This is a genomic window from Shewanella sp. SM21 (assembly GCF_025654335.1).
GTDB classification, from domain to species: Bacteria; Pseudomonadota; Gammaproteobacteria; order Enterobacterales; family Shewanellaceae; genus Shewanella; species Shewanella oncorhynchi.
Genome location: NZ_JAKKRL010000002.1, coordinates 172859 through 288201 on the forward strand (window position 1 = coordinate 172859; position 115343 = coordinate 288201).

At 45.8% G+C, this 115343-nt stretch carries 87 protein-coding genes, 11 tRNA genes and 1 pseudogene (1 of these 99 cut by a window edge); 40 read left to right on the forward strand and 59 right to left on the reverse strand.

Annotated elements, in window-relative coordinates:
• Positions 1–59: 59 nt before the first annotated feature.
• Positions 60–2507 carry an acyl-CoA dehydrogenase FadE gene (gene fadE / locus L5L94_RS02875; RefSeq protein ID WP_263161054.1) on the reverse strand — a complete coding sequence of 816 codons (2448 nt, stop codon included), beginning with the start codon at positions 2505–2507 and terminating at the stop codon, positions 60–62.
• A gap of 244 nt (positions 2508–2751) precedes the next feature.
• Here fadE and L5L94_RS02880 point away from each other — a divergent pair, with 244 nt between their 5' ends.
• Positions 2752–3531: a class II glutamine amidotransferase gene (locus tag L5L94_RS02880; RefSeq protein WP_263161056.1), complete on the forward strand. Its 780-nt coding sequence runs from the start codon at positions 2752–2754 to the stop codon at positions 3529–3531.
• Between the two features lie 308 nt (positions 3532–3839).
• Here the strand turns inward: L5L94_RS02880 and L5L94_RS02885 are convergent, their stop codons facing one another.
• Positions 3840–4631, reverse strand: a complete 792-nt coding sequence (locus L5L94_RS02885; protein WP_105252420.1) for a DUF3108 domain-containing protein — start codon at positions 4629–4631, stop codon at positions 3840–3842.
• Between the two features lie 215 nt (positions 4632–4846).
• On the reverse strand, positions 4847–5275 hold the full coding sequence (locus L5L94_RS02890; protein WP_263161058.1) for an MGMT family protein: 429 nt from the start codon (positions 5273–5275) through the stop codon (positions 4847–4849).
• Positions 5276–5422: 147 nt separating this feature from the next.
• On the opposite strand from L5L94_RS02890, the gene L5L94_RS02895 reads away from it, so the two are divergent.
• The 4 genes from L5L94_RS02895 (at position 5423) to L5L94_RS02910 (ending at position 8241) form a co-directional block, all read left to right on the forward strand.
• Positions 5423–5608, forward strand: coding sequence for a hypothetical protein (locus L5L94_RS02895; protein WP_263161413.1), 186 nt, complete (start codon positions 5423–5425; stop codon positions 5606–5608).
• 212 nt (positions 5609–5820) lie between these two features.
• Entirely contained in the window at positions 5821–6312 is a 492-nt protein-coding gene (def, locus tag L5L94_RS02900) for a peptide deformylase (RefSeq protein ID WP_011789520.1), read from the forward strand.
• A 230-nt stretch (positions 6313–6542) separates the two neighbouring features.
• The gene (gene rhlP, locus L5L94_RS02905) at positions 6543–7388 is read left to right on the forward strand and encodes a rhombotarget lipoprotein (RefSeq protein ID WP_212600581.1); all 846 of its coding nucleotides are present in this window, start codon (positions 6543–6545) and stop codon (positions 7386–7388) included.
• A gap of 226 nt (positions 7389–7614) precedes the next feature.
• Positions 7615–8241 carry a LysE family translocator gene (locus L5L94_RS02910; RefSeq protein WP_131525774.1) on the forward strand — a complete coding sequence of 209 codons (627 nt, stop codon included), beginning with the start codon at positions 7615–7617 and terminating at the stop codon, positions 8239–8241.
• Positions 8242–8332: 91 nt separating this feature from the next.
• On the opposite strand, the gene L5L94_RS02915 is transcribed toward L5L94_RS02910, so the two are convergent.
• The 5 genes from L5L94_RS02915 to L5L94_RS02935 all read right to left on the reverse strand — a co-directional run bounded on the left by L5L94_RS02915 (position 8333) and on the right by L5L94_RS02935 (position 16606).
• Positions 8333–8542: a hypothetical protein gene (locus tag L5L94_RS02915; RefSeq protein ID WP_113939622.1), complete on the reverse strand. Its 210-nt coding sequence runs from the start codon at positions 8540–8542 to the stop codon at positions 8333–8335.
• 185 nt (positions 8543–8727) lie between these two features.
• The gene (locus L5L94_RS02920; RefSeq protein ID WP_113939623.1) at positions 8728–9111 is read right to left on the reverse strand and encodes a VOC family protein; all 384 of its coding nucleotides are present in this window, start codon (positions 9109–9111) and stop codon (positions 8728–8730) included.
• A 143-nt stretch (positions 9112–9254) separates the two neighbouring features.
• A complete protein-coding gene (locus L5L94_RS02925; RefSeq protein WP_263161061.1) occupies positions 9255–11426 on the reverse strand; it encodes an alpha-amylase family protein in 2172 nt (723 codons plus the stop codon).
• Positions 11423–13663: a glycoside hydrolase family 13 protein gene (locus L5L94_RS02930; protein WP_263161062.1), complete on the reverse strand. Its 2241-nt coding sequence runs from the start codon at positions 13661–13663 to the stop codon at positions 11423–11425. Before L5L94_RS02930 ends, L5L94_RS02925 begins: the two co-directional genes overlap by 4 nt.
• Before the next feature lie 120 nt (positions 13664–13783).
• The gene (locus tag L5L94_RS02935; RefSeq protein ID WP_198573275.1) at positions 13784–16606 is read right to left on the reverse strand and encodes a TonB-dependent receptor; all 2823 of its coding nucleotides are present in this window, start codon (positions 16604–16606) and stop codon (positions 13784–13786) included.
• Positions 16607–17101: 495 nt separating this feature from the next.
• Between L5L94_RS02935 and L5L94_RS02940 the strand changes: the two genes are divergently transcribed.
• The 4 genes from L5L94_RS02940 (at position 17102) to L5L94_RS02955 (ending at position 23908) form a co-directional block, all read left to right on the forward strand.
• Positions 17102–18724 (forward strand): alpha-glucosidase family protein, encoded by a 1623-nt coding sequence (locus L5L94_RS02940; RefSeq protein ID WP_263161066.1) that lies wholly within the window; start codon positions 17102–17104, stop codon positions 18722–18724.
• Positions 18725–18865: 141 nt separating this feature from the next.
• On the forward strand, positions 18866–20137 hold the full coding sequence (locus tag L5L94_RS02945; protein WP_263161068.1) for a sugar MFS transporter: 1272 nt from the start codon (positions 18866–18868) through the stop codon (positions 20135–20137).
• Between the two features lie 143 nt (positions 20138–20280).
• Entirely contained in the window at positions 20281–21495 is a 1215-nt protein-coding gene (locus L5L94_RS02950; protein ID WP_263161069.1) for an RsmB/NOP family class I SAM-dependent RNA methyltransferase, read from the forward strand.
• Positions 21496–21643: 148 nt separating this feature from the next.
• The gene (locus tag L5L94_RS02955; RefSeq protein ID WP_263141869.1) at positions 21644–23908 is read left to right on the forward strand and encodes an EAL domain-containing protein; all 2265 of its coding nucleotides are present in this window, start codon (positions 21644–21646) and stop codon (positions 23906–23908) included.
• A 191-nt stretch (positions 23909–24099) separates the two neighbouring features.
• Here L5L94_RS02955 and tnpA read toward each other — a convergent pair whose 3' ends face one another.
• Both tnpA and L5L94_RS02965 read right to left on the reverse strand, forming a co-directional pair.
• Positions 24100–24537, reverse strand: coding sequence for an IS200/IS605 family transposase (gene tnpA / locus L5L94_RS02960; RefSeq protein WP_263141871.1), 438 nt, complete (start codon positions 24535–24537; stop codon positions 24100–24102).
• A 209-nt stretch (positions 24538–24746) separates the two neighbouring features.
• Complete coding sequence (locus L5L94_RS02965) at positions 24747–25760, reverse strand: D-alanine--D-alanine ligase (protein ID WP_263141874.1); 1014 nt, start codon at positions 25758–25760, stop codon at positions 24747–24749.
• A gap of 321 nt (positions 25761–26081) precedes the next feature.
• Between L5L94_RS02965 and L5L94_RS02970 the strand changes: the two are divergent.
• Positions 26082–26552, forward strand: a pseudogene (locus L5L94_RS02970) (GNAT family N-acetyltransferase).
• Between the two features lie 168 nt (positions 26553–26720).
• Here the strand turns inward: L5L94_RS02970 and L5L94_RS02975 are convergent.
• The 10 genes from L5L94_RS02975 to rmuC all read right to left on the reverse strand — a co-directional run bounded on the left by L5L94_RS02975 (position 26721) and on the right by rmuC (position 46089).
• Entirely contained in the window at positions 26721–27116 is a 396-nt protein-coding gene (locus L5L94_RS02975; protein ID WP_217363085.1) for a hypothetical protein, read from the reverse strand.
• 95 nt (positions 27117–27211) lie between these two features.
• On the reverse strand, positions 27212–29425 hold the full coding sequence (gene recD / locus L5L94_RS02980; RefSeq protein WP_263141878.1) for an exodeoxyribonuclease V subunit alpha: 2214 nt from the start codon (positions 29423–29425) through the stop codon (positions 27212–27214).
• Complete coding sequence (recB, locus tag L5L94_RS02985; RefSeq protein WP_263161071.1) at positions 29422–33207, reverse strand: exodeoxyribonuclease V subunit beta; 3786 nt, start codon at positions 33205–33207, stop codon at positions 29422–29424. The genes recD and recB overlap by 4 nt, the downstream gene beginning before the upstream one ends.
• Positions 33204–36986, reverse strand: a complete 3783-nt coding sequence (gene recC, locus L5L94_RS02990; protein ID WP_263161073.1) for an exodeoxyribonuclease V subunit gamma — start codon at positions 36984–36986, stop codon at positions 33204–33206. The genes recB and recC overlap by 4 nt, the downstream gene beginning before the upstream one ends.
• A gap of 155 nt (positions 36987–37141) precedes the next feature.
• Complete coding sequence (locus L5L94_RS02995; protein ID WP_263161076.1) at positions 37142–39301, reverse strand: DUF3488 and DUF4129 domain-containing transglutaminase family protein; 2160 nt, start codon at positions 39299–39301, stop codon at positions 37142–37144.
• Positions 39298–40395, reverse strand: a complete 1098-nt coding sequence (locus tag L5L94_RS03000; RefSeq protein ID WP_263161078.1) for a DUF58 domain-containing protein — start codon at positions 40393–40395, stop codon at positions 39298–39300. Before L5L94_RS03000 ends, L5L94_RS02995 begins: the two co-directional genes overlap by 4 nt.
• A gap of 71 nt (positions 40396–40466) precedes the next feature.
• Positions 40467–41378, reverse strand: a complete 912-nt coding sequence (locus tag L5L94_RS03005; protein ID WP_263161081.1) for an AAA family ATPase — start codon at positions 41376–41378, stop codon at positions 40467–40469.
• Positions 41379–41563: 185 nt separating this feature from the next.
• Positions 41564–42268 carry an EAL domain-containing protein gene (locus L5L94_RS03010; RefSeq protein ID WP_168825136.1) on the reverse strand — a complete coding sequence of 235 codons (705 nt, stop codon included), beginning with the start codon at positions 42266–42268 and terminating at the stop codon, positions 41564–41566.
• A 239-nt stretch (positions 42269–42507) separates the two neighbouring features.
• A complete protein-coding gene (locus L5L94_RS03015) occupies positions 42508–44433 on the reverse strand; it encodes a transglycosylase SLT domain-containing protein (RefSeq protein ID WP_263161416.1) in 1926 nt (641 codons plus the stop codon).
• 81 nt (positions 44434–44514) lie between these two features.
• Positions 44515–46089 (reverse strand): DNA recombination protein RmuC, encoded by a 1575-nt coding sequence (gene rmuC, locus L5L94_RS03020; protein ID WP_263161084.1) that lies wholly within the window; start codon positions 46087–46089, stop codon positions 44515–44517.
• Positions 46090–46342: 253 nt separating this feature from the next.
• On the opposite strand from rmuC, the gene msrP reads away from it, so the two are divergent.
• Together msrP and msrQ are read left to right on the forward strand one after the other, a co-directional pair.
• The gene (gene msrP, locus L5L94_RS03025; RefSeq protein WP_028760022.1) at positions 46343–47377 is read left to right on the forward strand and encodes a protein-methionine-sulfoxide reductase catalytic subunit MsrP; all 1035 of its coding nucleotides are present in this window, start codon (positions 46343–46345) and stop codon (positions 47375–47377) included.
• A gap of 46 nt (positions 47378–47423) precedes the next feature.
• Positions 47424–48086, forward strand: coding sequence for a protein-methionine-sulfoxide reductase heme-binding subunit MsrQ (msrQ, locus tag L5L94_RS03030; RefSeq protein WP_105252441.1), 663 nt, complete (start codon positions 47424–47426; stop codon positions 48084–48086).
• 158 nt (positions 48087–48244) lie between these two features.
• Here msrQ and gloA read toward each other — a convergent pair whose 3' ends face one another.
• The 14 genes from gloA to L5L94_RS03100 all read right to left on the reverse strand — a co-directional run bounded on the left by gloA (position 48245) and on the right by L5L94_RS03100 (position 59023).
• Positions 48245–48655, reverse strand: coding sequence for a lactoylglutathione lyase (gene gloA / locus L5L94_RS03035; protein WP_006087315.1), 411 nt, complete (start codon positions 48653–48655; stop codon positions 48245–48247).
• A 490-nt stretch (positions 48656–49145) separates the two neighbouring features.
• Entirely contained in the window at positions 49146–49787 is a 642-nt protein-coding gene (gene nth / locus L5L94_RS03040; RefSeq protein ID WP_263161087.1) for an endonuclease III, read from the reverse strand.
• A 192-nt stretch (positions 49788–49979) separates the two neighbouring features.
• Positions 49980–50678, reverse strand: coding sequence for an electron transport complex subunit E (locus L5L94_RS03045; protein ID WP_028760019.1), 699 nt, complete (start codon positions 50676–50678; stop codon positions 49980–49982).
• Entirely contained in the window at positions 50671–51309 is a 639-nt protein-coding gene (gene rsxG / locus L5L94_RS03050) for an electron transport complex subunit RsxG (protein WP_219250459.1), read from the reverse strand. Before rsxG ends, L5L94_RS03045 begins: the two co-directional genes overlap by 8 nt.
• Positions 51310–51383: 74 nt before the next feature.
• Complete coding sequence (gene rsxD / locus L5L94_RS03055; protein ID WP_263141916.1) at positions 51384–52433, reverse strand: electron transport complex subunit RsxD; 1050 nt, start codon at positions 52431–52433, stop codon at positions 51384–51386.
• 26 nt (positions 52434–52459) lie between these two features.
• A complete protein-coding gene (gene rsxC / locus L5L94_RS03060; protein ID WP_263161092.1) occupies positions 52460–55033 on the reverse strand; it encodes an electron transport complex subunit RsxC in 2574 nt (857 codons plus the stop codon).
• Complete coding sequence (gene rsxB / locus L5L94_RS03065) at positions 55027–55641, reverse strand: electron transport complex subunit RsxB (protein ID WP_263161094.1); 615 nt, start codon at positions 55639–55641, stop codon at positions 55027–55029. The genes rsxC and rsxB overlap by 7 nt, the downstream gene beginning before the upstream one ends.
• 1 nt (position 55642) lies before the next feature.
• A complete protein-coding gene (rsxA, locus tag L5L94_RS03070) occupies positions 55643–56221 on the reverse strand; it encodes an electron transport complex subunit RsxA (protein WP_006081543.1) in 579 nt (192 codons plus the stop codon).
• A 125-nt stretch (positions 56222–56346) separates the two neighbouring features.
• A complete protein-coding gene (locus L5L94_RS03075; RefSeq protein ID WP_263161096.1) occupies positions 56347–58251 on the reverse strand; it encodes a GGDEF domain-containing protein in 1905 nt (634 codons plus the stop codon).
• Positions 58252–58462: 211 nt separating this feature from the next.
• Positions 58463–58538: transfer RNA gene (locus L5L94_RS03080), tRNA-Asn, on the reverse strand.
• 49 nt (positions 58539–58587) lie between these two features.
• Positions 58588–58663 (reverse strand) — tRNA-Asn (locus L5L94_RS03085).
• Between the two features lie 43 nt (positions 58664–58706).
• Positions 58707–58782, reverse strand: a tRNA-Asn gene (locus tag L5L94_RS03090).
• A gap of 32 nt (positions 58783–58814) precedes the next feature.
• Positions 58815–58890 (reverse strand) — tRNA-Asn (locus L5L94_RS03095).
• A gap of 57 nt (positions 58891–58947) precedes the next feature.
• Positions 58948–59023: transfer RNA gene (locus tag L5L94_RS03100), tRNA-Asn, on the reverse strand.
• Positions 59024–60088: 1065 nt separating this feature from the next.
• On the opposite strand from L5L94_RS03100, the gene uvrB reads away from it, so the two are divergent.
• The gene (uvrB, locus tag L5L94_RS03105) at positions 60089–62095 is read left to right on the forward strand and encodes an excinuclease ABC subunit UvrB (RefSeq protein ID WP_212600555.1); all 2007 of its coding nucleotides are present in this window, start codon (positions 60089–60091) and stop codon (positions 62093–62095) included.
• 76 nt (positions 62096–62171) lie between these two features.
• Here the strand turns inward: uvrB and rrtA are convergent, their stop codons facing one another.
• Both rrtA and queC read right to left on the reverse strand, forming a co-directional pair.
• Positions 62172–62768: a rhombosortase gene (rrtA, locus tag L5L94_RS03110; protein WP_263161101.1), complete on the reverse strand. Its 597-nt coding sequence runs from the start codon at positions 62766–62768 to the stop codon at positions 62172–62174.
• The gene (gene queC / locus L5L94_RS03115) at positions 62765–63487 is read right to left on the reverse strand and encodes a 7-cyano-7-deazaguanine synthase QueC (protein WP_263161104.1); all 723 of its coding nucleotides are present in this window, start codon (positions 63485–63487) and stop codon (positions 62765–62767) included. The genes rrtA and queC overlap by 4 nt, the downstream gene beginning before the upstream one ends.
• 171 nt (positions 63488–63658) lie before the next feature.
• On the opposite strand from queC, the gene queE reads away from it, so the two are divergent.
• Positions 63659–64327 (forward strand): 7-carboxy-7-deazaguanine synthase QueE, encoded by a 669-nt coding sequence (gene queE / locus L5L94_RS03120; RefSeq protein WP_168825223.1) that lies wholly within the window; start codon positions 63659–63661, stop codon positions 64325–64327.
• Positions 64328–64425: 98 nt separating this feature from the next.
• Here the strand turns inward: queE and L5L94_RS03125 are convergent, their stop codons facing one another.
• From L5L94_RS03125 to L5L94_RS03140, 4 genes are all read right to left on the reverse strand, one after another.
• Positions 64426–65571: a PLP-dependent cysteine synthase family protein gene (locus tag L5L94_RS03125; RefSeq protein WP_263161110.1), complete on the reverse strand. Its 1146-nt coding sequence runs from the start codon at positions 65569–65571 to the stop codon at positions 64426–64428.
• Positions 65572–65800: 229 nt separating this feature from the next.
• A tRNA-Tyr gene (locus tag L5L94_RS03130) sits at positions 65801–65885 on the reverse strand.
• Between the two features lie 143 nt (positions 65886–66028).
• Positions 66029–66113 (reverse strand) — tRNA-Tyr (locus L5L94_RS03135).
• 71 nt (positions 66114–66184) lie between these two features.
• Positions 66185–66269: transfer RNA gene (locus tag L5L94_RS03140), tRNA-Tyr, on the reverse strand.
• A gap of 125 nt (positions 66270–66394) precedes the next feature.
• On the opposite strand from L5L94_RS03140, the gene L5L94_RS03145 reads away from it, so the two are divergent.
• The 3 genes from L5L94_RS03145 to L5L94_RS03155 all read left to right on the forward strand — a co-directional run bounded on the left by L5L94_RS03145 (position 66395) and on the right by L5L94_RS03155 (position 69808).
• The gene (locus L5L94_RS03145) at positions 66395–66883 is read left to right on the forward strand and encodes a VC2046/SO_2500 family protein (RefSeq protein ID WP_263161113.1); all 489 of its coding nucleotides are present in this window, start codon (positions 66395–66397) and stop codon (positions 66881–66883) included.
• Positions 66884–67091: 208 nt separating this feature from the next.
• Positions 67092–67379 (forward strand): DUF406 family protein, encoded by a 288-nt coding sequence (locus L5L94_RS03150; protein ID WP_219233569.1) that lies wholly within the window; start codon positions 67092–67094, stop codon positions 67377–67379.
• A 245-nt stretch (positions 67380–67624) separates the two neighbouring features.
• Positions 67625–69808, forward strand: a complete 2184-nt coding sequence (locus L5L94_RS03155) for a putative bifunctional diguanylate cyclase/phosphodiesterase (protein WP_198573477.1) — start codon at positions 67625–67627, stop codon at positions 69806–69808.
• 174 nt (positions 69809–69982) lie between these two features.
• Here L5L94_RS03155 and L5L94_RS03160 read toward each other — a convergent pair whose 3' ends face one another.
• Positions 69983–70498 carry a YchJ family protein gene (locus L5L94_RS03160; RefSeq protein WP_219250452.1) on the reverse strand — a complete coding sequence of 172 codons (516 nt, stop codon included), beginning with the start codon at positions 70496–70498 and terminating at the stop codon, positions 69983–69985.
• Positions 70499–70602: 104 nt separating this feature from the next.
• Positions 70603–71178, reverse strand: a complete 576-nt coding sequence (locus L5L94_RS03165; RefSeq protein WP_028760004.1) for a DUF4440 domain-containing protein — start codon at positions 71176–71178, stop codon at positions 70603–70605.
• Positions 71179–71296: 118 nt separating this feature from the next.
• Between L5L94_RS03165 and smrA the strand changes: the two genes are divergently transcribed.
• On the forward strand, positions 71297–71887 hold the full coding sequence (smrA, locus tag L5L94_RS03170) for a DNA endonuclease SmrA (RefSeq protein WP_198573474.1): 591 nt from the start codon (positions 71297–71299) through the stop codon (positions 71885–71887).
• A gap of 84 nt (positions 71888–71971) precedes the next feature.
• On the opposite strand, the gene L5L94_RS03175 is transcribed toward smrA, so the two are convergent.
• Entirely contained in the window at positions 71972–73837 is a 1866-nt protein-coding gene (locus tag L5L94_RS03175) for a M2 family metallopeptidase (RefSeq protein WP_263161117.1), read from the reverse strand.
• 220 nt (positions 73838–74057) lie between these two features.
• Between L5L94_RS03175 and L5L94_RS03180 the strand changes: the two genes are divergently transcribed.
• Positions 74058–74696, forward strand: coding sequence for a TetR/AcrR family transcriptional regulator (locus L5L94_RS03180; protein ID WP_263161120.1), 639 nt, complete (start codon positions 74058–74060; stop codon positions 74694–74696).
• A gap of 16 nt (positions 74697–74712) precedes the next feature.
• On the forward strand, positions 74713–76992 hold the full coding sequence (locus L5L94_RS03185; RefSeq protein WP_263161123.1) for an acyl-CoA dehydrogenase: 2280 nt from the start codon (positions 74713–74715) through the stop codon (positions 76990–76992).
• A gap of 243 nt (positions 76993–77235) precedes the next feature.
• Here the strand turns inward: L5L94_RS03185 and pyk are convergent, their stop codons facing one another.
• Together pyk and L5L94_RS03195 are read right to left on the reverse strand one after the other, a co-directional pair.
• Positions 77236–78675 (reverse strand): pyruvate kinase, encoded by a 1440-nt coding sequence (gene pyk / locus L5L94_RS03190; protein WP_105252459.1) that lies wholly within the window; start codon positions 78673–78675, stop codon positions 77236–77238.
• 187 nt (positions 78676–78862) lie between these two features.
• Complete coding sequence (locus L5L94_RS03195) at positions 78863–79717, reverse strand: MurR/RpiR family transcriptional regulator (protein ID WP_006081563.1); 855 nt, start codon at positions 79715–79717, stop codon at positions 78863–78865.
• Between the two features lie 312 nt (positions 79718–80029).
• On the opposite strand from L5L94_RS03195, the gene zwf reads away from it, so the two are divergent.
• Genes zwf through L5L94_RS03215 form a run of 4 tightly spaced genes read left to right on the forward strand, consistent with a single transcriptional unit; the run spans position 80030 to position 84723 of the window.
• Positions 80030–81502 (forward strand): glucose-6-phosphate dehydrogenase, encoded by a 1473-nt coding sequence (gene zwf, locus L5L94_RS03200; protein ID WP_028759998.1) that lies wholly within the window; start codon positions 80030–80032, stop codon positions 81500–81502.
• 9 nt (positions 81503–81511) lie between these two features.
• Entirely contained in the window at positions 81512–82210 is a 699-nt protein-coding gene (pgl, locus tag L5L94_RS03205; RefSeq protein WP_105252460.1) for a 6-phosphogluconolactonase, read from the forward strand.
• Between the two features lie 24 nt (positions 82211–82234).
• Positions 82235–84061 (forward strand): phosphogluconate dehydratase, encoded by a 1827-nt coding sequence (edd, locus tag L5L94_RS03210; protein WP_263161418.1) that lies wholly within the window; start codon positions 82235–82237, stop codon positions 84059–84061.
• A 20-nt stretch (positions 84062–84081) separates the two neighbouring features.
• On the forward strand, positions 84082–84723 hold the full coding sequence (locus tag L5L94_RS03215; protein WP_028759995.1) for a bifunctional 4-hydroxy-2-oxoglutarate aldolase/2-dehydro-3-deoxy-phosphogluconate aldolase: 642 nt from the start codon (positions 84082–84084) through the stop codon (positions 84721–84723).
• Positions 84724–84909: 186 nt separating this feature from the next.
• On the opposite strand, the gene L5L94_RS03220 is transcribed toward L5L94_RS03215, so the two are convergent.
• From L5L94_RS03220 to L5L94_RS03230, 3 genes are all read right to left on the reverse strand, one after another.
• Entirely contained in the window at positions 84910–86259 is a 1350-nt protein-coding gene (locus L5L94_RS03220) for an anti-phage deoxyguanosine triphosphatase (protein ID WP_263161126.1), read from the reverse strand.
• A 25-nt stretch (positions 86260–86284) separates the two neighbouring features.
• On the reverse strand, positions 86285–86872 hold the full coding sequence (gene yfbR, locus L5L94_RS03225; protein ID WP_219250449.1) for a 5'-deoxynucleotidase: 588 nt from the start codon (positions 86870–86872) through the stop codon (positions 86285–86287).
• A gap of 245 nt (positions 86873–87117) precedes the next feature.
• Positions 87118–88332, reverse strand: coding sequence for a pyridoxal phosphate-dependent aminotransferase (locus tag L5L94_RS03230; protein ID WP_105252462.1), 1215 nt, complete (start codon positions 88330–88332; stop codon positions 87118–87120).
• A gap of 758 nt (positions 88333–89090) precedes the next feature.
• Here L5L94_RS03230 and L5L94_RS03235 point away from each other — a divergent pair.
• Both L5L94_RS03235 and L5L94_RS03240 read left to right on the forward strand, forming a co-directional pair.
• On the forward strand, positions 89091–90473 hold the full coding sequence (locus L5L94_RS03235; protein ID WP_113939692.1) for a Na+/H+ antiporter NhaC family protein: 1383 nt from the start codon (positions 89091–89093) through the stop codon (positions 90471–90473).
• 296 nt (positions 90474–90769) lie between these two features.
• Positions 90770–92104, forward strand: coding sequence for a glutamine synthetase family protein (locus tag L5L94_RS03240; protein ID WP_173244944.1), 1335 nt, complete (start codon positions 90770–90772; stop codon positions 92102–92104).
• A 132-nt stretch (positions 92105–92236) separates the two neighbouring features.
• Here the strand turns inward: L5L94_RS03240 and efp are convergent, their stop codons facing one another.
• From efp to L5L94_RS03270, 6 genes are all read right to left on the reverse strand, one after another.
• Positions 92237–92797, reverse strand: a complete 561-nt coding sequence (efp, locus tag L5L94_RS03245) for an elongation factor P (protein ID WP_105252465.1) — start codon at positions 92795–92797, stop codon at positions 92237–92239.
• Positions 92798–92842: 45 nt separating this feature from the next.
• Entirely contained in the window at positions 92843–94024 is a 1182-nt protein-coding gene (earP, locus tag L5L94_RS03250) for an elongation factor P maturation arginine rhamnosyltransferase EarP (RefSeq protein WP_028759989.1), read from the reverse strand.
• Positions 94025–94110: 86 nt separating this feature from the next.
• Positions 94111–94638 carry a flavodoxin FldA gene (fldA, locus tag L5L94_RS03255; protein WP_006081576.1) on the reverse strand — a complete coding sequence of 176 codons (528 nt, stop codon included), beginning with the start codon at positions 94636–94638 and terminating at the stop codon, positions 94111–94113.
• A 54-nt stretch (positions 94639–94692) separates the two neighbouring features.
• The gene (ybfE, locus tag L5L94_RS03260) at positions 94693–94965 is read right to left on the reverse strand and encodes a LexA regulated protein (protein ID WP_006081577.1); all 273 of its coding nucleotides are present in this window, start codon (positions 94963–94965) and stop codon (positions 94693–94695) included.
• A gap of 10 nt (positions 94966–94975) precedes the next feature.
• Positions 94976–95197 (reverse strand): DUF2788 domain-containing protein, encoded by a 222-nt coding sequence (locus L5L94_RS03265; protein WP_006081578.1) that lies wholly within the window; start codon positions 95195–95197, stop codon positions 94976–94978.
• Between the two features lie 101 nt (positions 95198–95298).
• Positions 95299–96075, reverse strand: coding sequence for an alpha/beta fold hydrolase (locus tag L5L94_RS03270; protein WP_173496693.1), 777 nt, complete (start codon positions 96073–96075; stop codon positions 95299–95301).
• Between the two features lie 298 nt (positions 96076–96373).
• Here L5L94_RS03270 and seqA point away from each other — a divergent pair, with 298 nt between their 5' ends.
• On the forward strand, positions 96374–96916 hold the full coding sequence (gene seqA / locus L5L94_RS03275; protein WP_173244937.1) for a replication initiation negative regulator SeqA: 543 nt from the start codon (positions 96374–96376) through the stop codon (positions 96914–96916).
• A 73-nt stretch (positions 96917–96989) separates the two neighbouring features.
• The gene (gene pgm / locus L5L94_RS03280; RefSeq protein ID WP_173244935.1) at positions 96990–98642 is read left to right on the forward strand and encodes a phosphoglucomutase (alpha-D-glucose-1,6-bisphosphate-dependent); all 1653 of its coding nucleotides are present in this window, start codon (positions 96990–96992) and stop codon (positions 98640–98642) included.
• Positions 98643–98759: 117 nt separating this feature from the next.
• On the opposite strand, the gene msrA is transcribed toward pgm, so the two are convergent.
• A complete protein-coding gene (gene msrA / locus L5L94_RS03285; protein WP_028759985.1) occupies positions 98760–99239 on the reverse strand; it encodes a peptide-methionine (S)-S-oxide reductase MsrA in 480 nt (159 codons plus the stop codon).
• Between the two features lie 330 nt (positions 99240–99569).
• Here msrA and astE point away from each other — a divergent pair, with 330 nt between their 5' ends.
• From astE to nadA, 5 genes are all read left to right on the forward strand, one after another.
• Positions 99570–100604 (forward strand): succinylglutamate desuccinylase, encoded by a 1035-nt coding sequence (astE, locus tag L5L94_RS03290; protein ID WP_173244928.1) that lies wholly within the window; start codon positions 99570–99572, stop codon positions 100602–100604.
• Positions 100605–100766: 162 nt separating this feature from the next.
• A complete protein-coding gene (locus L5L94_RS03295) occupies positions 100767–101945 on the forward strand; it encodes a thiamine pyrophosphate-dependent dehydrogenase E1 component subunit alpha (RefSeq protein WP_113939702.1) in 1179 nt (392 codons plus the stop codon).
• Positions 101946–101948: 3 nt separating this feature from the next.
• Positions 101949–102926 carry an alpha-ketoacid dehydrogenase subunit beta gene (locus L5L94_RS03300; RefSeq protein ID WP_028759982.1) on the forward strand — a complete coding sequence of 326 codons (978 nt, stop codon included), beginning with the start codon at positions 101949–101951 and terminating at the stop codon, positions 102924–102926.
• A 9-nt stretch (positions 102927–102935) separates the two neighbouring features.
• On the forward strand, positions 102936–104549 hold the full coding sequence (locus L5L94_RS03305) for a dihydrolipoyllysine-residue acetyltransferase (RefSeq protein ID WP_173244927.1): 1614 nt from the start codon (positions 102936–102938) through the stop codon (positions 104547–104549).
• A 132-nt stretch (positions 104550–104681) separates the two neighbouring features.
• Positions 104682–105764: a quinolinate synthase NadA gene (nadA, locus tag L5L94_RS03310; RefSeq protein WP_173244924.1), complete on the forward strand. Its 1083-nt coding sequence runs from the start codon at positions 104682–104684 to the stop codon at positions 105762–105764.
• A 159-nt stretch (positions 105765–105923) separates the two neighbouring features.
• On the opposite strand, the gene gap is transcribed toward nadA, so the two are convergent.
• Positions 105924–106934: a type I glyceraldehyde-3-phosphate dehydrogenase gene (gap, locus tag L5L94_RS03315; protein WP_006081590.1), complete on the reverse strand. Its 1011-nt coding sequence runs from the start codon at positions 106932–106934 to the stop codon at positions 105924–105926.
• A gap of 201 nt (positions 106935–107135) precedes the next feature.
• The gene (locus tag L5L94_RS03320) at positions 107136–108035 is read right to left on the reverse strand and encodes a DUF2989 domain-containing protein (protein ID WP_263161137.1); all 900 of its coding nucleotides are present in this window, start codon (positions 108033–108035) and stop codon (positions 107136–107138) included.
• Positions 108036–108238: 203 nt separating this feature from the next.
• Between L5L94_RS03320 and L5L94_RS03325 the strand changes: the two genes are divergently transcribed.
• The 5 genes from L5L94_RS03325 (at position 108239) to L5L94_RS03345 (ending at position 111941) form a co-directional block, all read left to right on the forward strand.
• A complete protein-coding gene (locus L5L94_RS03325; RefSeq protein ID WP_028759978.1) occupies positions 108239–109672 on the forward strand; it encodes a glyceraldehyde-3-phosphate dehydrogenase in 1434 nt (477 codons plus the stop codon).
• A 373-nt stretch (positions 109673–110045) separates the two neighbouring features.
• Positions 110046–110121: transfer RNA gene (locus tag L5L94_RS03330), tRNA-Gly, on the forward strand.
• Between the two features lie 24 nt (positions 110122–110145).
• Positions 110146–110219 (forward strand) — tRNA-Cys (locus L5L94_RS03335).
• A 49-nt stretch (positions 110220–110268) separates the two neighbouring features.
• Positions 110269–110355: transfer RNA gene (locus L5L94_RS03340), tRNA-Leu, on the forward strand.
• Between the two features lie 392 nt (positions 110356–110747).
• Positions 110748–111941, forward strand: a complete 1194-nt coding sequence (locus L5L94_RS03345) for an amino acid aminotransferase (RefSeq protein WP_263161140.1) — start codon at positions 110748–110750, stop codon at positions 111939–111941.
• Positions 111942–112054: 113 nt separating this feature from the next.
• Here the strand turns inward: L5L94_RS03345 and L5L94_RS03350 are convergent, their stop codons facing one another.
• Entirely contained in the window at positions 112055–112975 is a 921-nt protein-coding gene (locus L5L94_RS03350; RefSeq protein ID WP_113940492.1) for a YvcK family protein, read from the reverse strand.
• 310 nt (positions 112976–113285) lie between these two features.
• Between L5L94_RS03350 and L5L94_RS03355 the strand changes: the two genes are divergently transcribed.
• The gene (locus L5L94_RS03355) at positions 113286–114098 is read left to right on the forward strand and encodes a glucosaminidase domain-containing protein (protein WP_113940491.1); all 813 of its coding nucleotides are present in this window, start codon (positions 113286–113288) and stop codon (positions 114096–114098) included.
• Positions 114091–114714, forward strand: coding sequence for a DUF2987 domain-containing protein (locus L5L94_RS03360; RefSeq protein WP_263161146.1), 624 nt, complete (start codon positions 114091–114093; stop codon positions 114712–114714). Before L5L94_RS03355 ends, L5L94_RS03360 begins: the two co-directional genes overlap by 8 nt.
• A 184-nt stretch (positions 114715–114898) precedes the next feature.
• Here the strand turns inward: L5L94_RS03360 and ttcA are convergent, their stop codons facing one another.
• A protein-coding gene (gene ttcA / locus L5L94_RS03365) for a tRNA 2-thiocytidine(32) synthetase TtcA (protein ID WP_181800873.1) crosses the window boundary here: on the reverse strand, positions 114899–115343 show its end. Its footprint extends 524 nt past the window's final position; only the last 445 of its 969 coding nucleotides appear in the window; the start codon falls outside the window, past its right edge; the stop codon is at positions 114899–114901.

The following is a 115343-nucleotide window of genomic DNA, read 5'->3' on the forward strand; positions in this document are numbered from 1 at the left end:
CGGAATAAAAAAGGAGGCTAATTAGCCTCCTTTTTGTGGTTTAAATCTTACTGAGTGGATTACGCAGCACGTTCCTGTGAAGTGGTTGAAACCACTTCTGGGCGCAGTTCTGCTGGGTCAAAGTCATCAACGTTGATTGATTTCATACGACCAATTTCTGCTCTTTCCAGTAATTGCACTTCGGCATCGCTTAACACACCTAAGGCTTTACCTTCTGCGGCAACTTTATCTAACCACATAAATGGTAGACGTTTACCACTGGCTTTACAGACTTTGTCATGTAGCGGTTCAGACGCGATGATGTCGAGCAGTGTTTGTTCTTGGATACCCACAGCATTGTGATCAGAGTTAGTCCAGAACTGACCTTTACCTAAACGGTCACGGCTTTCACACGGTGTTTGCATGATCTTAGCAACTTTATGATCTAACACATCGCTTGGGCGTTTCAGTGGACGACCGAATGGGAACATCACCACACGTAACGCACCGCCAAGGCCCATAGGGAAGTTATCCAGTAAATCGTCTAAAGAAGCTTGCAGCTTGTACAGCGCATCTTCAACTGCCCATTGTACTAATGGCAAGTCGTCGGTTTGACGGCCTTCATCTTCATAGCGTTTCAGTGTGGCTGATGCCAGATACAGTTGGCTCAGTAAGTCACCTAAACGGGCAGAGATACGTTCTTTACGTTTAAGGTTGCCGCCCAAGGTTGCCATGGCTAAGTCAGAAAGCAGGGCAAGGTTGGCACTGAAACGGTTCATCTGTTGATAATAACGTTTGGTTTTATCTGAATAAGGCGCGTTAGAGAAACGGCTTGATGTCAGACCTAACCAGAAGCTACGGATGAAGTTACTGGTCGCGAAACCAATGTGACCAAAGATAGCCGCATCAAAGTTAGCTAAACCTTGACCCGATTCAGTATCAAACGCTGACTCCATTTCTGCGAGTACATACGGATGGCAACGAATCGCGCCTTGGCCGTAGATGATCATAGAACGGGTGAGAATGTTTGCACCTTCAACAGTAATTGCGATAGGCGCAGCTTGGTAGCCACGGCCTAAATAGTTATTGGGGCCAAGACAAACGCCTTTACCGCCGTGAATATCCATGGCATCGATAACGCATTTCTGCATTCTGTCTGTCAGGTGATATTTCACAATCGCAGAGATAACCGACGGTTTTTCACCTAAGTCGATACCTGTAGTGGTCAACGTGGTTACCGCATCCATCAGATAAGCGTTACCGCCGATGCGTGCCATTGGCTCTTCGATACCTTCAAGCTTACCGATAGGCAATTTGAACTGACGACGAATGCGAGCATAAGCCCCTGTTGCTAGTGCCGCGGTTTTCACGCCGCCAGCTGAGTTTGATGGCAGAGTGATACCACGACCCACTGATAAACATTCCACCAGCATGCGCCAGCCTTGACCCGCCATTTTCGGGCCGCCAATGATGAAGCTTAATGGCACGAATACTTCGTTGCCGCGAGTCGGACCGTTTTGGAACATGCAGTTGAGCGGGAAGTGACGACGACCCGTTTCTACTCCTTCCACATCGGTAGGGATCAAAGCACAGGTGATGCCGAGTTCTTCTTTATCACCAAGTAGATGCTCTGGATCACGCAGTTTAAAGGCTAAGCCTAATACTGTCGCGACAGGGGCTAAAGTGATGTAACGCTTGTTCCAGGTCAGCTTCATCCCCAGAACTTCTTCACCTTCCCATTGGCCTTTACACACAATACCAAAGTCAGGAATCGAGCCTGCATCGCTACCGGCTTCTGGGCTGGTCAGTGCAAAACAGGGGACTTCTAAGCCTTTGGCTAAACGCGGTAAATAATGGTTTTGTTGCTCTGGCGTGCCGTAATGTTGCAGCAGCTCTCCAGGGCCTAAAGAGTTTGGTACGCCAACAGTTGAAGCCAACTCACTGCTTAACCCCGCCAGTTTTTGTAACACACGAGATTGAGCATAAGCTGAATATTCTAAACCGCCGTATTTTTTCTTAATGATCATGGCGAAGAAACCGTGATCTTTCAGATATTGCCATACGTCAGCAGGCAGATCGGCAAGTTGATGTGACACTTGGTGTTGATTCACCATGCGGCACACTTCTTCAACAGGGCCATCGAGGAAGGCCTGTTCGTCTGCACTTAAACGCGCAACTGGGTAGTTATGGAGTTTTTTCCAGTTCGGGTTACCCGCAAACAGATCGGCTTCCCACCAAGTGGTGCCGGCTTCAATCGCTTCTTTCTCTGTTGAAGACATTTCCGGCATGATGCCGCGATATACCTTCATCAGTGGACGACTGATCACATTTTGTCTAAATGCACTGATATTTAACGGCAGCGCGATCACGAGGAAAACGATCCAAGAGATAGGGCCGACAACATCGAGTGTCCATCCTGCTGTCATCACAACAGCGGCTGTAATAGTGGCAGTGAGCAAAGATACCCGAAGGTAAGCTAGGGCTCCTAGCACTAAGATCATGGCGATGATCCAAAGTAGGGTAGTCACTGTAATTCTCCTTAAATATGACCGAGTGCCAACCACAGGTCATAGAGTGTTTTATTGATTGCGATCACAATTATAGTTTGTGGTCAGACCTGTGTCGCATAAAAGTTAAACCTAAGAGAATTTTAATACAAGTATTTTTCAAACAATTGTTTAAATTATTTGTCAGCTTTGATCATTCCACAAATGTCATCAACTAGTTACAATGCCAACAAGTAGTTTTTTTGATTGATGATAGGCGAGAAATATGTGCGAGTTACTGGCGATGAGCGCCAATGTGCCAACCGATATTGTGTTTAGTTTTACGGGATTAGCACAACGTGGTGGTGTAACCGGTCCCCACGTGGACGGCTGGGGTATTACTTTTTACGAGGGGAAAGGTAGCCGTACTTTTAAAGATGCTTGCCCGAGTAGCGAATCGCATATTGCAAAATTGATTAAATCCTACCCGATTAAAAGTGAAGTGGTGATAAGCCACATTCGTCAGGCGAATCGCGGTTGTGTGTCTTTAGAGAATACTCATCCTTTTACCCGCGAATTATGGGGACGTTATTGGACCTATGCCCATAATGGTCAATTGACGGACTATCTGCCCAAGTTTCATGTCTCGCGCTATCAACCCGTAGGCGATACCGATAGCGAACTTGCTTTCTGTTGGATTTTGGAACAAGTCGCCCAGAAGTTTGGTGGTACTAAACCTGAAGATATGTTGGCAGTTTTCCATTACGTCGCAACGTTGGCCGAGCAAATCCGTGCGTTAGGTGTGTTCAACATGATATTGAGCGATGGCGAGCATTTAATGAGCTATTGCAGTAATAACTTATGTTACATCACTCGCCGCGCGCCGTTTGGTAAAGCGAAACTTATCGATACCGATGTGGTGATTGATTTTGATAAGGAAACTACCGCCCATGATGTGGTGACTGTGATTGCGACTCGCCCTTTGACCGAGAATGAACAGTGGCGCATTATGCAGCCGGGTAACTGGAAGTTGTTCAGATTGGGTGAGCTGTTAATTGATCTCTGATGTGATACCACTGAGCTAAATAATGAGGGCAAGCGGATTTACGGTTGACTTTGTTTTGTTCAGGTCACTTTATTAAAAAGTTCGAGTCAGTATCTAACATACCTTCTAGCAATCAGTGATGAACCATTAGCGATGAACATTAACCGAAACCGAACTTAGAGGTAGGCCCTAAGTTCAGTTAGATATAGTTCAGTTAGGTATACGGTTGGGCTTTATTCGATATGAGTTTGGCTTTAGTTCAGTATTGTTAAGCTAAGGCTTTGTATCATTGGGTTAAGTTTATACATCTTAACTCAACGCCTTACCGATTAACCTTCAGTCGTGCCGAGCAGTTTAGGCACTAGCGGTTTCTCTGCAATGTCTGCAGGTATGGTTTCTTGGTGCGGCACTTCATCGAAGTGATATTTAAGTAACTTAATATCGAGCTGCTTACTGCCTTTTTCAAAGTGAGTTAACCGCACGGGCAAATACGCTAAGTCAGGCGCCATCCAGAAGAAGGTTTGACGCTTTTTATTGTCACGCACGACTTCAATTTTGACTGTGTCGTAACTGCCGCTGTCGATGTTCATTCGTTCTTTACCGATCACATGAAACTTGTATTCATCGACTTCGTTGTCCTTGACCATCTTATAGTCGAGCACTTCTTTGCCCGCCATCATATCTAGCCTAAATTGCAACTGCACCATAAGAGGATCAAAGATTTTATCATCATAGGGAAACTTGCCTTTTTCATCTTTGTAACGGGTATGAATAAAGCCTTGAGCTTTGGCGAATGCGGTTTGCTCCGTGTAATTAGGCCCGACACCTTGGCGTTGTTGTAAGTAACGCAAAGGACTGAGCTGCGTATCATTTTGAGTAAATTCACTCAAGATGTGACGCACATCGGTTAACAATAACAGGCTGAGATCGCTATCAAAACGATACTTAAACACGCCATCTTCGGGATTGGGTAGCGTGTATTTGGCTTTTCCTAATTCAATGTCTCCATAGTTGACTTGGTATTCGGCCGTCTGCGGTGTTAGCGGCGTTGGCGCTGCCATGGCAAACATACTTTGAGTGAGGACGGTAAAACTCACTAATAATGTGGGAATGGTACGCAAAGAATGCTCCTTGGGTCGCAGGTTTTCACCTTGTATCACTACAGAATGGTCGGTAGTGGTTGATAAAAAAGTGTCGAGTAGCATGCTTACTTACACAGTTCTGGGTCAATCAGTTGAGCATAAATCAATTATTGGATCGACTGTAAGCAGGTTATAGCCGAGGACGACGTTTCTGTAAATAGAGATGTAAATAGTTTATGGATCAATATATTAAACTAAAATGGCATTGCCATGACTAAAGTCACCAGATCCGGGCGCCACTCGTATTCAGACAAATTAATTTTGCCGCAGTTCACTGTTATCCCTTCAATTCTTAATAATTCCATCTGTTCTTGAAAGAAGGTTGAATTTTTCTCGAAGGATATTTTGCCTTGACTATTGAGTACCCTATGCCAAGGGAGTGACAAATGTTCGGGAGCTGCTTTCAGTGCTTTTGACACATAACGCGCTCGTCCCGGTAATCCTGCATAATCGGCTATTTTGCCATAGCTGCTGACTTTACCCTGCGGGATCATGGCGACGATATGCCAGATTTTCGCCATAGGAGACAAGTCCACTGCTTGGGGCTGTTTTCTCGCTACACTCTGTTTATCTTGTTCAAGGTATTGATACAGTGGTGATTTTTCTTTAGGAAACGATGCCATTGAATTGTTAACCCTTAGCTTAATGGTATTGATACCAATCACATTAAATATCTAATCAGTTCAAAGCCTCACAGGTATTTAAATCCCAGGCGCATTAACGCAAAAATGGTTATTCTCTTTTAAGTCAATGCAACACCGGAGTGGGATATCTGTGAGGCTCCCAAAGGGCGGGTTTCAAAACGCTTTATACTGCGTTTAAGGCTTTCGACAGAGCACCACTATGCCTTCAAGCCTTCGCCTTGTCTAAAGCGCGTTGAATTCCCGCTGAATGAACAGATATTTAATACGATTGGTATGACTCACAAAGAATCACGCTCAAAAAATTTTGCTTGATGAGTTCACGCTAGTGTAACGGTAAAGCATGGCTTAGCGGAAGATGAGAGGGTATTTGACGTTTAAAGGATTAAGCACTTCTCGATATTTTTATCGGCTAGCTCGATTACTAACAAAATATTTAAACTGTTTTTAGCTTAAATATTGTGTAAATGGTCAAATAGTCCATAATAGCGCCAATTTTTTTGACTCGATGAGAGAAGATAACTGGCATGGCTGTACTCGATATTCTAACTATTCCCGATGAGCGCCTTAAACGTAAAGCGCAACCTGTAAAAGATATTGAAGCTGTTCAGGGATTTATCGATGATTTAATCGAAACCATGTATCACACGGACGATGGTATCGGTTTAGCAGCAACTCAAGTCGGCAGTACAGATGCCATTATCGTGATCGATTTATCTGACGGTCGCGACCAGCCTTTAGTGCTGATTAATCCTGAGATTGTTGAAAAGTCAGGTGAGTTCGTCGGTGAAGAAGGTTGTCTGTCTATCCCCGGTTATCGCGCTAAAGTGTCACGTTTTGAAAAGGTTAAAGTGACAGCCTTAGACAGAACTGGCAAGGCTATCGAAATCGAAACCGATGAGTTTTTAGCCATAGTGTTGCAGCACGAAATCGACCATTTGCATGGCAAAGTATTTATCGAACATTTATCCATGCTAAAACAACAAATCGCCCTTAAAAAAGTGCGTAAATACGCTTAACTTTTGACTTAAGTTTTATTTTAGAGAGTGGTTGTACCTATTGACTAGCCGCATTTATAGTGCGGCTTTTTTGTATTTAAAATCTAATCAAGGAAGATTAATGCTGTGATATGTGAACATAACAGCTTGTTTTTACTCTGATGAATGGATAAGGTAACCCAAAATCTACATTAGTTGTAGGTTCAGTTTTCATCATTAACAGCAAGTGTATGGATACGGTAGGGAAACAAATGAAACTTAAGGTAATAGCCTGTGGTATAGCCTCATTCGCCATGCTTTCACTGAGCGGTTGTAGTGCATTTTTTAACGGTAATACTACTGAGAAAAATGCGGTATCAAGTAGCTTAGTTGAATATTTATACCCTGATGAGAAGAGTCGCCAAGCCCAGCAGCCATCCTTACCTGTGCTGCGTTTACCGATTACCGTCGGCATCGCTTTCTTGCCTTCGTCCCATTGGCAAGCCGATGCAATTGATAGCCGAACTCAGATGGCATTACTTGATAAGGTTAAAAAATCCTTTGTTAAATATGACTATATCGATCGTATCGAAGTGATCCCAAGTACCTATCTTAAAAATGGTAAAGGTTTTGAAACCTTGCAGCAGGTTGCGCGTTTGCATGATGTTGATGTTATGGCATTGGTTTCTTACGATCAATTGATGCAAAGCCACGAGAACAAATCCGCCATTCTTTATTGGACTATCGTGGGCATGTATTTAATTCCCGGCAATGAAAATGCGATTCAAACCTTTGTAGATACAGCCGTTTTCGATATGCGTAGCCAGAAGATGTTATTTAGGGCGCCAGGTATTAATCAGTTAACTGAAAGTTCAACCGCTGTTGGCGTGACGACAACCCTAAGAGAGAAATCCTACGAGGGCTTTGATCTTGCGGTGAACGATATGATAGTCAATTTAGATGACGAGCTTGCCCGCTTTAAAACTCGGGTTAAGGAAGAGCACGTCGCCACCATAGAACATAAACAAGGTTACAGCGGCGGTGGCAGCTTATCTTTATTAATACTTTCACTATTGGGCATTTTTGCGATGCGCCGTTTAACGATTTGCCGTGAATAAAAAAATTAAGCGCAAATTAAGATCGTTAAGGATGAGCAAATTGAAGTTTGCTTTGAATCAAGACGTGAGCAAAAAGTATATAAAGTTGAGCACAGGTTCTGGTTACCAATTTACTTGTAGTTAACGTTTTGATTTTTTTTAAAGTGGTTTACAGAGGCTGCGGTATTGCGTCGGACACCACTTAAGCGGCGCGATAGATTACGCGTTTAACAAGGAGAAAAATTAAATGGATTTAAATTCACTATTACTGTTTGCAGTTGCTTGCCTTGCTATCAATCTTATCCCTGGACCCGATGTCATCTACATTGTATCTAACACAATGAAAGGGAAAATGATCAGTGGGCTTAAAGCTGCGATGGGTTTAGGTGTGGGTTATTTTGTTCACACGCTTGCTGCTAGCTTGGGATTATCTGCCATCATTCTCAGTTCAGCGTTGGCTTTTAGTATTGTGAAGTGGTTAGGGGCCGCGTATCTAGTGTATTTAGGCATTCAAGCGTTAATATCAATGTGGCGTGGCAATAATAAAATTGTGGTTGATAACAATAGCAAACCAAACGGCAACGTAGTTTTCCAAGGCATTGTCGTTAGTGTACTTAATCCTAAAGTCGCTTTATTTTTCCTCTCTTTTTTGCCGCAGTTTATTGACCCGTTAGCGGGTTCAACGTCAATTCAGCTGTTAACCCTTGGTCTTATTTTCAGTTTGTTAGCGACCTTGTGTAATGTCCTTTATGCGTCGGCAGGAAGCTGGGTATTTAGTCGCCCCAATTCCCTGCGTTATTCGAGAGCCTTAGAGGGGATATCAGGTGTGTTGCTTATTGGCTTGGCCAGTAAAGTCATGACCAGTGATAGGTAGTGGAATAAGGTCATTTTGTCGAGTAAGACATAAGTCCTCTTTGCTCTGATAGATATGAGCTTTTCAATCTAGCTATGACAAAGATCGCTTGTTACAACTTCACAAAATACGGTAGCGCGATGAGTGCTATGCCGATGCAGACGAGTAAGATTAGGTTGCTGACAAAATAAGGGTAGAGCATCAGGGTTATCCCAACGACGAGGGGGATGGGTGCACCTTGGCGTTTGCCATAGGTGAAAAAGCCAAGACCAAAGAGGCTAAAGACTAAACTCCATAGTAATAATGCTGGATTATCAAACATCTTGAGTTCCTAAATGGTTAGCATAGGTAGGCTTTGACCTTATCACAGCGCCAAATTGGTCAATCGATTACTTAAACTATTGGTTAAACGGCTGCGTCGTTTTATTGAGTCTAATGCTGACTATCCCGTAGCGTAATTAAGCTTTATTCATCTTATTGCTGCGATGTTGCCTTATTTCACTCGTGCTATAGCTCATATAACTCTAAGGGTAAGCCGTCGGGATCGCTAAAGAAGGTGAATTTTCTGCCTGTGTATTCGTCAATGCGGACGGGTTCAACGGTAATGTGATGGCTATGAAGATGTTCGATGGCGGTTTCAATCGATGCTACGCGAAAGGCGAGATGCCTAAGTCCACAGGCTTCGGGATAGCTTGGTCGTTTGGGTGGATTATCGAATGAAAATAACTCAATTTGACTCTTATCGGCCAGTTGTAAATCAAGTTTATAGGACTTACGTGCCTCACGGAAATGCTCTGCAAGCACGGTAAGGCCAAGAATGGTTACATAAAAGTGTTTGGACTTTTGATAGTCGCTGCAAATAATCGCTGCATGGTGAATGCCGAGTAACATCGCTTTCCTTTGTGATTTTTAAAGGGTGATCAAATAAGATAGAAAGGTTTGAGAGTATAACGGTTAAAAAAAGATAGCGTCACAGTTTAGCGTGACGCTATCGGTCGATTTCACTTTTTAGCTCACCTAGGCTTTTTGCTCGTTTAATCTTCCAGCTCGAATATGGCTGAAGACAGCGGTGCAAGTTGCATCTGAACTTGTCCTTCCCCTTGTTTGACAACCAACTGCGCTTTGTTGTCTTCCAGCAAATCCTTAAGTGGATAGGTCCCATCCGTTAACTGCCATTGGTCGATAAGTGGCTTTGGTAGCTTAAGGGATAATGGCTTTGCTTGAGTTTGATTAAAGTTATTTACAATAATCAGTTTTTGGCCCGTTTTATTGGTCGTATTTTCCTCAAAGCGCACAAAGGCAAAAGTGCTGTCATCATAACCCGTTGCACTGCCATGAGTATCCATTGTGGCGGTTTGTGCGCTGCGGTTGGCGGCATCGAGTGAGTAATATTCTCCTAAAAGCGCAGGTACATTTTTACCTGTGCTTAGGTTCAGTAATTTTTGATAATAAGCCCGCAAAGTGGCTTCCTTTACGGTTGATTGCCCACCATCAAACTTGCCATTGTTCATCCAGCGCTGATGCGCAGGGACGCCTACATAGTCAAAAATACTGGTGCGTGATGCATGACCAAATCCTGGGTTGTCGATGGCGGCTTCTCCCACTTCTTGGCCAAAATACACTAACGTCGGTGAAGTGCCTATCGTTGCCGACACTACCATAGCGGGTAGGGCATAGTGTGGATTAACGGCTTGGGTTGCCGTGGGCTTATTTGTGTGTAGCGATGCTAAAAATGCTGCATTACCAATACGTTGCTCGTCGTGGTTTTCTAAAAAGTGCAGCATGTGAGATTCAATATCCTGCACTTTTTCCTGATCTGCCGCGATATTAGCTGTGCTGGTTTTACCCGCCATCACGGCTTTTAGGGTGTCGTAAAGATCGACCTTATCGTACAGATAATCCATTTTGCCAAGTTGGATATAATCTCGATACAGCTTGGGGTTATAGACCTCGGCCAAGATAAAGGCATCGGGATTTGTGTGTTTTATCTGGCTGTTGAGATAGCTCCAAAACTCCACTGGTACCATTTCGGCCATATCATAGCGAAAGCCATCGACCCCTTTTGCTAGCCAGTACTGCGCAATCTGATTGAATTTAATCCAAGAGCTTGGGAGCTCAGCTAAGTGTTGTTGCCAAAAAGCGTAATGCTGCGCCTGCGTTAAAGTGGCGAAATTGGCTGGCAGGCGAGGGAAGTCATAGGTGCCATCGGGGCGTACGCCGTAATTGATTTTAACGGTCTCGTACCAATCATTGGCATCGGGCTTGGCTAAGCGTGAGCCATTGCCAGTCCATTTTGCGGGAAATTCATTGAATTTGCCGTCACTTAAGGGGTGAGCTTCTCCGCCCAGCGGTTTAAGTCCTGCGGGTAAGCTTGGCACTTCAAAGGCATGTGCTTGTCCCTTTGCCCCCTCCGAGCCATTATTAACATCAACTTTATCAAGGATATAATAGAAATTGTTGTTTTTGGCGTATTCCAGACTTGTATCATCATCTTCGCCAAAATCACGCACGCCGTGGGGTTTACTAACGGATTGATAATGGCGCGCCACATGGTTTGGCACGATATCGATAATCACCTTTAAGCCGTGGTGATGGGTACGGGCAATGAGCGCTTCGAACTCGGCTAAACGGTTGGCGGGATTGACCGCCAGATCTAGGTTGACGTTGTAGTAATCTTTGACTGCGTAGGGTGAGCCCGCGCGTCCTTTGACCACATCGGGATCATCAGTACTTACGCCAATAGCGCTGTAATCACCAATCAATGCATGGTGGGGAACGCCCGTGTACCACACATGGGTAACGCCTAGGTCCTTGATGCTATTGAGTGCAATATCATTGATATCACTAAACTTGCCGACGCCATTGTCGGCAATCGTGCCCCAAGGTTTATTGCTTGGATTTTTATTGCCATAAAGGCGAGTAAAAATCTGATATACCACAGGTTTTAGCGTCATAACCTCACTCTCAGACTTTGGCAGTAACTCATTATCAAGCGCCTGCGCCGATGTATTTGCATTGGTCGAGAAGCTAAAAAGCGAGGCAGTTAATAAAGAGGCGCTGAATAGAGCGTTTAAACATAAGCTGAGTGATGACTGTCGGCGCTGCGGGGCTTTCGCTGCTTGGGTTATAAGTAAAGCCACTATGGGAAATTTCGCCGCTTGGGGGCACTGAGTCACTCTGGAATCGATAGGCGATAAAAAGCTCAAGACTGAATTCCTTTTAGGGTTGAGTTTTTGATTGGATGAGTTGTTTGAGCCGGAGTTAAATCGCTAGCTGAGTAACTCATGTGATTAGAGGTTTGACGGCTAGGTAAGCCAGTATTTAGCTGCGGTCTGGCTTTAAGCTCAAGGATAGTGACACCTGCGTGGGGCAATGCTAGCGCTTGATTAAGTGAAACTGTGTTGCCACTGATGATATCTGTAGCGGCGCGGTTATCGCCAAGTACACTGGCAAAGCGGTTTACATCTAGCGTGACTGCTTTGTCATTTTTATTATAAATCACCATGACTTTATCGGCCGAGGGTTGAGTGCAGGCATTGTGTTGGGCTTGAGAATTGTGTTGAGTTAGTGACTTAAGCGCTTCGGCTTTCTGTTCAGCTGATAATGGCACATGTAATAAGCAACGAAATTGCACATAGATACCATCCTGCGGCACAAAGTGCAGTAAATCGCCCGATTGCAGCGCAAGGGATTGTTTACGGTAATTCAGTAGGGTACGGACAAATTGCTGTGCTTGTCGTTGAGGTTCACTCAGTCCTTGGCCGGTAAAGGCATTCGTGGCACTGTTGGCAAAACCACCGGGAAAATCACTGCGTACAACGCCATCGTGACGGCCCTCGGTCGGGCTGGTCATCAACACTTCTGTACCGTAGAACAGCTGCGGAATGCGTTTGGCGGTCAGCACATAAGTGAGGGCCATCTTGTATAAGTCTATATTTTCTTTCACTAAACTGAAGATACGATTTGTATCGTGATTGCCTTCAAATAGCACTAGCTTACTGGGATCCGCATACACAACATCGTTGGCTAACATCTCGTAAAGCTTGATAAAGCCTGTATCCCAGGTTTCTGGCTCATTAAGGCTGGCAATCAATTTTTCATATAGCGGGAAGTCCATCAAACTGGGTAAATCTGAGGTATAGCCATCGGCATTGATTTTGCCCTTTTGCCAATAGGACACTGTGATGGGGTTTGCGGTCCATTCTTCGCCAACAATATTAAAATTTGGGTACTCAGCCATTACGGCCTTAGACCATTTAGCGAGAAACCCTTTGTCGGCGTAGGAGTAAGTATCTTCACGTATCCCCGAAAGTCCTGCGTACTCGACCCACCAAATACTGTTTTGGATAAGATAGGTTGCCAGTTTGGGATTGCTTTGATTTAGATCTGGCATAGTGTCGGTAAACCAACCATCGACAAAATCAATATGATCTTGCGCTGCCGCGTAGGGATCTTGCACTGTCGTGCGCCTATGGCTGGTGAAACGGGGGCTGGTAACGCTGGATTTAATAGCACTGGATTTAGTATCGGCAGACTGCATCAAGTCAGGCTTGGATTTGCGATTATGTAGCTGCGTTTTTGTGGCATCGTTCAGCCAGTCTTGGCTAGGTAAATCGTTGAGCCACCAATGGTTAGAGCCGATATGATTCACCACAACATCTTTAATCACCCCTAGGCCAAGCTTGTTAGCCTTAGCGACTAAGGCTTTATAATCTTCGTTGCTGGCAAAGCGGGGATCGACGCGGTATAAATTGGTAATTGAGTAACCGTGGTATGAATACTGGGCTTGATTATTCTCAAGCAGCGGATTGATCCATAACTGAGTCACGCCAAGTTTTGCCAGATATGCTAAGTGCTGGCTGATCCCTGCTATATCGCCGCCATGGCGAGCATCGGGATAGTTGAGATTACTGGGAGAGTTAGCTGCGACTTGCTCTAACATATCGGCTTGATTGTCATTACTCGTGTCGCCATTGGCGAATCGGTCCGGCGTGATAAGGTAAATCACATCCTTATTGCTAAATCCTTGGCGCTCACGGCTGCCCTTAGCACGCCCTTGCAACGTATAGGGCAGGCGATAAAGAGGCGTGTCGGCTTTTGAAGCCGAGTCAGTGTTGGAAATTATTAGCTCAAAGGTTTGCGGCGCAGCTTGGCTCAGATCTAAATTGATAAACAGATAGTGAGGGTTATCAGTGTGCTCAAGGCTTTTAAGTGTGATGCCTTTTCCTTGTATATCAACCTTAATCTGCTGCGGTAAGCTTGGAAGTTCGCGGCTATACAGCATCAGCTGTAACTCAGGGTTCTGCATTCCCGCCCACCAAAACGCGGGTTCAAGCTTAACGTCCGTTGATATATCTGGCTCAAAGGTGTTTGCATAGGCCGTATTAAATGAAGAGCAAACCAAGCATAAATAAAGCGCAATCATTAGGTTTTGACGGATCATAATGTAAGCCTTTTAAAGATAGAGAAGTAAAACGTGCTGGCATGATGAATGTTAGAAATGCTGAAATCTACATAAGCAAAAGCCTGCTTCTTAATTGAAGCAGGCTTTATTTGGGGTAGTTTATAAAGAGTAACTTAACCCTAGGAAGTACTGTCTACCGAAGTATTGGATTGTTCCTGTCTGATGTTCTTCACCAAAATAGGTTTTGTTCGGTTCATCAGTTAAGTTATTAATTTGGAATAAGAACTTAAGTCCATTTTCCAGAGCGTATGAAGCTTGATAATCCACAATCGTTTCGGCATCGAAGAAAGCAAGTTGTGATTCAACTGCCACTTGTTCTGAAACATAGCTGCTACGATATCTCATGCTGACGCGAGTATCGAAACCGTCCAGAGTATAGAACAAGGTGGTGTTGAGTACGCTTTCTGATAAACCTGGTAATGGAATGGTTAAGTTTGAACCACTTAAATCTGTGGTAAATTCCACTTCACTGTCTGAATACGAGTAGCTGCCAGTGAAGCCAAGACCGCTGAGTGGCGATGGTAGGAAATCAAAGACTTGGGTATAACCTAACTCAACACCACGAATGTAGCCGCCATTGTCGTTGTTGATCGCAGTTTGATATTGACCTTCATCTTTCACTACTGGGAATTCAACACCATTATCGATAATAGTATCGGGGACGATAAATCCATTACCTTCAAAATCAAATGGTTGGATTGTAAAGTTGTTGATAAAGGATTTAATATCTTTGTAGAACAAGGCTACGACAACCGCACCTTCAGAATCTTCAAAATAGTGCTCGTAAGATAAGTCGTATTGATCTGCATAAAACGGATCGAGTAGAGGACTGGTGTTACCCCAAGCATTGTATTTTTTGTATCCCGGTGTAGCAGAATCGTCATACCAAGATCCCATGCCTGACTTTAGCTTGTCGATTGGAGGACGTGACATCACAGAGGCTGCAGCAAAGCGCAGTTGATCATTTTCAGTGAGGTGGAAAGTTAAGTTGAGTGACGGTAAATAATCGGTATAGGTTTTACCTATCTCGTTACGGATATAATCGGTACTGACCACGCCAAGTTCATCAGTAATCGCTTCACCTAGACCATAGCCAACTTGTTGTAGACCTTTACTGCTTTGATCTGTTTGAACAACACGCACGCCCACGTTACCCGTGACTTTCATATCGCCTAAGTCAAACTCGAGATTACCTTGGACATAGCCAGCTAATACATCTTCATTGACCGAACCGCTTTGGATCATGGTCCAGTTATTAGACCAATTAGCAGTCGGGGTGAAAGGGGATTGTCCCGTTGCTGCTAACTGCGCGTTAACCAGCTCAATGGCTTTGTTAAAATCAACTGAAAGGAAGTTAGGGTAACCAGATAATTCACCGCCAAAGTTGACGACATTTGTCATGTCAGTGTTCATTTGAAGCACGGGCTGGTTAGTTGGGTTTTTACCAAATTCAAAACCATAACCGGCTTGTGAACGTTGCGCATTAAACTCACGTTCTGAGTAGCGCAGACCAAAATCAACTGAAGTTAAGAAACCAGAATCTAATGCATAGTTAAAGTCTAACTTGTAGGCGACAAGATCATTTTGTTGATCGTATGGCCACATACCCACTTCTTTTAAACCCAAGGTCGCGGTATTGGTATAGTCGTTTGAAAAACTGACATCGGCTGGGCTTAAACCATGTAGTTGATAATTAATTGATTCGGCTGAGCGTACTTCATTACCTATATCATCATATAAAACGGCACGAGTACCGCCGTTGACGAACTCACCATCGGCTTTTGAATAGCTCACATCACCTGCGACAGTTAATGCGCCGCCATTGTTCCACTCAATATTGACTGAGCCTGATGTCAGTTCTGAATATTTTGAGTCGTTATCATTGATAACAAAAACGGCAAAGTTATCAGTACCATCAGTTGATACCGTTCCGCCTGTCATAGAACCATTTTCGACAACCGCATCACTAATAGTACCGTTTTTTAATGACTTAACGCGAAAGCCTCGGGCAAAGTTTTCGGAAGTGAATTTTGAATGGAATAAATCACTTTTTACACTGAGATTGTCTGTTGGTTGCCAATGGATAGCAGCCATATAACCATCACGTGTATCATCACCGCCTTTTTGCTGTAACTCAAAACCTTCACTGATTGATTCGGCAGCACCGTCGCCATTGACATCTTTTTTATCGTCGTTGAAACGTAAACCAATGAATTGACTGGCAACATAAGGTTGGTACAAATGGGCATAGCCTAGCGCCACACCGAGTGTATCTTCAAGGAATTTGCCTTGATAGGCAAAGCTAAGACGGTTGCCATATTGATCGGCATCGGAAATCTCATCCGCTCTGTCATTAAAACTGCCGCGAGCATTGATATTAAATGATTGGTCTTTGTCGCTTTTTAAGGGATCTGCTGTTTTTAATTCTACCGTACCGGCGACGCCACCTTCAATCAGCGAGGCTTTTGGTGTTTTATAGACGGCGGCTTGACTAATTAATTCGGATGGATATTGGTCAAACTCAATCGCGCGTTTACCGCCCGTTGTCACTTGTTCGTGTCCATTAAGCGTTGCAAAGACGAAATCACCATCAAGACCTCGAATATTGAGGCCGCTTGCTTGTCCACCAGTGCGCACTGCGGTCACGCCTGGTAAGCGAGTCAGTGCATCAGCGATTGACTGATCGGGAAGGGCGCCAAGATCATCTGCTGAAATCGATTCAGAGACGGTATCTCCAAAGCGTTTATCATTTAGTGATTTGATGACACTGGTTCTAAAGCCTTTAACTTCAATAACCTCAATAGCAGCTTCTTTTGCTTTTGCTTCCTTATCTGTAGTCACTTCATCTGCCGCATAGGAGTGCATACTGGCACCTGCGGCGATGAGCGCTAAGGTTAGCAAACTGGGTTTAAATCGCATCATATCTCTCTTCCCCTTGGAGTCGCTTTATCGCTTTGTAGAGCGTTTTATCGTTATCACCGCGTTATTTTTGCGGCCTTTTTTTGGTATATGGGCGCTTAATTGACTGCATAAGTGCTGCGTTTATGACCAAATTGTTATGCAACGGTGAAGATACTACTCCCGAGTTTCTTAGCTGAACAACAGAGTGCATACGTATTCAATACCTAGCAGAGTTAAGAATAGACTGTGATAGAGGGTGAACTCAGGGAATAAAATGATTTTATTTTGCAATCAAGTGACTGTTAATAAAAGGTAAATTTCATTGTGATGCCATGTGACTATTGGCTGCATCTTCTGCATACGTATGCAGGTGTATTGAACCTTATTTCCCTCTTCACGTATGCTCGGTAACACAAAAGAAGCCGCGATGACTTTACTCTGCAGTAACAAAACGATAACTGTTTGCTTGAGTGTGTTAGGGAAAGTTCGCTGTAGAATAATGATAAAGGGGCAACAATGAGTGAGTTAACGTGGTGGCGTGGTGCAGTGATTTACCAAATTTATCCGCGTAGCCTTTTAGATACCAATGGTGACGGCGTCGGGGATTTACGCGGCATTATCATAAAGCTGGATTACATTGCGAGTCTTAATGTCGATGCCATCTGGATTTCACCTTTTTTTAAATCTCCTATGGCAGATTTTGGCTACGACATCAGTGATTACCGCGAAGTTGACCCTCTTTTTGGCACTATGCATGATTTCGATGAATTGATTGAAAAAGCCCATGGTTTAGGTATTAAGGTCATTATTGATCAAGTATTAAGTCATACCTCGGACCAACATGCGTGGTTTATTGAGAGCCGCGAAAACCGTTCGAATCCCAAGGCGGATTGGTATGTGTGGGCAGATCCTAAGGAAGACGGTACAGCACCTAACAACTGGCTCGCGATTTTTGGCGGTTGTGCTTGGGAGTGGGAACCGCGCAGACAGCAATACTATTTACATAACTTCCTGCGTAGTCAGCCCGATATTAATTTCCATCATCCCGAAGTGCGCCAAGCTGTGCTGGATAACGTTGAATTTTGGCTTAAAAAGGGGGTAGATGGCTTCCGCTTAGATGCCATTACCTTCTGTTATCACGATGAACTGCTCAGGGATAATCCGCCAAAGCCTAAGGATAAACGTCAGGGCCGTGGTTTCAGTGAAGATAACCCTTACGCCTATCAATACCATTACTACAATAATGACCGTCCGCAAACCATCGCTTTTATTGAAGATTTACGAAAGCTCATCAATCGTTATCCCGGAGCCGTTACCTTAGGCGAAGTGTCAGCCGAAGACTCCTTGGCTGTAATGGCTGCCTACACTAAGGGCGAAGATCGCCTGCATATGGCCTACAGTTTTGAGCTGCTGACTGATGATTACAGCGCAAGTTATATTCGCCAAACCGTAGAGGCTTTGGAAGCGAGCATAGGTGATGGCTGGCCATGTTGGGCTATCGGCAATCATGATGTGCAGCGCGTAGCGAGTCGTTGGGGGCAAGGTAAGCAGAATTCAGACATGGTCAAAATGCTCAATGCCATGCTAAGTTCGCTGCGCGGCAGTATATGTAGTTATCAAGGTGAAGAACTCGGTCTAACCGAGGCACCAATTGAATACCATGAGCTGCAAGATCCCTTTGGCAAAACATTTTGGCCTATGTTTAAGGGGCGTGATGGTTGCCGTACGCCAATGCCGTGGCAGCAAGGCGCTGACTTTAGTGGCTTTAGTGATGTTTCTCCTTGGCTGCCAATTCCACCTGCGCACCAAGCGTTAGCTGTGGATGTACAAGAATCTGATGCTGATTCTATGCTCAATGGTTATCGACGTTTTCTGGCTTGGCGTAAGTTACACCCAGTGTTAGTTGAAGGTGATATTAAATTTGTTGATACAAAGGAGCCCATTTTGGCCTTTGTTCGCACCTTAGGCGATATAAAAGTGCTCGTGGGATTCAATTTAGGTGATACCGAGGTCGAGTTTGATTTCTCTGCATTTGAAATCAGTGAGTCGCTGACGGGACACGGCCTTAAAACCGCACAAATAGAACACAATCAGCTGAAGTTTTCGGCATTTACCAGCTTTTATGCAGTGTTAAAGTGAAAATGATTCATTTTTATTCGGTTGAAGTGTTATAGATACGGGATCCCAAGCCCACAGTTTGATATAAACCCGCCCACGGGCACCATGGGGAATGTAACCTTAATTAGTTCCTGATAATAAAAACATACAGAGAGAATAACTATGGCGTCATCAATTAATACCGGTAGCTACACGAGCAGCACTGGCGAAAATGGGTCGGGCAGTTATCGTTTTGCCTTGATCTCATTGACTTCACTGTTTTTTATGTGGGGTTTTATCACCTGCTTGAACGATATTCTGATCCCGCATCTTAAAGCGGTGTTTTCACTAAATTATACTCAAGCCATGTTGATCCAGTTTTGTTTCTTCGGTGCTTATTTTCTAGTCTCAATCCCTGCGGGTAACTTAGTGAAAAAGCTGGGTTATCAAAAGGGAATTGTTACTGGTCTCGTGATTGCAAGTATTGGTTGTGCGCTGTTTTATCCTGCGGCGGCCCTCGCTACTTACAACTTGTTTCTCGGTGCATTATTTGTTTTGGCATCCGGCATCACAATCCTGCAAGTGGCAGCTAATCCTTATGTCAATGCCTTAGGCAGTAGCGAAACTGCGTCGAGTCGTTTGAATTTAACGCAAGCGTTCAACGCCTTAGGCACAACGGTCGCGCCGTTTTTTGGTGCTATGTTAATTCTTTCTGTTGCCAGTTCAGTATCAGGCGATTTAGCCCAAGCGAGTGCTGAAGCAGAAGTGGTTAAACTGCCATACCTGTTACTTTCTGGCGCCTTGGCAATTTTAGCGCTGATTTTTGCGAAGTTAGATTTACCTGTGATCCGTGAGCATGATGAAAGTGTTCAAGGTGAAGTTCAGACCCATCTAGGTAAAACCAGTGCCTTAAAAAGCAAGCACTTAGTGCTCGGCGCTGTAGGTATTTTCGTGTATGTCGGCGCAGAAGTGTCTATCGGTAGCTTTTTAGTCAGCTTCTTAGGTGAAAGCCATATAGCGGGTATGCCAGAAGCCGAAGCCGCCCATTACATCGCCTATTATTGGGGTGGCGCTATGGTGGGACGTTTCATTGGCTCTGTGGTGATGCAAAAAGTACCAGCAGGCTCAGTGCTTGCATTTAATGCTTTTATGGCGGCACTACTTGTGGTTGCAGCGATGACAACCAGTGGCAGCATTGCTATGTGGGCAATCCTTGGGGTGGGGTTATTTAACTCGATTATGTTCCCAACGATCTTCAGCTTAGCACTTCGTGATTTAGGTCCACACACTTCACAGGGCAGTGGCATTCTGTGTTTGGCGATTGTGGGCGGCGCGATTTTGCCTTTATTCCAAGGCATGTTAGCGGATAATCTTGGCGTTCAGCTCGCCTTTATTCTGCCCGTGATTTGTTATGGGTTTATCCTGTTCTACGGGGCTAAAGGCTCAAAAATGTAATGGATTAAACTGACTGTGGCAAAAAAGCGATCTTAGGATCGCTTTTTTTATGGCTTTAACCTTAACTCGGCGCCAGTGCGCTTGCGTATTAGGGCCTGACCTCCTATGATCCTCCGGTTTTATCATTCATGGTGACCTTTTAAATGTTGAATTCTCCGCTTTCTGCCAGCTCGAACGAATTAGTGATCAGTATCTTAACTATGGTGCTGAGCCAAGGAAAACCCTTAGATCGGGCCTATTCTCAGCATTTTTCTGGGTTGCAATTAGTACCCGCAGAGCAGGCGCGTATCGCATTAACGACGGGTGATATCCTACGTCGTTTAAATTTATATTGTTATCTGGCGGAAATCAGCCCAGATGAGATGGAGCGTTTTGGCTCTAAATTGCTTAATGCTTGGCATTTATTCCATGGGCTTGAATTGCCTAAAATGCAATATTCGCTGCAAGTTGATGAGGTGCGTTTAGCTGAGCGCACCGAGCAAGCGAAAACTAAGCCGGTGTTGTGGGACGGTTGCCCTGAGTGGCTCGATGTTATGGGCCGTGAGCAACTAGGTGAGTCTTGGGAAAAAGAGCGCGCCGCGTTAAGTACAGCGCCGAAACGTTTTTTACGCGCTAACGGCCTTAAGGTGACTCGTGATGAACTGGCCGCTAAGCTTGCCGCCGAGTTTGTGAGCACGCTCTGTGTTGATGGGGTCGATTCCGCCCTTGAAGTGACCTCCGATTCTGCCTTGTTCCGTACCCAAAGCTTTAAAGATGGCTTATTCGAGCAGCAAGATGCGGGCTCTCAGCGCGTGGCGGCGGCGCTTGATGCTAAACCTGGCATGAAAGTGATCGATGCTTGCGCGGGTGCGGGCGGTAAAACCTTACACATAGCTGCGCAAATGCAGGGTAAAGGACGCTTGTTGGCCATGGATGTGGAGCAATGGAAACTCGACAAACTTAAGGAACGCGCCCGTCGTAATGGGGCACACAATGTCGAAACCCGTGTTATCGGCAGCAGTAAAACCATTAAACGCTTAAAGCTCAGTGCCGATAGAGTATTGCTTGATGTGCCTTGCTCTGGTTTGGGTGTATTAAAGCGTAATCCCGATGCAAAATGGCGTGATACCGTAGAGCGTTTACCCGTGTTAATGGAACTGCAAAAACACATTTTGAGCAGTTACAGCCGCATGGTCAAAGTCGGTGGCATAGTCGTCTATGCGACTTGCTCTATCTTCCCTTGCGAGAACCGCGGTCAAGTGGATGCGTTTTTAGCCGAGAACCCCAACTTTCGCCTGATTGAGGATGAAAGTATCAGCCCAGCCGATAGCGGCTTTGATGGCTTTTACCTTGCCAAACTTGAACGTATTCAAGAATAAAGCATTGCTTTTTAGACTAAAGTAAACCTTTTACCGCGCAGGTAAAGGGTTTACTTAATTAACATTAGTGCCTAGAATTTCTTATAAGTTATAAATATTTAACATTGTTAATCAGTATTTATATTGCAACTTTGCTCTTAAGGAAATTATGGCGTACGGCGTTAACCTTCCAGATCTGCTCGATCATGCAGACGTTAAACTCGCCCACAATGTCAGCATAGCTTGTTATAGCAGTATTCTTTCTATGCTGCTCAATGGCGCACCGCTACATGAAATCTTGCACGCCTTAGTCTTAAAAATCGAAGCTCAAAAAGTAGGAACCAGAGGGTCTGTGTTACTGCTCAGTGCTGACGGTAAACGTCTGTTATTAGGTGCCGCCCCCAATTTACCCGACAGTTACAATCAAGCCATTAATGGTGTCGAAATTGGCCCCAATGTGGGTTCTTGTGGCACGGCTGCCTATTATGCGCAGCGTGTCATCGTTGAAGATATCGCCCAACATCCTTACTGGGTTAATTATAAAGAACTGCCATTACGTGCAGGTCTTAAATCTTGCTGGTCAGAACCTATCAAAAATACTCACGGTAAAGTGCTAGGCACATTTGCCATGTACTATGATACGATAAAGTCCCCAACAGAGCAGGATTTAGGACTCATTTCAGAGGCGGCAAGACTGGCGAGTTTAGCCATTGAACGCAGTCGTGCAATGGAATTTCAGCATTTAGCTGTGAAAATTTTTGACCGGTTACCCCTTGCTCTGGTTATTTCCAATTCTGACGATGCAGTTCTCTATGCTAATCCTGCTTTCAGACATATAGTTATCCCTCAAGATACTGATATCGCTAACTTTCATCCTAAGATTTTTTTAGCATCATCCCAATCTAATGAATTAGTGGGGTTATTTGAGCATTTAGCTCAGGACAGAATGTGGCAGGGTGAGTTGGTGGGTCTTAGGGGAAATGGTGAGGAGTTTTATCTTGACCTTATCGTCACGACCTTCCGAGAGTCCAATGGTCAGCAACCCTGTTTTGCATGGCTATTTTCAGACATTAGTGAACGTAAGAAAGCGGCGCAGCTGATTAAGTATCAGGCCAATAATGACTCTCTTACGGGACTTGCTAACCGCAATGCGTTATTCAAGCAGATCCAGGCGTTAATTACCTCCGATAGTTTGACACCCGGCTTTAGTTTTATGTTGATGGATTTAGATAACTTTAAGCAAGTCAACGACACCCATGGCCATGACAAAGGTGATGCACTGTTAGTGCAAGTGGTTAAACAGATCAGCGAGTGTGTCGATGACACTATGGTGTTTGCACGCTTAGGAGGGGATGAGTTTGCCTTGCTATTACCTGGGGTTGTTAACCAGAAAGAATTGGCACAAATTGCAGATACAATTAACAAAAATGTGGCAAAACATTATGTGCTAGCCGATGGAAAAGGTGTTTATAGCTCGGTAAGTATAGGGATTGCACGTTTTCCTGAAGATGCCCTCGATCTTGAACAGTTGTTAAATTGTGCCGATCAGGCCATGTATATTTCTAAGGCAAATGGTCGTAATCGATATCATTTTTTTACTGAACAAATGCAGCTAAATGCCGAGCGTGTTGCTAGCCTTCATAATCAGCTTAAGCAGGCATTAGATCAGCATACCTTCGAGCTTTATTACCAACCTATAGTCAATGCGACCACTGGCCTGATTGTCCGTGCTGAAGTGCTGCTGCGCTGGCAGCATGAGGGAACGTTTATTCCACCCGATGAATTTATTCCCATCGCTGAAAACAGTGGTTTAATCGTTGATATTGGTCGAGATGTTCGCCTTGGTGCTATGCAGACTATTTTAGAGATGCAGGAGCGAAATTGGCCCATTAATTTATCCGTGAATGTCTCGACCTTTGAGTTTTGGTCCCATGAACTACAAGATGCCTTTGTGGAGTCCTTTGCTGCGATTACTGAGCAACTTGAGGTGACAGATTTCCCCTATGACAGATTAACCCTTGAGATCACTGAATCTTTATTGATGAAGCAACATACGTATCTTATTGATGTACTTAATAGTTTGCGAGTTAAAGGGATTAAAATTTCCTTAGATGATTTTGGGACGGGTTACTCATCTCTATCTTATTTAGCTAATTTCCCTATCGATCAAATTAAAATCGATAAGAGCTTTATCGACAGATTAGATGAAGGCAAACGTCACGAAGCGTTGGTGGAGGCCATAGTGCGTTTAAGCCATGCGTTAGATTTAACTGTGACGGCAGAAGGGGTAGAAACTGAGTCCCAGCTTAAATTTGTAATGGCGAATCATATTCAAGAAATTCAAGGCTATTTATTTTATAAGCCTATGCCCAAAGCTGCATTCTTTGCCCTGTTGGCAAAGCAAGCTGAGCTGCATAAGGGTTTTGACGTTTGACCTTGATGTTTGACCTTGATGTTTGACCTAGATGTGAGGGCGGCTTAATCAGTGACAGTCTGATTTTAATATTGGGTTTAGATGTAAGGTAATAATTCAAGTTTTAGATATAACACATTGAAACATAGTAAAGAATCCGCCTTCTTAGAAGGCGGCTTTGACTTGCCCCTGGAAGGGGCTATTCCAAGAACCTACATCATCTGCAACGACAATTGAGCCTCATCTTCCTGATCTTGTTTATCTTGATGGCGCACATATCGTCTAATGATTTCTTCATTAACACCTACTGTATCTACAAAATAACCTCTGGCCCAAAAGCTATTGCCCCATAGCTTTTTACGTACATGAGGGAATTTATTGAATAGCCTTATCGCACTTCTTCCTTTCAATACTCCCATCAGCGTTGATACTGACAGCTTCAGCGGGATTATGACTACCAAGTGAACGTGGTCTATCTGAACGTTTAATTCTAAAACCTCACAACCCTTCATATTGCAAAGGATATAAATTGACCTGTATAACTCCTTACCAAGGTTTCCTTTTAATATTTTAAAACGGTACTTCGGAGTCCAAACAATATGATATTTGCAACGCCAATAAACATGTGATGAACTTCTATAATCGCCCATGCTTTTCGTTTCCTCTTACTTGTGGTGAATAAGAAGTCTCTTTTAGCATGGGCGTAATTCAGGCTATAGCCTCAAGGAACAATCACCACCGCCAGAGGCGGTGGTTTTGGGATGACAATAAATAAAAAGAGCGCCGAGGCGCTCTTTTTATTACTGAAAACAGGTGTTGCACTGAGTCTCTGCGTTCACATTGAGTCAGGTGGCGAGCGCTAAGATTTAGCGGTTATCTGGCTGTTAATCACTAGACTCAAGTATTCAGTAAAGTCATGACCGTGATTTTGCAGCATTTTGGGGAACATAGAAATCGGCGTAGAACCTGGGAAGGTATTGATTTCATTTAGTAAAATTTCATTGTCCGCGGTTAAGAAAAAGTCGATGCGCGACAGGTGACGCAATTTCATACCTTTAAATGCCTTGATTGCATAGGCGCGGATTTGTTCACTGATCTCAGCTGACACATTCTGTGCCACCACATCGGTGCGTGCTTTACTATTTTTGGCGTATTTCTCATCGAAGGTGTAGAAGGTGTTGGTATCACAGATGATTTCACCTGGTACTGTCGCCACCACTTCACCGTTGTACTCGTATACTGCGACTTCTAGCTCACGGGCTTTAATGGTTTTTTCAACGATAACATAGGGCGCATAGCCGAAAGCATCTTTAAGCACGCCAGCGACTTTATCGCTGTCATCGACTTTATAACAACCAACTGAGGAACCCTGTGAGGCCGCTTTGACGAAGATGGATCCCCATAGTGTTAATGCGGCTTGGGTTTGCTCTATTGCTGCATCATCGAATTGGTTTAGGAAAATATACGGGGTATTCGGAATACCTAAGGCCGAGAACCACATTTTAGCGGTGATCTTATTAAAGCAGTTACTGCTCGCTTCGGATTCACAGCCGAAATAGGGCAGTTGGATCAGGTTAAAATAGGATTGAATGTCACCTGTTTCGCCGGGATAGCCATGAATGCAGGGAATGACGTAATCGACCGGCCATGGGGCTTTGCTCTCATCGCGGAAGCGAATTTCGCGGCTATTGGTCAGTTCACAATCATCACCCGCAGCGGTGCGGTATTGACCAAATTTATCCAGTTCGACACGCAATACACAAAACTGCTCGGATTTTGCCAGTGAGGTTTCAAAATAATTGGCCGACATGAGTGAAATATCGTGTTCGGCACTTCCGCCGCCGCACAGCAAAAGCAGGTTGATCTTAGACATTGTGAGTGATTCCTCAAAGTGAGCAAAATCGGATGACATCGGCCTGTGGCAATACGAATATCATCCTATAGTACAGCCGCTGTCATCTTAGTTTTCTTGCCCCTATGAGTGCAAGGTTTTGCTGACTGATGGCTATTAAGTGGTGAATTTTAACGCATTACATCGCATTGCAAATATGGGCTTGTGCCTTTGTCGGGTTTATTTTGATTTTTGTGGCGTGAGATGGCAATGTCGTTGGACTATTGCTTCGTCACCGTCATCTAAACTGTGCAACCCAGTACGAGTGACATTGACTTTAGGCAGATTACAGCATGGTATCTCATGGTGAATAAAAACATTCGGTTAGCCCGCTTACAGGATACAGATAGTGTGCAGGTATTACTTGAGCAACTCGGTTATTCTTTGCCCCATGCCGCTTTAGCCCAGACGTTAAGCCAATATCAGCATGACTCTTTGCGCCGCAGTGATGAATTACTAGTGTATGAGCAACATAATGCGTAGGGTGACCTACAAGTTGTCGCTGTGATGGCCTTAATGTTCTTTGATTATTTCCCCGCCTTGAGTCGTATCTGTCGTATAACCGCAATTGTGGTGGATGCCGACATGCGGGGTCAGGGCGTTGGCTCTCAGTTGATCGCCTTTGCGAAAGAAAGGGGAAAGCAAGAGAATTGCCAGTTACTCGAACTCACTACATCGATGCAGCGCATTGCCACACAGCAATACTATGAAAGTATAGGGTTTACCAAAACATCTTTTCGCTACAGCTTAGTGTTGAGCGAACCAAACGGCTAATTCTTGGCTCGAGCGAGCATAATCAGATCCGTTGTCCTTGTGCCTTCGGGTACCGGAAAAACGTTGCGGGTGACATTGATAATTTCAAATTGATTGATTTTAGCAATTGATATTGCTTGGCCCACCACCGATATTCAGTCATCCGAATTTGTACATTAATACAAAAGATCAGAGTAAATAGTTCAGATCAAAACAGATGTTTAGCCCTAAGTTATAGGCATGGTTTTTATGTAAATTCACCATTAACTCGACATCCATCAGTTGCGCTAAGGTCACTGGTCTCGCTTCCCAGCGCGGTGCGTGGCCAGCATCATTACAGTGTGCTAGGTATAAACGTCGCGTACTTTGATGTATGCCAAAATACGTCATATTACAACGCTGGCTAATCGTTAAATAGGGCTCAAAGTCGAGTGCATATACCTGCATGTCTTTAAATTCTGACCACTGGATATAGCGGGTTTTTTCATAATAACGCTTAGGTAAAGCGGCATCTGGTGCTATGGCGTCAAACAAGGCAATAACGGCTTGTAGATCCTTAAGTGTAATAATGTCCTTTTTAATCAATGTTTAAATCCTTAGTTTCATGGTTAGAGTAAATCTAAAAGTCATATCTTAAAATGTAGTTCCTAAAGTGTTTCCCATTGACCACAAAGCTTCATTCACCCCCAAAGGCGGTCGGCAAGACCCGATGCGCGTTGGGTTGCTTGGCTACTGGCCCGCTCGAATACGTGCTGGGTGCCTAAGCAGGTAAAGTGGACTTTAGCGCGGGTGATGGCTGTGTAGACCAATTCTTTGGTCAGCAGTTGCCATTGGGCTAGGCTGGGGCTCGGCGGCAATACTAAGGCCACACGGCTAAATTCGCTGCCTTGGCTTTTGTGTACTGTCATGGCATAACAGGTTTCATGGCTGGGCAAACGGGCTGGCAAGACTTTTAACAGGCTGCCATCGGCCTTGATAAAGTGCGCCATTAAACGTTCGGGTTTATCTTCATCCTGCAAAATCAATCCGATATCACCGTTAAACAGGCCTAAGTTATAGTCATTGCTTTGGATGATAATCGGCCGACCCAGATAAAACTCCTGTAGTGGTTTAATCAGCTTGGCATTGGCCAGTGCTTGAGTCACATACTGATTGATGCCTTCAACCCCATAATCGCCCGAGCGCATAGCACATAGAATACGGTACTGGTTAAAGCGTTCAATGATGTCAGCTGTGCTTGGACGTGTGCCTACATCACTATTACTTGCATCATTGTTACTTGCATGGCTATTCAAGGCACCGAGATAAGCGCCATATTGCTGGCAGGCTTGCTCCAGCAGTAAATTGAGTCCCACATTATTAGCAGGCTCGCTTACTTTGGCTTGGGTTTGGCTTACGATCATACTGTGTTCTAACCAGCTCAATTCTGCAGGTCCCTGTTGCCATACCTGCAAAATACCTTGAAGATCAGCACGATTGACGGCACTGGCGAGCAGTCCAATCCCTGCATCGCCTTTAAATCTGTGGCTGTGCATTAGCATACATAAGCTATCGCCAAGTTTAGGGGCATTGCTGATATAGGGTGTTAACTCAAAACCCGTTAAAGCACTCAGACGCTCGGCTTGTTCCTTGGAATAGCGCATTTGCCACAGAGCAGGGCTGCTTGACGCTATGTTGTTCTGAGCAAGGTTATTGGGATCTATTGGTATTTTAAGGCCCGCACAAATATCGGCGAGCACAGCGCCAGCCTCAACCGAGGCGAGTTGGTCTTGATCGCCGAGTAAAATCAAACTGGCGTGCTCAGGCAGTGCGCTGAGCAGTTTATACATCATGGGCAAATCGACCATAGAGGCTTCGTCGACAATCAATAGGTCGAGCCTAAGCGGATTACCTTGGTGGTGGCGAAAGTGCGGCGAATTGGGGATCACCCCAAGAAGTCTGTGTAAGGTTGATGCCTCCTCTGGAATGCGGCCCAGAGCCGTTAAAAAGTCTTGGCTATTTCTATTGCGAGCTTCATCAATAACATTAGCATGGGCGCTGAGTTCCTTCGCCAGACGCGCTTTTGAGGCTTTGATTGATTCGCTTAAGCGAGCCGCCGCTTTTCCCGTTGGCGCGACTAAACGGATTTCCTGCTGTGATTCCATTTGTAGCAATAACAAAAGTTTAGTTACAGTGGTGGTTTTACCCGTACCTGGGCCGCCAGTGATCACCGACAGTTTTTTACCTAGCGCAGTGGCCGTGGCGACCTTTTGCCAATCAATGGGTGCTGTGTCTTCACTGTTAGTTAGTACATTGGTAGTGAGTGCATGGGGCGCGAGCACATTGGCAGGGAACAGTTGATCTAGCAGTGACCTCAACTTAGCGATTTGCGGTTGCTCTTGGTGGTTTGCTTCTTCAGATAATTGCCTAGATATGCTTCCGGACAAGCGGATTAATGAGGTGGCGACTGAGGTTTCAAATTGATGATAACGTTGTAAATAGAGTCTGCCATTATCAAAAACAAGCGGTTTGTTACTGCCCGCTTGGCCAACGGCATCAAAGGTTTGCAAAGTCTCTGTGAGCGCTTCGAGGCTTAAGGTGATTTTACAATGGCTATTTTGCTCGGCCATGGGATTTAGTGGCACGATATGGGCGAGCACTAGGCAGCTGTGCTGTGAAGATAATTGCTGGCTTAATAGCGCACACAGTAAAATAAACAAGGGCTGTTGGCTGTCGCTTGGATGTAAGAGACTCATTTCGAGTGCGAAATGCCGATCGAGCGGTGTGAGCAGTCGTTCTTGCTCCCACTGTTTTAACAGCTCTGGCAGCGGCGCTGCAAGCTGAATTGCGCCATGATCTATCCATTTCGCCGCTGTGAGTGAATGTGCATTTAGCCCTTGGGTTGAGCGCATCATGCCGTGACTCCTGTATCGATTGCACCAGCCAATCTGCTGTGAAATAAATTGTCATTAAAAAGTGAATCTAGCGCGAGAATAAGTGCCTTCGGCGGCTTGTCGTAATAAATACCATAGCCGGGATATTGAGCCGACATTCCCCGTAAGAACAAGTAATAACAACCGCCGACGTGGCTGTCGTAGTCATAACTTGGCAGGCGTAAACTCAAATACCTGTGTAGCGCCAATGAATAGAGAATGTACTGCAAATCGTACCTGTGATCGGTTATTGCGCTTTGCAGCGCGCTCTGATGATAGGCATTGATGTTGTCGCCTAAATGATTCGACTTATAGTCGGCGATATAATATTGACCTTGGTATTCAAAGGTTAAATCGATAAAGCCTTTGAGCATGCCCTTGAGATCATCAAACTTAAGTGTCGACTCATAGCCAAATTGCTGCAGTAGCGCATTGAGCTCAGTATCTTTAAGTTCGCTTAAGGGTAAATAAAACTCCATTTCGACTAAGGTATTCTGCGGCGATAACTTGGCTAAGCACAGATCTGGATGAGCAGGTTTGACGGCGCTTACATGCCCCGTGACCTGCGACTCTAAGGCGTGCGGTATCGCGCAGAGCGGTGCATGCAGCACATCCAAATACCAAGTATGTAATACTGTTTGCCATTCGGGCGCGATACCGTATTGCAGCATGGCTTTAGGCAATTGCAGCGGTAAGTCGATTTCTGCCTGCGTAAAATCAATCTCTTCTAACACTAAATGCATAAAGCTACCGGCATTGGCGCCGCGCTCAAAGTTAAAGCGATTGAGCATGCCATCCTGCAGTTCATGGCTTGCCTCATTAGGAATAGAGAGTGTTTGCGCAGCCGTATATTCAAGCGTACCTAATATTTCATCATCGGCGCCCGGCGCGGCTTTACCATGGCTGGTATTTTTAACGAGACCTGAATAACTGCCGACTCGCCACGGCGTGCGGTATTGGCGGGTTAAGGTTTTCGCGCTCAGTATTTGCGCTATGTCTTGGCTTGAGGGCAATGGGCGCTCGTCTATGTCATCGGGCACCTTATCAATACTTATGGCTTCCACATCTTGGGCGAGCTGCTGCGCAGCATTGCAGATACGGGCAAAGTCACATTCTGAGTCGCCTATGCCCAATAGATAGCCGATAGCGGTTTCATGCAGCTGACTTTTAAGACCATTTTTAAGCTGACGACTGTGGTTGGCGATATACAAGTAACACAAATACACAGGGCGAGTGAGCGCCACATACAAAAGGCGCAAGTCTTCGGCCAAGGTTTCTTGTTTTGCGCGCTCCCAACCCTCATCCGTGCCTTCGATATCCCATACTAGCTCTTGCTCACCTGCATCGTTAGTTCTGTGGTACAGCATAGGCGTCGGGCGGCGGCGATTGTCACGGGCTAGGCTGACAAAGGGCACAAAACACACGGGATACTCAAGGCCCTTACTCTTATGGATAGTCACAATTTGCACCAGATTCTGCTCGCTTTCAAGACGCAGCTGCTGTTCATCTGTGCCTGTGTTATCAATCAGTTGCTGTTCATACCAATTGAGCAGGGCACTCATACCATCAAGTTCGGTGGCTTTTTGTTGTAATAGCTCGGCAAGGTGGCGAAAATCCGTCAGGCGGCGCTCACCGTTTGTGGCATCTTGCTCTTGAGCATCTACCTCTGCACTGGCGGTGTGCAGTAAACGGTCAATTAGTTTAGTGCTATTGGCAAGGCTGAGTAGCGCGGGCATGATGCCGCGTTTTTGCCACACTTGGTGCAAGTTAAAAAATTGCTCTAATAACAGCTGTCTGTGTTCTTCATCTTGGTTAAAGGCATGGATTTGCTCGGCGCTATAACCTAATAATGCCGTGGCTAGGGCGCTGCGCAGTGCCCGTTCATCTTTTGGGTTCGCTAGAGATCGCAAAATTAACGCCATTTCCCGCGCTTCAAGGGTATCGAACACACTGTCGCGACTTAAAAACACTGCGCCTATGTGGCGTTTACTTAATGCGGTTTTCATCACTGCCGCTTCGTTGCGATCCCGCACTAGGATAGCGATGTCTTTAGCGATCAACGGCCCTTTAGGGCTGTGGCATTCGCCATTGGCCGCATCTGTCAGTAAATGGGTAATTTGTGCCGCCGCGTCTTCTGCGAGCAAGTGTCTTGCCGTGGTTTTGTTGAGGCCGTTTTCTGCGCTTTCGCTTAAGAGTCTTAATCTTAAGGCGGCAGGATTGGCGGTTTTTTCAGTGAGGATTTTCCCTTTAGCACTGCTGGGCGTTTTCACGCTATCAAAGGGGATCGATTGACTGATAAACGGATCGTGATGCTGGCTAAACAGATGATTAACCCCAGCGACCATGTTTGCGCTTGAGCGGTAGTTGGTATCCAGATGATAGTGGGCCTGCGTATGATGACGGGCCTCAATATAGGTATGGATATCGGCACCGCGAAAGGCATAAATGGCTTGCTTAGGATCGCCAATCATCAACAGGCTAAGCTTATTTTCTGTATCGTTTTTGCTTTGTTCAAACGAGTAACGGTCTTGGTAGATGCCAGAGAAGATCGCAAATTGCAGCGGATCGGTATCTTGGAATTCATCAATAAGTGCGACGGGGAAACGTGTTGCCACGGCTTTGGGCAAGGTTTCATTATTGGCGTTTAACGCGCTCGCTAATGTCGTGAGTAAGTCATCTGGGGTCAGCACATTTTTTTGTTGTTTTTGCTGGGCAAATCGCTCGCTTATGCCGAGTTTCGCGCTATATAAAAATGCTGGTTTAATGGCGGCAATCAATGTGGCGAGTTGCTCCATATGATCCATCAGCGGTGCTTCGCTCACACTTGGGATGACGCCGCCCTTGTTGAGTTTTAACTCAGACAGCGATAAGGCTTCTAACTCTTTCAGCGGCGGCAACCCATGACCGAAGGCGAGCCAGTTATCTAATGCATCGAACATGGCGGCGAGCTTGGGGTACTTATCCGTTGCTTTGCCAAAGCGGGTGCCGTTGAGTGGCAAACTGTGTAGCAATGCCAATAAGCCATCGCGTCCCCTTGGCCAAGCTAATTTAAAGCGCTCTAAACTTTGGCGTAGTGACAGGGCTAAGGCATCAAACTTAAGCGCGGGTTTCAGAGGCTTTGCTTGACTGGCGCCAAGGAGCGGTCGCAACTGTTTGACTAAACCATCGGGCTCGCCAAATTCCTTGGCAATGATTTGCGCTAAGTAATCGGGCAGCGGATAACAGGCCTCACGCCAAAAATCCCGCACGGCATGGTGCAAAAATTCGCTGTCGTCCAAGGTAAAGTCCGATTCGAACAGTAAGGAAGACTCAAAGGCGAGATCCGATAAAATTCGCTGACAGAAACCGTGAATGGTAAAAATCGCCGCTTCATCGAGGGATTTAAGGGCGAGATCGAACCGTCTCAAGGCAATGGCGCGTTCACTCTCTGGGGTGTTGTCATACAACGCCTGTACAAAGGGATCGGCAATCGTTAGCCCTAAGAAGCACTTAAAGGCGACTTGAATACGCCGGCGAATACGATCTCTTAACTCTTCGGTGGCCGCATTGGTGAAGGTGACTACGAGAATTTGTTCGCAGGTGAGCGGCGCAGGAATGCCATCACCAAGCAATAAGCGTAAGTAAAGACCTGAAATCGTGTAGGTTTTACCTGTGCCAGCGCTGGCCTCAATAAGACGACTACCGCCAAAGGGCAGAGTGAGAGGATCAAGCGCTTGTGGTGCAGACTGTAAGGCTTGCGTGTTCAACGGCATTTGTTCACTCATGCTTGCTCTCCCTGTGCGCTATTGCGGTTCAAATGTGGTGCGAGAGCTTGTGTGTCAGTCGCGTGTTCATTAGCAGGGCCTTGGCTCATGCCATCGTTTAGCGCAAATTCCTCAAGCTGAGCCAGCGTGTCTTTGAGATATAAACTCACCATAGGGCGATAGATACGCTCGGCTAATGCGCCAAAGCTATCCTCAGAGAAATCTCGCGGGAAACTGAATAATCGCTGGTAATGGGGTTCGTTCCCTTCGCCTAATTGACTCTGCTCATCCAGCCATTCAGGTAACGCTTGCTGCAAACGCTCATCGTGCTCACCCTCGCAGCTGACGTAGGCCAGTGAGGTGCGCGGCATAAAACACAGTGGGTATTGCTGACCTTGATAAAACAGCACCAGCAAATCGGCCAGTAACACATGGGCGCGCTCAGCAGTGATTGGCGCTAAGGCGTGGAAATGCCCCATGTCGAGTAGATAGCTTGCATGTGTGTGGCCCATTGCCATTAAACACAGGTGGCGAAGGTACAACCTCAGCACATCGCGACCGTGTGCGCTACCAGGGCGGTAATTGACTAACCCCTTAGGGCTGATGTCATCGATACGACCTTGCAGTAACACTTGCTGGGATTTACCTGCCGTGATGGGCAAGTCAAACACGAGTTTAATATCCGCATGGCTGCTGGCTTGTTCTCCCTTGAGGAACAAGGTTCTGCCAATCAAAGGTTTAATATCATGCTGATATTGGCGCAGTAGCAAATCATCGAAGGGCTGCATGGGCAAAGTGCCACTGGCTTTGAGGCGTTTAATCAGCTCGATATCGGGCTCAGTCAGACCTTGGCCTATGGCATCGTCGAGTAACTGGGCCTGCAACATATAGCGCTCTAGGGCATTTAGACTAAAGGGCTCGTCATTATCATCAGCCTGAATATTAAGGCTGAGATCGACTTTTAACGTACGGTTGAAGAAGTACTGCGCCGGATTTCGAAAGAAACGGATCAGGGCTGACACATCCACTTGCTTGCTTTGCTTACTTTGCTGCTGTTCGTGCTCAGAATCTGGCTCTGGCACTGAGTCTTGTTCATCCGCGTCGAGCATAATGCGAGTTTGCGCGCCGATAAAGCAGCCCGCATGTGTGCCCGCAGCATCCGTATTGGGCGGACACCATTGCAGGCTGTAACTTTGGCCTATGCCTGAGTTATGTTGGCTTATGTTTGAGCCATCTTTGTCATCATTTTTTACTGTGGCTTGATACAACTTGGGATCAAAGGGTTGCAGCGGCTGGTGGCTGACAATTGCGTTATAGAGGGCTTTTTCGGCATCCTCTGGGTCTATGGGGCTTGAAGCGTTTTGCGATTGAATCAATAGGGCTTCAGGCAAATAGCACAGCTGACAATATTCGATCAGCTCAGAGACGAGCATAGAGGCGATACGTTCAGAGTTATCCCGTTCGCTGCGGCCAATATAGCTGATATACAGTTGTTCCCGCGCCGACAATAAGGCTTCTAAAAACAAATATCTGTCATCGAGGCGTCGGGAGCGATCGCCTTTACGGGCACCAAAGTGTGCCATTAAATCAAAGCCAACGGGATGTTGAACCCTAGGATAAACCCCATCATTCATACCGAGTAAACACACGACCTTAAAAGGAATCGAGCGCATCGGCATTAAGGTACAAAAGTTCACGCTTCCCGCAAGATAACGCTGGCCGACCCGAGATTCGGTTAAGCGTTGATTAAACCACTGTTGCAGCACTTCAATACTGGGGCTCAGTCCGCTTATACGCTCTTGGGTTAGCGCCTCTAGCGGATTTGTCTCTAACGTTTTTGTATCTAAGGGCCTGCCCGCTGATAGTAACTCTTGCTCTAGGGCGGCGATGGCATCGCGGATTTCCTGCAATTGTTCGCGCTCGTCTTCATCGGTGTCGTAGAAGGCATCTAGTAGCTCAGTTAATTCCGCTAAACGCAGGGCGCCCACTTGCGGCAGGGCGAGTATTTGCGCCGTTTCATCGAGCACTTCAATAAAATTGAGTAGCTTACCTAACGCCTGCGCCGATTGGCCTTCGATGCCAGTGACGACAAGATGGTCTTGGTAGAGCGGCGCATCGTCACTCAAGGCGTAACCTAAAATCAGCCTTTTAATACCAAAGGCCCAGGAGTTTTGCTCAAACGCCGGCACACCTTGCTTAAGGCGGCTTTGTTCATCGCGGCCCCAGCGCACGCCCGCTTCATCTAACCAGCGGCGGATCAGTTGCAATTCATCGTCATCGAGCTGGAAACGGCGCAAAATGGCGGGCACTTCGAGTATGCTCAAAATGTCGGTCAGACCAAAACGACTCTGATTAATCCCGAGTAAATTTAAAAAGCTATTGATGAGCGGTGATTCCTGCGCTGCGCCGCGGTCGGCAATGGCGTAGGGAACGTAATGCAGGCCTTGCTTCGCCGGGAAGACAGCATCGATGTAGGGCGCGTAGGCGGCGACATCGGGCATCATCACCACTATGTCTTTAGGCGTCAGGTCGATATCATTGCTGAGTAACTCAAGCAAGTGATCGTGCAGGGTTTCGATTTCCCGCAGTGGGCTGTGACAACTCTTGACTCGAATGGATTCATCGTCGCGCTTAAGCAGGCGTCTGTTCTCGACATTCTGATACAGCTCGGCATCAGGCCCTAGCACTCTGTCTAAGGTTTGCATCTCTAAAATATCGTATTGCACCCCGTGGAGCATGCTGGCGTGACTGTGCGGCGAGTTGGGATCGTCGCAGGGTTCACAATACACATCGTCGCCAAAGTCGCAGTGTTCGGCGGGAAGTTCAAGCAGCATATCGAGTAATTCACGGCCCATCTTGCCGTTATTGGCAAGCAGCGGATTGCCCACTTCGAGTTTATCTTCCCACAGTTCGGCTAATTGGCGTTTACCCGCATATTGCACCGCCATGCGGGCACGATTACGGGGATCCACAATATCCCCCCAATAGTGCTGACACGGGCTTAAGCCAAGCACGATCACATCGATACGGCCTGCCAGATGGTAAAGCACTTCAAGGGTTTGCGGCGCCATCGAGGAAATGCCAAACACAAATAGGCGTTGTGGCAATTTGGCGAGTGACGTGTCGGGATGATTCAGCGCGGCAATTAAGTCACTGTGCAGGTTGGCCCTGTGGTAATGGCTTTGATTAAGCTCATCACGGTTAAAGGCAATGAGCGCGCGCCATAAAATGGGTTGCCAGCGTTGGTCTTCATTCAGCGGCTTGGTGAGTGAGTCGGGCTGCTCGTTTTGCTCCCACGCTAAAATCCAATCGGGGCGATACACTAAGTATTGGTCGAAGATATCGGCAATGCGGCCACAGAGTTGGTACAGCTTAATGTCGTCAGCCGTCATATCACGGGTGTTGTGCTGTTCATTCGTGTCGGCGGCATTTGTGCTGGATTGCTGATGACTTAGATAGTGTCGTAATGGCCCAAAGGCGTCATCTTGCAACATGCGCGGTAAGAGTTGCATCAGCTTCCAGGTCATCGCTGCCTTAGTGAAGGCGTTGTCCTTGGGCACATCGGGCAATAAGTCATGGCACAACTGCCAGGTAAAGCTCGATGGCAGCGGGAATTCCAATGCGGCAGCAATTCCATTTTGTTTGGCGATTTCGAGGCGTAGCCAAGTCGACATGCCGGGACTCTGCACCAGAATATGCTCGTTACTCAGTAGACGTGCAAAAGCAAGGGGTTGGGTCAGGTAAGCGGCTAAATGGGCGCAGAGCACTTCCATCTGATTGGACTGGATTAACTTTAGCATGTGCAACTCGGCATGGTGACAGTAAAACAATTCTATGTGTTTGATTTATAAGATTCAACACTATTGCAGCTTCTGTGGAATTAACCCGCAATTTTAGGTGTTTATTGGTGCTTGCTCCGATGATGTATCGTCAGTTAAAGCTCAGTTGACGAATGCTAGGCTAGATTGAACTTATCTTTCACTTTGGCTCTGAGCAATAACCAGTTGAGTTGCTTCGCCGCCGCTTTAAATGCGGTTAAATGCGCTTGATAGTCTTTAGCCGGTAAATCTTGGTACTTCAGCGCCACATAACTTTGTGTCAATGTTTGGAACAGCGTGCAAAGCTTTGGTGCACTGTGTTGGTATTGCTCAATAATCTGCTGCGCAAATTGATTTGGTCCATCACTGTCTTTGCGCTTAATGCCATGGTGTGCGAGACGATTACAGATCTGTTGATAACGAGTACTAATGGGATCGCCTTGAACTCTAAAATGTAATAAGCCCGCACTGTAGGCGATATAGAGCACGATAAGGCTGATACAGAGCCCCATAAAGACCGCGATTTTAGTGTGAGTCACATCGCCTAAAATGCCACTGAGCACTTGATTTTGCTTCTCTTGGTTAAAACCCAGTACCCACACGCTCCAGTAATAATCTACGCTGGCAAAACGTTGTCTTAACTCATTGAGCCAAGGCATGGATTTAAATCGTAAGCTACTAAAAGGGCTTTCCTGCAGGTAACTCTGCTCGGGATCAAACTGGGCGTCGAATCCTTGCTCGATACGATTGGGCGCCACCATAGCGGTGGGGTCGAAACGCACCCAACCTTCATCTTCGAGCCAAACCTCAGCCCATGCGTGGGCCATATATTGATACACACTGTAGTAATCCGCTTGCGGATTATATTCCCCACCCTGATAGCCTGTGACCATACGTGCGGGTAAACCTGTGGCCCGCGCCATAAAAATGAAGGCAGCGGCATAGTGCACACAAAAACCGGCTTTGTTTTCAAATAAGAAATCATCCACTTGCTGTGGCCCAAGGGGAGGCGGCGTGAGAGTGTAGAAGAAAGGCTCACTATTAAAGTGGCCCATCATGGCCCATAGTCGTGGCTTAGGCGCGGGATACTGAGTCTTAAACTGCTCAGCTAACGTTAAAGTGCGTGGATTACTTTGGCTCGGCAGTTCGAGGTTAATCTGTCTTTGCCGCGCCGATAGCCTGAGATCCATCTTAGCCTTAGGCCAAGACTCCACTTGATAACTCATTCGCTGATCGACATTGCGCAGCGCTAACAGTCGATAGTCGGGCATATTGACCACGCTATCATCTTGGCTGTAGGCCACATCGAGACCAAATAACCACGGCTGGTGGCTCGGCTCAACAATCACTTGATAACGAATACTATGCTTATCTTGCGCACCTGATGCCATCTCTTGATCTTCACTGCTTATCGGAGCAGGACTATTACTCATGGGATCAGGATTATTGACCATCAAAGCGGGGCTGGGCCGAGAGGGCGGAAACAGCAGCGCATCTTTTTGCAACTGTTTAATCCCCGCGTCTTGGCGCCAAGTGACACCATCATAGTTCTCCATCACGAGGGCGCGCCAATATAACTCGGCATTAATGGGCTTTGCATTGGTAAAACTCGCCCTAAAGGCAAGTTCAGTCGAACGGGTAAGCTTACCTATATCACCAATCGCCAGACTATCGGACAAGCCCGTTTGGGTTTCTTTCATGTTCGGCACTAACCAGAGCGGTGCAAGACGCGGTAACACTAAAAATAACAGCAGCGCGAGGGGAAGGCTCTGGAGTAAAAATTTGCCACCGATCCAAGCCGTGTGTTTTAAGGATTGCTTATCTTGATACAAAGTCACGAGCACGCAGGTATTGATCAGTGTCACCACGAGCAAGTGCGCGGTATTAAGCAGGGATTGATGGTCGATAAAGGTCAGCGCGATAATAAAATAGCCCGCGAGGACGACAACGCGCACATCCCTTTGATTACGCATTTCAATGTATTTTAAGGCATAACCTAACAGCAGCAGATTCACTAGCGCATTGAGTAAGCCGATTTCCTTTGAGACGAGTGCCAGTGTGGTTGCGGCGCCGATTGCAAGACTGGTGACCAAAAAACGCGGTGGTTTTGCCACTTTGCCGACATAAATCCCCACACGCCACAGCAAACAGATAGCGCAAATGCCCAAAGTCCAAGGCGTGGTTTTATCAAATAGTGGGCTTAATACCGCAATATTGGTGATCAATAACCAAAAAAGTGTCTGGCGGCTAATATTGTCGCCGATTTGAGGTGTCGTGCTATTGGCCGCTGACTTCATACTTGCTCCCTCGATGTAGGGATATGACGTTTCTTGCTGGTGGTTTTCGCCGTTTTATTTGAGTGCTTTGCCGCTGATGACGAATTAACGGCTGACGGCGCTAGCTGTGGATACAAGGCAATGGCTTTTTGACAGGCGATCCTATGGTGATTGCCTATCGCGGGCGCGATCAGCACATCGTCTCCCATTGGGTTTTGCAAATGTAAGCCAAAATACTGCTCAAGTTGCGTGAGTTTATTGACTTGCCAGCTTAACTGACCCAATTGGGTTTCGAGGCGTTTGGCATCGGGTCTGAGCCTTAACCAGACGGGATCACCTTGGGGCTGCTGGAATTCTTTAGTCAGCATGCCGCGACCCTGTGCCCATTGTTTCCATGCCACTTGCTTGAGGGATTCGCCGAGCACATGGGGTTTAAGGCCTTTAAACTCATCAATCCCCGATACATGTTTACCCGCGAGTAACAGGGGATCTTGCTCAGACTGAGTATGATCAGCCTCAAGTTGTAGCGGCGCTTCAATCGGCTGGGCAAAGACTAAGTGACTAATGGCTAAATCCACATGGGACCATGCGCGGCAAAGCCCTAAGGGATAGAAGGATTCAATTTTGAGCCGACCCGGTGACACTTGACCCCGCTGATGATACTCAAAGGGCACGAGCGCTTGTTGTTCATCTGTACCAAGGTTCTGCACCGTATAAGTGCGATTATTCGGATAGTTAACTTGTATGTTATGGCCACTATGGTGAGTGCTGATGAGGACGGGAAAAGTTAAGGTTTCGCCCGCATAGACTTCGGGCGGCGTCGTGGCCCGTAAATGTAAGCCAGCCAGATTTTTGTAACTGTAGAGAATGCAGGTATTAAAAAGGCTTAGGAGTAAGATGCTGAGGCCAATGACTAAGTTATTTTGATAGTTAGTGCCGAATAGATATAAAAGTAAAACCAGACCGAGCCAAACTAACCCAAAACCACTCGGCAGAATAAAAATGCTGCGATGGCTTAAGGTTATTTCGGGACTCGGTGGCAAGCGTCTTGCTAACCAACGTTGCCAAATCGGGACTAACGTCGGAATGAAAGTCGGGAGTATCAGTCGTTTCACTTCTGAGTTATTTCCTTAGTTTAATGGGTTAACTGCATACTTTAGCGATATCTCCTCATTACAGTATCTTGCTACATAATAGGGTTAACGCTGGCGAGAATTCGCTCAGATAGGGCTTCACCCTGTAATTGGCTACTGGTTCTGAGTCTATGCTCCGCTACACAACAAAATACCGCTTGCACATCTTCGGGGACTAAATAATGTCGGCCTTCTAAAAAGGCCCATGCCTTAGCCGCTTGTAATAGCGCTTTGGTGGCACGCGGTGATAACCCCACGCTGTCACTTTGGCTACGGGAAAAACTCACTAAGGCCAAAATATAATTGAGTAAGGCATCGGAAGCGCTGACTTTGTCGCACTGCTCTTGCAGTTGCATTAAGGCCATCGGTGTCAGGCATTGGGGCAATTGATCTAAGGTTAAGTAGTTATGATTGCTCTTAAGCATAGCGAGCTCAGCATCGTGGCTTGGATAACCAATAGACAGACGCATCATAAACCTGTCGAGCTGCGATTCTGGTAGCGAAAATGTACCGGATTGATCGGTGGGATTTTGAGTCGCGATCACAAAGAAAGGATTGGGCAATCTGTGGGTGATGCCATCGACGGAAATTTGTTGTTCGGCCATCGCTTCGAGTAAAGCGCTTTGTGTCTTAGGGCTGGCGCGATTAATTTCATCGGCCAAAATCATCTGCTTAAAAATCGGTCCAGGATGAAAGATAAATTGTGCTTGATGTTTATCAAAAATCGATACGCCGAGAATGTCGGCAGGCAGCATGTCACTGGTGAATTGGATCCGCTGATAGCTCAAACCTAAGCTTTGGGCTATACCATGGGAAATACTGGTTTTACCCATGCCGGGTAAGTCTTCAATCAACAGGTGCCCACGGGCGAGAATACAGGCTAAAGCGAGACGAATTTGCCTAGGCTTGCCCAGCAATACTTGTTCGAGTTGTTGTAGTAATTCGCTGATCCCAGATTGTGCCACGGGCGACTCCTAATACATTTGGAAGTGTGCTTAAGGTGCATTTGCAAGCTGATGTGCGTTATCACTATGGCGGATCATCGCCCGTATATCCAGTGGCATTTCTAGTGCTAAATCAATTACTCGACAGCATTAGGTTTGGTCTTGAGTGGGCTGGTGGCGCGAATGTAAACCGTTTTAGCCTGATCTTACGTAAGGCACAGTGCTTGGCTGCTGGTGGGGCGAATAAACCAGGATTTAAACAAAAAGCCTTGGACAAAGTCGACACCGATATCCCGCGCAAAGGCTAAGTGAGCTTCAGTTTCTATGCCTTCTAAAATGCACTGTTTGTTGGTCTTTTTGGCAAAGTTGACCAATGCAATTAATAATTGGGCTCCCTCGGGGTGTGTTATGTGTGTTAACCAATGGCGGTCAAACTTAAGATAATCCACGTTCATCATCAGATCGACACTGAGCATGGAGTGGGGCGCACCAATATCATCCAGCGCCACATGTATCTTAGCTTGTTTAAATTGAGTGAATAATTGACTGGCCAGCTGGGCATCGTTAATGCAGGTGTTTTCGATGATCTCGACCGTGACTCGTTCATAGTGGGACAGTAAACGAATGAGCTTGGCGGTATGTGGTCCATCGACGGCGTGGGGATCAACATTGATAAAAATTCGCTGCTGACTCGGCGCATGGATGAGTTGAAATGCCTTGGCTTGATATTCAACTGCAGCGAGTATTTCTGTGGATTCATGCAATTGCTCGAACACAATATTAGGTGCAACCGCATCACCATTAGGCAAGTAAAAGCGTGCTAAGGCTTCATAGCCGTCGATGGCTAAAGTATGAGGATTGACAAAGGGTTGGTATTCGCAGCTAAGCGTTAACGAACTAAGGTTAATCATGGGTGTAATGGGATTCTTAATGCTTTAATACTAATTATTCGCATTTAACGCCCTTCAGTGCAAACAAGTTTTCGATAAAACGGCGTGATTGCTGAATAATTATTCGCTTTGCTAATTATTTGAATTTAGAGAATATCATTTAGAATTTTTGGTGGTTAAAGCATGAGCGTTACCCTAGGGTATGCTGAAAAGTAGGAACTCGATGCAGCTGAGTATCGAGTTCCTTTTCATGTCACGAGTTAGTAAGCAAACTTAAGCTCAGCTTCGCTGAATAATGGCTGTGCTTTTTGCTTTTGCGCCTCATAAATCAATCGATAGCTGAGGACGGCTTGAACATATTCACGGGTTTCAGTAAAAGGAATGGCCTCGATAAAACCCATGGCATCGAGTTTGCCATCAGAGTTTGATAACCAGCGACGCACGCGAGAGGGACCCGCGTTATAGGCCGCCGTGGCGAGGATGCGGTTTTGGTTAAACTCTTTCAACAGCTGGGCATAGTAAGCGCTACCAAGATTGAGGTTAAGCTCTGCGCTGTAGAGATCCTTTGGATCGCTATATCTGGCCCCGTGTTTTTTGGCGGTAGCTTTGGCCGTGGCAGGCATAATTTGCATTAGACCACGGGCACCTACACCCGAGGTCGCATAAAGATAGAATGCACTTTCGCGGCGGCTAATCGCACGGATCTCATCGATGTTAACCCTATGCTTTTTGCTGGCGTGCTCAAAACCGGCTTGGTGCGCCATAGGGAAGCGTAGAGGAATATCATCCCACAACTTACCTTGAATACTGGCTTCAACACCAAAATCGTACCAGCCCTGTTCATGGGCATAGCGTCCATAGCGTGCTCGCATCGTATTGTCACTGCGTTTTAGTAGTGATATCCATTCATAGCGAGCATCGAAATAACGGTCGAGCGCCATTAACTCTTGCACTCTGACAAAGCCGAGATCATCGGTTAACTTTTGGCTATTGGCATCAACAACAGGCTCAGGGCTTTGATTGAGTGATACCGGTTTATTTAAGAACTGCGCAGCAGCAAAACCGTAAAAATTACGTTCATTACTGATTGTCGCGAGCGCTTTTATGGCGCTTTCAGGCGCTTCTTTGGCATTGGTGCGATAAAGCCAGTATTGCCAACGTTCCTTTGCCAAGGTTTCTGGTTGGAGTAGGTTCAAGTAACGGGCAATACTGCGCATGTCGTGATCGCGGATAGCCCATCTTAAACGGCGCTCAAATAAGTCGTCATTTTTCAGCTCAGTGAGCACATTGTCGACATAGTTTTTATAGTTATCATCTTGTTCAATTAAAATGCGGCGAACAAGGTATTTATCGAGTTGCTGCGCTTGTTCTGGGGTAAAACGATGGGCCTTTTGATACCGGTCATACAAATTAATGGCTTGGTCGAGATCCTTACGGGCAAGGCGTTTTAATCCTGCGGCAACAATGTCACCGACAATGGGATTTTTATCTTTAAACTTTTCGGTATGGCGCAGGCTATTGGGATCTTTATAGACGGCGACTAAACGCTTAGCTTCGTTACTATGGGTGGTGATTTTTTGGGATAAAAAACTCAGTAAACTCGTTTCGCCAGCCTCGAAACTCAGCATCATTCGCGCCCATACGACATCTTGTGTGCGTTTGCCCGCTTTGGTCCATGTGTTGAAAAGAGGATCACATTCCTTTGGTCGCGAACCCCCAAATACCCAAAGTGATTGTGCGGCCGCATAAGCCGTTTTTAGATCGCCCTTGGCGAGTTTCGCCTCATAGTAATAACACTGCAGGCGGATGTCGGTAGGCGCTTCTGGGGTGATCGCAAGATAATCATTCCAGCGTTTTTGGCTACCAGCATTGTTTAAATATTTAGACCGTAACCTATTGTACATGGGGGTGGTTTCATATTTTTCAATCAAGGCTTTAGCTGCATAACCCTGTAAGGCATTAAGAGCACCGATGTCGATATCATGATCTAAATAAATCGCGAGCGGATAATTACCTAGTTTTGCCCGTAGGGGTTTATAGGTTGCATAATCTTGCTTCTTCAGGGCTTTTTCGGCCTCAAGAAAGGTTTTCTGCGTTGACGTTAACGCAAGTGCAGCAGGGGCATTCAATGCGCCTGCGAGCAATATTGCACTGGATATAACCACATTTATAACTGCTTTGCACATGGAGCGTTTGCCTCCGGGCATCAAGGTATCAATCGACATGTCCGTATCGATTTGAGGTAATTAATGGGTGTTCAATTCTTGTTATCTATCATCGCACTCGACAGGCTCGAGTTCTGTGTCCTTAGGATCGCGGGTATGCGACAGATTAAGTTCAGCGTCGTCATCCTGAGTGTCGTTATCGTCTTGGGCTTCACTGAGCGCTTTTTCTAGCAGCATTTTATCCAGTTGTTTGCTGGTATCGACCCCGAGCTGCTGCATTAAATGGGCTTGACGCACTAGGTTGCCTTTGCCCGATGACAGCTTGTTCATTGCACTGTGATAGGTTTTCTCCGCATTATCTAAGGCGCGGCCGAGTTTTTCCATGTCTTCAATATAACCACATAACTTGTCGTAAATTCGACCCGCTTGTTTTGCAATGGTTTGTGCGTGTTGATTTTGATATTCGTAGCGCCAAATATTGTTAATTGTGCGCAGGGCCACCAACAAATTCGTTGGACTAACGAGCATGATATTTTGCTCAAGGGCAAAATTGACTAGGCTAGGATCATGCTCCAATGCCAGTAGAAATGCCGGTTCGATAGGAATAAACATCAACACATAATCGAGACTCTTAAGCCCGTGCAGATGTTGATAATCTTTTTGACTTAAGCCTTTAATGTGACTGCGAATTGAAATGACATGCTCGTTAATGGCCTGTTGGCGCAGTGCCGGATCTTCACTGTTGAAGTAGCGCTCATAACTGACCAACGACATCTTAGCATCGATGACCACATCTTTATTTTCTGGCAGATGCACAATCACATCCGGCTTAAAGCGTTTACCGCTATCATCCTTGAGATCTTGCTGAGTATGGTACTCATGGCCTTCACGTAGGCCGCTTTCCTGCAGTACGCGATCGAGGATCACTTCACCCCAGTTACCTTGCTGTTTGTTATCGCCCTTGAGCGCTTTGGTCAGGTTGATGGCATCTTGGCTCATCTTCAGGTTGAGCTCCCGCAGGTGCTCAAGTTGATGTTTAAGGGCGCTGCGTTCGGATTGTTCGTGGGTGTAGGATTCACGAATTTGTTGTCTGAATCCTTCTAGCTGTTGTTTTAATGGCCCAAGCACGCCTTCGAGTTGGCTGGCATTTTGGTGCTTAAAGTTTTCGCTACGTTCTTCAAAAATACGGTTTGCGAGGTTTTCAAATTGGGTTTGCAAACGCACTTCGGCCGATTCTAAGCTGGCAATTTTATCCTGCAGCGATTCTTGCTGGGCATCGGCCTTGGCTTGAATGGTTTGCTGCATGGCATTGGATTTCGACAGGGCTAATTGGATCTCTAACTGACGGCGCTGGCTATCATTTAATTGCTGCTCTAAGGTGGGAACGCGTTCGGCTAAGGCCTCGGCTTTGCCCAGTTGTTCAATTTTGAGCTCAAGGCGTTGCTGGTATTGACGTAATTGCGCTTCTTTGTCATCGACCAAAATTTGCTGTTGTGCTAAGGATAATTCTGCATCTTCATTTACTTGACGCATTTCTTGCTCAAGTTGGTCTTTGTGTAGTTGCCAGCGTTGGCGGGTGAGTCTTTGATTGAGTAGAGCACCGATCAACAGGCCTAAGAAGGCAATGGCGAGAAGGCCGATGATTTCGGCGACAGAAAAAGATTGAGAAAATGGCATGATCAATAGCACTCCTTTAGCTTTGGCGCTTAGGTTCGCATGCCCCCCAACAGGCTTCAAGCCCTTTAATCAACTATATCTGCGCTTAATGCTTGAATGAGCAAGTCTTATACGTTTAAGGTGAATTTATTCACGGGTGGAAAGTTTTTCTGGCTTTTACCTGTCTATATAAGAGTGAGCGATACAGACTAGCGCCAGAGAAGATTTTTATCGCGACTCGGTGGCTTTAATCATTGGATGGTAGAGGTGTCAATTGGCTAAACATTCCCGTTTTACCCCAGGTATTCTTAAAAAAGCGCAGTGGCACATGCAAGACAACCAAGTGACGCCCGAAGCAGTATTTCGCTCGCGTCGGCAAATTGTAAAAGCCATGGGACTCGGTGCTATCGGTGCCAGCGTGCCCGGTTATGTGCAGGCTGGATTATTCGATCTATTTGGCGATCAACCTAAGTCCTCATTTATCACTACGCCACTGACGTTTCAATCCAATAAGCAGTACGGTGACGCCGATGTGTTAACCCCGTTTGATAAAGTGACGCAGCATAATAATTTCTACGAATTTGGTACGGACAAGCAAGATCCCTTCAATAATGCCCAAGGTTTTAAAGTCGATCCTTGGCAACTGCGTATCGAAGGTGAAGTTGAACGGCCCATGACTTTAGATTTTAATGATCTGACTAAAATGTTCCCGCTTGAGGAGCGTAACTATCGCCTGCGCTGCGTTGAAGCTTGGTCCATGGTGATCCCTTGGGTAGGGTTCCCGCTGGCGGCATTATTGAAAAAAGTGGGTGTAACTAGCAAGGGCAAATATGTCGCCTTCGAAACCGCTTTTGATCCCGAGCAAATGCCGGGGCAGAAGAGCCGATTAATGGGGGGAGGTATTCATTATCCCTATGTTGAAGGCCTCACGATAGCCGAAGCTATGAACGATTTAACCTTAATGTCGGTGGGTTTGTACGGTAAAACCTTGCCACCGCAGAACGGCGCGCCCATTCGCTTAGTGGTGCCGTGGAAATACGGCTTTAAGAGCATTAAATCAATCGTGCGAATTCGCGTTATGGATAAACAACCGCCGACCAGCTGGAATCAGCTTGCCTCACACGAGTATGGATTTTATGCCAACGTTAATCCGGCGGTGGATCATCCACGCTGGTCGCAAGCCACAGAGCGTCGTATCGGCGAGGGGGGATTGTTTTCAGCAACCCGCATCGATACCCAGCCGTTCAACGGTTACGGCGAGTTTGTGGCTTCACTGTATGACGGCATGGATCTGAGGAAATACTATTGATGATTGGTTTGTTGTTTGGATATTCGCCATTAAGCGGGGACAACCTATGTTGAGATTAACCGCTAAGCACTTGTTTTGGCTAAAGGCGTTATTTCATTTGTTGGGTTTAGTGCCAATCGTCTACCTTGTGCTCACTGTGGTGCTTGGCCGTGCGGGTGGCGATCCCGTGCAGCACATTATTCACTACACAGGCATAGGCGCATTAAATGCGCTAGCGGCGACCTTACTGATCTCACCGATTGCCAAGTTGACCAAGCAAGGGTTGTTGATGCAGACCCGCCGTTTAGTGGGGTTATATGTGTTTGCCTATGCCACCTTGCATATCTTGGCGTTTTTTAGTTTAGATCTGTTATTTGCTTGGGAATTACTGTTTAGTGAAGTGGTAAAACGGCCGTACATTTTAGTCGGCGCAGTGGCTTATCTTATCGTCACCGCTTTGGCGATAACTTCGTTTAAAGCCTTGATGCGCAAGATGGGACGTCGTTGGCAAACCTTGCATAATGGGGTGTATTTAGTCGCGATATTAGCGCCAATCCATTTTTACTGGTCGGTAAAATCGGAAATCATCGAGCCGAGTCTGTATATCGTAGGTTTTAGTGTGTTGCTGCTGTGGCGCACGCCTTGGTTTAAACGTCATTTCAGCCGTAAAGTGGCGAACAAAACCGAGCGTAAGCTGACACAAGATAAAGCTTCGATAAAGTCGGTTTAGACGCATGGCGCGAGCAGTAAATCACTGGCTTGATTTATGTTTCTTTGTGCCTAACGTGAGATCTAAAGTATAAAAACAAAAATGCCGAATGAAGATCCGGCATTTGTCGCTGAATAAATAGTCTTGCTCAGCTATTTTTCGGGTTCAGTTAGCAGGACTTAACCTAAACCTTGAGTCGCTGATTTCATTTGAATGAACTCAATTTTATAACCGTCTGGATCTTCAACAAACGCAATCTCAGTGGTACCACCTGCGACAGGACCTGGAGCACGAGTCACTTTGCCACCGGCTGCGGCAATCGCTGCGCAACGGGCATAGATATCTTCATCACCAATCGCTAAGTGGCCAAAGCCTGTGCCTAAATCGTATTTGTCAGTGCCCCAGTTATAGGTCAGTTCAACTACGGCTTGGCCTGTGGATTCTTCACCATAACCCACGAAAGCTAAAGAATATTTGTACTCTGGATTTTCAGAGGTGCGAAGTAGTTTCATGCCGAGCACTTCAGTATAAAAAGCAATACTGCGTTCTAAGTTACCGACGCGGATCATAGTATGTAATAGTTGCGACATAGGTCCTCTCTCTAAATAGATTACGGGGTGGAGTATACCAAAAATCCGTAGATGGACCTCGATAAATGTCAGCCATTGTTTTTACAGCGCTTGACCCAGATTAAAGCTTAGGATAGGGAAATGAATGTCTGTAAGAGGGATTTTCAGGATTTAGAAGAGAAAATTGCCGATAAATTGGCTATCGCTCACAAAACACAGAGACAAACATGGGTTTTTATCACTGGGTTGATAATAATGTAGCCATACCAACTAGGAGAGTGAATGATGAACACCGAACTTAAAATGGCTTTAGGCACCACAGTTGTAATTGCTATATTTTTCAGTGCGTTCTTTGTTTCAATGTTTTAACGACTAATACAAGTTTGAGTTAACCCAGTTCCAAGTTAAGCAAAAAAGCCGCTATTGCGGCTTTTTGTTTGTCTGAATCCAGTCTAATCAATGTGAAAACAACACTGAAACGTCAATTTGCTCCACTCAGTTGATTCGAAGCTTATTCTTCAGGGTATATTTTTTCTTTAAATTCACACAAGTCTTCAATGATACAGCTGCCACAGCGGGGTTTGCGCGCAAGGCAAGTGTAGCGGCCATGCAGGATAAACCAGTGGTGCACATCGACTTTAAATTCTGCCGGCACGACTTTTAGCATTTTCTCTTCCACTTCGACTACGTTCTTGCCGGGCGCGAATTTAGTGCGATTGGCGAGGCGGAAAATATGGGTGTCGACGGCGATGGTTGGCCAACCAAAGGCAGTGTTTAGTACCACGTTAGCCGTCTTGCGGCCAACGCCGGGCAGAGACTCTAGGGCTTCGCGGTTTTCTGGTACTTCGCCATTGTACTTTTCAATCAAGATCTCGCAGGCTTTGATCACATTGATGGCTTTGTTGTTATATAAGCCTATGGTTTTTATGTATTGCTTTAAACCTTCTACGCCAAGGGCATAAATGCTGTGGGCTGTGTTTGCCACAGGAAAGAGCTTGTCTGTTACCTTGTTGACGCTCACATCTGTTGCTTGGGCCGATAACGTCACTGCCACTAGCAGTTCGAAGGGACTTGAAAAATTGAGTTCGGTTTCAGGTTTGGGATTGTTATCGCGAAGACGAGTGAGGATCTGGATACGTTTTTCTTGATTCATGTACGATTCCTGCGCTGTGGTGGGGTTCAACTCTCAACCGTTCATTATTACTATCTTATTAATGATGATTGATGAGTTTACAACCCACGTTCGCTGATTTTCTTATGCTTTGAGTTTTGCCGCTAATCATGTGCTAGGCACACATTAAACGCGTTAACACGAGCGCCATAATGCCTGTCGTTACTTGAAAGCCTAACCTACCTTAGTGATCCGTGCGCGGGTAACACTCGGTTCTGCGGCGACTTGAGGTTGGCGTTCTTTGACTTTTTTATCAATCACATTTTTCAATGCAATCAATAATCCCATCACGATAAATGCGCCGGGTGGCAACATAGCAAGGAGAAATGGGGTATCGACTTGCCATAGATGCATGGTTAACGATTTAGCCCATGGGCCGAGCAGTTGATCCGCACCATCAAACAGTGTGCCTTGACCTAAGATTTCCCGCGTTGCGCCCAGCACTGTAAGCACTAAAGTAAAACCAAGGCCCATCATTAGACCATCGAAGGCGGCACTAAACGCATTATTGCGGGAGGCAAAGGCTTCGGCGCGGCCGATGATGATGCAGTTCGTCACAATTAATGGCAGGAAGATCCCAAGAGATAAATACAGGCCGTAGGCATAGGCATTGATGAGCAGTTGCACTGTGGTGACTAGCGCGGCGATGATCATCACAAACACAGGAATACGAATTTCTTTGGGCACATAGTCGCGCACCAGTGACACCAAAATGTTAGAGCCAATCAGCACCAGCATAGTGGCTAGACCAAGGCCAAGGGCGTTAGTGATCGTTGCTGTAACCGCAAGTAGCGGACATAAACCTAACAGTTGCACTAGGCCTGGGTTGTTTTTCCACAGTCCTTGCCACGCAATTTCGCGATAATTAGTCATGGTTGGCCTCACAATTTAGCGGCTGGCTGAAAATTTGTGCTTGGTTAGTGCTGAAATACCATACCGCGTTTTTGACTGCTTTAACATAAGCGCGCGGGGTGATGGTTGCACCGGTAAATTGGTCAAAATCGCCGCCATCTTTTTTAACTAACCATTGCTTATCATCTGCAGAGCCCAACACTTTACCAACAAACTGAGTGACCCAATTCGATTTACGTAGTTCAATTTTGTCACCCAGCCCAGGGGTTTCTTGGTGGGACAAGGTACGTACGCCTAAGACTTCACCTTGGATATTAATTCCAACAATTAATTTGATATTACCGCTATAGCCATCGGGTGCTATGGCTTCCATGGCGATAGCGACAGGCTTGCCTGAATGGGTAGCAATATAGGCAGGCATTGGACTATCCGTGCCTAATGCTTCTTTGTTTAAAAGCAAGGTACACTGAGCGGTAAGCTCGTTATCATGTATTTCATCAGGGATTAATTGTTGCAATACTCGCATCAATTCCTGTTGTTCTTGCTGCTTAATCTTGTCAAAGGTTTGTTGATTGACCGCGGCGACGAGACCCGTGCAGATCAAGGCAAACAGTGCCAATAAAAAACCATTTTTAATCATCGGATTTTTCAACTCTTTTTCCTTAAGCTCTCGTTGCCAGCAGAATGACATTATCTTGTAGCATGACGGTAGTCCGCTAAATGGCCTTAGCTAGCTGAATGACCATAGGTGCGTGGCCGCACATAGTAGTCAATAAAGGGGGCGCAGAGGTTAGCCAATAACACGGCAAAGGCAAAGGCGTCAGGGTAACCGCCTTTAATGCGGATGATGTACACCAACACACCAATTAACGCGCCGAAAATAATGCGACCACGGGGGCTGGTTGCTGCTGTGACGGGATCGGTTGCGATAAAAAATGCCGCTAACATGGTCGCGCCAGAAAACAAATGTAATAGGGGACTGCCTTGGGTATCGGGCGACAGTAAGAAACCGATACTCGATGCAACAAAGAGCCCCAATAACACGCCAGTACTGATGTGCCAACGAATGGCTTTTAGTTTAAGTAACACTAAACCACCAGCCAGATAAGCTAAATTCACCCAGAACCAACCTACGCCTGTGCTGCCATCAAAAATGGCTTTAGTCAGGCTTTCGGTGGTGGTTAATCCTAGGGATAAATTGGTTTTAAGGGTATCGAGTGGCGTCGCCATTGCGATGCCGTCTATCCCTAAACGAAACTGTTCCAAGTTAACGTGGGCGCCAATGTTGAAGATAAGTTGCAAGCTCTCAGCTAGGCTAGGCGAATGCAGCGCAACGGTACTCGGTGCTATCCAAGTGGTCATTTGCACTGGGAATGAGATTAGCAGCAATACATACGCCGCCATTGCAGGGTTAAACAGGTTATGGCCTAAACCGCCGTAAAGGTGCTTAACGATAACGATCGCAAAGGCGGTGCCCATGACGATCATCCACCAAGGTGCTAGGGGAGGAATGGCGACACCAATCAAGATTGCGGTCAGCATGGCGCTGTTATCGCTAAGGCTGGCTTTGATATTACGATTGCGAAGTTTCATCACCGCAGCCTCACAGCTTAGGGCAACTATAATCGCAAGCAGCACTTGAACAAGCGTGCCCCAGCCAAAAAAGGCGCATTGCACCACAAGGCCCGGCAGTAAACATAAAATCACCCTTTGCATCACAGTTGAGGTATGCAAATTACGTGTAACATGGGGTGATGAGGCTATTTTAAACGCCATTGTGTTCCCTTTTTATCATTCTGTTCTTAATCATTAGCAACACTTGAATCGCTCGAAGCTTCGGTTTGTTGAGCGAGAGCCGCTTTTTTGGCTTTTGCCTTGGCTATGGTCGCAGCAATCCGTGCTTTTTTAAGCTCATCGCCTGATAAGGCTGCCGTTTCAATGGGTTCTGCGGATGGTAAAACGGCTTCAGGTTTGGCTGCTGCTATCGACGGCGATGCCACGTTAGCTTTAGTTTGAATGTCGTCAACGGACTCTATTTCAGACTCAGCTGCTGATGCCGCAGCTATTTTCTTCGCTTTAGCACGAGCAACAGCTGCGGCCACTTTGGCCTTTTTAATCGCTTCAGCGTCGTTAACGTCAGTAGCGGCTGCTTCTGTATCATCATTCACATCTGCTTGAACGCTAGCTGCGGAATCAAGTGCTGGAGTCGCGGTCTGAGTTAAATCATTGTCAGCATTTGTCTCAGCTTGCTGCGCGGCTTTTTTCACTTTAGCACGGGCAACCGCGGCGGCTACTTTGGCTTTCTTAATCGCTTCAGCATCATTAACGTCACTAACGCTAACATCACTAACGCTAACGTCAGTATTGCTAACTTCAATATCACTAGCGGCGGTTTCTGCTTGCTGCGCCGCTTTCTTGGCTTTTGCCCGCGCGACTGCGGCAGCCACTTTGGCCTTTTTATCATCGGCAGCGCTGGCTTCTGGTGTGCTGTCAGCCGTTTCAGTCGTTTCAAGCGGCGCGGTATCGGCTTGCTGAGCCGCCTTTTTAGCTTTGGCGCGAGCAATGGCCGCGGCGACTTTGTCCTTCTGAGATAACGGCGCTTCTTGCGCGATTGCATCTGTTGCTAAGAAGGATTCATCACTTGCAGTAACATTCACCACATCGTTTGTATTAGCACCATTGGCATTCACTTGGGCGGCTTTCTTCGCCTTAGCGCGGGCGATGGCTGCGGCAACGGCAGCTTTACCCTTGGGCGCGTCTGTCGTATCAGTGCTTATTACGTTTGATTGATGATTCAATGATTCTTCAGTCGACAACTCTTCAGTTGCTGATTGTGCCGCTGCGGCTTTTTTCGCGGCGATCCGTGCCATGGCTTCGGCGACGGCATTTTTATCTGTGCCTGTCATAGTTGCTTGTCGGCGCTGTGCGGCTTCTTTGGCCTTAGCTTCACGGGCAAGCTTTTCTTCTTCAAGACGCGCTAAACGGGCATCGAAACGCTGTTTAGCGCGCTCCGCTTGCTGCTTTTCATCGGCGGCTTGTTTAAGTGCAGATTTGGCAATGCGGTAATACTCGACTAAAGGAATATCACTCGGGCAGACGTAACTACAACAACCGCATTCAATACAATCCTTTAGATTGTAGCTGGCAGCTTTGTCATATTCTTCGGCCTTGGCGTGCCAAAAGAGTTGCTGTGGCAATAGGAGTGCAGGGCAGGCATTGGCGCATTCGCCGCAGCGGATACAGGCTTTTTCTTCTGGCGTAGTTCCTATTTCTTGGCTGCTTGGTACCAGAATACAGTTAGTACCTTTTAAAATAGGCACTTGGATATTCGCCAACGCATGGCCCATCATAGGCCCGCCAATAATCACCTTTTGTTCAGGCTCTGGCATGAACTCAGTCGCACTTAGCACATGCTCAACTGGTGTGCCTATCGGTAACCAGTAGTTCCCCGGTTTACCGACATTTTTGCCCGTCACAGTCACAACGCGCTCAATCAGCGGTTTACCTTGGGTAACCGCTTGATGAATCGCAAAGGCAGTGCCGACGTTATGCACGACGATACCAAGTTTGGCGGGAATAGCGCCTGAGGGCACTTCGCGGCCAGTAATGATTTGAATTAACTGCTTTTCACCACCAGAAGGATATTTTGTCGGAATGACGGTTACCCGAATGCTGTCGGCTGGGAGCCCACATTGGACGACTGCAGCTTGCATGGCTTTGGCCGCTTCTGGCTTATTATCTTCAATGGCGATAACAATGCGTTTTGGCGTTAATAGCCGATGAATAATGCCAATGCCGGCGAGGATATCTTGGCTGTATTCGCGCATTAATCTGTCATCTGCGCTGATATAAGGTTCGCATTCGACACCGTTGATAATGACTAAATCAATTTCACTGACCGGATTAAGCTTAATATGAGTTGGAAACGCCGCGCCGCCCATGCCTGCAATGCCAGCAGCACGGATCTTATCGATCATCTGTTGATGGCTTAAGTCATCAAGCTCATTTTGCACCAGCTCACACCAAGTGTCTTTGCCATCGGCTTGGATAACGCAAGTGTTAACTGGCAATGCTGAAGCATGGTTACTGGTCCTTGGCTCAATGGCAACGATAGTGCCTGATGTCGGCGCATGCACAGGTAAATGCCAAATGGAGGTGCCTTGCGTTAACGGCGTGCCTTTTAATACGCTATCGCCGATGTTTACCGCAAGTGTGCAGTTTTCACCGACTTGAGGGATGGGCACTAAGTACGTATCGGCTAAGGGCAGTTGGCTAATCGGCGTCGCGTTCGAGAGGAATTTGACTTCGGGTGGATGTATACCACCGGGTGAGCGCCAAAGGGTTCCTTTATCTAATTGATCTAATAAAGTTAACACCGCTTTTCCTCTTCTAACTGTGGGTCTTGGATCTGAATATCTTTAATGAGAGTCTCTTGGATGAGAGTCACTGGGATGGCATTTAAGCGCCAGTTCCAATTTTTAAGATTCTGGGTGACTGGGATCATATCAATACAATCGACGGGACAAGGCTCAACACAGAGATCGCAACCCGTGCAATCGGTTGTCAGCACAGTATGCATAAGCTTACCTGCACCGATAATCGCATCCACGGGGCAGGCTTGAATACACTTAGTGCAGCCAATACATTCGTCTTCACGTATGTAGGCGACCTTTTTCACTTGAGATTGTGCCTCGGCATTCAGCGGCTCTGGCTCGACGCCCATCAGGGTCGCCAGTTTTTCCATGGTGGCAGTGCCGCCGGGAGGGCATTTGTTGACTTTATCACCGTTGGCAATCGCTTCAGCATAAGGGCGACAGCCAGGGTAACCACATTGACCACATTGGGTTTGTGGCAGAATCGCTTCGAGTTCATCAACAATCGGATTGCCTTCAACCTTAAATTTAACGGCGGCAAAACCGAGTAATAGCCCAAAGACTAATGCCAATAGGGTCAATAATATGACTGCAATTAAAATTCCGGACATCTTACTTAACCAATCCTGTGAATCCCATAAAGGCGAGGGACATAAGACCTGCGGTGATCATCGCTATGGCGCCGCCTTTGAAAGGTAAGGGGACATCTGCGGCAGCTAAACGTTCGCGCATCGCCGAGAAGAGAATTAACACTAATGAGAAGCCTAACGCAGCACCAAAGCCATAGATAGCCGATTGGATAAAATCGTGCTTCTCGTTAACGTTCAATAGGGCAACACCCAACACAGCACAGTTAGTTGTGATCAGCGGCAGGTAAATCCCTAAAGCCCGATGCAGTGCAGCACTGGTTTTTTGCACCACCATTTCAGTAAATTGCACCACAACCGCAATCACTAAAATGAAGCTCATGGTTCGCAGGTAGCTCAGATCAAAGGGTAATAATAGATACTGGTTGACGAGGTAACTGAGAATAGAGGCTAACGTCAGCACAAAAGTGGTCGCCATAGACATGCCAATAGCGGACTCCAGTTTACTGGAGACCCCCATGAAAGGACACAAGCCTAAGAATTTCACTAAAACGAAATTGTTGACCAGTACTGTACTGATCAACAAGAGGAGATATTCAGTCATCTCAATACTTTTCTAAACGGATCTTGGCCGTATTATCGACTTTTCCGTTTGCATAAACAACATATAGAATGCAGGGTTAACCATCTTTACTGTAAATTTTGGCGACGAATTAACCCGTTAAAGTATTAAATTTGATCTGTAATCGCCATGGCTTGGGGCTGTGCTATGTAATAGCCTTGCAATCCATCAACTAAGAGTTTTTCGAGGGTGAGTTTTTCTTCTTGGCGTTCGACGCTGGTCGCAATAACCCGAATGCCTATCCGTCTTGCAACATCCACCATCATACGGACGAAGAACTTATTATTGCTGTCTTCATCGATGTTCGATGTGTAGCTGCCATCAAGCTTTATGTAGTCTGGGCGCACTTCGCTGAAGAATTTGAAGGACGTAAAGCTCATGCCAAAACGCTCTATCGACACCCGTGATCCAACGCTATGTATTTCGCGAACGAACTTATAGCTTGCCCCTAAGTTAGACTGCATACCTGACTCATTGATCTCAAATACTAAGCGCGAGGCGATGTATTTTTGCTTGCCTAAAATGTCCTTTAGCCAAGCGACAAACATATCTTGATGCGCAGAAAATGCGCTGATATTGATGCCAAAGTTACCCGAAATGGTCGGGTTTTCCTTAAGCATTCTTAATGCACTGATCACCACCAGTTTATCTAATTCAGAACTCATACCGTGACGTTCTGCCATAGCGATCACTGTGGTGGTGGGTAAAAACTTACCTTCGCTATTGTAAAAGCGCGCCAACAACTCACGGTAAACCTCTACATCGGTACGACACGGCTGAATTGGCTGTTGGTAGAATTTTAATGCTTGGCGAGTGACTAAATCATTGATCGCCATTTTCCAGCGATCATCGCCAAACTGCTCGTCACCATTGAGTTTTTCTTGGATATGATAGCTATTCGGTCCAAGGGTCTGCGCTATGCTGACTGCGGTATCCGCAATCGTCAGTAAATTAACCGCATCGGTACCTTGGTGATAGGGAACTAAACCGATATGGGCAACAGATTCCGCTTTTGTCATTTGTAAATATTCATCAAGATAAATTTTTAATTGATCTAAAAATTTTGGCGCATCCTTCAGCACGACATCAGGAATAAAGATGGCAAAATCAGCGCTCGATACCCTGAAACATTCTGCATCTGAATACTTACTACAGGCTTTGCGGATACAATTTGCCACCCTTGAAAGATAATCATCCCCCGCTGTTCGCCCTTGTTTTTGATTGATTTGCGCAAGCTCTGTCGCCTTAACCATTGCCATAAGCCCCAATTGAGGAATATCGGGATTGCTTATGGTTTCTAATTTTTGGGTAAAGCGCTGGCGACTACCAAAACCCGTCACTGTGTCTTGATAGGCCGCTTTATGCAGCTTTTCATTCTCTTGATTGAGTTTATCGATTTGGGCTTTAAGTTGAAGACGACACTCTTCAAGGGATATTCCAATGGGGTTGAGCTCACCTGTGAGTTTTGATGATGCGACAGCAGAAAACCCTAACTCAGGTATTTTTGAAATATAATCAGCAGCATAACGTATCGCCGCCCTATGTTTTGACATTAACAGAATAAACACTAATAGCAAGATAAGGTAAGCCACCAGTAACATGACACCGAGCTTTTGAGTATGACTAATCGAAGTTTCAATCGCTTGGTTTGCACTGAGTTTGACTTGTAAACGACCGGTTGCCAATTTTTGTGTATGACTGAGGTCGATAGAAAATAAACGGGCTAAGGGATGAGGATGTTGGCTGTCTAAACGACCTTCGGTATGACTCCGTTGGCCATCGGTATCATCAATATATTGGAAAAATTGGAATGGGTAATTTTCAGAAAGCTTTTTGAAGAGTTCGGCGCCATCACCTTGCCATTGTTGGTAGCGGGTTAAACTGGTTTTAAAGCTATCCAGTTCTTGCTGTTGTTGGATTTGTAATTGGCTATTTTCGCTTTGATATACCCAAGCAAAAAGACCTAAGAAAATAAGCAGTAAAAAAATTGGATATGATTTTGACATGGCCATAAAAATCCGCTCTATTTTTTTGGGTGAGCTCAAACAGGATAAGTTTAAGTCAAGAATACTTAACTGCAGCTATCTGTGTGATGACACTCATAAATTTTTATTAATAAGCTGATAACAGTGTAACTGCATTTGCTTAAAAACAAAACGGAAAAGAATAGGGTAACTAGAAGCCAGAAGAGGCAAAGACACTGGAACAAAACGAAGAATAAATTGGCTCCCCTGACTGGACTTGAACCAGTGACATACGGATTAACAGTCCGCCGTTCTACCGACTGAACTACAGGGGAGTAGGGGGTGCGATATTGCTATCGACTTTACAGAAATAACACTTTTAAATGGCTCCCCTGACTGGACTTGAACCAGTGACATACGGATTAACAGTCCGCCGTTCTACCGACTGAACTACAGGGGAATCGAGATGCGATATTACTATCGACTTTTTAGCTTGCTTAAATTGGCTCCCCTGACTGGACTTGAACCAGTGACATACGGATTAACAGTCCGCCGTTCTACCGACTGAACTACAGGGGAATCATTTTAATGCTTCAGCTTGATAATGTAATTGGCTCCCCTGACTGGACTTGAACCAGTGACATACGGATTAACAGTCCGCCGTTCTACCGACTGAACTACAGGGGAATTGTTTACAACTTATCTTACTGCTTGTTCTAACTCATTTTTATCATGTGCTTAAAGTGGCTCCCCTGACTGGACTTGAACCAGTGACATACGGATTAACAGTCCGCCGTTCTACCGACTGAACTACAGGGGAATCGTTTCACACAATCGTAGCGACTCGTTGAGAACGGAGCGCATAGTAAAACGCTCTGTTGGATGAGTCAACTCGAGTTACTAAAAAAAGTGTAATTATGCTGTTAAGTGCTCATCTAATGTGCATCGTGGTGCAGAATTCGACATTTTTCGTGAAAAACCACTTAACAATTCGCAATATAGCCATAATTGAGTCCATCGTTTTTAAGCGGTGATTCTATGAAATTGAAATCATTCGCTAAATAATCGACACCGTTTTCGGTACTTGGTCGAGTACTTAAGACTCAAACCGCTCAAAAAAGGATCTCAGGTGGGGTGTGAATTTACTCAGTTCTTTATACCGATAGAAAACGTGGGTTATCTTTTTGCCGTTAAAGCCCGTTTTTCTGTTTTAACAAGTTTGCTGTTGTTGATGGAGGTGTTAATTGAGGCTTTATCGAATTAGCGTGAGCTGTTTTTCAAATTAAGTGATGCGCTTCACTGTAAGTTGTGGCACCAGATGCGCGACTACAGCTCGCGTTAATTACAGTTAGTGAAATTGATACAAGTAGCAACATTTATCAAATGTAATTAAATTACTAAATGCCGAGAGACGGTTGTTAAGACACATGACAGCCTCCAATCCCGCGTGGTTTCTAGGTTATTTCGACTTATCAACAAAATCTGTGGATAACCCTGTGAGTTGTCCTAAAAAATGGCCGCCAAAGCCTTGGGGTATGGGCGGCGGACTTAAAATGCACTATTTTGGGGTTCAAAAATAAATTTAAGCATTATCAAATGCATACTAAAAGCAAGTGGTTTTTGTTGAGGGTGAAAACAAGGTTGCAATTTTGTAATCGAACGAAATTGATTTCTTGTGTATTAAATTGGCATTTTTGCTTAGTTTGCGGGTGTTTTGTGAGCAAAAAACGCTGAAAACGCCTTAGTTTAAAAGTTTCATGTTTCTTCCTTTAAATTGTCATCTTGCGGTTTTAGATCGTATTGATATGACGACAGGAAGGATAACTGTGGAGCTTAGTCGGTGACTTGATTAGAATGGGGCGACTCACTAAAAGGATATGTGCGCGTGTCAGAATCTGTTTTTCAGCTTGAATCGCAATTCGCCCCCGCAGGCGACCAACCTACAGCGATTGCCAAATTAGTCGATGGACTCGAAGCGGGTCTGGCTTGCCAAACTTTACTCGGGGTGACGGGCTCAGGTAAAACCTTCACAATTGCCAATGTGATCCAAAAGTTAGGCCGGCCCACGATTATCATGGCGCCTAATAAAACCTTGGCGGCGCAGCTTTATGGCGAGATGAAAGAGTTCTTTCCCCATAATGCGGTCGAGTATTTCGTTTCTTACTACGATTACTATCAGCCCGAAGCCTATGTACCTGCGTCAAATACCTTTATCGAAAAGGACGCTTCGGTTAATGCTCACATTGAGCAGATGCGCTTATCCGCCACTAAGGCGCTGTTAGAACGTAAAGATGTGGTGCTGATTGCTTCGGTGTCGGCTATTTATGGCTTGGGCGATCCCGATTCCTATTTAAAAATGTTGCTGCATCTACGCCAAGGCGATGTGATGGGGCAGCGTGACATCTTAATTCGTCTCAGTGAATTGCAGTACAAGCGCAATGATATTGAGCTACAACGTGGTACTTATCGTGTGCGCGGTGAAGTGATTGATATTTTCCCCGCCGATTCTGAGCGTAATGCCATTCGAGTCGAGTTGTTCGACGATGAGATTGAACGTTTAAGTGAGTTTGACCCGTTAACGGGCCATATTATTAAACGTATCGCCCGTACGACGGTTTACCCTAAGACTCACTATGTCACGCCGCGGGAAAAAATTATCGCTGCCACTGAGTTTATTAAAGAAGAACTGCGTGAGCGTAAGCAATATCTACTCGATAACAACAAGTTAATTGAAGCCCAGCGTATCCATGAGCGGGTGCAATACGATGTGGAAATGATGGTGGAGTTAGGTTACTGCTCTGGCATCGAAAACTACTCGCGCTATTTGTCTGGCCGTGCACCAGGGGAAGGGCCACCAACCTTGCTCGACTATTTGCCTGCCGACGGCTTATTAATTATCGATGAATCCCATGTGACTGTGCCGCAAATCGGCGCTATGTACAAAGGTGACCGTTCCCGTAAAACCACACTTGTGGAATACGGTTTCCGCTTACCGTCCGCCTTGGATAACCGGCCGCTTAAGTTTGAAGAGTTTGAGCAATTGATGCCGCAAACTATCTATGTGTCGGCAACACCGAGTGCCTACGAGCTGGAAAAGAGCGAAGGCGAGATTGCTGAGCAGGTCGTGCGGCCAACGGGATTACTCGATCCTGAATTAGAAGTGCGCCCTGTTGGGACCCAAGTGGACGATTTATTGTCTGAAATCGCTAAGCGAGTGGCCGTCAATGAGCGGGTGTTAGTGACGACGCTCACTAAGCGTATGTCGGAGGATTTGACTGAATACCTCGACGAACATGGCGTAAAAGTGCGTTATCTGCATTCGGACATTGACACTGTCGAACGGGTTGAGATCATCCGCGATCTGCGTTTAGGTAAGTTTGATGTGCTGGTTGGGATCAACTTATTGCGCGAAGGCTTAGATATGCCTGAAGTGTCATTGGTGTGTATTTTAGATGCCGATAAAGAGGGCTTCTTGCGCTCTGAACGCTCGCTCATCCAAACGATTGGCCGCGCGGCGCGTAACGTCAATGGTAAAGTGATCCTCTATGCCGATCGCATCACCAATTCGATGGAGAAAGCGATAGGTGAAACTGACCGACGTCGTGAACGTCAGCGGGCGCACAACTTAAAACACGGTATCACGCCTAAGGGCGTCGTTAAACGGATCACCGATGTGATGGATGTGGATGATGGCCGCGACAGTAAAGCTGTGTATGGCAAAGTGGCTGAGCCTAAGCCCCATTACCATAAAGCCGATGCGGCAGAGTTGAGCCATCAAATCGATCAGCTTGAGAAGAAGATGCATGAACATGCGCGCAACTTAGAGTTTGAACAAGCGGCGGCAATGCGTGATGAAGTCAAGCACCTGCGGGACCTGTTAATCAAAGCCTAGATTTATTCTTGCGCTCAGCATTAAAAAAGCCGTCCAGCAATCATGCTGCGACGGCTTTTTAATATCTTGACTTGGGTTAAGCAGGGACTTTTGATTGGCTCATTTTTAGCTTGATAAACACCGCCAAAGCACAAATCAGCCCGCAGATTAAGCCGACCAAATGCGCCTCGGTTGCTACACGCGCACCTATCATGGCGGTGACATCACTGCTGGCACCATAAAGCTGTTCGTAACCAACCTTGATGATAACGCCAATGAGCAGCAGATAGCCTGAGCGCAGCTTACGGACAATATCCTGCACTGCGCCGTAGGTGAACAAACCATGCAACATACCGCTTAAGCCGACATAACCAAGCAATTGCGGATAGCCTAAATACAAGCCTATACCTTCAAGTAAACATAACACGAAAAATAGTGCGCTTAAGTCTTTGATATGATAATGAAAATGGTGCAAAAATAGCACCACCCACAGCCCTGCAAGATTCATCAATAGATGCCATTGATTCGTGTGCAGTAAATTTCCTGTGATTAATCGCCACCATTCACCCTCACTAATTGCACTGCGGCGATAGGCGAGTAAGTTATCGACATCGGGGCTTGCTAAGCCTGCGGCATACAAACCCGCACAGATCAGACTCACCATCAGCGCGACCCAATAGGGACTGCGTGTCATGCTTTAGGATCGCTGGCGTCAAGCTCAGCCATGACCGCTGCTTTATTCTGTAGATAGTCATCTAATCCACGTTTGCGAAGATGACAGGCAGGGCAATCACCACAGCCATCGCCAATCACGCCGTTATAACAGGTGAGAGTATGGTGGCGAACCAGATCAAGTTGCCGATATTTATCCGCCAGTGCCCAGGTTTGTGCCTTATTGAGCCACATTAAAGGCGTGATGATTTTTAGTTGCTTATCCATGCCTTGAACTAAGGCGGATTCCATCGCTTTGACAAAATCGTTACGACAATCAGGGTAGCCTGAAAAATCGGTTTCACACACGCCTGTGATAATCGCCTGCGCCCCTAATTGATAGGCATAAATACCTGCAAGCGTTAAAAATAAAATATTACGGCCGGGCACGAAGGTATTGGGTAAGCCATTTTCCATCAACTCGTGTGAAACGGGTATCGCATCACGGGTGAGGGCTGAAATAGCTAACTCATTGAGTAAGGTGACATCCATGACTTTATGACTGGTGATCTTCAAGCGTTTTGCTAAGGATTTGGCAACTTCAATTTCTTCGCGGTGGCGTTGACCGTAGTCAAAAGTGATCCCATGTACTTCATCGTACTGGGTTAGGGCTTGAATAAGGCAAGTTGTTGAGTCTTGTCCGCCACTGAATACCACCACTGCTTTGGACACCACTGTTTTTGACACTAAGCTCGTTGACATAAAGGATTTCACTTCACCGTAGAACAGGTATAAATAGGGCGTTAGTGTAACTCAGGCCATAGGGCTTGCAAACTCTGACTATAGGGCCGAAATAGGCTTTCTCGGCGCAAAGACTTGCAGCTCAAGCTAAAATCCACTATAAATGCCGCCCCAGAAAAGTGGAACGTCAGTATGAATTACCCTGTCAACGAAGTATTTGAAACCATTCAAGGTGAAGGTGTCTTTACCGGAGTGCCCGCCATATTTGTCCGCCTACAAGGTTGTCCCGTGGGATGTGCTTGGTGCGATACGAAACAGACATGGGATGTGCTTGAAGCCAATAAGGTGTCGCCAGAGCAAGTGATTACCGTGGACGGCACCATTGGTCGCTGGGCTGATCATACAGCGCAAAGTCTTATCGCTGCTTTTCACGCTAAAGGTTTTACTGCGCGGCATATCGTGATCACTGGCGGTGAGCCTTGTATGTACGATTTACGCGAATTAACCGAGACCTTGCACAGCCAAGGCTTTGCGACTCAAATCGAAACCAGTGGCACCTTCGAAATCAACTGTGCCGATGACACTTGGGTGACAGTATCACCCAAGGTGAACATGAAAGGGGGCTATCAGGTATTAGCACAGGCGCTGAATCGCGCCAATGAGATTAAGCATCCTATCGCCACTGAAAATCACATCGATGAACTTGACGAGTTACTGCAAGACATCGATATTTCAGCTAAAACGATTTGTCTGCAGCCGATTAGTCAAAAGCCTAGAGCGACAGAACTGGCGATGAAAGTGTGTATCGCCCGTAATTGGCGCTTATCGATCCAGACCCATAAGTATTTGAATATTGATTAATGCTAATTTGCAAAGCATAAAAAACGCCTCACAGTTGTGGGGCGTTTTTTATGGTGGATGTTTTGTGGATTCTAAACCTAACGACTTAATACAGTCGCTTAATCAAGCTCACTTAACTGGCCGAAATGATTAAATGCTGCAAGTTGGCGCTGATAGGGCGCAATATTGCCGATGTTAGCTGTAATCCAATCTGTATCGTAATAAGTATCAAGGTAACGCTCACCCGAGTCACAAATGAGGGTCACTATTGAGCCTTGCTCTCCGCGCGATTGCATTTGTACTGCAAGTTGCAATGCACCGTACAGGTTGGTTCCTGTGGATGCGCCGGTTTTGCGGCCAATTAATTGTTCTAACCAATGAATCGTCGCCACCGATGCGGCGTCGGGAATTTGCAGCATAGTATCGACAACTCCAGGAATAAACGATGGCTCGACTCTCGGTCGACCTATGCCTTCAATCTTACTGCCATTGCAACAGGTTAAGCTGGCATCGCCGCTCTGATAGAAATCAAAAAAAACGGAGTTTTGCGGGTCGACCACGCAAAGTTGTGTTGCCAACCTCTGATAGCGAATGTAGCGGCCTATGGTCGCCGATGTGCCGCCAGTGCCTGGGCTCATCACTATCCAGCGCGGGATCGTGTGTGGCTCGCGCTCCATCTGATTGAAAATCGAGTTAGCGATATTGTTATTGCCACGCCAGTCGGTTGCACGCTCGGCGTAGGTGAATTGATCCATATAATGGCCGCCGAGCTCTGCGGCAAGGCGTGCCGATTCGGCGTAAATCTCACTGGAATGATCGACAAAATGACATTGACCGCCATAGAAAGTGATCTGCTCAATCTTCTTTTTAGCCGTGCTTTTGGGCATCACGGCAATAAAAGGTAAACCGAGTAAACGGGCAAAATAGGCTTCAGAAATCGCTGTGCTGCCCGATGAGGATTCGATAATTGGCGTGCCTTGCTTAATCCAGCCGTTACACAGGGCATAGAGGAAGAGTGAGCGGGCGAGGCGATGCTTCAAACTCCCTGTCGGGTGGGTACTTTCATCTTTGAGATAAATATCTATGCCATCGAGCATAGGTAATTCAAGCTTAATCAAGTGGGTATCAGCGCTGCGCTGAAAATCCGCTTCAATCTTGCCTATCGCGTGGGCTTCCCATGTTGGGCAGAGTCTGTGAGCGCTGTGTGAGTCCACTGGCGGCTGAATCGTGTTAGAAATCATAGTAGTCACATCGAAAGGGATCATTTTCAGAGCATATCACAGGGACGGGCAAAGCGGTTTTATTGGATGAGCTTGAAGTTATTCGCTTAAAGTAGAGCACGACGTAATTGAAATCAAAAAATGTCGTTAACCAAGAGGTTTACTTAACATAGAAATACTAAGAATTTAATCAGATTTAAGCTGGAACAGTCAGATTAAGTTGGAACAGACTAAGCGGAAGTGGAACAAGAAGGATATGCGAGAGTGAAAGAAATGGTGGAGGGAGAAGGATTCGAACCTTCGAAGGCTGAGCCGTCAGATTTACAGTCTGATCCCTTTGGCCACTCGGGAACCCCTCCACAAACTTTCTTTTTAGCTTTACAACTAACTTTTAAAATTGTCTTTCAAAACATCATCAATAACGGACTTGTTTATCAAGACAAAACTAAACATTGGCCATGTTTAGCTTTTGAAAAATGATTATCTGCGTTAGAGATAAAGATGGTGGAGGGAGAAGGATTCGAACCTTCGAAGGCTGAGCCGTCAGATTTACAGTCTGATCCCTTTGGCCACTCGGGAACCCCTCCACGAATACCTTTAACGCTTTTGTAAAACTCTACATCATTTTCGAACAACACGATAAAACTTGCAGTGCAAATGGTGGAGGGAGAAGGATTCGAACCTTCGAAGGCTGAGCCGTCAGATTTACAGTCTGATCCCTTTGGCCACTCGGGAACCCCTCCTCAATTGCGGCCGCCATAGTAGTCAGAAACCTTTTCCATGTAAATACCCAATTTAAAAATATTCCTAAAGTTATGTATCAAATGGTCGATTAACTAACAACGAATTGTTTTGACGATGTTTTTTTATGCAAATTGATGTTCATTTAGTCAACGAAGCCCAAATTGGCACCCGCTTAAACGCGGCGATAGAAAACGACAGACGGGGCGAATTCGCCCTGTTGCTGTCGTTACTGTCGGTTGACGCTCGGGACATGGCGCAATTCCAATGGCAAAATGAACTTGATATGGCGCAAAAATTACAACGTCAGTTCGAATTGCCACCGCAGCAAAGTTTAATGGCGGATTTATCGTCTGCTGAGCCTGTGGTTGATAACAGCAGTATTTTTATGTCTCAAGGTCCACGTGCGTTTCAATTACAACAAGCATTGCGACCGGAAGCCTTAGTCATCCGTGGCGGCGAGCCAGTCGCAATGGCAGAAGCGTTAAGTAACTGTGACCATGTCACTCAGCTGAGACAAAGGGGCCAATTAACCGCACCCAAAGTCGAGATCATGCACTTTGCTGATCAATTGGCAATCCAACGTAATCTTGTGCCTTTGCTCGCCTCAGCCTAAGGCAGTCTTCCCGCAAGTGATCTTCAATACCCATCGGGTCAATCTGATTCATTTCGATAAATAAGCGTGAGCTAAAGCCAGTTATCTTGAAGCTTAATTACCTATAATTCGTATTAATCTATCGAGTTAAAATTTACCGCGTTAAAAATTTAACGAGCATATTTTAGTGATGCCGTTAATCAGTCGCTCTATACATTAAGGAATACAGATGAAAGGCATAATAGAAGCACAGAGCCCGACAGTGAATGACACTTGCACCGATTGCGGCAGCTTTGTCGATATCGGCGCCGTTATTGATGAGCACGATACGTTATTGACGTTAAATTTTGTTGGCGATAGCGCTCAAGCGGATGCCGAAAGCATGGCAACACGCGCTCAAACTCGATTTGCTGAAGTGCAAACTGAATTTGTGACTAAAGCTGAAGGCGTCGACTTACTGCTGACCTTCAATGTCAGCGCGGAAAAAATGATTTTTCAATTGGAAAACGGCCTGTAATTTTTAGAGCAGCACTTTAGTTTTTAGTCGGTCATAGATATCACGGAAATCGCGCTAATTGCCTAAAAATGCTGCTATTGTTAACCAAATTGTAATAAATTGTGCCACATGTTGCTGTGCTTACAACAGTTAGTGTAATCTGCCTCCAAATAAGAATAATTCAATCAGCTTAATTCTAAATTTCAAGGTAAGTTTGCTAACAGCAAAGACCTTTAGCCCAACACGAAGTTTTGTAGGGAACCAGCGTGAAGCGACGTCAGCATCAGCATTTATTGGAGTCTTTGGTACAGTCAACTGCAAAGCAGCAGGGCGATTTCACAAAGACAGCAGAATTAACCACAGAGTTGTTGTGCCAGAATTTAGCGGTTTCTTTGGTATCAGTGTGGACTTTTTCATCTGATCAACAAACCCAATCACTCGTCGCACAATTTGGTTCTATGATGTTGCAAGACATTCATAGACCTAAGTTATTACAAGATTGTCCCCGGTATGTACACGAGCTCAAAACTCTGCGCCATATCGATGCAGGCAATGCCCTGACCGATCCACGTTTAAGTGAATTGGCTGAGTGCTATTTTATCCCGCGGCAAATCAACTCGAGTCTCGACATCGCCATTCGTATCAATGGCCATCTCGAAGGTGTGCTCTGCATCGAGCGGGCACAATTGACTCCCCACTGGCATGACAGTGAAATTCACCTCGCGTGCCAGATGGCCGACCAATTAGCCCTGACCTTAGCGACAAAACACAGCTACGATAAAGAAGAAAGTTTGAGTTTATTTCGCTGTGCCACTGAACAATCGCGACAAATCAGTATGTTAATTAATCTGCATACTGAAAAAGTTGAGTATGTGAATCAGGCGCACAGTGAAATCACCGGCATGCCCCGTGAGCAGATTATCGGCGCGAATATCCGTGAGTTGGCTTTTTTCAAGCAGCATGCCCAGTTAGCCGAGCAAACCCTAGCGCAAATCTTTAGGGGCGAAATTGCCAAAGGCGAAGTGCAGTTTAGTCGTGCCGATGGCAGTCGTTATTGGCTGACATACGTGCTGAGTCAGTTCATTACCGATCGCGGTAATCATTATGCCTTGGTCTCGTGTGAAGAAAATACCGACGAGCATAACTATAAGTCAGAGCTTGAACGGCTTGCTTGGCGTTGTGGATTAACGGGTCTCCATAACCGTACTCATTTTAATCGAGTCCTTGAACGTACCACGAAGGGACTGTTGTTATTAGTTGATTTAGTGGGATTTAAGCGTTTTAACGATACCTATGGTCATGAAAATGGCGATAGTTTGTTGATAGAAATTGCCCGCCGTTTGAAACATTTTTCTGAGATTAATAAGGCCACCGAAATTGCCCGCGTCGGCAGCGATGAATTTGCAGTGCTATTGACCGATGATAATGCCGTTTACGATCTCGATTATTTTAGTACGCGCCTGTATCAACATCTTGCTATGCCTATTTTAATCGGCCGCGAGCAAGTCGAACCTAAGCCTGCTTTAGCTGTGGTTGATATTGCCTCTGTGGCGAGTTTGTTTGCCCCATTAACCTGTGCCGATATTGCAGTGCAGTATGCTAAAAAGAAAAAAGGCACTGCAATCCAAGTATTTAACAGCACGTTATTGAGTGCATTTAAAGAGGATGCGCAGATAGAACGTGATTTACACAGTGCGATCCGTGGCCGTCAGTTTGAGCTTTATTATCAGCCACTGAGGGATCTTGAGCAGAATACCTATATTGGCGCCGAAGCCTTAATCCGTTGGCACCATCCTAAAAGAGGCGTGTTATTTCCAGCTTCCTTTATTGATATTGCAGAGCAGTCGGGGATGATTAATTCTATCGGCAGTTGGGTTTTAGAGGCCGCTTGTCGACAGTTAAACCTATGGCAGCATCATAATGCAGATATGACAATGCATGTGAATGTGTCGGCCCGCCAGTTCTTCAGTGGTAATTTATTTGAGCAAGTGTGGCAGTTGTTGACGCGTTATCGCTTGAAACCTAAGACTTTAATCTTAGAGATCACTGAGACTGAATTGATGGGTGATATTCGCCACGCGACCTTGTTATGCCAAGAATTAGCGGAATTAGGCGTAGGGCTCGCGATTGACGATTTTGGGACGGGTTACTGCTCTATGCGTTATTTGAAGCAGTTTCCGATCAGTAAACTTAAGATTGATCGTTCGTTTATTTCAGATCTTACCGTCAGCCGCGAAAGTCGCGAAATTGTGTCAGCCATTATTGCTATGGCGAATGCATTGAATATATCTCTGACGGCAGAAGGGGTTGAAACCCTTGAGCAAGAAGCATTTTTAGCGAAAAGTTTTTGCCATCAGGCACAGGGTTATCTCTATAGCCCTGCATTACGGGAGCCTGAGTTTGCACAATTTATCTTGTCGGCTAAAAGCGCTTCGGTCATAACCCATTAAAGTTACACATAATCCACTAAGTCACAATTATTTCAAATGTGCTGCTCACGATAAAAAAAAAGGCAACCTAGGTTTGTAATCTAGGTTGCCTTTATTATTCATCTCTGTGCTTGTTCAATCAGCACTATAAACCTTCATCGTAATTTTCCAGTGCAGTTCAGCACTGTATACCTATTAAGATTTTAAGCAGCATTGTTTGAATTTTTTGCCACTATGGCAAATACAGAGATCATTTCTACCGGGTAATTTAGCCGTCATTTGCTGGCCTTGGCTGTAATACCAGCGACTTGCTTGGTAGATAAATTCGGATCGCTCATAGATAGCATCAATTTCACCATCGAGCTTATACCAAGCTTTAAAAGTAACAGTGCCATGTCGTTGTTCAGCTATCGCCGCTTGAGCATTGTGGATTGGTGTTTCAGTGCTGCTCTGTACATCTAATCCTAACCAATGTGGGTGAGGACCAGCATTGAGGCTCGTGAGAGTAAGGCCATTTAGATAGTCTGGATGATGTGTTTTTAAAATGTAATCAAAATTTTTCAATACAAATGCGCAGTAGCGTGAGCGCATAAGTTGTTCAGGTGTACGGGCAATCACTTGCCCAGAGTCTACATGCGTATGCAGTGGACCACAGCAATCTTGATAGCTTATCCCACTGCCACAGGGGCAGGCTTGTTTAGTTGTAGTCATATTGGCTAAATCTTTAATTTAATTGTATTTGTTTAAATTTATTCGATTTCTATCTAAATGCGTTAGATGTTAGACAGCCCATTTAAACGTAATCGGCATTAACATTAGGGTAATTTTTTACCCGCAGGTAAAGGCGGAAATTGGCGACCATAATACAAGTTAGGCACTGGTTTCGCATTCAGATAATAGCTAGGTTCTGCGCGGTTATTAGTATCTAAGCTCACTTTCCATTGGGTGGATGAGACTTTTTCTGTACCAATAGCAAATTTGCCCGCAAATTCACTCACAGGTTCGCCGGTTTCTTGTGCTGGGTAAAATCGAACCAAATAATAGCCAGTATCTATGGCACCATTACCGATAATTTTGCGTTTAGTAATGCGGAAATCCACGTCAATAGTGGCTTTTTTGGCGCGGATTTTATCGAAAAACTTTTTGTAAATGGCGACAATATTGTCTCGTCCATAGTAAATTTCTTTACTTTGACTCTCAGATAAGTAGCTAGCGTCATCAGCGTAAATCTCACGGGTCACCTCAGGAGACAATTGATTAAAAGCGCTAATAAACAAAGGGTAATTAGCGTTGATCAATTGATCATCAGTGGATTTTGTATGAGTTTTAGCTGGATTGGCTAAGCTTGGTAGTGACAATAAGCACATCAGGACTAGCGGCAAAAATTTCATTACTTTATTCTAATCTGGCAATCATGGCGTCACTATAATGGAGGCGCCCGCTGAACTAAAGCCTTGAATGTTTACAAAGTGTGTTTCTGTACAAGAGTGTGAAGTAAAGGAGCTTGCCATGCTGGATGATGAATCAGCACTGTTTTTTGAGGAAATGGCTGGAGTCGTGCCACTAAAAGGCGATATGCCAGTGGTAAATTTAGCACCGAAAGCGTTGACGGCTGAGCAAATACACAGACGCGATGCTTTACAACGGGAAGCCTTCCTAGCGTGTATGCCACTGGATTTAAAAGCGTTTCCACAGCAAGCGCCAGATGACATTGTGAGCTTTAAGCGTGAGGGGGTACAAGGCGGCGTTTTTAAACGACTGCGAATGGGGCAATACAGCATCAAGATGGAGCTTGATGTGCATGCTTATCGGTTAAACCAAGCTCGTGATGCCGTCCTTAACTATTTACTGGCAGCGCAGGCACATGGTGAACGCTGTGTCATGTTGATCCACGGTAAAGGCTATCAGAGTCAACCCTTTGCAGGATTGCTCAAATCAGCTGTGTGCTATTGGTTATCACAACTCGACATGGTGCTTGCCTATCATTCGGCGAAAACCGAGCAGGGCGGTGCTGGGGCACTTTATGTGATGTTAACTAAGTCAGAACAGCTTAAGCTTGAAAACCGTGAAGCCAATCGTAAAGGAATGGGATGGCGTTAGATTAAACAAATAAGGATTGAATAAAAATGCCCAATTTTATTGGGCATTTTGTTTTATGTTATTGGGTGATGATTTAATGAACCCTTACCAACCACACTGGCGGTTTGCGGTGGTATTTTGCTCATCTAACCATGTTTTAAGTGGGGCGAAGTAATCGAGCACCGCTTTTGCATCCATGGCTTCTTTGCCGGTGACTTCTTTCAATGCTTCTGGCCAAGGTTTACTTAAGCCTAACTCGAGCATCTTATTGAGTTTCTCTCCCGCTGCTTGATTACCATAAATACTGCATCTGTGTACCGGACCTTTATCGCCTGCAGTTTCACACAGCGCTTGATGGAATTGGAATTGCAAAATATGCGCTAGGAAGTAACGGGTGTAGGGTACATTGCCTGGTACATGGTATTTAGCACCCGGGTCAAAATCTGCTTCACTACGTTCAGTCGGTGCTTTGACGCCTTGGTATTTTTCCCTCAGATCCCACCAAGCTTGGTTATATTGGGCAGGCGTGATTTCGCCGCTAAACACTTTCCAGCGCCACTGATCTATCATCAGGCCAAAGGGCAAGAAAGCAATTTTGTCTAAGGCTTGTTTTAGTAAGAGGCCGATATCCTTAGATGCATCAGGTACTTCTTCTAATAAGCCGATTTGCTTTAAGTAGCTTGGGGTGATCGACAGTGCAATTGTGTCACCAATGGCTTCATGGAAACCGTCGTTAGCGCTGTTTTTAAACAGGAATGGTTGTTGCTTATAAGCGCGTTGATAGAAGTTATGCCCAAGTTCGTGGTGGATAACGCTAAAATCTTCGGCAGTTTTTTGGATACACATTTTAATGCGGATATCGTCGAGATTATCGAGATCCCACGCCGAAGCGTGACAAACCACATCACGGTCCTTTGGCTGAACGAATAGAGAACGTGCCCAAAAACTTTCTGGCAATGGTGCGAACCCTAATGATGTGAAGAAGCCTTCGGCTTGTTTCACCATTTTATGCTCGTCATAGCCTTTCTTTGCGAGTAACTCAGTGACATCGTAACCCGGATCGGCATTGTCTGGGGCGACGAGATCATACACATTACCCCATTGCTGGGCCCACATGTTGCCAAGTAAGTGTGCCGGGATGGGGCCTGTGGTCGGCGCGACGGTATCGCCGTACTCTTTATTCAATTCTCCCCGCACGTAGCAATGCAAGGACTTATAAAGTGGCTTAACTTGGCCCCAAAGACGGTCGAGTTCCTGTGAAAAGTCATCGGGCTTCATATCGTATTGACTGCGCCATAGTTCAGACAGGTTGGCATAACCGAGATCCTTTGCGCCTTCATTGGCCAGTTCAACTTCGCGTTGAAACAAGGGGCGCATGGGTTTAGCTATTTCACGCCAGCCTTTCCACGCTTCCAGTAATTTTACGGGATCACGTGATTCGGCCATTAAGCTCGATAGCTCAGGCTGAGTCATACACTTGCCGTCGGCAAAACAGTATTTTCCTTTGCCGTACAAGCCATTTAATTCTGAACTAATTTGCGCCAGCTCGGTATTTTTCGCAGGATCGAGCGGCGCGGGTAACACTAACGCACTGCGCAGGATATTGAGCTTGCGGGCATTAATGGGATCGAGTTCCACATTGGCGTACTTAGCCGCCTCTGTTGCAAATTTTACCGACGCTGCACTGACCTTTTCGCCGACTGCGGCAGAAAGGGCCGCGGTATCATCAGTAATAAAGTTGCTGTAAATCCACTCGGCGCGATTAGATTCAATCGATAATTCGGCCATCTTGGCTTCAGCATCATTAATAAAAGCAATGGCTTGTGCTTTATCTGGGGCGGTATTGATGACAGCTGCTTCTGCAGTAGCTGTCTTGTCTGTTTTACTTTGTGGATCATTACAGGCCGTTAATCCCAGCGAGAGTGCCACTGTGAGCGCGATTTTACTGCGACGATTCAATGAAATAACCATGTCTAGTTGTCCTTGTTGTTTTTGTGTTACACAGTTTACCTAAACCACAGGGTTATTGCACAAGGGTTAATTGACTTGTTTTTAACACTTATTCGGACATGTATGACATACCACTTGTATCACAGACTAGAAAGCGGTGAATTTGTCCAATTTTAGTTTGACATCCGTGGTGCCAATGTTTAATTTAAACGAGTGTTTTAAATTAATTCAAGGTCACGGAATGGCAAGTCGATCCGATACAAAAACTAGAATACTTGATGCCGCAGAAAAACTGTTCGCCGAACGGGGCTTTTCTGAGACTTCCTTGCGACTCATTACCAGCAAAGCTGAGGTGAATTTAGCATCGGTCAATTATCACTTTGGTTCTAAAAAAGAGCTGATCCGTGCAGTGTTAGCCCGCTATTTAGACGTATTTATGCCTGCTGCTTCAAGCCAAATTCACCGTTTAAATGCCGCTCCAGCACAAGCTAAACTCGAAGAGATCCTGTCTTCTTTGGTCGATCCTTTATTGGATTTAAACGCGCTACGTACCGAAGGTACCACGATCTTCCTGCAGCTTTTAGGCCGTGGCTATATCGAAAGCCAAGGGCATTTACGTTGGTTTATTACTACCCATTACGGCCAGCATCTCGATGCTTTTGTTAAAGCCGTGTCGGCCAGTGCACCACATATTCCACCCGCTGAAATGTTTTGGCGCTTACACTTTACCTTAGGCACTATCGTGTTCACTATGGCGTCCGCTGATGCCCTAAATGACATTGCTGCTGCTGAGTTTGGTGAGCATAACGACATCGAAGCCGTGATCCGTAAAGTGATCCCCTACATGGCGGCTGGCGTATCAGTCCCCGTTTCTTCTTAATTAAAAGGTCTTGATAATGTTGACGATTATAATTCTTGCCCTGATAGCCATTGTCGTGTTGTTTGCGGTGAAAAATATCCGGATGCAGTTTATTACCCGCCCAGTTTTTAGTTTTTTCAAGAAGGTCTTGCCGCCACTTTCAGATACCGAGCGTGAAGCGATGGAAGCGGGTGATGTCTGGTGGGAAGGGGAGTTATTTCGCGGAAATCCTAACTGGAATACCTTGCATAGCTATGGCAAACCCACGCTAACTGCAGAAGAAAAAGACTTTATTGATAATCAAGTAATGACAGCACTGACGATGATCGATGATTTCGACATAGTGCATAACCGCAAGGATTTACCGCCAGAGCTGTGGGAATACTTTAAGAAAGAAGGTTTCTTCGCACTGATTATTCCGAAGAAATTTGGTGGTAAAGCTTTCTCTGCCTATGCAAACTCGACCATTGTCAGCAAATTAGCCAGCCGTAGCGTAAGCGCCGCCGTGACCGTAATGGTGCCTAACTCTTTAGGCCCTGGTGAGTTGCTAACCCATTATGGTACGAATGAGCAGAAAGAACGTTGGTTACCTGCTTTAGCTAAAGGCGATGAAATTCCTTGTTTTGCATTAACTGGTCCAGAAGCGGGCAGTGATGCCGGCGCTATCCCCGATGTAGGTATTGTGTGTCGTGATACTTTCAACGGCGAAGAAATGCTTGGGCTTAAACTTACCTGGGATAAGCGTTATATCACGCTGGCGCCTGTAGCAACAGTTCTGGGTTTAGCGTTCCAAATGCGCGATCCTGAAGGTCTGCTTGGCGATAAGAAAAACTTAGGCATTACCTGTGCGTTGATCCCAACGGATCATCCTGGTGTGGTGATTGGTCGTCGTCATAATCCGCTGGGAATGGCGTTTATGAACGGTACTACTCAAGGTAAAGAAGTGTTTATTCCGCTCGATTGGATTATCGGTGGCCCTGAGTTTGCCGGTAAAGGCTGGCGTATGCTGGTTGAGTGTTTGTCAGCGGGCCGCGGTATTTCATTGCCAGCATTGGCAACGGCTTCTGGTCACATGGCGACGAAGACGACAACGGCTTACAGCTATGTGCGTCACCAGTTTGGTATGGCAATTGGCCAGTTTGAAGGGGTGCAAGAAGCGCTGGCACGTGTTATTGCCAACACTTATCAGTTAGAAGCTGCGCGTCGTTTAACAACCACGGGTATCGATCTAAAAGTCAAACCTTCGGTCGTGACCGCGATAGCTAAGTACCACATGACTGAATTAGGCCGTTCAGTGATGAACGATGCCATGGATATTCAATCGGGTAAGGGCATTCAATTAGGACCTAAAAACTATTTAGGCCACCCTTATATGTCGAATCCAATTTCGATCACTGTGGAAGGCGCGAACATTCTAACCCGCTCCTTGATGATTTTTGGTCAAGGTGCGACTCGCTGCCATCCTTACGTACTTGCCGAAATGGAAGCCGCAGCGATGGAAAACCAACATGAAGCCTTAGAGCGTTTTGATGCGTTATTAATGGGTCACATGGGTTATGCCACGCGTAATGCTTTCAGTGCTTTGTTTAGCGCGTTAAGCGGTAGCCGTTTTGGCAGTGCGCCAGTGAGCGGTGAAACTAAGCAGTACTATAAAGATATGTCGCGTATTTCGTCTGCATTAGCCTTAATGACAGATTTATCAATGCTGATCATGGGCGGCGATTTAAAACGCAAAGAAATGCTCTCAGCACGTATGGGTGATGTGCTCAGCCAGTTATATTTAGGCTCAGCAACCTTGAAGTTGTTTGAAGATAATGGCCGTCAACAGGACGATTTGCCTGCGGTACGTTATGTAATGGCTAATCGTTTGCACTTGGCGGCGAAAGCGTTGGAAGACACGATTCGTAACTTCCCGAGCCGTCCTGTGGCATGGTTACTGCGTGGCTTAATCTTTCCGCTGGGTAATCACTTCACTGCACCGAGCGACAAAATGGCGACCGATTTAGTTAGCGGCATGTTGAAACCTGGCCCTGCTCGTGAACGTATTACTTTCCTATGTCCTGAATTTGAAGGGGATAAGGGCGGTATTGCTGAAGTTGAGCAAGCATTTATCGCGCAATATGCCTGTAAAGATATCTATAAAAAACTGAAGAAAGCGCAGCGTGCCGGTGAGTTGCCAGCAAAAGTGCCTAATCAAGTCTTGTTTGCAAAAGCACTCGAGACTGGCGTTATTACTGCCGACGAAGATCAAAAGTTACAGCATGCTGATAAGCTGCGCTTAGCGGCAATTAATGTGAATGATTTCGAAGCGTTATAGTGATTGTTAGCGTTTAATGTTAGCGTTTAATGTTAGTGCAGTTTGGTCTAAGCGGTGTTAAGTTCGATGGCTACTCCGCTTGGGCCGCTTAGATTTCCCCCAGCAATGAGAGACCGATAAATCAGCACCAACAGAAATCTGCACTTACAGAAAACAGTCAATATAAAAAAACCACCTTCATGAGGTGGTTTTTTATTGGCTTTTTTCTAACGAGCTTGAGTTGTTAGAAGAAGCTTAAGCAACTTAAGCTACGATCAACACTTTACAGGTGTTAGTGCCGCCGATGGTTTCCATTGCATCGCCTTTGGTCATCAGCACCATATCACCGCTATTCAAATAACCAGCCGCAGTTAATGCTTCTAACGCTTTTTGCGCTAGCTCATCGGCTGGGTGGATAGTTGAATCGAAGTAGATTGGCAACACGCCGCGGTACAAGGCCATTTTGGCTAAGGTTGTTGCGTGACGTGATAAACCCAAGATTGGCAGTGAAGAACTGATACGAGACATCAACTGTGGTGTTGCACCCGATTCAGTCAGAGCGATAATCGCCTTAACGCCTTCTAGGTGGTTTGCTGCATACATAGTTGATAGCGCAATGGTCTCTTCAACTGAAGTGAAACGCACATCTAATCTATGCTTAGACACAATCACACTTGGGTGAGATTCAGCGCCAACACACACGTTTGCCATTGCCTTAACGGTTTCTTCTGGGAAGTCACCGGCAGCAGTTTCAGCAGATAACATCACAGCATCGGTACCATCAAGCACAGCGTTCGCCACGTCCATCACTTCGGCGCGGGTTGGCATTGGGCTTGAAATCATCGATTCCATCATCTGGGTGGCAGTGATGACGACTTTATTCAGTTGGCGTGAACGGGCGATTAACTTCTTCTGCACCGCAACGAGTGCAGCATCACCAATTTCAACACCTAAGTCACCACGGGCAACCATAACAACGTCAGACGCTAAGATCACATCATCCATAGCGGCATCGGTCGCAACCGCTTCAGCACGTTCAACTTTAGCAACGATCAACGCATTACAACCTGCTTGACGGGCAAGATCGCGTGCATAGTCCAAGTCAGCACCACTGCGCGGGAAAGACACGGCTAAATAATCCACTTGGATCATTGCTGCAGTGAGAATGTCAGCCTTGTCTTTTTCGGTCAGCGCAGCAGCAGAAAGTCCGCCGCCTTGTTTGTTAATACCTTTGTTGTTAGATAAAGGGCCTGCCACAGTCACTGTGGTATGCACTTTACGGCCTTCAACACGCTCAACGCGTAATTGAACACGGCCATCATCTAACATCAGGATATCACCAACAGTCACATCGTCTGGCAATTGCTTGTAATCGATACCCACTTGGGTCTCGTCGCCTTCACCTTTGGCTAACTCGGCATCAAGTACATAGGCTTGACCTAATACGAGTTGTACTTTCTTATTGTCTTTGAAAGTAGAAACGCGGATTTTAGGGCCTTGTAAGTCACCGAGAATGGCCACATGAACGCCTAACTCTTTAGCGATTTCGCGCGCTTGAGTTGCTCGTTTTAGATGATCTTCGGGGGAACCGTGGGAGAAATTAAGACGTACAACGTTTGCACCTGCCGCGATGATGCGGCGTAGATTATCATCACGATCGGTAGCGGGACCTAGAGTGGTGACGATTTTGGTTCTGCGGAACATAAGGATACTCCGTTAAAGTTAAAAAAAATCTTGGGACTATATTACCATGCAATTCCAAATTTTGTAGTAAAGTTACAATCAAATTGATCTAAAGTTATGTATGAAAATTGTGAGGTATCGCTGATATTTGTACGATAAATGGCTAGGTTAAGGATCAACGCTAGCCATTTTTAGAAAAGGAAGTGAGTTACAGTATCGGATCTTTATTGATGCGAGACTCTTTTAACACTTCTTTCACTCGTTTCAAATTATCGCGGAAACGTGGGCCTCTACGTAAGGTAAAACCCGTTGCCAATACATCTATAGTGACTAATTGGGCTAAACGCGAGGCCATAGGTAAATACATGTCAGTATCTTCTGGCACTTCCATTGTCACGGGCAGTGTACATTCCATTGACAAAGGCGAGTTACGGGCGGTAATACCAATCACAGCTGCACCATTTTCTCTCGCTAAACGCGCTATTTCAATCAATGACTTAGTGCGGCCAGTGTGGGAAATCAATACCACCACATCGCCCTCATTACTGTTAATACAGCTCATGCGTTGCATTAGAACATCGTCAAAACAGATGACAGGCACATTAAAGCGGAAGAATTTATTTTGCGCGTCATGGGCAACTGAAGCGGATGCGCCTAGGCCAAAAAAGGAAATAGTCTTAGCTTGAGTGAGAATATCAACGGCTTTATTAATGGCTGAAATATCTAGACTTTGACGTGCAGTATCGAGCGAAGCCATTGAAGATTCGAATATTTTTGTCGTGTAAGACTCAGTTGAATCATCTTCTTCAACGTGGCGGCTCACATAAGGTGTACCGTTCGCAAGACTTTGCGCTAGATGTAACTTAAAATCAGGGAAACCTTTAGTATCTAAGCGGCGGCAGAAACGATTCACAGTAGGTTCACTGACATCTGCCATCTTAGCCAGTGTGGCGATGCTAGAATGTATAGCTGTCTGTGGTGATGCTAAGATCACCTCTGCAACTTTGCGTTCTGATTTACTAAAATGGGTGAGGCTTTTTTGAACCTTTTCTAGGGTATTCATACGCGTATGTCCGCTAAATTGAGAATGTAATTTTATTTATTTTTATTTCGTGGGAGCAGATCAAGACTGGCGGCCCACTAATAGACTCTATGTAGTAACTTTTCAGTACAATTTTGAAATAAGACTTTACTACCTTCAGTAATTTAAGCACAAAAAGCATATCAGATTTATGCAGCAAGTGACTAGTTAGCAAGAATGTTAATATTTATAAAAATAGATGCATTTAACAAATTCTGTTGTTATATTACAACAAAAGTGTGGATTTCTTCATCGACATGAAGGGACACGACATACAAAGGAGATCGTAACGCAATGGGCAAAACAACATCAGGCGCCAAAGCTTGTGACTTCGTACTCTTTGGTACTAAAGGCGATTTGGCACGACGCAAGTTGTTACCTTCTTTATACCAGCTAGATAAAGCTGAACTTCTCGATAAAGATACGAAAGTGATCGGTGTCGCGAAAGACGAGTTTACTCAAGATGAGTTTATCGAATTAGTCACGCTTGCATTAAACACCTTCGTGAAAGAGCCTTTGTGCGAAGAGACTCTCCAACGTTTTCTGTCCCGCTGCCACTATATAGGCACTAACTTTACCGATTCAGCGGGCTACAGTGCCTTCCATGATCTGCTCAAACCAGAAGAGCGCGTTATGGTCAGTTACTTTGCTACGCCACCTGCAATATTCGGCGACATTTGCCGTTGTTTGCATGAACAAGATCTTATCCACCCAGATTCACGCGTGGTGCTCGAAAAGCCCATCGGCTCAGATTTAGACTCTTCTCGCGTTATCAATGACCAAGTTTCCGCTTACTTCAAAGAACGTCAGGTTTACCGTATCGACCATTACCTAGGTAAAGAAACCGTACAGAACTTGATTGCACTGCGTTTTGCTAACTCTTTATTTGCCTCTAAGTGGGACAATCGTACGATTGACCACGTCCAGATCACAGTCGCAGAAGAAGTGGGCATCGAAGGCCGTTGGGGTTACTTCGACAAAGCGGGTCAGATGCGCGACATGATCCAAAACCATTTGCTGCAAGTGTTAACGCTCGTTGCTATGGACCCACCCGTTAACTTAGACGCTGACAGCATCCGTGATGAAAAAGTTAAAGTACTTAAATCACTGCGTCCGATTAATTCAGACAATGTGTATGAAAATACCGTACGCGGTCAGTACAGCGCAGGCTTCTTAAAGGGCAGCCCAGTCCCGGGTTATTTAGAAGAAGAAGGCGCCAACCTTCAATCACACACAGAAACCTTTGTGGCTATTCGTGTGGATATCGACAACTGGCGTTGGGCGGGCGTGCCTTTCTATTTACGTAGCGGTAAACGTATGCCGTTTAAGAGCTCTGAAATTGTGGTGTATTTCAAAAACCCACCGCATAACTTATATCGCTCAAGCTACCGTAATCTGCCACCGAACAAGCTGACGATCCGTCTGCAGCCCCATGAAGGGGTTGAAATCCAGATGATGAACAAAGTACCAGGTTTGGAGCAAAAACAACGTCTACAAACCACTAAACTCGATTTGAGCTTCTCCGATACCTTTAAAAATGAACGTATCGCCGATGCCTATGAGCGTCTATTACTCGAAGCTATGCTCGGTAATCAAGCGCTGTTCGTGCGCCGCGACGAAGTCGAACAGGCATGGACTTGGGTGGATGGCATTATCCAATCGTGGGAACAAAGCAACGAAAAACCAAAACCTTATCCTGCGGGTACTTGGGGTCCAGTTGCGTCAGTTGCTTTGATCACCAAAGATGGCCGTTCGTGGGACGAGTAGGAGACTTTGATGATTAAAGAAACCGTATTCAAATCTTTCGATACGCCAAGTGCGTTAGAACAACAGCTTGCGAATAGAATTGCGAGCCAGTTGCAGGAAGCCGTCGATGCCCGCGGAAAAGCGAGCTTAGTGGTTTCCGGTGGTTCGACGCCGCTTAAGTTATTTCAACTATTGAGCATGAAATCCATCGATTGGAGTGATGTTTATATCACGCTTGCCGATGAGCGCTGGGTTGAAGCCGACGCCGATGCTTCTAATGAGCGTCTCGTGCGTGAACATTTATTACAAAACCGTGCGGCAAATGCCAAATTCCGCGGTTTAAAAAACATGTTTTCGACCGCAGAAGCGGGCGCCGATATGGCCGCAGAGTCCTTGTCTAACTTCCCACGTCCTTTTGATGTGGTGGTGTTAGGCATGGGTAACGATGGTCATACCTGCTCTTGGTTTCCCTGCAGTGCTGAGCTTGAAAATGCGCTCACAACCCAAGCCCTGTGTGTGGCGACGAACCCCACCACAGCGCCCCATGGCAGAATTACGCTCTCTAAGAGTGCGATTTTGAACAGCAGACAAATTTATCTGCACTTGGTCGGGGAACAGAAATTATCCGTATATCGTCAAGCGTTAGAAAGTGATGATGTCCATGCTATGCCTATCAGAGCCGTATTAGCGCAGCGTAAAACGCCCGTTGATGTGTTCTGGAGCGCTTAAGGAGTCACTATGCACTCAGTAGAAATACACTCAGTAGTTCAAGCTGTTACCGACAGAATTATTGTCCGTAGCAAAGCGTCACGTGAAGGTTATCTCGCCGCATTGAATGATGCCCGTAACCATGGTGTACACCGTAGCTCATTGAGCTGTGGCAACTTAGCCCATGGTTTTGCCGCCTGTAATCCAGACGACAAAAATGCATTGCGTCAATTGAATAAGGCGAACATCGGTATAGTGACGGCATTTAACGATATGTTATCTGCGCACCAACCCTATGAAAGCTATCCTGAATTGCTGAAAAAAGCCTGTCAGGAAGTCGGCAGTGTTGCACAAGTGGCAGGCGGTGTTCCAGCCATGTGTGATGGTGTGACTCAAGGTCAACCCGGTATGGAATTGAGCTTACTGAGTCGTGAAGTGATTGCGATGGCAACGGCTGTGGGTTTGTCTCACAATATGTTCGATGGCGCTTTACTGCTCGGCATTTGCGATAAAATCGTTCCAGGCTTACTCATAGGTGCCTTAAGCTTTGGTCACTTACCTATGTTATTCGTGCCGGCAGGGCCGATGAAATCAGGTATCCCGAACAAAGAAAAAGCCCGTATTCGTCAACAATTTGCCCAAGGTAAAGTAGACCGTGCTCAGCTATTAGAAGCTGAAGCCCAGTCTTACCACAGTGCGGGAACCTGTACTTTCTACGGCACGGCAAACTCGAATCAGTTGATGCTTGAAGTGATGGGTCTGCAGTTACCTGGCTCATCTTTTGTGAATCCTGATGATCCACTGCGCGAAGCGTTAAATAAGATGGCAGCTAAGCAAGTGTGTCGTTTAACCGAAATGGGCACCCAATATACCCCAATCGGTGAAGTGGTCAGCGAAAAATCTGTGGTTAACGGCATTGTGGCACTTTTGGCTACTGGCGGTTCTACTAACTTGACGATGCACATAGTCGCCGCGGCTCGTGCTGCCGGTATTATTGTGAACTGGGATGATTTTTCTGAATTATCCGATGCTGTACCATTAGTGGCGCGCGTGTATCCAAACGGTCATGCCGATATTAATCATTTCCATGCAGCCGGTGGCATGGCGTACTTAATCAAAGAATTGCTCGATGCGGGTCTATTGCATGAAGATGTAAATACCGTTGCGGGCTTTGGTTTACGCCGTTATACCCAAGAGCCAAGGTTGCTCGACGGTGAACTGCGCTGGGTCGATGGTCCAACGACTAGCTTAGATACTGAAGTGTTAACGTCAGTCGCATCGCCTTTCCAAGGCAACGGTGGCTTAAAATTACTCAAAGGTAATTTAGGCCGCGCTGTGATCAAAGTGTCTGCAGTACAAGCACAACATCGTGTCGTTGAAGCGCCCGCTGTGGTGATTGACGATCAAAACAAACTCGATGCCTTGTTCCAAGCCGGTGCTTTGGATAGAGATTGTGTTGTGGTGGTTAAAGGTCAAGGCCCGAAAGCTAACGGTATGCCAGAACTGCACAAGTTAACCCCATTATTGGGAACGCTTCAGGACAAAGGCTTTAAAGTCGCGCTGCTGACCGACGGTCGTATGTCTGGCGCGTCGGGTAAAGTCCCTGCGGCCATTCATTTAACGCCAGAAGCCTTAGATGGCGGTTTAATTGCCAAAGTCCAAGATGGCGACTTGATCCGTGTCGATGCGTTAACTGGCGAACTGAGCTTGCTTGTATCTGAAGCTGAACTTGCCACCAGAGCCGCGGGAATTGTGGATTTACATCGCTCACGTTATGGCATGGGCCGAGAGTTATTTAGTGCGCTACGTTCAAATCTAAGTAGTCCAGAAACTGGTGCGCGTTGTACTAATGCCATCGATGAACTTTATTAATACAAAGGAAGAATAACGCAATGCTTGAGAATAACTGGTCACTACAGCCACAAGATATTTTTAAACGCAGCCCTATTGTTCCTGTTATGGTGATTAACAAGATTGAACATGCGGTGCCATTAGCGCGAGCACTGGTTGCCGGCGGCATTAGCGTATTAGAAGTGACTTTGCGTACTCCTTGTGCACTCGAAGCTATCACTAAAATCGCCAAAGAAGTGCCAGAGGCCTTAGTGGGCGCGGGTACTATTTTAAACGAAGCTCAGCTTGATCTTGCGATTGCCGCGGGTGCGCAGTTTATTATTACCCCAGGTGCAACGGTTGAACTGCTCAAAGCGGGTATGCATGGTCCAATCCCTTTAATTCCAGGGGTTGCGAGCATTTCAGAAGTGATGACGGGTATGGCGCTCGGTTACACCCACTTTAAATTCTTCCCAGCCGAAGCCTCGGGTGGTGTGGATGCACTGAAAGCCTTCTCGGGTCCGCTAGCGGATATTCGCTTCTGCCCAACAGGTGGCATTACGCCAAGCAGCTATAAAGATTATTTAGCGCTGAAAAACGTCGATTGTATTGGTGGCAGCTGGATTGCGCCAACGGATGCAATGGAACACGGCGATTGGGATCGTATCACTCAGCTTTGTAAAGACGCCATCGGCGCTTTATAAGTCGAGCTTGAAATAGCGACAAAAATAAAAAACCACCGTAAGGTGGTTTTTTGTCTTTCATCTTTAGCCTTTGATAAAGAATGGCTATGATAGCTGGCGCTATAGAAAGTCTAGCTTTTATAGAAACTCGCACATTTACAAACGGTCTGGCTTTATAGCAAGTCGGGCAGCGCAATGTCTGCTTGCCTACATTTCCTTGCTCAGTTCCACATTCGAACCCGCTTTGGGACTAAATAGCTGTTGATACAGTCGCCCCGCAAACTCATCGGTCATTCCCGAAATATAGTCCGCCAAGACTCTGTGGCTGTTTAAGCCTTGTTGCTCACTTTCGCGCCAGCGCTCTTGGGTGTTCAGCGGCAGTAAACGCTCGGGATCGGAAGCGAATGCTTCGAATAAGCCCATCACAATCTGCTGGCCTTTATATTCGAGCATTTGGATCTCAGGTTTACGGATCACGTATTTATAAACCAGTTGCTTGAGCACATTGAGCGCAATGGCAAATTCTGGCTCTAACGTCGCATTAAAGCGCAATAATGGATCTTCGAACACGTCATCTTCTGAGATCACAATGGCGGTGACAAAGCCATTAACGAGTGTGCCTATGGCATCTTTACGCAGGTGATGCTCATGGGAAAACAGCTTGTTGCCAATATCTGCCAGCTCTTGTTTTATCCACGCATCACTGCTGTTGGTCAGTGTCGGCGCCACATCTTGATGCCACTGGGACGCTGTGACTATGCCCATCACAATCGCATCTTCGAGATCGTGCACCGCGTAGGCGATGTCATCAGCCAGTTCCATAATCGAGCAATCGAAGGATTTAAACTGGGTTCGCAGATGTGGATAGTGGTGCAGGGCGGGGTGTGAGCCTTGCTGAGTTGATGTAAAACGACGGCTATCTGCCTCAGACAAAGGCTCAAGCACCCAAGTGAAGATGTCGTTATCATCGTCGAAAATGCCCTTAACCGGCGGCCATTGTGACGGTTTTAACTGTCTGTGATTGGTGATTTCACTATGCTCGCCCGCGACAAATAGCTTCGAGTGCGGCGCTGGGTATTTTAAAATCCCGAGCATGGTACGCCGACATAAGTTCATCCCAAAATCTAAAGTGTAGGGCTCAAGTTTCGATAAAATACGAAAGGTTTGGCCATTGCCTTCAAAGCCGCCGTGGTCGCGCATCATGTAATTTAATGCCACTTCGCCACCGTGGCCGAAGGGAGGATGACCAATATCGTGGGCCAAGCACTGGGACTCTAATAAGCTCATAGAGCAAAGCAGTTGTTTATGTTGTGGATATTTGCGCCTGAGCTGCGCGGCTATGCCGGTACCAATTTGCGAGACTTCGAGTGAGTGGGTTAATCGGGTGCGATAGAAGTCATTCATGCCAACGCCGAGCACTTGCGTTTTGGCCTGGAGGCGGCGAAAGGCGGCCGAGTGGAGAATACGCGCCCTGTCTCTTTGGTAGGGGCTGCGGTGATCAAAGCGCCGTTGTTTATCTTCACCATGACGGCGTTCTTGCCAAACACTTGAAGTCATATGCATTCCTAGCGAGGGTGGAAAATCAAAGCATCTTGTTAATTTCGTCTAAATTCAAAGTGAAACTGGGTACAAAGCAGTTCATAAAATACTGTACTGCAGGATCGGGATTCGTCGCCAGCATGTCTTCAAGTCGCTTGCGGGCGGTATTGAATTCACTGTTGCCGGCGCGGTTTTCTTCAAGGCATTTAAGATAGGCACACAGAGTATCAGCCGATTTCACTATGGTCTTGTAAACGGGGTCGGCGTAATCGCTGATGAACAGATTGCGATAATCTTCTTTAAATTCCTCAGGTACCATATCTAACATGCGCTGCTCGGCAATCGCCTCAATCTTTTTATACTCGGCTTCAATTTCTTTATTGAAGTATTTCACTGGCGTCGGTAAGTCACCGGTGAGAATTTCACTGGCATCGTGAAAAATCGCCAGACTCGTGGCTTGATGGGGATCGAGCGTCGTGCCGAATTTCTTATTACTAATGATCACTAGTGCATGGGCTACCATGGCAACTTGCAGCGAGTGTTCTTGAACATTTTCAGTGCGAACGTTGTACATCAAAGGCCAGCGTTGGATAAGTTTCATGCGAGCTAAATGGGCAAATAAGTGACTCATAGTTTTCCTGTTAAAAGTGGGCAAGTATATGACTTATGGTTTGCCAGCTAATGAGTGAATAGAAAGGCGACAAGCTGCATTGGAAGACATGAAACGAGTGAATAGGCAGTATTGACGCTAATGAAGTCTTAGATTATCACAGCCTTGGATGACACGTGAGCATGAGCGTAGAGGATTTAAATAAATAGCTAAAAATAAAGCGACCACTAGGATCGCTTTATGTCTCAAACCGTTAAAGGGATATTCTATTGTCGATAGTTTTCGAGGAAGGCACCAAACTCGGTAAATGCTTTCTTCAGATCTTCTTTATAGGGCAAGAAAACCACTCGTAAATGGTCGGGCTCAGGCCAGTTAAAGGCCGTGCCGTGCACTAACAGAATTTTCTTTTCTCTGAGCAAATCCAGCACTAAACGCTCATCATCCCTTAGGTTGAATTTCTTCATATCCAGTTTCGGGAAGGCATAGAGTGCGCCCTTGGGTTTTTTAACGCTCACACCTGGAATTTGGTTAAGTAATTCGTAACAGGCATCCCTTTGGACTGTGAGGCGGCCATTAGGCAAAATAAGCTCGTTAATACTCTGATAACCGCCGAGCGCGGTTTGAATCGCATGTTGATTGGGCACGTTTGCACAGAGGCGCATCGAGGACAGCATTTCTAAGCCTTCGATGTAACTTTTAGCTGCCTTAAGATTGCCAGATAACATCATCCAACCAACACGAAATCCTGCTGCACGATAAGCCTTTGATAAGCCGTTAAAAGTAACAGTTAAAATATCGTCTGATAGACCCGCAGCAGGAATATGCTTGGCTTCGTCGTATAAAATTTTATCGTAAATTTCATCGGCAAAAAGGATCAGATCATGTTGACGACACAGTTCAACCACTTGCAGCAGTAATTCTCTGCTGTATACCGCTCCGGTTGGGTTGTTCGGGTTAATCAGCACTATGCCACGAGTACGTGATGAAATTTTACTTTTAATGTCATTGAGATCGGGGAACCAGTCCGCTTCTTCATCGCAGCGATAATGCACAGCCTTGCCGCCCGCGAGATTCGCCGCTGCTGTCCACAGGGGATAGTCTGGTGAGGGGATTAAGATCTCATCATCGGTATTTAGCAAGCCTTGCATTGCCATCATAATGAGTTCTGAAACGCCGTTGCCTATATAGATATCTTCGATATCGACACCAAAAATCCCTTGGGCTTGATAATGCTGCACTATGGCCTTACGGGCAGAGAATAATCCTTTTGACTCACAGTAGCCTTGGGCACTGGGTAAATTGAGGATCACATCGCGCACAATTTCTTCAGGCGCTTCGAAACCGAAGGGGGCCGGATTACCAATGTTGAGTTTGAGGATTCGATGCCCCTCGTCTTCTAAACGTCGGGCTTCCTTGTGCACTGGGCCGCGGATGTCATAGCAAACGGTATCCAGCTTGTTGGATTTGATGATAGGGCGCATTTACACCTCGGAACATGCATAAAGTTTTGGCTTAAGTTAGCGCACCATAACGAAATTTCATTACAGATGAAAGGGGGGATAAGCACAGAATTGCGCTTTTTTTATAAATATCCCTCAGTTAAATATGCTTTAACAGTCGATTAAAGAAATCTGCACAAGTTTTATGTTCTGATATTGGCATGATTTTAAGATTGTTTATCTATTGGGTTGGTAGGGGAATCTTGTTTATGTTTTTTCATTTCGAAAGATGAAAATGCGTTTTCATTAGCTGACCCATATTTAATTTCTCTATATTAGCTTAGCCATATTAATCGTGACAGAAGGAAATGTATTTTAGCTGATACTTAATGGTTGATTTTTAATCAGATATTTTTGATAAGGTAAACTTATGCTGCGGCATTTTATCTTGTGATAATTAGGCATATTTATTGAATGCTTATTAAGCTAAGAAGATCATAAATGTTTAAGTTACAATCGCGTTAAAAGTCTTCTAGATTATACTGTTATGTAAAATTGTCTCGCGGGAAATAAATTTATTTTCTATCAAGTTAAATTTATAGTTGACTCAATATTCGATGCGCTTTATTTTCTGCGCGATGTTTTTGGCAAGGCACCTTAGATAGCAAGCAATTCGCGGGTTTTATCTTCAGGGTTAGTCATCATGAAGCAGCTGTGTTGACGTTCTAAATCGTGTTGATTTCAGACGTTATTCTAAAACCATTTGCCTTTTAGGCGATTTATTTAGAGGACCTAAGTGCATGTCTGAACCGACAGCGTTAAGTCTCATTCCACCTTTGGTGGTATTGGTGTTAGCTATTTGGTTACGCCGTCCTATTTTATCTTTGATCATAGGTGCGGTAACCGGTTTCCTGTTACTCGATCCCAGTCAAGTCTTAAACAATTTTGCTAGTGTGTCATTGAAGGTTATGGCCGATGAAACCATAGGTTGGTTGATTCTGGTGTGTGGTGGTTTTGGCGCGCTCATCGCACTTTTAGTACGAACTGGCGGCGCATTAGCGTTTGGGCGCAATGCACTTAAATTGGCGAAAGGACCTAAATCTTCCCTATTAATGACTTTTATCCTTGGGATCGTGATTTTTATCGATGACTATCTCAATGCGTTGACCGTGGGTGAAACCATGAAGCGTGTAACGGATAAATTTAAAGTGTCCCGTGAAATGCTCGCCTATGTCGTGGACTCCACCGCCGCGCCCGTGTGCGTATTAGTGCCATTATCGACTTGGGCGGTATTTTTTGGTGGATTACTGGTGGATAACGGTGTGGCAGCCGAAGGTCAAGGCATTGCAGTTTATATGCAAGCCATTCCTTACATGCTTTATGCTTGGTTAGCTGTGGCTATGGTGCTACTTGTCGCATTAGGTATTGTGCCCGCTATTGGTCCAATGAAGACTGCGCAGCTGCGCGCTGCCCAAGGTGAACCCGCTGAAGCGCAAGTGGATTTCGACCAAGTGCAAACTTCGGATGAATATGCGGTTAAAGCCATAGAAGAGGAATTTAAGCACGCCGATAATCAGGGCAAACTGCATAACTTTTTAGTGCCTATTGGTTTGTTAGTTGCCTTTACCGTGTACTTTGATATCGACGTGTGGAAAGGCTTGCTGGCGACCTTAGTTATCACGATTCCTTATTATGCAGTGCAGCGTTTGATGCCATTTTCAGAGATGATGGACCAAATGATCGATGGCTTTAAAAGCATGCTACCGGCCATTAGCACTGTGATTGCGGCGTTTGTGTTTAAGGATGTGTGCGATCAGTTGTTACTGCCGCAGTATGTCATTGAATCATTAAGCCCATTTATGACACCTAAATTGCTGCCTGCGGTAGTGTTCTTATCTATGGCTATACTCGCGTTTGCCACAGGTTCGAGCTGGGGTATATTTGCCGTGACGATTCCTATCGTGATGCCATTAGCGCAAGCCGTTGGGGCGGACATCCCATTAGTCATTGGTGCCTTATTGTCCGCATCATCATTTGGTAGCCAAGCGTGCTTCTACTCAGATTCAACCGTATTGGCCGCCCAAGGCTCAGGTTGTAACTTAGTGAGCCATGCTGTGACTCAGTTACCTTATGCACTTATCGCAGCAGTAATAGCATTTATCGGCTTTATTGTGATTGCATAACTTCTGTCACGATTAATATAAGAAACCAGCTACGGCTGGTTTTTTTATGTCTGCCGTAATGGGGTTCGGCGGCTAGAATGAGTAAAAGGTGAGTAAAGAGTGATGAGGCTTGAACTAGGATAAACACGATTACACTGCTAAATGAAGATTTCCAACTGATGTCAAATTATATTTTACGGAATTGTCATTTATATTTTACATATTTCATCGTCGCCATGTAGCTTTTCAAATCAAAGCCTGATTATACTTTGCATCCTTCAGGGCATTATTTTCAACATTAGTGGCAAACGAATCAAATGGACTCAACTCTTCTTACTGCGTTTTTCGAGCACGGCACAATACGTGATGTCGAATGTTTATTCCCTGATATTTCAGGCTATCCAAGGGGAAAGCTTATGCCAGCCCGAAGTTTTGCTCAGGGTGCTGAATTACGTATTGCCCAAGCGATTTCGATGCAGGCGATTACCGGTGAGTATTCCTACGATCCTGTTTTCCCTGATGCTGATCCTGATCTTTTACTCGTCCCCGATTACAGCACTCTCAAGATGATCCCATGGAGCACAGTGCCGCGCGCATTTGCCATCCATGACTGCGTATTACTGGATGGCAATTTATGTCCATTTGCGCCGCGCTCTATGTTAAAAAATGTATTGGCCCGTTACCAAGCCCTTGGGTTAACGCCCGTGGTGGCCCCTGAGATTGAGTTTTATCTGACTGAATCGAATACCGATCCGAGTGTGCCGTATCAGGCACCCATTTCAAAAAGTGGCCGAGCTGAAAATGGTCAATCCGCGTTTAGCATGAATATGCTCAATGAACTCGCACCATTTTGGGATGAGTTTAATGCCGCCATCGATGCGATTGGGATTAAAGGTGATACTTGGATCCATGAAATGGGGCTATCGCAATATGAAATTAACCTAGTGCATGGCGATCCGCTGGCCTTAGCGGATCAAGCCTTTATGTTTAAATACGCGGCGAAAGAAATCGCCATTAAACATGGCTTGAATGCAATTTTTATGGCAAAACCCATAGCGGGGCAACCCGGCAGTTCTATGCATTTACATCAAAGTGTCATCGATGATAAAGGTAATAATATTTTCAGCCATGCTGATGGTAGCGACACTGACCGTTTTCACCACTACATCGGCGGATTACAAAAGTATCTACCTGATTTAATGTTGTTATTCGCACCCAATATCAATTCATTTAGACGTTATATTTCCGGCAGTCAAGCGCCGATTAATTTAAGTTGGGGCGTTGATAATCGCACCACTGGCTTACGTGTGCCATTAAGTGCTCCTGTAGCGAGACGGGTAGAGAATCGTATTGCGGGCGCCGATGCTAATCCGTACCTGATGATTGCCGCATCTTTGGCTGCGGGCCTTGCCGGAATGGAAGAAAAATTATCGCCAAGTGCACCAGAAACAGGGAGCGCCTACGATAGCAGCCATGACCTAGCGCAGACATTTTTAGCTGCGTTAACGCAAATGCGCCAAAGTGATTCGGCACGACGCTTACTCGGGGACGATTTTGTCACTGGCTTTGTATCGGTGAAGGAAATTGAATTCCAAAGTTATTTGAGTGAGATAGGGGCTTGGGAGCGACGTTTCTTAGGGCCGCAATGCTAACGCTTATTTAATGAGGGGATTTTGCTGGATAACACCTATTCCCTTGAGTGACTCGACACATCACTAAAAAAACAGCAACAAAAAAGCCAGTGCAAGCACTGGCTTTTCTGTGTCTGGAAACGAGAAGGGCGATTAAACGCGCTTCTTGAATTCACCAGTACGAGTGTCGATTTCAATTTTGTCGCCTACTTTCACGAAGTCAGCAACACTCACTGTGCCACCGCCAGTGATAGTCGCTGGCTTCATCACTTTACCTGAAGTATCGCCACGAGCTGAAGGCTCAGTGTAGATCACTTCACGTACGATAGTGGTTGGCATTTCAACAGAGATAGCTTTGCCATCATAGAAAGTCACTTGGCAAGTTTCTTCCATACCATCAACGATATAAGCCGCTGCATCACCTAGGTTTTCAGCTTCTACGTCGTATTGGTTGTATTCTGCATCCATGAATACAAACATAGGATCTGCAAAGTAAGAATATGTGCAGTCAAGACGATCTAAGATGATGTCTTCTAACTTATCTTCACCTTTGAAAGTCGTTTCAGTACCAGAGTTAAGCAGTAAGTTTTTCAACTTTAACTTAACGATAGCAGCGTTACGGCCAGAACGAGTTGTTTCAGTTTTCTGCACAACCCATGGGCTGCCATCTAACATGATCACGTTACCAGGACGGATTTCATGAGCAGTTTTCATTACACTATTTCCTATATTTAGATTTTTCTGTTTTCGCGCAGTATCTTAGCTGTTTTTAACGAACTGAACTAGTCGAGTAGCGAGATCTGCAGCATTTAATGCATTAATTGGCCATTGTTTAGCATGGTGATGCAACAAGGGCAAATTAACAGGATTAAGGTTTTGCCAGTGAAGGCTCACGGCTGATTGCTGTGCTTGGTTGAACGCGAGATTCAATTCAGACCAATAACAAGCAATTTTAGGTGGCAGATTATCGCAGTAAAGTTTGAGAAAAGCTTCTAATTTTACGAGGTGATAATCATCTTCTTGGGGATAAATGTGCCAAATGAAGGGTTTTGCGGCCCATTGGGCACGTAAAAAGGAATCTTCACCGCGCACGATATTAAAATCACAGCTCCAGAGCAGGCGATCAAACCCCTGTTGGTCTGTCATAGGTAAAATGTGCAGGGTTAAATTACCATGATTTATCTGTTGACCCGGCACTAGATCGGCAATCTCACAGGGCAGTAAATGTGTCAGACTGTTTAAGCTACGCCCCTTTGGGAGCAGCGCATGGATTTTTTCTACCGATTGCTGCCATAACTCACATAATGCGGGTAGCGCCTCGGTCTCATAGCTAAAAACGCTAATCACTGTGTCTTGTGCCTGAATGTCCTTAAGACCTAGATCAGTAAAAAGCTGCAATTTATTGGCAGTATCAGCTTGCCAAGCATCACGCTCTGCAAACAAATTTTGCTCGCAAATGAGTCCACCCGTTTTGGCGCTAAAACCGGGAAAGTAGAAATACTTTTTCAAACCATTGGCTTGTAACGATGGCAAACCATGGCAGCCTTCAACCCAATCCTCTGCGCTTAAATACTCTAAATTCAGCCAAACAGGTACAGATTTTGGGGCGTTCTGATGTAAATAAGCCAGCTGCTCTTTTACCTGTTCGGGGAGTTCACAGGCAAAGGCTTCGATGAGCACTGCTCCTGCGACAAACTCTATAGGTAAAGGCTCTTTCCAATGAATAATATTCACACCATTGAAGGTTTGAGTGGCTTTTAGTGGATCGAGTGTCGGTAAGATATGCGAGAAGCTTGCGAGGTCGTCGACCCACAAATTAACGGGGATCTGATACTCATTGGCTATTTGTTTGGCTAAACGCCAAGTGACGCCAATATCGCCATAGTTATCAACGACGGTGCAAAAAATATCCCAATGATTGGAGCGAGGTGTGTTGCTCATGAGTGTGGTATGTCGTTATTCTTAGTCAGAAATATATGCATAAAAAAAGCGGCGTTAAAGCCGCTTTAATCAAATGGTTAACAGAATTAATCTTCTAATTCAGCTAAACACATTTCTTCGTAAATTTGCTTAACCCAAGCATCAACACGTTCTTCAGTCAGCTCTGGCTGGCGATCTTCATCGATACCTAAACCAATAAAGTGGTCGTCATCGACTTGACCTTTAGAGGCTTCAAAATTGTAGCTTGCAGTTGGCCAATGGCCGATGATGATACCACCACGGGCCTGAACAATATCGCCAACCATGCCCATGGCATCAAGGAAGTACTCAGCGTAATCTTCTTGATCACCACAACCAAAAATAGCGACAAGTTTGTCAGTAAAATCAATTTGCTCTAATTCAGGGAAGAAATCATCCCAGTCACATTGCGCTTCACCGTAATACCAGGTCGGGATGCCGAACAGCAGCAAGTCATACTCTGCAATCTGTTCTTTGGTACTTTTGGCGATATCTTTCACCTCAACCATTTTTTTACCCAGTTTTTTCTGGATCATCTTGGCTACAGCTTCGGTGTTACCTGTGTCGCTACCGAAAAAAAGACCTACAGTTGCCATTGTCTATCCTTTAATGTCTAGTTCACTTATTAGGTTAATCTTGCTGGTACTCGTTCAGCACTCAACTTGTTGCTGAAGAATTAATTCGATTAACTGGCTACGGCTGATGTTACTGGCCAATGCCTGCTCATTCAAGGCGTCATACAAATCTTGTGACACCTTTAACTCTATTCGCTTTAATCCGTTGGCTTTATCGCGCTGGATTTGATTGCGTTTGTTGACCTTAAGCTGTTGGCTACGGGACAAAGGATTGCTACGTGGTCGGCCCCGGCGCTTTTCGTTGGCAAAAAGGTCAATAGTGGTTCTGTCTGTCGCTTCTTTTGCCATGTTCTTATTGTTAACCGATCCCTGAGCCTTCCCAAGTGATCTGGATAATACCTTTTACAATAAACCCGGCGCAGCCGAGAAATAACACTAACCAAACAATAAATCGACCAAATTTTGGCACGTTACCTTGTTTAAGCACATCGTGGATGGCCATGCCGATAAAGAAAAATATCGAGGCAAAAAACAGGTTCAGGCCGATGGTTTCAATTTGTTCCATGTACTGAGATAACATACTTTCTTAGTCCTTGAGAGTGTTCTAAGGCCAAAAGAGGCGCGAATATATCACAACAAGATGGCGGCTGCCATATGCTTTCGGTCGAGTTTGCTGCTGATTTACATTGAATGTTTGTCAATAAATTCAGACACGATCCGGTTAAAAATGACGGGTTTTTGCGCATGCAACCAATGACCACATCCTTCAAGTGTTTTTGCCTGTGCCGCGGGGAATTGCGCCATGATAGCGCTTCTGTGCTCGCTAGTGACATAATTTGAGTCGCCGCCGCGAATAAACAGACTTGGTCCAGCATAGCTTTGTACTGGATTTAGTGTCTGATTTTGCCAGCCAATAATATTAGGATAACAAGCCTTTAGGCCACTTAAGTTCATTTTCCAACGAAAGCCAGTATCCGTGCGTTGTAGATTTTTGAGTAAAAATTGTGCCGTTGCTTCGTCAATACCATTGTCAATTAAATGGTTTAGGGCAAAGCGTCTGTCGGTATGGCCTTCTAAGGGCAGGCTTTCTAATGCCGCAAACACTGTGTCGTGTCTTGGCTCATAGGCGACGGGGGCGATATCGGCTGCCACCATACTGATAATGCGCTCTGGAAAGGCTAACGCCGTCGCCATGGCGATTTTACCCCCCATGGAGTGACCCACAATATGGGCGCGTTCAATAGCCAGTTCGTCGAGCAAGCTGATCATTGCAGTGGCCAGACGAGGGTAGTCCATTTGATCCCAATGCTCACTTAAACCATGATTGGGCACATCGACACGAATAACTTGATACTGATTTTCTAATACTTGCCCTAGACCTTTGAGGTTATCTAGATTACCGAACAAGCCGTGGATCAAGAGCACTGCGGGTCCTTGGCCTGTGGAAACAAAGTTCATGGTGATTCCTGTTGGAGATTTTTAGCTTAGCGTGACGCGAATTGTGCCCTTAATGCCGTTGGCTTGACAAGTCAGTTGCCATTTCTATAGTGGGGGCGGCCAGTAACTTGTGTGCTTTTTCGGCAATTGTCGATTAACTGCTAGTTTGCTGTGCTATTTCCCGCACTTTTAGAATAATGGCGCTTTATCAGATTGATAGAGATAGATACACTGGTAACAGATCGCAATGATCTGCCCCGATCGCTGTGGTAAACTTTTTTCGGTTAAGCCTGTCGAATAACAAAGGATAATTAAGGTTATGAAATATATCGAAGTAGATGAAGAGCTCTATCGTCATATTGCCAGCAAAACAGAACGTATTGGTGAGAGCGCCTCTGACATTCTTCGTCGATTACTCGGCCTGTCCGTCGATGCGGTCGAACAACCCCAGCCTTTGGCGATTAGCCAACCGAGCCTTGAAGCTGAACCTATTCAGCCTATCGCGGCGCAAACAGTGCCAGCAGTGAATGATTTTAGTCGCTTAGTCGATGAACATCAGTTATCGCAGCAAAAAGGCGCAGTAGGTCGTTTTCTGTTTTTGCTCGAAAGTTTGTATCAATTAGCCCCAGAGCAATTCTCACAAATTTTGCAGATCCAAGGGCGCGATCGTTTGTATTTTGCTCGCTCTAAGGAGCAACTGCTCGAAGCGAGTGCTTCGGCTAACCCAAAAGAAATTGGTACAAGTGGTTTCTGGGTAACGAGTAACAACAATACCGCCAAGAAACGCACTATTTTATCGGAAGTTTTAGTGCAATTTGGTTGTGATGCGACAGTAGCAGCGGGTATCTCCGAGCGCGTTTAATCGGCGGATGAGCCAAGTTAGTACGACATTTTTCTACTTTTTCTAATTGTAATTGAGTGCAGGAGAGCCATCGGTGGCAATACATCAAAGGGCAGGACAAATCGCTAATCAGACGGATCTGGTCAATATTCCAAAACTGATGAGCCATTATTACAGCATCACGCCAAATATGGATGACGTACAACAACGCGTCACCTTTGGCACTTCTGGGCACAGAGGCTGCGCCTTCAATGGCAGTTTTAACCAACAACACATTTGGGCGATTACCCAAGCTGTAGTGGACTACCGTCAATCGGCAAATATCGATGGGCCGCTGATCCTTGGGATTGACACCCATGCGTTATCCTATGCAGCCTATTTGTCGGCAATTGAAGTGCTGGCGGCAAATAAAGTCACAGTGAAAATCCAACAGAACGACGGATTTACACCTACGCCAGTGGTTTCCCATGGGGTGATTTGCGCCAATCGCGAAGCCAATATTACGGGTGCTGCATTGTCCGATGGTTTGATCATTACGCCTTCCCACAATCCTCCTCAGGATGGTGGCATCAAGTACAATCCACCCCATGGCGGACCTGCTGAAGGTAATATCACGGCTTGGATTGAATCGCGAGCCAATGATTACTTGCGCCAAGCGTTAGCTGGCGTGCAAAAATTAGCGTATGCCGAAGCGCTGGCATCAGGCTATGTCAACGCCATTGATTTGATTACACCCTATGTGGCTGATTTAGAAAATGTTATCGACATGCAGGCGATTGCTAAGGCTAAGCTGCATATCGGTGTTGATCCGCTCGGTGGTTCAGGGATTTTCTACTGGGCACCGATTGCCGCACGTTATGGGCTCGATATCACCTTAGTTAATGATAAAGTTGACCCAAGCTTTAGCTTTATGCCGCTGGATAAAGACGGCAAAATCCGCATGGATTGCTCGTCTCCCTATGCGATGGCAGGTTTACTCGCCCATAAAGAATCCTTTGATTTATGCCTTGGTAATGATCCTGACTATGACCGTCACGGCATCGTTTGCCCTGGTACGGGTTTGATGGATCCGAATCATTATCTTGCGGTCGCTATCGATTATTTACTGACACACAGACCAGATTGGAGCGATACCTTAGCCATAGGTAAAACCTTAGTATCGAGTGCGCTTATCGATAAAATTTGTGCTTTCCACGGCAAAACGTTACTCGAAGTGCCAGTGGGTTTTAAGTGGTTTGTCGATGGTTTAGCCGAAGCCACAATCGCCTTTGGCGGTGAAGAGAGTGCTGGCGCGGCATTTTTACGCCGTGATGGCTCTACTTGGTGTACGGATAAAGACGGTTTTATTCTAGGGTTACTTGCGGCAGAGATCCTTGCGGTGACAGGTAAAACCCCAGGTCAGCGTCACCAAGAGTTAGTAAAACAATTTGGCCAAAGCTTTTATAAGCGTATCGATAGCCCAATCAGTCTTGAAAACAAGGCCAAATTTGCGTTATTGAATGCTGAAACCTTAAATGCCACTGTGCTTGCGGGTGAGTCAATCGAAAACGTGTTAACCCATGCGCCGGGCAATAATGCGGCCATTGGTGGCATCAAAGTGACTACGGCGAATGGTTGGTTTGCGGCGCGTCCATCGGGCACGGAAGCGTTATTTAAGATCTACGGCGAAAGTTTTATCAGTGAGCAACATTTAGCTGAGATCATCAAAGATGCGCAGGCATTAATTGATAAGGCGCTAAACGCTTAATCCAGTAGTAGGTTTAGCTAACGCCTCAAAATAAAAAAACGCACTCAGATTTGAGTGCGTTTTTGTTTGTGTCTAATTCAGCTGTGAGTAGTTGATCTAATACTGATTTGACCGTACTTAGTATTCGATATGACAACTCGGTAAGTTATTCTTATCGATGTAATTTTGATGATATTCCTCAGCAACATGGAACTGTTGCAATGGCACAATTTCAGTGACGATATGGCGTAATCCCCAACGACCTGAGCGGGCAAAAGCTAATTTTGAGGCTTCTGCGGCCGCTTTTTGCTCACGGTCGTGGAAGAAAATGGTGCTGCGATATTGGGTGCCAATATCTCCGCCTTGCATGTTCAGACTCGTTGGATTGTGGTTTTTCCAAAATACATCGAGCAAGTCTTCATAACTGACAAGGGCGGGATCGAATTCCACTTGCACCACTTCGGCATGGCCCGTTTTGCCTTTTTTGACTTCTTCATAGGTTGTCGCCGCATTATTGCCGCCCATATAGCCGCAGGTGGCATTCGATACGCCGTTCACTTGTCTAAAAAAATACTCTACGCCCCAGAAACAGCCGGCACCAAAGGTTGCTAACGCCATAATTAAATCCAATAGAAGTCTAGATGGCTAAGGATTGTGATAAAACTTGAGTGCAAAAGCAAGCCTCAAGCTGGAATATTTATCATGGGAAATTCTTAGGGAATGTCCTAAGAATTTAACAATCAGCTTAGTTGAATGTCATTCCGCTTAAAACTGGGTCCTACGGCAATAAATGTCTGAGAACAGCACTAAAAACATGTGTTAGTATTGAAGCCGTTTTTTAGGTGCGAGTGAGACTAACCGCGGTGAGATAAATGCTTAAGTGGTTATTACTGCCTGTACTTATGCTATTGCGCCAATACTGTTACACATCATTATAAGGAGAATTCTGTGTTACAAGCTCTGTTAGATTCAAAGGATTTTTTAGCGCTCACCTTAGCCCATCCTGAACAGTTCGATGGCGAATTTTCATTTAACTTAGGCGATCATACTCAAGTGGAAGTGTGGGATACCGGTGTTATTGTTTTCGAACCAGTAAAGAATGAAGGAAAAGATATTGTGCTTTCCTGCGGTGTTCACGGTAACGAGACCGCGCCCATTGAACTCTGCAATAGCTTAATTAAACAACTTCTACAGCAAAAGATCATCGCAAAGCAGCGCACTTTATTTCTCATTGGTAACCCATTAGCGATTAATAACGGCACGCGGATTATTGACGAAAACATGAATCGTCTCTTTAGTGGTGAGCATTCCAATCCACCAGGGTTAGTGAACCCTGAGCGAGTACGCGCGAAAAAACTCGAAGCCTATGTCGATCGTTTTTATACTGCGGTTGCCGATGGACGTCAGCGCATCCATTATGATCTGCACACGGCGATGCGCGCCTCGAAGCATGAAAAGTTCGCTATCTATCCCTATCGTCCTGGGCGCGCCTTTAGCGGCGAGCAAATTATGTTTTTAGCCGCAAGCGGCGTCGATACAGTACTTTTCCACCACGAACCGACCACGACCTTCAGCTATTTTTCCTCTGAACGCTACGGTGCCGATGCCTTTACCATTGAGCTTGGCAAAGTGTATCCCATGGGGCAGAACGACATGACGCGTTTTATCGCCACCCATGAAATGTTCATGCGCTTGATCACCGCTAAGCCGTTGGCGCTGGATGCATTTGATGCCGATAAGGTTAACTTGTACCAAGTGTGCCGCGTCATCAATAAACATTTCGATGATTTTGAATTTACCTTCGCAACAGATGTCGAAAACTTCAGATCTTTCCCGAAGGGCTTTGTTTTAGCGCGGGAAGGTGGGCAAGAAATTAAAGTGGAGCACGAGTTTGAGTCTGTCGTGTTCCCTAATGCCAAAGTGCCTATTGGCAATCGCACTGTGATTTGCCTGATCCCTGCGGTGAATGCGGACGTGCGTTAGGCTTGTAAAGCAATATATACATGCGTGGCAGGGATAACTTGTGGTTTGAGCTATGCCAATGGTTGATAGGTAGTTTACGTTAACGTAATGTTCGTCGGGCATATTCGTATAAACAGACGCATCAAAACGCTTTGATGCGTAATGAGATAACAAGAGCACAATATGAGCAAAGCAACACTCAACACTGATACAGTGCACCGTGTCGGCTTCTTGGATAAGGCATCGCTACACATTCCTATCCTTCGAATTCTACAAGCCGACGGCACCACTTATGAAACCGCGGTTTTGCCTGTGATAGATGAAACCTTAGCCACTAAAATTTACGATACCTGTGTATTCACTCGGGTACTTGATGAACGTATGCTTGGCGCCCAGCGTCAAGGGCGCATCAGCTTCTACATGACCTGTACGGGTGAAGAAGCGGCGATTGTCGGCAGTGTGGCCGCACTCGATCAAGAAGATGTGATCCTCGCGCAATATCGCGAGCATGCGGCGCTGCGTTATCGCGGCTTTACCACTGAACAGTTTATGAATCAGATGTTCAGTAACGAGAAAGATCTTGGTAAAGGTCGACAAATGCCAATCCATTACGGTAGTGCGGCATTGCATTATCAAACGATTTCTTCACCGTTAGCCACGCAAATCCCGCAGGCGACTGGTGTGGGCTACAGCTTAAAAATGCAAGGTAAGCGCAAAGTCGCGGTTTGTTATTTTGGCGAAGGCGCTGCATCGGAAGGGGATTTTCATGCTGGCCTAAACATGGCCGCGGTACTGAAATGCCCAGTGATTTTCTTCTGTCGTAACAATGGCTACGCGATTTCTACCCCCACTGAAGAGCAGTTTGCCGGTAACGGTATTGCCAGCCGTGGTGTCGGTTATGGCATGCACACCATTCGTGTTGATGGTAATGACATGTTGGCCGTGTTAGCCGCAACTCAGCAAGCCCGCGCCTATGCGATTGAGCATAATGCGCCTGTGCTGATTGAAGCCATGACTTATCGTCTCGGCGCGCACTCTTCTTCAGACGACCCCTCTGGTTATCGCTCGAAAGATGAAGAAGCCAAGTGGCAGCAACACGATCCGGTTAAACGCTTCAAATTATGGCTTATCAACAAAGGTTGGTTGGCTGAAGCGGATGATGTGAAACTGCATGAAAAATATCGTGAAGAAGTATTGGCTGCGGTAAAAGTGGCTGAAAAAATTCCTGTGCCTATGCTGGATGAAATTATTGAAGATGTGTACGACAAGCCGACGCCAGTGCTGAAAAAGCAACTCGCCGAGCTTAAAGAACATATCAAGAAATATCCGCAAGCCTATCCAAAAAGTGCAGGGAGACTATAAGCCGTGGCTGAAATGAATATGTTACAGGCCGTCAATGAGGCCTTGTCGATTGCCATGCAAGCCGATGAACGCATGGTGGTTTTTGGTGAAGATGTGGGCCACTTTGGCGGGGTATTTCGCGCCACCTCCGGTCTTCAAGAAAAATTCGGTCGCGCTCGCTGCTTTAATACGCCGCTGACAGAGCAAGGTATTGCCGGTTTTGCCAATGGTTTAGCCTCAAATGGCATGACCGCCGTGGCTGAAATTCAATTCGCCGATTATATCTTTCCGGCGTTTGATCAAATCGTTAACGAGTCGGCTAAGTTCCGTTACCGTAGCGGTAATGAGTTCGATGTCGGTGGATTAGTGTTCCGTACGCCCTATGGCGGCGGTATCGCGGGCGGCCATTATCACTCTCAATCACCCGAAGCTTATTTTACCCAGACACCGGGATTAAAAGTGGTGGTGCCACGTAACCCTGAGCAAGCCAAAGGTCTGCTGTTGGCGTCAATCCGTGACAAAAATCCGGTGATCTTCTTTGAGCCTAAGCGTTTATATCGTGCATCGGTTGGCGAAGTGCCAGCGGGCGATTATGAAATTGAACTGGGTAAGGCTGAAGTGGTTCGCGAAGGTAAAGACATCACCTTAGTGGCGTGGGGCGCGCAAATGGAAATCCTTGAAAAAGCCGCCGACATGGCCGCTAAAGAAGGGATCTCCTGTGAAGTTATCGATTTACGCACCTTGTCACCCTGGGATATCGATACCGTTGCCGATTCAGTCAAAAAGACCGGACGTTTACTGGTTAACCATGAAGCGCCATTAACCGGTGGTTTTGCTGGTGAGATAGCGGCGACGATTCAGCAAGAATGCTTCTTGTATTTAGAGTCACCCATCAGCCGCGTTTGTGGTTTAGATACCCCGTACCCACTCATTCATGAAAAAGAATACATGCCAGATGCATTCAAAACGTTTGAAGCCATCAAAGCATCAGTGACCTTCTAGGAGTCCGGTATGATTAAAGATTTTATTTTGCCGGATATTGGCGAAGGTGTTGTGGAGTGTGAGTTGGTTGAATGGTTGGTCAAAGAAGGCGACACAGTCGTTGAAGATCAGCCGATTGCCGATGTCATGACAGACAAAGCCTTAGTGCAAATCCCTGCGCCTTTTGCTGGCGTAGTCACTAAGCTGTATTACGCCAAGGGCGATATTGCGAAAGTGCATGCGCCGCTTTATGCCGTACAAATTGAAGGTGCCGTTGAAATCGCGGGCGAAGAATCTGTTGCGGCTGCAGCTGCGACAATCGCAAAAGCTGCTGAGCCAGTGGCAGTCACAAACGCGACCACGTCATCCAGTTCGTCTGTCAGCATTGAAGAATTCTTGCTACCAGATATCGGCGAAGGCATAGTTGAATGTGAGCTAGTCGAATGGTTGGTGAGTGAAGGTGATTGGGTTGAGGAAGATCAACCGATTGCCGACGTGATGACAGATAAAGCGCTGGTGCAAATTCCTGCCATTAAAGCGGGTAAAATAGCCAAACTGCATTATCGCAAAGGTCAGCTTGCCAAAGTGCATGCGCCTTTATTTGCCATTGAAGTTGAACAGGCGGCTTCTGCACCTGCAGCGACAACAAATACAGATAATGCGGCACCTGCAGCGCAGGCTGTGAGTGCAGAGCCTGCTCGTCAAGGTAAAGCCTTAGCCAGCCCCGCAGTTCGCCGTATGGCGCGGTCGTTAGATATCGATTTGAGCCAAGTACCTGGCACAGGAAAGCACGGCCGTGTGTATAAGGAAGACATCACTCGCTTCCAACAAGGCGCGAGCAATGTTTCTGCTCCAAGTGTGGCTCAGGTAAAAGAGGCGTCAGTTCAAGCGACTCAAGCATCTCAAACCCAAGTCCCAACATCTACAGTGACTCAACGCGCTGACACGGTTGAGCCTATCCGCGGCGTAAAAGCTGTGATGGCACGCATGATGGTGGAATCTGTGTCGAGCATTCCGCACTTTACCTATTGTGAAGAGTTTGATTTAACAGACTTAGTTGCACTGCGTGAAAGCATGAAAGTGAAGTATTCGTCTGATGAAGTGAAGCTGACCATGATGCCTTTCTTCATGAAGTCAATGTCGCTCGCGTTAAGTCAGTTCCCTGTGATGAACAGTCAAGTGAATGCGGATTGCACTGAACTGACTTATAAGGCGCGTCACAATATCGGCATGGCGGTGGATTCTAAAGTCGGTCTCTTGGTGCCCAACATCAAAGATGTGCAGGACAAGAGCATTTTAGAAGTGGCCGCAGAAATCACCCGCCTGACCCAAGCAGCCCGTAGCGGCCGCGTGGCGCCAGCGGATCTGAAAGACGGCACTATATCTATTTCTAACATTGGCGCTTTAGGTGGCACAGTGGCGACGCCTATTATCAACAAACCTGAGGTGGCGATTGTGGCCTTAGGTAAGTTGCAAACCCTACCGCGCTTTAACGCGAAAGGGGAAGTCGAAGCTCGCCAAATCATGCAAGTGAGCTGGTCAGGTGACCATAGAGTGATCGATGGCGGCACCATTGCTCGCTTCTGTAATCTGTGGAAACAGTATCTTGAGCAGCCACAAGAGATGTTATTAGCGATGCGCTAAGCCGCTGGCACGAATAACTGACACTAAAAGGACGCTAAAAGCGTCCTTTTTTATTTGCTTTGCACAAATGGGTTAATCTTTTGATCCCGATTACGTATAATTCCCGAACGTAGTTATCCTGATGGATGTGTTATGAGTCAGTTAGCCCCCAGCCCATTTGCTCCAACAATAGAAACCATTGATTACCCGTTTCCGCCTAAACCAGTGCCTTTGTCCGATGCGCAAAAAGCCGATTATAAGGCGCGGATCAAACAACTGCTCATTGAAAAAGATGCCGTTCTGGTTGCCCACTATTATACCGATCCTGAAATCCAAGCCCTCGCCGAAGAGACTGGCGGCTGCGTTTCAGACTCCTTAGAAATGGCGCGCTTTGGCCGCGATCACCCAGCAAAAACCTTAATCGTTGCTGGGGTCAAGTTTATGGGCGAAACCGCCAAGATTTTAAGCCCAGAAAAAACCATTTTAATGCCGACCCTTGAAGCGACCTGTTCATTGGACTTAGGTTGTCCAATCGATAAGTTCAGCGCTTTCTGCGACGCGCACCCAGATCATACTGTGGTGGTTTACGCCAATACCTCGGCTGCGGTTAAAGCGCGTGCCGATTGGGTGGTGACCTCAAGTATTGCTCTCGAAATCGTTGAGCACTTAGACAGTGAAGGTAAAAAGATCATTTGGGGACCCGATCGTCATTTAGGCAGCTATATTGCCAAACAGACGGGCGCCGACATGTTGATGTGGCAGGGCGATTGTATTGTTCATGACGAGTTTAAATCTAATGCGCTGCGCGATATGAAAAGCGTTTACCCAGATGCAGCTATTCTTGTGCATCCTGAGTCGCCAGCCAGTGTGGTGGCGATGGCCAATGCTGTTGGCTCGACCAGTCAGCTGATTAAAGCGGCGCAGACCATGCCGAATGAGCGTTTTATCGTGGCAACCGATCGCGGCATTTTTTATAAAATGCAGCAGGCGGCGCCAGGTAAAATTTTAATTGAAGCGCCAACGGGCGGAAATGGCGCAACCTGTAAGAGCTGTGCCCACTGTCCTTGGATGGCGATGAACGGTTTGCAGGCAATTGAAGCGTCACTCGCCGACAGCGATAAAACCACCCATGAGATTTTTGTAGATGAAGACTTAAGAGTTAAGGCGCTTATTCCGCTGACGCGTATGCTGGATTTTGCCAAGACACTGAATATGAAAGTGAAGGGTAATGCCTAAGCGCGTTATTTAGCTTTTCTTCAGCCTAATAAAAATCCCTACCATAGCGTGGGGATTTTTTATGTCTGTTGTTTTTATTAAAACTAAGGCAATAAAAAGCCTCGCAAATGCGAGGCTTGATTGAGTAACGCGGGATCTAATGACTAGATTACTTTACGCTTACTTGGCGTTCATCAGTGCAACCGCGTTATCTAACATACGGTTACTGAATCCCCACTCGTTATCATACCAAGACATCACTTTCACTAAACGACCGTTTACACGGGTTTGAGTTGCGTCAAAGTTTGAAGAAAACGCATTGTGGTTAAAGTCGATAGACACCAATGGCTCTTTGTTTACCGCTAACACTTCGCTCAATGGCGCAACGCTGGCAGCGCGTTCGATAATGGCATTCACTTCTTCAACTGTCGTATCACGGGCAGCGATGAAAGATAAATCCACGAGTGATACGTTAACTGTAGGTACACGAACCGCTAAACCGTCGAATTTACCTTGTAATTCAGGTACAACCAAACCTACAGCAGCTGCTGCGCCAGTTTTAGTTGGGATCATTGACAGTGCCGCAGCACGGGCACGACGTAAATCTGTGTGGTACACGTCAGATAAACGTTGATCGTTGGTATAAGCGTGAATGGTGGTCATCAGGCCTGATTCGATACCAATCTCGTCATTTAACGGCTTAGCAAAAGGGGCTAAACAGTTTGTTGTACAAGAAGCATTTGAAATCACTGTCATGTCTGAGGTCAGCACGTTGTTGTTCACACCGTAAACAACTGTGGCATCCACATTTTTACCTGGAGCAGAAATAATCACTTTCTTCGCGCCAGCGGTTAAATGTGGTTGAACGGTTTCTTTAGAAGTGAAGATACCGGTACATTCGAACACCACGTCTACTTGCAACTCAGCCCATGGTAGTTTTGCAGGATCACGTTCTTGGAAAGTGAGGATCTTATCGCCATTCACATAAATAGCTTCGGCATCATGGTCAACTTTCGCATTGAAACGACCATGAACAGAATCGTATTTTGTCAGGTGAGCGTTGATTGAAGCGTCGCCTAAATCATTAATAGCGACAATCTTGATTGGATAAGCTTTTTCGCTTTCGTACAAGGCGCGTAATACGTTTCTACCGATACGGCCATAGCCATTTATTGCTACACGGATAGTCATCTCATATCCCTCTGGTGATTATAAAATTCAACTGGTAGTAAAATTACCAAACTGACAGCTATCGTCAAGTTAAATCGGCATTTTACCGCTGTCTTGATTAACAAATTAGGTATTTTTTTTACATCGGTCGCGAAATCGCCATTTTTCACGCGTTAATTGGGTAAAAAATTACAAGATGGCAAACATTTTGCCATCAGTTGCTTAGTTTACTTTTTCGACAGGCGCAGGCGGCACCACCTCAGTTGCAGTTGGCGCTTGGGCAACCGCTTGAGGATCAAGCCATTGTCTTACTGGACTCATAGAATAAGTGCCCTTTTTTAGCACATCGATAAGGGCTTGGGCTTTTAGATCGAGTTCAGTCGCCAGCGTTTTATTGCCACCGAGCAAGGCTAGCATTTTTTCCTCAGAATACTTCTGCTGCGTAAGTAGTAAATTTGCTTTCGTCAGCATATAGGATTTATCTAAAACTTGTTGCTGGCGATAGGCAGATGCGAGCCCAAGTAACCAGTTAACGTCGAAATCATCGTAATGGATCTCCGCAAAGACTTTAAGATAGAGTTGTTGCGCTTTGATGGCATTTCGATTGCTGTAATAGGTTGCGACTTGGGCAAGTAGAAAGGGGTCAGTCACTTCGCCGGCGTTTTCCTGTTCTAATAATCTATTTAACGCTGCGGTATCGCCAAAGCGAGTCCATTGGTAATAAGACATAAAAGGGTCTTGCCGTTCACGGGTTTGATCTTGTAGTAAACTTAAATTTTGAGTGCTTAGTCTAAAGGCTCTGGCTCTATCTGCTGTGCGATTGGTGTGGATGATATGCTGAACGCCAGAGGCGAGTTCAATACAACGGCTGTAATCCTCAAGGTAGGTTAATTGTGAGTAGAGCTGCTTACCTGTGAGGTTTTCGTTGTCTTTTAACTTGTAGCGGTTTTGGATAAGTTTGGTCTTTTCAGTCAAACACCAGCTGTCCTTATGCAAATCGGCACAAATTTCAGGATTATTTTTACAAATTACTGAGATATTTCGGTCATTATCACAACCGAAAAGACCGAAAAAGCTCATCCCTAAGGTAAATGATGTAATTATTACTAGATTTTGTCTCAAAACACTCTCCAAACGATAATTTTTCTAATAAAATTACAGATTTACAGAAAATATCTTACTGGCAACAAAGCGCGACTTTCATTACAATGGCGCCGACCAAAACAGGGTTTTCCCTAAAACCCGCATTAGATTATTGGTCTTTTCGTCATGTTACTCAAACCTTTCAGTACATTTTATTGAAAAGTGAGATAAAGGATCTGTAAATGAGCGCTGATAAACACCTACAAAGTTGGCAAGAACGTTTTGAAATGGCAGAGGCGATGCAGCCTTTGTTAGGCAAGTTGTACCGTAACCAAGGCGTTGAAGTCGTGGTCTACGGCAAGCCGTTACTCAATGCTTCTACGATTGAAATCATTAAAGCGCACCGTTTAGTTCGTCGTCATGTCGGTGAAAAATTGCGTTTACGCGAGAGTTTCCCCTTCGTTCAAGCTTTGAGCAAACTCGCAGTTAAACAATGTAAAGTGGATATTGGTAAACTCGCTGTCAATTACTGGCGCGACCATACTGATGTCAGCGAAATTGAAAGCTATATGGCAAAAGAATTGGCCGATGCTATCGACCATGCCGATGATGTCGCACCGCGTGACGTCGTGCTTTATGGTTTTGGCCGTATCGGTCGCTTATTGGCACGCTTGCTGATTGAACGCACAGGTCGCAGCAATAAGTTAAGGTTACGCGCTATCGTTTTACGTGGCGGTAAGAAAGGCGATTTAGAAAAACGCGCGAGTTTACTGCGTCGTGACTCAGTCCATGGCCCTTTCAATGGCTCTGTTGAAGTTGACGAAGAGAACAACGCCATCATAGCCAACGGCACTTATATCCAAGTGATCTATGCTAATTCACCCGACGAAGTGGATTACACTAAATACGACATCAATGATGCATTGATTGTTGATAATACAGGTATTTGGAAAGATGAAGCGGGTCTTGGTTTACACCTTAAGAGCCCAGGTGCCAGCAAAGTATTACTGACGGCTCCTGCAAAAGGCGCGATTAAGAACATTGTTTACGGTGTGAACGAAGGCGATATTACCCCTGAAGACATTATCGTTTCAGCGGCGAGTTGTACCACCAATGCTATTACGCCAGTACTGAAAGCTGTGAATGATAAATATGGTATCGAGAATGGTCACGTTGAAACGATTCATTCTTATACCAACGATCAAAACCTGATTGATAACTATCATACCGCTGACCGTCGTGGCCGTAGTGCACCATTAAACATGGTGATCACTGAAACGGGTGCAGCAAAAGCGGTTGCTAAAGCTTTACCTGCATTAGCTGGTAAGTTAACTGGTAACGCGATTCGTGTGCCGACGCCTAACGTCTCTATGGCGATCATCAGCATGAACCTGAATGCTGAGACCAGTAAAGATGAGCTTAACGAGTATCTGAAAGATACGGCGCTACAATCACCACTGCAAAATCAAATTGACTACACAGACTCTACTGAGATTGTATCGAGCGATTTAGTCGGTTCTCGCTACGCGGGTGTGGTTGATTCACAAGCGACTATTGCAGAAGGCAAGCGTGCCATTCTTTATGTATGGTATGACAACGAATTTGGTTACAGTTGCCAAGTGGTTGGCGTAATGCAAACGATGTTAGGTTTAACGACGCTATCTCTACCTGCGTAAATTGCCCACGTAGGTTTTGCTCGAGTGATTAATGACTTTGCTTAACCTTTGAATAAAGCGCCCAATAGGGCGCTTTTGTTTTTCTATACTTCTACAATTTTATTGGACTCGACTCCATAGCTCACCATGATCCCTTGTTTATCTGCCGCGTTTAATTAGCGGTAGCATCGGCATCAGTATCGGTACAAAGCCTAAATTGATGAATGAAACATCAACTTTACTGAGGTGTGGCGGTTTATTGGGCAAACGATACGGCTTAGATCATTTTTTAAAAATTGTTGATTGACTCTGAGGTCTAAATCGGTAGAATGCCAATCCGCAGTCAGGGGAAAGCATGCCGAGCATGAGTTCAAATGATTAAGCGCAATGATAGGCGACATTAGCTCAGTTGGTAGAGCGATACCTTGCCAAGGTATAGGTCATCGGTTCGAACCCGATATGTCGCTCCAAATTTTAATAAATTTGGCAGTTTGGGCGCGATGGCAGAATGGCTATGCTGCGGATTGCAAATCCGTCGATCTCGGTTCGACTCCGGGTCGCGCCTCCATAGATTAAAGTATTAATGACACGATTCCCGTCGTTAATATAAAGAGTTTGCCCGAGTGGTGGAATCGGTAGACACAAGGGATTTAAAATCCCTCGCTGGTAACAGCGTGCCAGTTCAAGTCTGGCCTCGGGTACCAAAAAACAGAAAAGCCCTGACTGATGTCAGGGCTTTTTTGCTTTATAACTTCTACACCCACATTTCATGATTCTTAATCTAGTATCACTACAGCTATAGATTGGTTAGGCCCAAGCCCACTATTTTATTCATTCAGTATTGCGACTTCTGACCTGTTTCTTTTCTACAATATAAAACTGAGTGATTTTGTGATCTAGATGTTGTAAATCGCTTTATTTAAGTAATTTCACTATTTGGCTAATAATTGCGTAATAAAATGTACTTTTTATTATTGAATCGACAATAGTGTAATAATTTCCCTAAGAAGGGACTTAAGTCGCTATTACCCCCTTAAAGACAGTGGTATAAATAAGCCGAAATTTCCCCTACACGCGCATATTAGGATACGTAGTCATGATTTTCTCTCAAGTATTACTCGCACCCGCTGATCCAATTCTTGGTTTAACCGATACCTTTAAAGCTGATCCGCGTCAGGATAAAGTTAATCTTGGTGTTGGCATTTATAAGGATGAGGCAGGACAGACTCCCGTTCTGGCTTCAGTGAAAAAAGCCGAGGCCATTTTACTTGAGCAAGAGAAGACCAAAAACTACTTAGGCATTGAAGGCGTTCAAGCTTATAACCGTGTAGTACAAACATTGTTGTTTGGCGAAGGCAGTGCATTAATTTCTTCTGGCCGTGCTGCCACAGCGCAAGCACCTGGTGGTACAGGAGCACTGCGTATTGCTGCTGAGTTTTTACTGCGTAATACCGATTCGCACACTATTTGGGTGAGCAATCCAACGTGGGCCAACCATCAAAATATTTTTGAAACGGCGGGTTTAACGGTTAAAGAGTACGGTTATTACAAAGCAGAAGCCCATGACATCGATTTCGATACCATGATGACTGACTTGTCTCACGCCAATGCGGACGATGTCGTGCTGCTACACGGTTGCTGCCATAACCCAACGGGTATCGATTTAACGTTGGCGCAATGGGAACTTGTTGCTCAATTGTGTGCTGATAAGAAACTCGTGCCACTGTTTGACTTTGCTTATCAGGGTTTTGGTGCTGGCATTGAAGAAGATGCGGCAGGTCTGCGTTTAGTCGCGTCTAAAGTGTCTGAGTTGCTGGTCGCTAACTCTTTCTCTAAAAACTTTGGTCTATACAACGAGCGTATTGGCGCCGTGACTGTGGTGGCTGAAGATGCTGATGCTGCCGTACGTGCTTTTAGCCAAGTGAAACGTACCATACGCGCCAATTATTCTAATCCGCCAGCCCACGGCGCACTGATCGTCAGCACGATATTAAATGATGCAGCTCTGAAAGCCATGTGGGTGCAGGAAGTCAAAGAGATGCGTGAACGTATCGCCGAAATGCGTACTCTGTTTGTTGATAGCTTAAAGGCTGAGGGCGTGACTCAGGACTTCAGTTTTATTTCTCGCCAAAATGGCATGTTCAGTTTCTCAGGTTTAAACAAAGCCCAAGTGGCACGTTTGAAAGACGAATTTGGTGTTTATATTGTCGGCTCTGGACGCATTAGCGTTGCAGGCATGACTAAGACGAATATGCCTGTCATCTGTAAAGCCATAGCACAAGTGTTGTAATGGTTATTGCAGCCTTATAGACAGACTAAAGGGACATTCCTTTTAGCTTTACAGTATAAAGGACAGCATTTGCTGTCCTTTATTATTTCGATTGAATGATTAACAGGTCAGAGCTAGCAGGCAAGCGGTTGTTGAGTGAGATCATTGAGTCGCAGCAGGGCGCTTAATGCATCTAATAAATTAGCTTGATCATGTAGATTGGGATTATGGCGATTCTTCAACGGAAAATAGTTAATCAGTGGCCCTAAACGCGTTTGTTCACCGTGGCGAAGTACTTTGTGAATAATGGGCTTACCAATCACTTGGTGACACCAAGCGATACGTTGCTCAATGCTAAACCGACCCGCGGGTGAGGCCTCTTCGGCAAGGTTATCGATAAAGATCACCTGCGCTTTAGTTGCAGCGAGGCTTTTCGCGAACTTAGGTAACAGCAGTGGCGGCATGATACTGGTTAAGAAGCTGCCAGGGCCTAGGATAACTAAATCTGCGTGCCGAACGGCCTCACAGGCTTCAAAGGTGGCATCGACCTGTGGCTCAAGGCAGAGCGCGATGGGCGCTTCATTCATACTGTCGACATTAATTTCCCCAAAGACTTTACTGCCACAAGCTTGCAGGGCCACTAAGTGAGTGGGCTGCTCTGACATGGGAATAAGTTGGGTTTCTATCTTAAGTAAGTTACGGATGAGATTAACCGCTTCTAATGGACGAACGCAGAGTTGATCAAGAGCCAGTAAGATTAAATTACCTAAATTATGGCCACTGAGTTCAGTGGCTCCTTGGAAACGGTATTCAAACAATTGCGAGCCAACGGAAGGACGATTAGCTAAATGGGATAAGCAGTTACGTAAATCACCCCAAGCAATGCAGTCTTGTTCGGCTCTCAGTCGACCAGTAGAACCGCCATTATCAGTGGTGGCGACAATCCCTGTAAGGCGGTTGCCTAAAAAATCGAGCGAGGATAATACTCGGCCTAAACCATGGCCTCCGCCGATGGCGACGACACGTTCAAATTGATTTAACATCAAATGCTGCATCTGGGTTTTTCCTTCCTGAATACCCGAAAATTTAATGTCATAGCCATCCATTGTCGCTATAAGCGGGATGACTCATGAGCCGTTGTGCAATGGTGATAACGCTAAGGAACCTTAGTATAAATACTCAGTCAAATGCTTGCATCTATAAATGACGGCGTAATAGCAAGCTCGACTCGATAATGGTGCCTCAGGCGTAATATTGTACCTGAGTTCGTGATCATGATGATGGGCAAATTTCGTGAAATCTGACAAATAGCTTATAATCCGGCCTTTATTTGCCCAATAAGGGCGTTACACCTAAGGTGAATGATTGAAAACGGGTAGAATCGGTTCGTTTACATTGGCATTAGCCATGGTCATAGTGGCGATTTTTGCATTACGAGTTTGGATCATTCCTCACTCGAATGACTCATCCGCTATTGCGCCCCAATTCGTTAGCGATGTCGATCCTGTTACGCAAGTCCCTGACTTTTCAGCGATCAGCGACATTACCGAAAAGAAGAAAGCTTTTTTTGATTTCCTGCGGCCGATTGTTCAGCAACAGAATGCCATTATCTTGATGGAGCGTGGCTTTATCAATGAGATGCTTGCCTTAGTCGATAATGGTAAGAGTTTATCTGATACTGAATTAGCGCAGATCAATGCGTTATTTGATAAATACCAATATCCGGCGCGTAACGTAGATGCTAAGTCATTAGCAAGCTTACTTAAACGTGTCGATATCGTGCCGGAATCTATGGTGTTAATTCAAGCCGCGAATGAATCGGGTTGGGGGAGTTCACGTTTTGCCAGAGAAGGTTTTAACTTTTTTGGTGAATGGTGTTTTACTTCTGGCTGCGGCATAGTGCCGTCCTCACGTGGTTCGGGTAAAAGTCATGAGGTGAAAGTGTTTTCATCGGTCGATGAATCGGTTTCATCCTATATGCGTAATTTAAACTCTAATACTGCCTATGCGTTATTTCGCTCTATTCGAGCAGATTTACGTTCACAGGAGCTAGAGCCAACAGCGGATCAATTGATTTACGGTTTAGTGAATTATTCTGAAAGACAAGAAGCTTATATTGATGAGCTGCTTGATATGTTACGTCATAATGAAAAATATTTGGTGAATGTCGATGTATAAAAAACTGTTGTTTAGTAGCCTGTTTTTGTTGGCAACTAGCGCCGCTGCAGAAACTGTATCCCTTGAATATAAAGGCTTTTATGATAGGTTAAAACAAGTCAATAAAGGCGGTTATCAACTCGTGGAAGTGGCTTTTAGTGTTCCAATGCAAAAGAATTGTTTGATCCAAAGTGGTTCTATTTCCAGTGAAAAAACCTCAACGCCACTGACGTATACTGATGCTCAGCGGTTATTCATTCCCTTAGATGATGATTTAAAAGATCAGCGAGCCTTGGTTAATCTGCATTTCGCTGGCAGCGCTGAGGGATGTGGTATTGCAATGCAAGTGAGAGCAAAACAGACATTAGCCGAGTACGATAAAACGCGCTTACAACAAATCATGACTGAGATGGACACGCTGCTCGGTGCTATGCAAGGCTTCCCGATGCGTTATTTTAGGGAATCCATTACTGGCTTAAACTTTGAATTCTCACCTGAACAAGAAGTCTATGTACTCCTTAATGGCCGTGAAGAAGCGATAAAAGGCAGTTATAAATTAGCCGCTAATGAGCTTGAAAGCATCACCACGCTAAGCTTCAGTGCCCAGCCATTAGTGTTGAGTCCTTGGGTGAAGTAATCATCTTTGTATCTTGAATAGGTGTCTTGAGATAAGCGATTCAGAAGCGCTGGCTCAAAGATAAACTTATTCTGTAGCCATAAAAATGCCCACATTAAGTGGGCATTTTTGTTGTGTTAATTTATCTTGTTTACTTTCGTTGCGTTAACTTCTCTTACTGAATAGGCGCTAAATTCAGTCTAAGTTAGACTTCGTAAGTGTTAACAATATCAATGCGTTTTGCTGCATCCAAATCGATACGACCACTATTGGCGATATCAAGAAAATCGAATGCAGGCAGATTGGCTTCAGCAACATCACCACGCATAGGCGCATCTGGGTCACGTGTTAGAGACACAAAGTCGAACTGTTCACGGTCAACACCCTGTGATGGTGCGGTGTTTTGCATGGCGGTGAAAATCGTTTCAATGCGTCCGGGGTATTGTTTATCCCATTGATTCAGCATGTCTTTGACTGCGGCGCGTTTTAAGTTTTCCTGTGAGCCACACAAGTTGCATGGAATGATTGGAAATTCTTTTAAGCTTGCATATTCTTCGAGATCTTTCTCGCGACAATAGGCTAGGGGACGTATGACGATATTAGCGCCATCATCCGACAGCAGCTTTGGCGGCATTGCTTTCATCTTACCG

Bases quoted from the DNA above. Each gene is read 5' to 3' on its own strand.
- L5L94_RS02920 (WP_113939623.1), bottom strand. From the start codon at position 9,111: ATGTTACTCGGCATTCACCATGCAGCGATTATTTGCAGCGACTATCAA.
- recD (WP_263141878.1), bottom strand. From the start codon at position 29,425: ATGATGCGCTCAACCCAAGGGCTAAATGCACATTCACTCACAGCGGCG.
- rsxB (WP_263161094.1), bottom strand. From the start codon at position 55,641: ATGTCCGGAATTTTAATTGCAGTCATATTATTGACCCTATTGGCATTA.
- tnpA (WP_263141871.1), bottom strand. From the start codon at position 24,537: ATGGGCGATTATAGAAGTTCATCACATGTTTATTGGCGTTGCAAATAT.
- zwf (WP_028759998.1), top strand. From the start codon at position 80,030: ATGGGCAAAACAACATCAGGCGCCAAAGCTTGTGACTTCGTACTCTTT.
- L5L94_RS02915 (WP_113939622.1), bottom strand. From the start codon at position 8,542: ATGTTTGATAATCCAGCATTATTACTATGGAGTTTAGTCTTTAGCCTC.
- L5L94_RS03230 (WP_105252462.1), bottom strand. From the start codon at position 88,332: ATGCGCCCTATCATCAAATCCAACAAGCTGGATACCGTTTGCTATGAC.
- rsxA (WP_006081543.1), bottom strand. From the start codon at position 56,221: ATGACTGAATATCTCCTCTTGTTGATCAGTACAGTACTGGTCAACAAT.
- pyk (WP_105252459.1), bottom strand. From the start codon at position 78,675: ATGTTCCGCAGAACCAAAATCGTCACCACTCTAGGTCCCGCTACCGAT.
- earP (WP_028759989.1), bottom strand. From the start codon at position 94,024: ATGAGCAACACACCTCGCTCCAATCATTGGGATATTTTTTGCACCGTC.
- L5L94_RS03195 (WP_006081563.1), bottom strand. From the start codon at position 79,717: ATGAATACCCTAGAAAAGGTTCAAAAAAGCCTCACCCATTTTAGTAAA.
- msrA (WP_028759985.1), bottom strand. From the start codon at position 99,239: ATGGCGTTAGCAACCTTTGGTGCCGGCTGTTTCTGGGGCGTAGAGTAT.
- ybfE (WP_006081577.1), bottom strand. From the start codon at position 94,965: ATGGCAAAAGAAGCGACAGACAGAACCACTATTGACCTTTTTGCCAAC.
- L5L94_RS03185 (WP_263161123.1), top strand. From the start codon at position 74,713: ATGTTGACGATTATAATTCTTGCCCTGATAGCCATTGTCGTGTTGTTT.
- pgl (WP_105252460.1), top strand. From the start codon at position 81,512: ATGATTAAAGAAACCGTATTCAAATCTTTCGATACGCCAAGTGCGTTA.
- L5L94_RS02950 (WP_263161069.1), top strand. From the start codon at position 20,281: ATGTTGAATTCTCCGCTTTCTGCCAGCTCGAACGAATTAGTGATCAGT.
- L5L94_RS03015 (WP_263161416.1), bottom strand. From the start codon at position 44,433: ATGTGCAAAGCAGTTATAAATGTGGTTATATCCAGTGCAATATTGCTC.
- yfbR (WP_219250449.1), bottom strand. From the start codon at position 86,872: ATGAGTCACTTATTTGCCCATTTAGCTCGCATGAAACTTATCCAACGC.
- L5L94_RS03325 (WP_028759978.1), top strand. From the start codon at position 108,239: ATGAGCGCTGATAAACACCTACAAAGTTGGCAAGAACGTTTTGAAATG.
- gap (WP_006081590.1), bottom strand. From the start codon at position 106,934: ATGACTATCCGTGTAGCAATAAATGGCTATGGCCGTATCGGTAGAAAC.
- def (WP_011789520.1), top strand. From the start codon at position 5,821: ATGGCTGTACTCGATATTCTAACTATTCCCGATGAGCGCCTTAAACGT.
- L5L94_RS03220 (WP_263161126.1), bottom strand. From the start codon at position 86,259: ATGACTTCAAGTGTTTGGCAAGAACGCCGTCATGGTGAAGATAAACAA.
- rsxD (WP_263141916.1), bottom strand. From the start codon at position 52,433: ATGGCGTTTAAAATAGCCTCATCACCCCATGTTACACGTAATTTGCAT.
- L5L94_RS03360 (WP_263161146.1), top strand. From the start codon at position 114,091: ATGTATAAAAAACTGTTGTTTAGTAGCCTGTTTTTGTTGGCAACTAGC.
- L5L94_RS03295 (WP_113939702.1), top strand. From the start codon at position 100,767: ATGAGCAAAGCAACACTCAACACTGATACAGTGCACCGTGTCGGCTTC.
- L5L94_RS03345 (WP_263161140.1), top strand. From the start codon at position 110,748: ATGATTTTCTCTCAAGTATTACTCGCACCCGCTGATCCAATTCTTGGT.
- L5L94_RS02890 (WP_263161058.1), bottom strand. From the start codon at position 5,275: ATGGCATCGTTTCCTAAAGAAAAATCACCACTGTATCAATACCTTGAA.
- L5L94_RS03270 (WP_173496693.1), bottom strand. From the start codon at position 96,075: ATGAACTTTGTTTCCACAGGCCAAGGACCCGCAGTGCTCTTGATCCAC.
- L5L94_RS03240 (WP_173244944.1), top strand. From the start codon at position 90,770: ATGGACTCAACTCTTCTTACTGCGTTTTTCGAGCACGGCACAATACGT.
- L5L94_RS02880 (WP_263161056.1), top strand. From the start codon at position 2,752: ATGTGCGAGTTACTGGCGATGAGCGCCAATGTGCCAACCGATATTGTG.
- L5L94_RS03265 (WP_006081578.1), bottom strand. From the start codon at position 95,197: ATGTTATCTCAGTACATGGAACAAATTGAAACCATCGGCCTGAACCTG.
- msrQ (WP_105252441.1), top strand. From the start codon at position 47,424: ATGTTGAGATTAACCGCTAAGCACTTGTTTTGGCTAAAGGCGTTATTT.
- L5L94_RS03175 (WP_263161117.1), bottom strand. From the start codon at position 73,837: ATGGTTATTTCATTGAATCGTCGCAGTAAAATCGCGCTCACAGTGGCA.
- L5L94_RS02995 (WP_263161076.1), bottom strand. From the start codon at position 39,301: ATGAAGTCAGCGGCCAATAGCACGACACCTCAAATCGGCGACAATATT.
- L5L94_RS03145 (WP_263161113.1), top strand. From the start codon at position 66,395: ATGCAAATTGATGTTCATTTAGTCAACGAAGCCCAAATTGGCACCCGC.
- L5L94_RS03180 (WP_263161120.1), top strand. From the start codon at position 74,058: ATGGCAAGTCGATCCGATACAAAAACTAGAATACTTGATGCCGCAGAA.
- nadA (WP_173244924.1), top strand. From the start codon at position 104,682: ATGAGTCAGTTAGCCCCCAGCCCATTTGCTCCAACAATAGAAACCATT.
- L5L94_RS02945 (WP_263161068.1), top strand. From the start codon at position 18,866: ATGGCGTCATCAATTAATACCGGTAGCTACACGAGCAGCACTGGCGAA.
- nth (WP_263161087.1), bottom strand. From the start codon at position 49,787: ATGAATCAAGAAAAACGTATCCAGATCCTCACTCGTCTTCGCGATAAC.
- smrA (WP_198573474.1), top strand. From the start codon at position 71,297: ATGCTGGATGATGAATCAGCACTGTTTTTTGAGGAAATGGCTGGAGTC.
- L5L94_RS03010 (WP_168825136.1), bottom strand. From the start codon at position 42,268: ATGATTAACCTTAGTTCGTTAACGCTTAGCTGCGAATACCAACCCTTT.
- L5L94_RS03075 (WP_263161096.1), bottom strand. From the start codon at position 58,251: ATGGCCATGTCAAAATCATATCCAATTTTTTTACTGCTTATTTTCTTA.
- L5L94_RS03215 (WP_028759995.1), top strand. From the start codon at position 84,082: ATGCTTGAGAATAACTGGTCACTACAGCCACAAGATATTTTTAAACGC.
- L5L94_RS02935 (WP_198573275.1), bottom strand. From the start codon at position 16,606: ATGATGCGATTTAAACCCAGTTTGCTAACCTTAGCGCTCATCGCCGCA.
- queE (WP_168825223.1), top strand. From the start codon at position 63,659: ATGAATTACCCTGTCAACGAAGTATTTGAAACCATTCAAGGTGAAGGT.
- L5L94_RS02940 (WP_263161066.1), top strand. From the start codon at position 17,102: ATGAGTGAGTTAACGTGGTGGCGTGGTGCAGTGATTTACCAAATTTAT.
- L5L94_RS02910 (WP_131525774.1), top strand. From the start codon at position 7,615: ATGGATTTAAATTCACTATTACTGTTTGCAGTTGCTTGCCTTGCTATC.
- L5L94_RS03045 (WP_028760019.1), bottom strand. From the start codon at position 50,678: ATGACTAATTATCGCGAAATTGCGTGGCAAGGACTGTGGAAAAACAAC.
- recB (WP_263161071.1), bottom strand. From the start codon at position 33,207: ATGAGTGAACAAATGCCGTTGAACACGCAAGCCTTACAGTCTGCACCA.
- queC (WP_263161104.1), bottom strand. From the start codon at position 63,487: ATGTCAACGAGCTTAGTGTCAAAAACAGTGGTGTCCAAAGCAGTGGTG.
- L5L94_RS03125 (WP_263161110.1), bottom strand. From the start codon at position 65,571: ATGATCCCTTTCGATGTGACTACTATGATTTCTAACACGATTCAGCCG.
- rrtA (WP_263161101.1), bottom strand. From the start codon at position 62,768: ATGACACGCAGTCCCTATTGGGTCGCGCTGATGGTGAGTCTGATCTGT.
- recC (WP_263161073.1), bottom strand. From the start codon at position 36,986: ATGCTAAAGTTAATCCAGTCCAATCAGATGGAAGTGCTCTGCGCCCAT.
- seqA (WP_173244937.1), top strand. From the start codon at position 96,374: ATGAAATATATCGAAGTAGATGAAGAGCTCTATCGTCATATTGCCAGC.
- L5L94_RS03165 (WP_028760004.1), bottom strand. From the start codon at position 71,178: ATGAAATTTTTGCCGCTAGTCCTGATGTGCTTATTGTCACTACCAAGC.
- L5L94_RS02965 (WP_263141874.1), bottom strand. From the start codon at position 25,760: ATGTCTAAGATCAACCTGCTTTTGCTGTGCGGCGGCGGAAGTGCCGAA.
- rhlP (WP_212600581.1), top strand. From the start codon at position 6,543: ATGAAACTTAAGGTAATAGCCTGTGGTATAGCCTCATTCGCCATGCTT.
- L5L94_RS03305 (WP_173244927.1), top strand. From the start codon at position 102,936: ATGATTAAAGATTTTATTTTGCCGGATATTGGCGAAGGTGTTGTGGAG.
- L5L94_RS03160 (WP_219250452.1), bottom strand. From the start codon at position 70,498: ATGACTACAACTAAACAAGCCTGCCCCTGTGGCAGTGGGATAAGCTAT.
- gloA (WP_006087315.1), bottom strand. From the start codon at position 48,655: ATGTCGCAACTATTACATACTATGATCCGCGTCGGTAACTTAGAACGC.
- efp (WP_105252465.1), bottom strand. From the start codon at position 92,797: ATGAAAACTGCTCATGAAATCCGTCCTGGTAACGTGATCATGTTAGAT.
- L5L94_RS02930 (WP_263161062.1), bottom strand. From the start codon at position 13,663: ATGATCCGTCAAAACCTAATGATTGCGCTTTATTTATGCTTGGTTTGC.
- L5L94_RS02955 (WP_263141869.1), top strand. From the start codon at position 21,644: ATGGCGTACGGCGTTAACCTTCCAGATCTGCTCGATCATGCAGACGTT.
- L5L94_RS03235 (WP_113939692.1), top strand. From the start codon at position 89,091: ATGTCTGAACCGACAGCGTTAAGTCTCATTCCACCTTTGGTGGTATTG.
- fldA (WP_006081576.1), bottom strand. From the start codon at position 94,638: ATGGCAACTGTAGGTCTTTTTTTCGGTAGCGACACAGGTAACACCGAA.
- rmuC (WP_263161084.1), bottom strand. From the start codon at position 46,089: ATGCCATTTTCTCAATCTTTTTCTGTCGCCGAAATCATCGGCCTTCTC.
- L5L94_RS03150 (WP_219233569.1), top strand. From the start codon at position 67,092: ATGAAAGGCATAATAGAAGCACAGAGCCCGACAGTGAATGACACTTGC.
- L5L94_RS03350 (WP_113940492.1), bottom strand. From the start codon at position 112,975: ATGCAGCATTTGATGTTAAATCAATTTGAACGTGTCGTCGCCATCGGC.